The sequence below is a fragment of the Moorena sp. SIO4A1 genome (assembly GCF_010672065.1).
Taxonomy (GTDB): domain Bacteria; phylum Cyanobacteriota; class Cyanobacteriia; order Cyanobacteriales; family Coleofasciculaceae; genus Moorena.
In genome coordinates this window covers 115,343-216,764 of sequence record NZ_JAAHHX010000011.1, presented here as the reverse complement: position 1 = coordinate 216,764, position 101,422 = coordinate 115,343, and the positions used below count along the sequence as shown (strand labels likewise).

At 45.4% G+C, this 101,422-nt stretch carries 93 protein-coding genes (1 of these 93 only partly in view); 43 read left to right on the top strand and 50 right to left on the bottom strand.

Going from position 1 to position 101,422, the window contains the following annotated elements; translation table 11 throughout:
• The first annotated feature begins 744 nt into the window (after positions 1-744).
• Genes ndhL through trpA form a run of 3 tightly spaced genes read left to right on the top strand, consistent with a single transcriptional unit; the run spans position 745 to position 2,219 of the window.
• Positions 745-1,011 carry an NAD(P)H-quinone oxidoreductase subunit L gene (gene ndhL, locus F6K53_RS11860; RefSeq protein WP_267876526.1) on the top strand — a complete coding sequence of 89 codons (267 nt, stop codon included), beginning with the start codon at positions 745-747 and terminating at the stop codon, positions 1,009-1,011.
• 30 nt (positions 1,012-1,041) lie between these two features.
• Positions 1,042-1,407, top strand: coding sequence for a DUF3007 family protein (locus tag F6K53_RS11855; RefSeq protein WP_293036103.1), 366 nt, complete (start codon positions 1,042-1,044; stop codon positions 1,405-1,407).
• Between the two features lie 14 nt (positions 1,408-1,421).
• Positions 1,422-2,219, top strand: coding sequence for a tryptophan synthase subunit alpha (gene trpA / locus F6K53_RS11850; protein WP_293036107.1), 798 nt, complete (start codon positions 1,422-1,424; stop codon positions 2,217-2,219).
• Between the two features lie 191 nt (positions 2,220-2,410).
• On the opposite strand, the gene F6K53_RS11845 is transcribed toward trpA, so the two are convergent.
• The 3 genes from F6K53_RS11845 to F6K53_RS11835 form a co-directional block, all read right to left on the bottom strand.
• Positions 2,411-3,409: a haloacid dehalogenase-like hydrolase gene (locus tag F6K53_RS11845; protein WP_293036111.1), complete on the bottom strand. Its 999-nt coding sequence runs from the start codon at positions 3,407-3,409 to the stop codon at positions 2,411-2,413.
• A gap of 406 nt (positions 3,410-3,815) precedes the next feature.
• On the bottom strand, positions 3,816-4,439 hold the full coding sequence (locus tag F6K53_RS11840) for an SUMF1/EgtB/PvdO family nonheme iron enzyme (protein ID WP_293017498.1): 624 nt from the start codon (positions 4,437-4,439) through the stop codon (positions 3,816-3,818).
• 32 nt (positions 4,440-4,471) lie between these two features.
• On the bottom strand, positions 4,472-4,672 hold the full coding sequence (locus tag F6K53_RS11835; protein WP_269086982.1) for an SUMF1/EgtB/PvdO family nonheme iron enzyme: 201 nt from the start codon (positions 4,670-4,672) through the stop codon (positions 4,472-4,474).
• Between the two features lies 1 nt (position 4,673).
• Between F6K53_RS11835 and F6K53_RS11830 the strand changes: the two genes are divergently transcribed.
• Positions 4,674-4,925 (top strand): hypothetical protein, encoded by a 252-nt coding sequence (locus F6K53_RS11830; RefSeq protein ID WP_293036117.1) that lies wholly within the window; start codon positions 4,674-4,676, stop codon positions 4,923-4,925.
• Between the two features lie 29 nt (positions 4,926-4,954).
• Here F6K53_RS11830 and F6K53_RS11825 read toward each other — a convergent pair whose 3' ends face one another.
• From F6K53_RS11825 to F6K53_RS11810, 5 genes are all read right to left on the bottom strand, one after another.
• Entirely contained in the window at positions 4,955-5,296 is a 342-nt protein-coding gene (locus F6K53_RS11825) for a XisI protein (protein ID WP_293036120.1), read from the bottom strand.
• A complete protein-coding gene (locus tag F6K53_RS45830; protein WP_366511346.1) occupies positions 5,284-5,442 on the bottom strand; it encodes an element excision factor XisH family protein in 159 nt (52 codons plus the stop codon). The genes F6K53_RS11825 and F6K53_RS45830 overlap by 13 nt, the downstream gene beginning before the upstream one ends.
• Positions 5,426-5,725, bottom strand: a complete 300-nt coding sequence (locus F6K53_RS45825; protein WP_364302047.1) for an element excision factor XisH family protein — start codon at positions 5,723-5,725, stop codon at positions 5,426-5,428. Before F6K53_RS45825 ends, F6K53_RS45830 begins: the two co-directional genes overlap by 17 nt.
• A 237-nt stretch (positions 5,726-5,962) precedes the next feature.
• Positions 5,963-8,095, bottom strand: coding sequence for a bifunctional metallophosphatase/5'-nucleotidase (locus F6K53_RS11815; RefSeq protein ID WP_293066817.1), 2,133 nt, complete (start codon positions 8,093-8,095; stop codon positions 5,963-5,965).
• A gap of 118 nt (positions 8,096-8,213) precedes the next feature.
• Complete coding sequence (locus tag F6K53_RS11810) at positions 8,214-8,501, bottom strand: hypothetical protein (RefSeq protein ID WP_293066820.1); 288 nt, start codon at positions 8,499-8,501, stop codon at positions 8,214-8,216.
• A gap of 353 nt (positions 8,502-8,854) precedes the next feature.
• Between F6K53_RS11810 and F6K53_RS11805 the strand changes: the two genes are divergently transcribed.
• From F6K53_RS11805 to F6K53_RS11790, 4 genes are all read left to right on the top strand, one after another.
• Positions 8,855-8,983 (top strand): hypothetical protein, encoded by a 129-nt coding sequence (locus F6K53_RS11805; protein WP_293017504.1) that lies wholly within the window; start codon positions 8,855-8,857, stop codon positions 8,981-8,983.
• Positions 8,984-9,085: 102 nt separating this feature from the next.
• Positions 9,086-10,099, top strand: a complete 1,014-nt coding sequence (locus tag F6K53_RS11800; protein ID WP_293066823.1) for a hypothetical protein — start codon at positions 9,086-9,088, stop codon at positions 10,097-10,099.
• 35 nt (positions 10,100-10,134) lie between these two features.
• Positions 10,135-10,284, top strand: coding sequence for a hypothetical protein (locus tag F6K53_RS11795; RefSeq protein WP_293017506.1), 150 nt, complete (start codon positions 10,135-10,137; stop codon positions 10,282-10,284).
• 244 nt (positions 10,285-10,528) lie between these two features.
• On the top strand, positions 10,529-10,984 hold the full coding sequence (locus F6K53_RS11790) for a DUF3531 family protein (RefSeq protein ID WP_293017508.1): 456 nt from the start codon (positions 10,529-10,531) through the stop codon (positions 10,982-10,984).
• Positions 10,985-11,197: 213 nt separating this feature from the next.
• On the opposite strand, the gene F6K53_RS11785 is transcribed toward F6K53_RS11790, so the two are convergent.
• From F6K53_RS11785 to F6K53_RS11760, 5 genes are all read right to left on the bottom strand, one after another.
• Entirely contained in the window at positions 11,198-11,536 is a 339-nt protein-coding gene (locus tag F6K53_RS11785; RefSeq protein WP_293035887.1) for a P-II family nitrogen regulator, read from the bottom strand.
• Positions 11,537-11,895: 359 nt separating this feature from the next.
• Complete coding sequence (feoB, locus tag F6K53_RS11780; RefSeq protein ID WP_293035889.1) at positions 11,896-13,737, bottom strand: ferrous iron transport protein B; 1,842 nt, start codon at positions 13,735-13,737, stop codon at positions 11,896-11,898.
• A gap of 201 nt (positions 13,738-13,938) precedes the next feature.
• The gene (locus F6K53_RS45820) at positions 13,939-14,466 is read right to left on the bottom strand and encodes an AAA-like domain-containing protein (RefSeq protein ID WP_364305445.1); all 528 of its coding nucleotides are present in this window, start codon (positions 14,464-14,466) and stop codon (positions 13,939-13,941) included.
• A gap of 87 nt (positions 14,467-14,553) precedes the next feature.
• Positions 14,554-14,799: a sigma factor-like helix-turn-helix DNA-binding protein gene (locus F6K53_RS11765; RefSeq protein WP_293035891.1), complete on the bottom strand. Its 246-nt coding sequence runs from the start codon at positions 14,797-14,799 to the stop codon at positions 14,554-14,556.
• Positions 14,800-16,250: 1,451 nt separating this feature from the next.
• Entirely contained in the window at positions 16,251-18,326 is a 2,076-nt protein-coding gene (locus tag F6K53_RS11760) for an elongation factor G (RefSeq protein ID WP_293072667.1), read from the bottom strand.
• Between the two features lie 295 nt (positions 18,327-18,621).
• On the opposite strand from F6K53_RS11760, the gene F6K53_RS11755 reads away from it, so the two are divergent.
• The 3 genes from F6K53_RS11755 (at position 18,622) to F6K53_RS11745 (ending at position 20,915) form a co-directional block, all read left to right on the top strand.
• Positions 18,622-19,029 (top strand): AAA family ATPase, encoded by a 408-nt coding sequence (locus F6K53_RS11755; RefSeq protein WP_293071413.1) that lies wholly within the window; start codon positions 18,622-18,624, stop codon positions 19,027-19,029.
• A 386-nt stretch (positions 19,030-19,415) separates the two neighbouring features.
• On the top strand, positions 19,416-19,919 hold the full coding sequence (locus tag F6K53_RS11750) for a DUF6174 domain-containing protein (RefSeq protein ID WP_293071412.1): 504 nt from the start codon (positions 19,416-19,418) through the stop codon (positions 19,917-19,919).
• Positions 19,920-20,207: 288 nt separating this feature from the next.
• Positions 20,208-20,915 carry a hypothetical protein gene (locus F6K53_RS11745; RefSeq protein WP_293045325.1) on the top strand — a complete coding sequence of 236 codons (708 nt, stop codon included), beginning with the start codon at positions 20,208-20,210 and terminating at the stop codon, positions 20,913-20,915.
• Positions 20,916-21,848: 933 nt separating this feature from the next.
• Here the strand turns inward: F6K53_RS11745 and F6K53_RS11740 are convergent.
• From F6K53_RS11740 to F6K53_RS11715, 6 genes are all read right to left on the bottom strand, one after another.
• Entirely contained in the window at positions 21,849-22,049 is a 201-nt protein-coding gene (locus F6K53_RS11740) for a BsuBI/PstI family type II restriction endonuclease (RefSeq protein ID WP_293071411.1), read from the bottom strand.
• Complete coding sequence (locus tag F6K53_RS11735) at positions 22,037-23,065, bottom strand: DNA cytosine methyltransferase (protein ID WP_293071410.1); 1,029 nt, start codon at positions 23,063-23,065, stop codon at positions 22,037-22,039. Before F6K53_RS11735 ends, F6K53_RS11740 begins: the two co-directional genes overlap by 13 nt.
• Positions 23,066-23,337: 272 nt before the next feature.
• Positions 23,338-27,186 (bottom strand): HEAT repeat domain-containing protein, encoded by a 3,849-nt coding sequence (locus F6K53_RS11730; RefSeq protein ID WP_293071409.1) that lies wholly within the window; start codon positions 27,184-27,186, stop codon positions 23,338-23,340.
• Positions 27,187-27,276: 90 nt separating this feature from the next.
• Positions 27,277-28,335, bottom strand: coding sequence for a tetratricopeptide repeat protein (locus F6K53_RS11725; protein WP_293071408.1), 1,059 nt, complete (start codon positions 28,333-28,335; stop codon positions 27,277-27,279).
• Positions 28,332-29,681: an ATP-binding protein gene (locus tag F6K53_RS11720; RefSeq protein WP_293071407.1), complete on the bottom strand. Its 1,350-nt coding sequence runs from the start codon at positions 29,679-29,681 to the stop codon at positions 28,332-28,334. Before F6K53_RS11720 ends, F6K53_RS11725 begins: the two co-directional genes overlap by 4 nt.
• Positions 29,682-29,719: 38 nt before the next feature.
• Positions 29,720-29,911, bottom strand: a complete 192-nt coding sequence (locus F6K53_RS11715; protein WP_293071406.1) for a hypothetical protein — start codon at positions 29,909-29,911, stop codon at positions 29,720-29,722.
• 892 nt (positions 29,912-30,803) lie between these two features.
• On the opposite strand from F6K53_RS11715, the gene F6K53_RS11710 reads away from it, so the two are divergent.
• Positions 30,804-31,061 carry a hypothetical protein gene (locus F6K53_RS11710; protein WP_293071405.1) on the top strand — a complete coding sequence of 86 codons (258 nt, stop codon included), beginning with the start codon at positions 30,804-30,806 and terminating at the stop codon, positions 31,059-31,061.
• A 130-nt stretch (positions 31,062-31,191) separates the two neighbouring features.
• On the opposite strand, the gene F6K53_RS11705 is transcribed toward F6K53_RS11710, so the two are convergent.
• Positions 31,192-31,551, bottom strand: coding sequence for a hypothetical protein (locus tag F6K53_RS11705; RefSeq protein WP_293080796.1), 360 nt, complete (start codon positions 31,549-31,551; stop codon positions 31,192-31,194).
• A 141-nt stretch (positions 31,552-31,692) separates the two neighbouring features.
• Between F6K53_RS11705 and F6K53_RS11700 the strand changes: the two genes are divergently transcribed.
• Both F6K53_RS11700 and F6K53_RS11695 read left to right on the top strand, forming a co-directional pair.
• On the top strand, positions 31,693-32,109 hold the full coding sequence (locus F6K53_RS11700; RefSeq protein ID WP_070394850.1) for a helix-turn-helix domain-containing protein: 417 nt from the start codon (positions 31,693-31,695) through the stop codon (positions 32,107-32,109).
• Positions 32,110-32,121: 12 nt separating this feature from the next.
• Positions 32,122-32,319 carry a hypothetical protein gene (locus tag F6K53_RS11695; protein WP_293044803.1) on the top strand — a complete coding sequence of 66 codons (198 nt, stop codon included), beginning with the start codon at positions 32,122-32,124 and terminating at the stop codon, positions 32,317-32,319.
• Here F6K53_RS11695 and F6K53_RS11690 read toward each other — a convergent pair.
• The 4 genes from F6K53_RS11690 to cobM form a co-directional block, all read right to left on the bottom strand.
• Positions 32,316-32,669, bottom strand: a complete 354-nt coding sequence (locus F6K53_RS11690; RefSeq protein WP_293071403.1) for a phenylpyruvate tautomerase MIF-related protein — start codon at positions 32,667-32,669, stop codon at positions 32,316-32,318. The genes F6K53_RS11695 and F6K53_RS11690 overlap by 4 nt on opposite strands.
• A gap of 126 nt (positions 32,670-32,795) precedes the next feature.
• Positions 32,796-33,281, bottom strand: coding sequence for a flavin reductase family protein (locus tag F6K53_RS11685; protein WP_293071402.1), 486 nt, complete (start codon positions 33,279-33,281; stop codon positions 32,796-32,798).
• A 105-nt stretch (positions 33,282-33,386) separates the two neighbouring features.
• A complete protein-coding gene (locus F6K53_RS11680) occupies positions 33,387-33,803 on the bottom strand; it encodes a zf-TFIIB domain-containing protein (protein WP_293071401.1) in 417 nt (138 codons plus the stop codon).
• Between the two features lie 35 nt (positions 33,804-33,838).
• The gene (gene cobM, locus F6K53_RS11675; RefSeq protein ID WP_293071414.1) at positions 33,839-34,636 is read right to left on the bottom strand and encodes a precorrin-4 C(11)-methyltransferase; all 798 of its coding nucleotides are present in this window, start codon (positions 34,634-34,636) and stop codon (positions 33,839-33,841) included.
• A gap of 127 nt (positions 34,637-34,763) precedes the next feature.
• Here cobM and F6K53_RS11670 point away from each other — a divergent pair, with 127 nt between their 5' ends.
• On the top strand, positions 34,764-34,970 hold the full coding sequence (locus F6K53_RS11670) for a hypothetical protein (protein ID WP_293071400.1): 207 nt from the start codon (positions 34,764-34,766) through the stop codon (positions 34,968-34,970).
• Positions 34,971-35,145: 175 nt separating this feature from the next.
• Here the strand turns inward: F6K53_RS11670 and F6K53_RS11665 are convergent, their stop codons facing one another.
• Both F6K53_RS11665 and ychF read right to left on the bottom strand, forming a co-directional pair.
• Positions 35,146-35,502: a phage holin family protein gene (locus F6K53_RS11665; protein WP_293071399.1), complete on the bottom strand. Its 357-nt coding sequence runs from the start codon at positions 35,500-35,502 to the stop codon at positions 35,146-35,148.
• Positions 35,503-35,529: 27 nt separating this feature from the next.
• A complete protein-coding gene (gene ychF / locus F6K53_RS11660) occupies positions 35,530-36,621 on the bottom strand; it encodes a redox-regulated ATPase YchF (protein ID WP_293071398.1) in 1,092 nt (363 codons plus the stop codon).
• 764 nt (positions 36,622-37,385) lie between these two features.
• Between ychF and F6K53_RS11655 the strand changes: the two genes are divergently transcribed.
• Together F6K53_RS11655 and F6K53_RS11650 are read left to right on the top strand one after the other, a co-directional pair.
• Complete coding sequence (locus F6K53_RS11655; RefSeq protein WP_293071397.1) at positions 37,386-37,898, top strand: Ycf51 family protein; 513 nt, start codon at positions 37,386-37,388, stop codon at positions 37,896-37,898.
• A 5-nt stretch (positions 37,899-37,903) separates the two neighbouring features.
• On the top strand, positions 37,904-38,026 hold the full coding sequence (locus tag F6K53_RS11650) for a hypothetical protein (protein ID WP_293071396.1): 123 nt from the start codon (positions 37,904-37,906) through the stop codon (positions 38,024-38,026).
• Here F6K53_RS11650 and fetB read toward each other — a convergent pair.
• Complete coding sequence (fetB, locus tag F6K53_RS11645) at positions 37,998-38,777, bottom strand: iron export ABC transporter permease subunit FetB (RefSeq protein WP_293080792.1); 780 nt, start codon at positions 38,775-38,777, stop codon at positions 37,998-38,000. The two genes, F6K53_RS11650 and fetB, sit on opposite strands and share 29 nt — an antisense overlap.
• Positions 38,778-38,855: 78 nt before the next feature.
• On the opposite strand from fetB, the gene F6K53_RS11640 reads away from it, so the two are divergent.
• The 3 genes from F6K53_RS11640 (at position 38,856) to F6K53_RS11630 (ending at position 40,703) form a co-directional block, all read left to right on the top strand.
• Positions 38,856-39,152, top strand: coding sequence for a hypothetical protein (locus tag F6K53_RS11640; RefSeq protein WP_293080789.1), 297 nt, complete (start codon positions 38,856-38,858; stop codon positions 39,150-39,152).
• 75 nt (positions 39,153-39,227) lie between these two features.
• Positions 39,228-40,355 carry a DegT/DnrJ/EryC1/StrS family aminotransferase gene (locus F6K53_RS11635; protein ID WP_293066302.1) on the top strand — a complete coding sequence of 376 codons (1,128 nt, stop codon included), beginning with the start codon at positions 39,228-39,230 and terminating at the stop codon, positions 40,353-40,355.
• Positions 40,356-40,358: 3 nt separating this feature from the next.
• The gene (locus F6K53_RS11630) at positions 40,359-40,703 is read left to right on the top strand and encodes a hypothetical protein (RefSeq protein WP_293080787.1); all 345 of its coding nucleotides are present in this window, start codon (positions 40,359-40,361) and stop codon (positions 40,701-40,703) included.
• On the opposite strand, the gene F6K53_RS11625 is transcribed toward F6K53_RS11630, so the two are convergent.
• On the bottom strand, positions 40,618-41,427 hold the full coding sequence (locus F6K53_RS11625) for a DUF561 domain-containing protein (protein WP_293017415.1): 810 nt from the start codon (positions 41,425-41,427) through the stop codon (positions 40,618-40,620). The genes F6K53_RS11630 and F6K53_RS11625 overlap by 86 nt on opposite strands.
• 159 nt (positions 41,428-41,586) lie before the next feature.
• Here F6K53_RS11625 and F6K53_RS11620 point away from each other — a divergent pair, with 159 nt between their 5' ends.
• Positions 41,587-42,684 (top strand): serine/threonine-protein kinase, encoded by a 1,098-nt coding sequence (locus F6K53_RS11620; RefSeq protein WP_293017414.1) that lies wholly within the window; start codon positions 41,587-41,589, stop codon positions 42,682-42,684.
• A gap of 115 nt (positions 42,685-42,799) precedes the next feature.
• On the opposite strand, the gene F6K53_RS11615 is transcribed toward F6K53_RS11620, so the two are convergent.
• Positions 42,800-45,979 carry a phosphoenolpyruvate carboxylase gene (locus F6K53_RS11615; protein ID WP_293017413.1) on the bottom strand — a complete coding sequence of 1,060 codons (3,180 nt, stop codon included), beginning with the start codon at positions 45,977-45,979 and terminating at the stop codon, positions 42,800-42,802.
• 245 nt (positions 45,980-46,224) lie between these two features.
• On the opposite strand from F6K53_RS11615, the gene F6K53_RS11610 reads away from it, so the two are divergent.
• From F6K53_RS11610 to F6K53_RS11600, 3 genes are all read left to right on the top strand, one after another.
• Entirely contained in the window at positions 46,225-47,010 is a 786-nt protein-coding gene (locus F6K53_RS11610) for a 4'-phosphopantetheinyl transferase superfamily protein (protein ID WP_293042345.1), read from the top strand.
• Positions 47,011-47,163: 153 nt separating this feature from the next.
• Complete coding sequence (locus F6K53_RS11605; RefSeq protein ID WP_293017411.1) at positions 47,164-47,328, top strand: hypothetical protein; 165 nt, start codon at positions 47,164-47,166, stop codon at positions 47,326-47,328.
• A gap of 183 nt (positions 47,329-47,511) precedes the next feature.
• Positions 47,512-48,063 carry a response regulator gene (locus F6K53_RS11600; protein WP_293017410.1) on the top strand — a complete coding sequence of 184 codons (552 nt, stop codon included), beginning with the start codon at positions 47,512-47,514 and terminating at the stop codon, positions 48,061-48,063.
• An 80-nt stretch (positions 48,064-48,143) separates the two neighbouring features.
• On the opposite strand, the gene recR is transcribed toward F6K53_RS11600, so the two are convergent.
• A complete protein-coding gene (recR, locus tag F6K53_RS11595; RefSeq protein ID WP_293017409.1) occupies positions 48,144-48,740 on the bottom strand; it encodes a recombination mediator RecR in 597 nt (198 codons plus the stop codon).
• Positions 48,706-48,864: a hypothetical protein gene (locus tag F6K53_RS11590; RefSeq protein ID WP_293066295.1), complete on the bottom strand. Its 159-nt coding sequence runs from the start codon at positions 48,862-48,864 to the stop codon at positions 48,706-48,708. The genes recR and F6K53_RS11590 overlap by 35 nt, the downstream gene beginning before the upstream one ends.
• 119 nt (positions 48,865-48,983) lie before the next feature.
• Here F6K53_RS11590 and F6K53_RS11585 point away from each other — a divergent pair, with 119 nt between their 5' ends.
• Both F6K53_RS11585 and F6K53_RS11580 read left to right on the top strand, forming a co-directional pair.
• Positions 48,984-51,923 carry a UvrD-helicase domain-containing protein gene (locus F6K53_RS11585; protein WP_293080784.1) on the top strand — a complete coding sequence of 980 codons (2,940 nt, stop codon included), beginning with the start codon at positions 48,984-48,986 and terminating at the stop codon, positions 51,921-51,923.
• A 569-nt stretch (positions 51,924-52,492) separates the two neighbouring features.
• Positions 52,493-52,819 (top strand): hypothetical protein, encoded by a 327-nt coding sequence (locus F6K53_RS11580; protein WP_293066292.1) that lies wholly within the window; start codon positions 52,493-52,495, stop codon positions 52,817-52,819.
• A gap of 183 nt (positions 52,820-53,002) precedes the next feature.
• Here F6K53_RS11580 and F6K53_RS11575 read toward each other — a convergent pair whose 3' ends face one another.
• From F6K53_RS11575 to F6K53_RS11560, 4 genes are all read right to left on the bottom strand, one after another.
• A complete protein-coding gene (locus F6K53_RS11575) occupies positions 53,003-54,286 on the bottom strand; it encodes an NAD(P)/FAD-dependent oxidoreductase (protein ID WP_293066290.1) in 1,284 nt (427 codons plus the stop codon).
• Between the two features lie 405 nt (positions 54,287-54,691).
• On the bottom strand, positions 54,692-55,093 hold the full coding sequence (locus F6K53_RS11570; RefSeq protein WP_293072309.1) for a DCC1-like thiol-disulfide oxidoreductase family protein: 402 nt from the start codon (positions 55,091-55,093) through the stop codon (positions 54,692-54,694).
• 872 nt (positions 55,094-55,965) lie between these two features.
• Positions 55,966-56,922, bottom strand: coding sequence for a hypothetical protein (locus F6K53_RS11565; RefSeq protein WP_293072308.1), 957 nt, complete (start codon positions 56,920-56,922; stop codon positions 55,966-55,968).
• A gap of 15 nt (positions 56,923-56,937) precedes the next feature.
• On the bottom strand, positions 56,938-57,576 hold the full coding sequence (locus F6K53_RS11560; protein ID WP_293072307.1) for a hypothetical protein: 639 nt from the start codon (positions 57,574-57,576) through the stop codon (positions 56,938-56,940).
• A 550-nt stretch (positions 57,577-58,126) separates the two neighbouring features.
• On the opposite strand from F6K53_RS11560, the gene F6K53_RS11555 reads away from it, so the two are divergent.
• Positions 58,127-58,927, top strand: coding sequence for a hypothetical protein (locus F6K53_RS11555; protein ID WP_293072306.1), 801 nt, complete (start codon positions 58,127-58,129; stop codon positions 58,925-58,927).
• A 241-nt stretch (positions 58,928-59,168) separates the two neighbouring features.
• On the opposite strand, the gene F6K53_RS11550 is transcribed toward F6K53_RS11555, so the two are convergent.
• Complete coding sequence (locus tag F6K53_RS11550) at positions 59,169-59,591, bottom strand: hypothetical protein (protein ID WP_293072305.1); 423 nt, start codon at positions 59,589-59,591, stop codon at positions 59,169-59,171.
• A 257-nt stretch (positions 59,592-59,848) separates the two neighbouring features.
• On the bottom strand, positions 59,849-60,343 hold the full coding sequence (gene apcD, locus F6K53_RS11545) for an allophycocyanin subunit alpha-B (protein WP_293045677.1): 495 nt from the start codon (positions 60,341-60,343) through the stop codon (positions 59,849-59,851).
• A gap of 24 nt (positions 60,344-60,367) precedes the next feature.
• Between apcD and F6K53_RS11540 the strand changes: the two genes are divergently transcribed.
• The 5 genes from F6K53_RS11540 (at position 60,368) to F6K53_RS11520 (ending at position 63,205) form a co-directional block, all read left to right on the top strand.
• Complete coding sequence (locus tag F6K53_RS11540) at positions 60,368-60,490, top strand: hypothetical protein (RefSeq protein ID WP_269087059.1); 123 nt, start codon at positions 60,368-60,370, stop codon at positions 60,488-60,490.
• 23 nt (positions 60,491-60,513) lie between these two features.
• The gene (locus tag F6K53_RS11535; RefSeq protein WP_293017404.1) at positions 60,514-60,666 is read left to right on the top strand and encodes a hypothetical protein; all 153 of its coding nucleotides are present in this window, start codon (positions 60,514-60,516) and stop codon (positions 60,664-60,666) included.
• A 115-nt stretch (positions 60,667-60,781) separates the two neighbouring features.
• Positions 60,782-62,167, top strand: coding sequence for a 23S rRNA (uracil(1939)-C(5))-methyltransferase RlmD (gene rlmD / locus F6K53_RS11530; protein WP_293080782.1), 1,386 nt, complete (start codon positions 60,782-60,784; stop codon positions 62,165-62,167).
• Between the two features lie 16 nt (positions 62,168-62,183).
• Complete coding sequence (locus F6K53_RS11525) at positions 62,184-62,309, top strand: hypothetical protein (RefSeq protein ID WP_293017402.1); 126 nt, start codon at positions 62,184-62,186, stop codon at positions 62,307-62,309.
• A gap of 449 nt (positions 62,310-62,758) precedes the next feature.
• On the top strand, positions 62,759-63,205 hold the full coding sequence (locus tag F6K53_RS11520) for an anti-sigma regulatory factor (RefSeq protein WP_293017401.1): 447 nt from the start codon (positions 62,759-62,761) through the stop codon (positions 63,203-63,205).
• Between the two features lie 12 nt (positions 63,206-63,217).
• On the opposite strand, the gene F6K53_RS11515 is transcribed toward F6K53_RS11520, so the two are convergent.
• Complete coding sequence (locus F6K53_RS11515; RefSeq protein WP_293017400.1) at positions 63,218-63,502, bottom strand: DUF6439 family protein; 285 nt, start codon at positions 63,500-63,502, stop codon at positions 63,218-63,220.
• Positions 63,503-63,583: 81 nt separating this feature from the next.
• Here F6K53_RS11515 and F6K53_RS11510 point away from each other — a divergent pair, with 81 nt between their 5' ends.
• A complete protein-coding gene (locus F6K53_RS11510; protein WP_293070700.1) occupies positions 63,584-64,027 on the top strand; it encodes a DUF2203 domain-containing protein in 444 nt (147 codons plus the stop codon).
• A 34-nt stretch (positions 64,028-64,061) separates the two neighbouring features.
• Here the strand turns inward: F6K53_RS11510 and F6K53_RS11505 are convergent, their stop codons facing one another.
• On the bottom strand, positions 64,062-65,396 hold the full coding sequence (locus tag F6K53_RS11505; protein ID WP_293070699.1) for a heterodisulfide reductase-related iron-sulfur binding cluster: 1,335 nt from the start codon (positions 65,394-65,396) through the stop codon (positions 64,062-64,064).
• 171 nt (positions 65,397-65,567) lie between these two features.
• On the opposite strand from F6K53_RS11505, the gene F6K53_RS11500 reads away from it, so the two are divergent.
• Positions 65,568-65,732, top strand: coding sequence for a hypothetical protein (locus F6K53_RS11500; RefSeq protein ID WP_293070698.1), 165 nt, complete (start codon positions 65,568-65,570; stop codon positions 65,730-65,732).
• On the opposite strand, the gene F6K53_RS11495 is transcribed toward F6K53_RS11500, so the two are convergent.
• Positions 65,700-67,007 carry an FAD-binding oxidoreductase gene (locus F6K53_RS11495; protein WP_293070697.1) on the bottom strand — a complete coding sequence of 436 codons (1,308 nt, stop codon included), beginning with the start codon at positions 67,005-67,007 and terminating at the stop codon, positions 65,700-65,702. The genes F6K53_RS11500 and F6K53_RS11495 overlap by 33 nt on opposite strands.
• A 161-nt stretch (positions 67,008-67,168) precedes the next feature.
• Here F6K53_RS11495 and F6K53_RS11490 point away from each other — a divergent pair, with 161 nt between their 5' ends.
• Positions 67,169-68,773, top strand: coding sequence for an FkbM family methyltransferase (locus tag F6K53_RS11490; RefSeq protein WP_293070696.1), 1,605 nt, complete (start codon positions 67,169-67,171; stop codon positions 68,771-68,773).
• A 303-nt stretch (positions 68,774-69,076) separates the two neighbouring features.
• Here F6K53_RS11490 and F6K53_RS11485 read toward each other — a convergent pair whose 3' ends face one another.
• The 7 genes from F6K53_RS11485 to F6K53_RS11455 form a co-directional block, all read right to left on the bottom strand.
• On the bottom strand, positions 69,077-69,847 hold the full coding sequence (locus F6K53_RS11485; RefSeq protein ID WP_293017394.1) for an aspartyl/asparaginyl beta-hydroxylase domain-containing protein: 771 nt from the start codon (positions 69,845-69,847) through the stop codon (positions 69,077-69,079).
• Positions 69,848-69,993: 146 nt separating this feature from the next.
• Positions 69,994-70,731, bottom strand: coding sequence for an SDR family oxidoreductase (locus F6K53_RS11480; RefSeq protein ID WP_293017393.1), 738 nt, complete (start codon positions 70,729-70,731; stop codon positions 69,994-69,996).
• Between the two features lie 144 nt (positions 70,732-70,875).
• Positions 70,876-72,123 (bottom strand): beta-ketoacyl-[acyl-carrier-protein] synthase family protein, encoded by a 1,248-nt coding sequence (locus tag F6K53_RS11475; RefSeq protein ID WP_293017392.1) that lies wholly within the window; start codon positions 72,121-72,123, stop codon positions 70,876-70,878.
• A 14-nt stretch (positions 72,124-72,137) separates the two neighbouring features.
• A complete protein-coding gene (locus F6K53_RS11470) occupies positions 72,138-73,367 on the bottom strand; it encodes a beta-ketoacyl-[acyl-carrier-protein] synthase family protein (RefSeq protein WP_293017391.1) in 1,230 nt (409 codons plus the stop codon).
• Positions 73,367-73,630 carry an acyl carrier protein gene (locus tag F6K53_RS11465; RefSeq protein WP_293017390.1) on the bottom strand — a complete coding sequence of 88 codons (264 nt, stop codon included), beginning with the start codon at positions 73,628-73,630 and terminating at the stop codon, positions 73,367-73,369. The genes F6K53_RS11470 and F6K53_RS11465 overlap by 1 nt, the downstream gene beginning before the upstream one ends.
• 48 nt (positions 73,631-73,678) lie before the next feature.
• A complete protein-coding gene (locus tag F6K53_RS11460; RefSeq protein ID WP_293017389.1) occupies positions 73,679-75,040 on the bottom strand; it encodes a hypothetical protein in 1,362 nt (453 codons plus the stop codon).
• A gap of 74 nt (positions 75,041-75,114) precedes the next feature.
• A complete protein-coding gene (locus F6K53_RS11455) occupies positions 75,115-78,879 on the bottom strand; it encodes a hypothetical protein (RefSeq protein ID WP_293070695.1) in 3,765 nt (1,254 codons plus the stop codon).
• A gap of 863 nt (positions 78,880-79,742) precedes the next feature.
• Between F6K53_RS11455 and F6K53_RS11450 the strand changes: the two genes are divergently transcribed.
• The 8 genes from F6K53_RS11450 to F6K53_RS11415 all read left to right on the top strand — a co-directional run bounded on the left by F6K53_RS11450 (position 79,743) and on the right by F6K53_RS11415 (position 97,552).
• Positions 79,743-80,381, top strand: a complete 639-nt coding sequence (locus F6K53_RS11450) for a hypothetical protein (protein WP_293017387.1) — start codon at positions 79,743-79,745, stop codon at positions 80,379-80,381.
• Positions 80,382-80,401: 20 nt separating this feature from the next.
• A complete protein-coding gene (locus F6K53_RS11445; protein ID WP_293017386.1) occupies positions 80,402-81,067 on the top strand; it encodes a hypothetical protein in 666 nt (221 codons plus the stop codon).
• A 309-nt stretch (positions 81,068-81,376) separates the two neighbouring features.
• Positions 81,377-82,111, top strand: a complete 735-nt coding sequence (locus tag F6K53_RS11440; protein WP_293017385.1) for a hypothetical protein — start codon at positions 81,377-81,379, stop codon at positions 82,109-82,111.
• A gap of 11 nt (positions 82,112-82,122) precedes the next feature.
• Positions 82,123-83,961 (top strand): hypothetical protein, encoded by a 1,839-nt coding sequence (locus tag F6K53_RS11435; RefSeq protein ID WP_293017384.1) that lies wholly within the window; start codon positions 82,123-82,125, stop codon positions 83,959-83,961.
• A 4-nt stretch (positions 83,962-83,965) separates the two neighbouring features.
• Complete coding sequence (locus tag F6K53_RS11430) at positions 83,966-84,904, top strand: hypothetical protein (protein ID WP_293017383.1); 939 nt, start codon at positions 83,966-83,968, stop codon at positions 84,902-84,904.
• A 183-nt stretch (positions 84,905-85,087) separates the two neighbouring features.
• Entirely contained in the window at positions 85,088-94,693 is a 9,606-nt protein-coding gene (locus F6K53_RS11425) for a DUF6603 domain-containing protein (RefSeq protein ID WP_293017382.1), read from the top strand.
• A 74-nt stretch (positions 94,694-94,767) separates the two neighbouring features.
• On the top strand, positions 94,768-96,357 hold the full coding sequence (locus F6K53_RS11420) for a hypothetical protein (protein ID WP_293017381.1): 1,590 nt from the start codon (positions 94,768-94,770) through the stop codon (positions 96,355-96,357).
• A 97-nt stretch (positions 96,358-96,454) separates the two neighbouring features.
• The gene (locus F6K53_RS11415) at positions 96,455-97,552 is read left to right on the top strand and encodes a hypothetical protein (RefSeq protein ID WP_293017380.1); all 1,098 of its coding nucleotides are present in this window, start codon (positions 96,455-96,457) and stop codon (positions 97,550-97,552) included.
• A gap of 75 nt (positions 97,553-97,627) precedes the next feature.
• Here F6K53_RS11415 and F6K53_RS11410 read toward each other — a convergent pair whose 3' ends face one another.
• The 3 genes from F6K53_RS11410 to zwf form a co-directional block, all read right to left on the bottom strand.
• The gene (locus tag F6K53_RS11410) at positions 97,628-99,139 is read right to left on the bottom strand and encodes a cobyrinate a,c-diamide synthase (RefSeq protein ID WP_293017379.1); all 1,512 of its coding nucleotides are present in this window, start codon (positions 99,137-99,139) and stop codon (positions 97,628-97,630) included.
• A gap of 93 nt (positions 99,140-99,232) precedes the next feature.
• Positions 99,233-100,588 carry a glucose-6-phosphate dehydrogenase assembly protein OpcA gene (opcA, locus tag F6K53_RS11405; RefSeq protein WP_293068933.1) on the bottom strand — a complete coding sequence of 452 codons (1,356 nt, stop codon included), beginning with the start codon at positions 100,586-100,588 and terminating at the stop codon, positions 99,233-99,235.
• Between the two features lie 67 nt (positions 100,589-100,655).
• Positions 100,656-101,422, bottom strand: partial view of a glucose-6-phosphate dehydrogenase gene (gene zwf / locus F6K53_RS11400; protein ID WP_293017377.1) — the 3' portion only. 763 nt of this gene lie beyond the right edge of the window; only the last 767 of its 1,530 coding nucleotides appear in the window; the start codon falls outside the window, past its right edge — the gene reads right to left on this strand; it ends in the stop codon at positions 100,656-100,658.

The window sequence follows — 101,422 nt, the reverse complement described above, 5'->3', positions numbered from 1 at the left end:
CGAGACCAATTGATTTGACTATGAATGTGGGCAAAGCACAGGGCAATGAAGGGCTCAAAGTACCATTCCAGGGTGTCTTTCCAGGGGGAATCATAGTCCGCTGCTGGGTTAATCATTAATTTCCTCTTGTTCGGCTGATTAATCTAATTAATCACCAAACCCTGTTTCCCTGCTCTGAAAATATCTCTGTCGTACGTAAATATGGGGGCGGTGGGACTTGAACCCACACGACCGTTTAAGGTCAACGGATTTTCATTCTCCCGTAGCTTTCGCTACTGCCATAGCTGGCTCTTGAGAATTGGACTCTCTCTTTACCCTCGGCTTTACGTTAGGGTAGCTCCCGTCGAGTCTCTGCACCTTCCGAGAGGTTTTCCCGGCTTGGCTCAGGATTGCCTTATCTTTGACCAGACTTAGGTTTCCCTGAGTTTGAGAGCATTCACATGACAGATTTCTCCATCAGTGCTCAATTTCCTTAAGTCCGTAGCGTCTACCATTCCGCCACGCCCCCTGGTTGATATCACATAGCGGTGGGTTTGCGTTTACCCATCAACCACTGTGATTTCACTGTTTTCTATTTAACCATGAACTGGGGCTACTATGCAAGTATAGTATTGAAATTTTTGAAATTTTTAGGATGGGGCAAAGTCTGCCTCTGGGGGAACACAGGGCAGCATGTTCGACCTAAGGTAGTATAGTAGGGTTGAGCGATTGACCTTGGCCTTTGGGCCACGCTAAGCGAAGCAAATGGTCACGCTACGCGAACGCATTTTTGTCTTCTGTGTCCTAAACCAAAATTCTATGATTACTGCGATACTATACCTGTCTCTGGCAGGAGCCTACTTATTGGTATTCCCTCTCGCCATCTATCTCTACCTACAGAAACGGTGGTACGTTGCTAGCTCCTTTGAGCGAGGCTTCATGTACTTCATGGTCTTCTTATTCTTTCCAGGTTTATTACTCTTCAGTCCAATCTTAAACCTCCGCCCCAAGCGGCGTCAGCCACAAGGGTAAGTCAGTCACTTAAGCGATCATTAGTAATTCATGCGACGAATTGACGCGATTGGAATTGCCCTTGGTATCTTTGCTACTGGCGGCATAGCCTACTTGATCTTTCAGCTTGCTGGGTACGATCACATCCAAGCCGGGATTTGGAGTCAAGTCCTCTTGGTTGGGGGGTTAGTTGGGTGGGTGCTAACCTACCTGTTTCGAGCCCTGACCCAAACCATGACCTATAACCAGCAGGTGAAAGACTATAAAGATGCTGTCCTGCAAAAGCGACTCGAAGAAATGACACCAGAAGAACTTGCCCAACTCCAAGCAGAGGTGGAACAGGAAAAGCGTTTGACCAAGGCACAGGACGATTCCTCCATATCCCCCCTTAAGCAGGAGGGGCAGGGGCAAAACTAGATGACGAATGACCAATGACAAACATTTCCGATTGCTTCGGATCCCTGAGATCTAACTCCCAGTGTGCTCTGATTCCTTTTATTACCGCTGGGGATCCCGATTTAGAAACCACAGCCAAAGCCTTGCGGGTACTCGACCAATCCGGTGCTGACATCATTGAATTGGGAGTACCCTATTCCGACCCCTTGGCCGATGGTCCAACTATCCATGCTGCTGCGACTAGAGCATTACAAAAAGGTGTGCAGTTGGATGATGTTCTGGCAATGGTAAAGGAAGTTAGCCCAGAGTTACAAGCGCCAATTGTCCTATTTACCTACTACAATCCCATTCTCAACCGAGGGATTAATTCCTTTTTAGAGCAGATTGCTGAAGTGGGGGCGAAAGGCTTAGTGGTGCCTGACTTACCCCTGGAAGAAGCTCAAATATTGCTCAAACCTGCAGCAGAGCTTGGGATTGAAGTGATATTGTTAGTGGCACCAACTTCACCAACAGAACGGATTGAAGCGATCGCTAAACAGTCTCAGGGCTTTATTTACCTAGTCAGTGTTACCGGTGTCACCGGGATGAGAACTCAGCTGCAATCACGGGTACAAGACTTACTCAATCAGATGCGTGGTCTAACCGATAAGCCAATCGGGGTTGGCTTTGGTATCTCCCAGCCAGAACAAGCTAAGCAGGTCAAAGATTGGGGTGCAGATGCAGTGATTGTGGGTAGTGCTATAGTAAAACGTTTGGCAGATGGGACGCCATCAGAAGGCTTGTCAGCCATTGGGGACTTTTGCCAAAGCCTGAAATTAGCAATTACGGAGTGAAGCCATGGATCCTAGGGCTTGGCATTTACTGTCACGGTCTAGGATACGGATCAGAAACTACTGAGCAGATTAATCGTTCGTATTTAGCTTCTGTTTCATATCCAGATAGGTTCTCGGATTGAAATTCTTTCTGGGATTTATAGCAATCCGTGTAGGAATTGAGAGAATTTTGATGCCATATTCCCTACTCCCTACTTCCTACTCCCTGTTCCCTGTTCCCTGTTCCCTGTTCCCTTTGCTATATCAATTTCGTTTCCAAACACTGTTACGAAATCCTCTTTCATACTGATAACTGTCCAACCACGAGCGTCGGCCTCCCGAAGAGCATTCTCCGCACCTGTATCGTAGACATATTCCCGGGGATCATCGTGGTGAACCAGCATCATCAAAGCTGGACCGTCTTGCTCGTCAGTGTACTGAAGCATTTCTAAATCACCATCGGAATTACCAACTGTGATAATTGGTTTTTTACCAATGTAGCGCTCAATCCCCACTACTTTACCTCCTTTAGTATTAATGGGTTGCACCAGTTCTGGCTTCCGAACCAAGACATGGGATCCATCGTCTTTGGTGATAAACTCGGTTTGGATGCTACTACCAATGATGTTTTCAGGGGGAATACCGTAGGCATCTTCGGCATAGGAGCGAATGAAATCAATCCCCCCCCCAGAGCAAATATAGACCTTGAAATCATTACTCCTGAGATAGTTGACCAGTTCAACCATGGGCTGGTAAGTCACCTTTATGTATGGAACTCCAAAGTCTGGATGCTTTGAGTTATCCAAAAATTCCCTAGCCTTCTGTTGATAGTCTTCTGTTGTCATTCCCTGGAGTTGAAGATCGTCTAGGATTACATCCTTTTGACTTAAAGAAGCAAGTTCTTTGAAATCTGGCAATGGATTACCTAGCTGTTCTAGGATAAATAACCGCTGAATAGTTGTGGGTTTTTCAGTCCACAGGGTTCCATCATTATCAAACGTGGCGATGCGATCGCTAGGACGAACGTAGTTATCACTGTTGGGATTGGTAACCTCTTGTACAAAGTTAACAATCGTTTGCTTAGCCGCACCCTGATTCCAAGACAGTAAGGGGTCATAGTCCGCAGCAGCAGGGGCACATCGGACAAAGCCTCCTAGGTAAAACACTGATAAGAGAATCGACAGGAAAACTAAAAACGTTCTTTTTTTCATGACCTAAGATTTATCGGGTGTAATTGCTGATCCGCTTCAAGGCAAACAAGGCTATTTTTACCGACTAAACCAATCTTGTCAATATAATCTTTTCCCATTAGTTAACCCTGTTCCAAGACACAAAAATGTTTCCTAGAACAGGGTTATAGCAGTCGAATTATAGATTAGGAGGTTAGCGGAACAGCCATGTCTACTCCCTCTCGTAAATCTTCAATCGTACCACGTGACTTTCTCCGTTGGTTTTTAATCGGAAACCAATAATGTTCTATCTCATTTCAATCAGGAGAGTAACCAAGCAAATAATCAATTCTATAGCAATTGTCTTTCCCATGAGGTACAAAGGGATACCCCTAAATCCCCCTTAAAAAGGGGGACTTTGAATAAATGCTATATAATTTTTTCAGATTTAGGAAAAATTATCAGGCTTAACTAACCTAAATCCAATGTGAGTCGTTCCTGTATCCGGTGATTGAGACTCCCGAGCAGCAGGACGATAGCGACTACAATAATTAGGAGCACACAGGTAAGACCCGCCTTTAATTACATGTTTAGCAACACCCGGTTCTCTCGGGTCGAAGCTTTCTTTTTGATTAGGTCCTGTAGGATTAAGGCTGTGGGCTTTGCCATTGTGACCGATGCTATACCAATCTGAAGTCCACTCCCAGACATTACCAGTTATGTCATACAAACCATAACCATTTGGTTCAAAAGAACCTACAGGTGCAGTGCCGGTGTGACCATCAGCTTTGGTGTTGAAAAAGGGGAAGAATCCTTGCCAGGTATTCGCCTTCTGGGCCGAGTATTGCTCACCCCAGCTGTAGGTGGCATCATCCATTCCACCGTGAGCAGCATATTCCCATTGGGCTTCTGTGGGTACTGACTTCCCTGCCCACTTAGCATAGGCTTGAACGTCTTCATAGGCAACATGGACGACGGGATAGTTCTTTTTACCCTTAATGTCGCTCTTTGGACCAAAGGGATGTCGCCAGTCAGCCCCAGGAGTCCACTTCCACCAGCTCAGGTAACCCACTGGTCTAACCCCATTGTCCGGCATCTGAAAGACTAGGAAGGTGCCCGTTGCTCCTCTGTTAAGTCCGGAAACTGTTCGGAGGAGAGGGGACGCTCTGCTACTGTAATATAACCAGTTTCCTTGACAAATTTGGCAAATTCGGCATTAGTGACTTCGTATTTATCGATGCAGAAGCTCTCAACGGTAACATCTTCGGCAGAGCGCTCGGAAGGATAGTAAACGTCGGAACCCATCTTGAAAGTACCGCCAGGGATTAAGGTCATACCTTCAGGGCAGCTATTTACCGTGGGAGATGCCTTGACTTGTGTGGCAGTGCCAAGGACTAGGCATACTGTCAGGAAACTGAGGAAAAGTTTGAATAGAAGTGATTTTAACCAAGGAGTGTTCATTGTTGAGTCAGAAAAGCTATTAGTACGTAGGCATTTAGCGGTCAGCGATCCGTTCAGCTATCAGGCGTTGCCCAAAGACCAATGGCACCTCAAGTAGCGTGCCCATAGCCCATAAGCTGAATATCACTAAGCCACTCCATAGCCTGTGTAAGGACGTTTATAACTGGGATGTAAACCGAGAATAATATCGTCTTTTGGTATACCCATTTCCACCAAATCTTGTGCCAAATCAGCTTCTGTCATATTTCGCTGAATCCAAATTCTACCATCTTTGATATCTAAATGGATGAAACAGTTATAAACTCGTTTGAGTCCATCCCAGCCGATATCTAGAAGTTGATAATGGTCATGTTCTGTGTCAAAAATAAGTTGACCTTCAATCTCTGAATCTGAATTAGTCGCTTCTAACCTGGCATGATTAGTTAATAATTGGCGAATTATTAATCGGTACTTTTCTAATTTTTCCATTGAATTATTACCTCCTCAACAGGATTGTATATGAGTAATTTTACTTGATCAACCTTAACGGCTTCTTGGGGCAATTTTTCTTGGAATAATGATTCAAATGTATCAACAGGAACTCCCAGATAAAGTATTCTATCTGATTCGCTCATTTGTAATGCTAGGCGATAGTTTAAAAATTGAAAAGCGTGCAGCATGAAAATCGGTAATTGCCGAAGTATTGAGGAAACTTTTTATTTCAACTGCTATTTTTCGTTCTGCTTTTTGAGCTGCTATAACTTTATCTGCTGCTAAATCTATTTCAAGCTTAACTCCCTCAATCTTAATTTTTAGGGGATCTGCTGTGATAATCCAATCGTCTTTTTGGAGTGCTTCTTTTACAGCATCATGGAATAGGTCTTTGGCAGCCATTACTTTTTCTACAACTTCTAGCACTATTATCCTTCAATAGTGAGCGGGATGCTTACCGCAACAAAGGGGAACCATTATAATGAGTAGTGGACTAACACAGCTAAAGTAGTAGAATATATTTTTGGTAAAAACCTTAATTGACAAGGGATTTAGGGATTTTACTAAAGCACCATTTTAGCTGTGTCAGTCCAGTGGGTTTCATTTTCGGGCGGGCAGGATGCCCACCCCAATCATTTCATCCCTTGATTTAGCAATGCTTGGTTATTCGGGAATTACTGTATCTTCCCGGAAAGCCAGATTTTGAATTCGCTCGTCCAATGCCGGGTCAGTATCAGGCTGATTAAAGGCATTAGCTGCGGTGGGGAAGAATTCATGGAGGTATTCGGCTAGGGCATCCTGCTCGGAACCAAAGGAGGCAAAATTGGCAAAACCCTGGAAAGGTTCAGGGATCGCACCATCTCGGATGCCGTTTTTGTTGAGGTCTTCGTCAGGATCTAAAACCCCATCGCCATTGCTATCCGGCTCACCCCAGAAATCGACCCGATTGAACAAAGCTGGATTGGCACTCAAGAAGGTGGATAAGGGAGCGCCATCAGCCACGTAGCTAATGGTAACACCACGAAACGTGCGGCTGGGATCCCCCACTAATTCACCATTCTGAGCCACTACATCGATAACTTGGTCTTGATCGTCCAGGACAACCAAAGACAGAACCCGATCATTGGCAGGACGAGTGCTATCAAAGCTAAATTTAAGCCGACCGACTTGGGGAAACTGGCCGGGAGTCACACCTGGAGCTGTTGCTGCTACCGCATCCTCGATGGTTTGCAACAATTGATCTGCCGTGACGGTAAACAGGGTAAGTCCATTGTTAAAACGGAGGGAGTTTGTAATGTCGAGTTGGGAAACTTCCCCTTCTTCCTTGCCCACCGCAGGATTGGCTGCTGGGGGCAACAGTTCAAAGTCATTGGGGTCGATGCCACCGTTAGCAGCGCTAATTACCCCGATGTTGGAACGGATGCCACCTCCATTTTTGAAGGAAAACACGGTTGTATCATCGACAGTCTTGGCATAGGTCAGGTTAGCATCAGCGGTTAGGTTACCCAGGTTGGTTTCTTCGGTACGGACAAAAGCGCGATCGCCCCGCAGGAAAACTTTGGTATTGCCAAAAATATTGCTATCCTGAGTACTGATCACTTCATCCAGGGTATTGGTAATTTCTACAACCTCTGGATCTGGGGTCCCTCCTACCGCTGCAACTCCTTGATCATCTGTGGCGTAGGCTCCACTAATGTTGGGGTCAATACTGCTGGCAATCAGGATACCGTTTGCATCAAAGTCCACCACCAGACGACCCACATACTTATAGGTGGCATCTGTGTTCACAACAGCGATCGCGTTTCCATCTCCATTGGTTTTGATAATAGGATAGGAACCGCCACTGGTATCTCCGAGCCGAAGATGATCGGTGGCATCAGACAGCAAGGTGTGAGACCCTCCCGCCACAATTATATCTACATCCCGCAAACGAGGGGCTAACTCATCCCGCTCAATGGTCAACTGTTGCATGTGAGCCAGGAGAATAATCTTGTTGATGCCTGTAGCGGTCAGTTCATCCACCGCAGTTTGGATTTTAGCAGCCAGGGCGTCATAGTCTGTGGGATTTTCCGGGAACACCGTCACTCCATCAGAGGAAGAGATGGTAGGCAGAAGGGGTGTGCTTGCTCCGACAATACCAATTGGCTCACCATTGACGGTAATCACTGCAGTCCCCGCAACCTGTCCTGCCGGAATGGTGCTGACTTCTTGACCGTTTGCACTGATCAGGCTTGATAGGTTAGGGTCTGTGCTGAAATCCAGGTTGGAACTGAGATAGGGAAACAGCGCCCCACGGTAATCTCCATCTGGTTGAATGATATCCCGCACTTCCTTGCTGCCGAGATCGAAATCATGATTCCCAAAGGTGGAAGCTTGGATACCGAGTTGATTGTGGATTTCGATATTGGCGTGACCAATACTAGCCTCTCCCACAGGGGTCTCGTTCAACCTAGGATCGCTGCCCGCAAACAGGAACGGACTGGGAATGTAGTTATCTCCAGAAGAGAGGACAAGGGTATTGGGGTAGTCGTCCTTCAGGGCATTCAGGACGGCGGAAAACCGAGGAGCATCTTCCAATGCGGCCAGTCCAGCCTCAAAATCTGAAGCATGGAGCAGTTGTAGAGTAAAAGGCTCTGTATCTGAGTCAACAACCTCTGGCTCCGGGTTACTGGTGCCTGTAGAGCCTATATCGGGGATGGGTCGATTCTGTTGTGCTATCACCAGGTAGGCAACGATGGCCAAAACTAGGGCGATCGCAACTGCTACCCCTATTTTCCAAATACGGTTCCAATTCATTAAATATACCTGATCTGTGCCTTGTTTACCATATCAAGTTATTACCCTTTTTTGTACGATAGGATGCCGAAGTAATAGCAAACTTCGACATCCTATCTCTAATGGCTAGCTGTTTAATTCAACTGGCGGCCCAAACCAACGAAAAAGTTAAATATCCCTGCTGTTTCGGACCTATTGCTTGAACCGATTGATTGGCGCTAATACGTGTGAAATACAAATCACCAATCTGGGTAGCCAAAAACTCACTCTGGAACGAACCACAAGAAAGCTGCATTATTTCCATTTGGCTATAAGTCAAAAACTCAGTCACCTGTTCCACATCCGTAAAACGACAGGAAATAATCTTGGAACGTCCTGCGGTAGATTCGTTCAAATCTTGACCAGAATTTGCTGCTTTAAAACTCATGAGTTGCTCAGATAAAATACATTATATTTCGTGGTAGTTGTCAGTAATGATGTAGTTCGCCCTTAGGATTTTAGGGAGTAGGGAGTAGGGAGTAGGGAGTAGGGAGTAATAAAATTAAATCTACCTCATAAGTATGATCAATTATATCAAGCTTTTGCTAATATATATAGCAATTCTCATAGTTATGAGGAAAAAATTTCTGGATTTTAGGGAACAGGGAACAGCTGATCTGGGAACAGGGAAGAGAGAATAGGGAATAGGGAATAGGGATGTCCTGCATCAACACAGGGAATCAACGTCAAAGAAGACTGTACCTCATAACTGCGAGAAACGCTATAATTTAAAATTATCTCATGAAAGCAAATGCTGATTTATCATACAGCCGTTTTCCTATTAATGAAGTACACACCGATTTTTTGTCTTTTCCCTGTTCCCTGTTCCCTATTCCCTATTCCCTATTCCCTATTCCCTATTCCCTTTGACCATTAATTATAGTTTCACCTCTCAACTAAAAATGCTATAGCTGACGGCTGACAGCTGACGGCTGAATGCTTACTAACACCCTACATTAAAATTCCTTAATTATGAAACCCCAAACTGAGCAAATTGTTACTACCCTTGAAGAACTAACCAAAGATGAATACTACAGCCTAGTTGGTGACGCTCCTTATATAATTATCCCTTGGGAAGTAGAAGATAAAGGTCCCTTTTCAGTGGAACGCTTTCTAGTGGATAACACCGGTCTTATGCCCTTTGCTCCTGAAGAGTTTCTCAGTCAGATTCGCGCAACCCAATCTCAAGCTGTGAGCGACCATTACCAAAATCTGATCGCACTGCTGCAAGCTAACTTGTCAGAGTTAACTATCTATGGCTATCGCCTTCCTACACTACCAGAAGAATTGGAAGAGGGATTTCCCCTTCAACAAAGTGTCTTTGGCTCCTTAGGAATTCCCATGCTAATTGGTTCATCAACAGCAGGAGAGTGGATTGGATTAGGTATCAAACAAAGTTGGCGGTGCAACTCATCACCACAATTTATGATTCCGGATCTAGAATCTCTCCAAGACAATACCGCTGCACTGGTTGAGCAAATCCAATCTATCACCAATCAAATTACTCATCAAGCCCAAGCAGAGGAAGAATTAACTTTGGGAGGTTTCGAGGTAGTGATCACCACTAGTCGCAACGAAGTCATGCAAAAATTATTGGATACTACGGGATTTTTAGAGATTAGCGAAATCAATGAATTTATTAGAGTTCGAGATGATTACGGCACGGAGATAGAAGAGTATCAGGAAACAATAGCACAGCTAGAACAAGAACTAGTAAAGTTAGAGGAAGAAGGAGACTTATCAACGGAACAATACCAAGAGGTTCAAGAAGAATTGTCAGAAGAAAGAGCAGGATTAGAGGAAATCCAAACAGAATGCAAGTTCGAGTTAGACTTGAGAAACTTGTTTGCCACTCAACTGCTTAATTCCAAAACTTACCATCTTAACTTCAATCTGTCTGGAGAATGGTGTACAGTTCACTATGCCTTAGGGGAAACTCACGATCACGATTGGGTAGTAGTAGCAACAATTAGTTATACTCTTTGAGGGAATCACAGGAGTGGGCGCGGGGAGATGGGGAGATGGGGAGATGGGGAGATGGGGAGATGGGGAGATGGGGAGATGGGGAGATGGGGAGATGGGGAGATGGGGAGTCAGATAAGCAACTGGAACTCCAAGAGCGCGCTCCATCGCTACTCCCTGCTCCCTGCTCCCTCTCTCACTATTGGTGATTTTTCATAACTATATTTTTCACAACTAGTTGAAAATTGTGATAAGATAGTTTTTGGATAAAATTCAGGATTAATCAAAAGTTTACTCTCGGATAGTAGGGATTTATGGTAATAACTAAAACTTAGTTATTGTTAAAATATTTGCTTTTAACCGATTCCCGATTCCCGATTCCCGATTCCCGATTCCCGATTCCCGATTCCCGATTCCCGATTCCCGATTCCCTATTCCCTATTCCCTAACGATATGCAAATTATATTTCGTGAGTTTAACCCATTTGATTTGTGGATTTGGATAGAATTTAGCACTGTTCCCTCCTATCGGGAAAAGGAATACGTGGAAGAACTGTTCAATTCCTGGTTTTTATTAGGTAAATTGGGAGGATTTGATGCAGAAAACCTGCCGGTGCAAGAAGTTGGCCTAGAAATCAGCTACATGGAATATGATGATAGAGTAGCGGAAAAGAGTTTAATGGCCTTGATGCATAATCAGGGCGAGTTTGAGTATGAAGGCACATGGGGGCGCTGCTGGTTTGATTTAGGAACTAGTGATGCGATCGCTCTTGATATTTTAATTAATTCTCTCCGGCAACTTGCCAAAGAATATGTGGAGATTGAAAAATTAATTATTGGTGGTGAAAACGACGATTGGCCAGTGTACGATCGGAGCAAATCAATGTTTTACGAATCTAATTCCAACTAATTCCTACTAATCACTTAGCAAATCGTCCCTGGATTTTTGGGTCAGGGTAATGGGTAATCGTCAAGTACCCATTACCCATTACCCATTACCCATTACCCATTAGCACTTAGACCAATTCAAGTAGGGTGGGCAAAGTAATCTAATCATTAATACTCATTTGAACCAAACTGTTTTTGCCCACCCTACAAGCTACAAGCTCAAGCAGATTAGAGATTAAACAGCCTCTAAATTCCTTTCTCCAGTCCTAATCCGGACAACTTGCTCAATGGGACTGATAAAAATTTTACCGTCGCCGATTTTACCGGTGTGAGCAGCAGTGAGAATTTTTTCTACTGCCATGTCAACTAAGCCATTTTCAACAACGACTTCTAGCTTTACCTTAGGAAGAAAGTCTACCCTGTACTTTGTACCGCGATACTGTTCAGTTTGACCTTTCTGTCGTCCAAATCCCCGAACTTCAGACACGGTCATGCCAACGATACCAGCATTGACTAAAGCGATTTTGACGTCTTCGAGCTTATAGGCTCGGATAATTGCCTCGATTTTTTGCATTTTCCCAGCCCCTTACTGGGGCTACCACTCCAATTGACTAAGACCAGCATGACACATATACCACTAAAAATAAATTTTTCTGTAAAAAATAATACTTTTGTCATAGGTCATTTGTTAACGCCCATGTTCGTGCCTGCCTTGCTCACGGAGGATAAGGGAGAATCCCCATTTTTTCGTTTCACTTTTCCCATTTAACTTTTCCCGTTTAATTTTTATATAAATTCCCATCACTAGTGAGGTACACAGGTTTTTTTACCACTCCCTACTCCATTCCCCCCTTATTAAGGGGGGTTAGGGGGGATCCCTACTCCCTAAAACCCATAAATTTGTACCTCACCCAATTGAGAAGTGCTATATCTTCAATGAAATCCGAGTGCTAAAGCTCCCTGGTAAAATATCAAGCTAGCTACCCAAGCCAAGCCTAAGGAAAACACTAAGGAAAACAGGGTAAATTTCCATGATTTTGCCTCATTAAATAGGGTAACAATAGTAGTTAAACAGGGAGTGTAGATTAAGCAAAAGATACAAAAACTATATCCTTGGATAAATGTTACTGTATCAGTTATCTGCTGACTAACAGCCAGGGAGTTAAGTCCATAAATTACGGCTAAAGAGCCAATCACAATTTCTTTAGCAATAAAACCAAAAATTAGGGCTAGGGTTAAATGGGGATTAATACCAATGGGATTCATGATCGGACTTAAAAATTGTCCAATTTGCCCGCCAATGGTATCCAATCCTGTCGCTCCTGGAGGTAAATTCGTGATGAACCAAACGGCAACACAGCCAAAGGTAATAAACCCAGATGCTCGTTGCAAAAATTCTTTGACTTCTCCCCACCCTCTCAGTAAGACTTGTTTGATAGTCGGAATTCGGTAAGGGGGTAATTCTATAATAAAGGGTTCCTCGTTTTTAAAGACTCCTTGGAAAAGAGCAGCAGTGACAATGGCGGCTACAAAACTAAGTAGGTACAGGGAAAATAATACTAAAGCCCCGTTGCCATGGGGAAAGACAGCGGCAATGATAAAGACAAATACCTGGAGTCTGGCAGCACACAAAGCAAAAGGAATGACTAGCATAGTTAGCAGTCGCAAGGCTTGCGATCGCATAACTCTAGTTCCCATTAATGCTGGAACATTACAGCCAAATCCCATCATTTGCATCACAAAACTGCGACCATCTAACCCCAACCGTTCCATAAAGATATCCATTAAATAGGCAGAACGGGATAGGTAGCCACTATCTTCTAGAATTGCCATTAAGATAAAGAACAGCACAATTAATGGTACAAAGGAAGCAACGGTAGCTAAACCGTTCCAAATCCCATTAATCAAAAAGTCTTGAACCACTGTGGGTAAGGGTTGGATGACAGGCTCAATCATCGCACCTTGAATCCAGCCAGTCATATCATCCATCAGGTCTTGAGAGGGGAGTCCCACAGTCCAAACTACCCAAAATACCAGGAACATTCCTAAGAAAAACAAAGGTAATCCCAATATCGGATGCAGGAGTAACTTATCAATCCTGGCGGTTAAATTGACTGCCATCTCAGAGGGCATTTCTACCGCACCATTGAGGACTGAATCTATCTCTTTAGTGGAGATAGAGCTATGCTCAGATAAACGAGTTTTTAGATTATCTATATTAATCGATTGTTCTTGTGCCTTTAAAGTTTTAGAAATTTCTAGGTATGCCCTCATATAGCCGTCTCCGTATTTGGCACTAATGAGTAACACGGGCATATCCAAATTATCGGATAATAGTTCTGTGTTTATTTTAACTCCATATTGCTTAGCTTCATCAGCCATATTCAGCATCAAAACTGCCGGTAAACCTAGGGATTTTACCTGCAATGCTAAGCGAATTTGACTATCAATTTGGGAAGCATTGAGAACAAGAATAAATAGATCAACAGCAAAATTTTCTAAAAAGGTTTTAACAATTTTCTCATCATCAGAAAATCCCTTGAGGTCATAAATTCCTGGTAAATCTACGAATTCCGTAGGTTCGCCATTGAGTTGGACATTAGCTTGTAGTAGATCTACAGTAATGCCGGGCCAATTGCCAACGTGAGCAGTGGTACCTGTGATACGGTTAAAGAAGGTTGATTTGCCCGTGTTGGGCATTCCTAGCAAGGCAACTCGCTTAACCCCTTTGGATTCTTCAATGACGGCGGTGCTGGTATTGTGGCAAGAGGTCATAATGTTACTGCCAGATATTTGTTTAAGTTCTGCAGGCTATCGGGGGGCCTTGAACAGTAACGATTATATAGCAATATTTCCGATTACTATAGCAATACGCGCTTGGGTATTTACAAATAATGGTGAGGGATAAATTGCTACAAGCTTTGTCAAACTTGGCTTTTCTATTGCTAGCATGCCTCTTGCTAGCATGCCTCTTGCCTATTCCCAGCCCGTAGCGCTATGGCTATGAAAGCGAACGCTAAAGTATCGCTGATACAAATTGCAGCTAACCATGACTTGATTGTCTGACCAATTCACCAGTCCCATACTGTAAAGCTTAAATGCCTGTACCTGTTCCAAGGCCACTGGAACTTTTGCCCTAACCACTGCTTCAAAGGCTACGGCTAAATCAGGCTGAAGGTTCAAACGCACAGTTTGGTAACCCTGAGTTTCTGCATGAGCCAGAATCCTCACCATCAGGGATGTTTTCCCCATCTGTCTGGGTGCTTTAATATGAATAAAGGCTCCTGGTTTAACAATCTCTTCGTAACACCTGAATTCATAGGGGACTCGCTCGACATAAAATCGGGAAGCTAAAGGAACTCTTCCCTCTGGTAACTCCAACTGCTGCGATTGAGGATTGAGGATTTGGGATTGGGGATGGTTCGGAAAAGAAACATTTGATATCTGTTCAGTAGCTGTAGATTCCACCTTCCCTTTTTCGTAAGGCTCTAGTCCCTGTTTCAATACCCCAAGCAGCTCCTGAGTATGACTCGATTCTTGATTGACCTGTCGTCTTTCGAGTACACTACGAAAGTTGGTTTTACTAACTTTTTACCCTAGTGCCTCTGAGAACAGTTTCCATAATTTAGGGGCAACGGTCTGCTTGATATAACTTGCTGAATAGCCTAACTCTTGAGCGATATGGTCATAGGTTTTGCGTTGCCCTTGCCAGGATTTTTGCAAAACTGCTCTTTGGATATCACTGAGAGATTGCCCTGTGTTGGAAAACACTAATTGTTCCGCAAATCCTAATCCTTCCTGAATATCGATCAGGTATTGTAAGTTAAGCACTGCCATTTACTTTGCACCCTACATGATTCTTGGCGGCTAACCTGAGTGTGATATAACCATAGAAAACTGCTAGACTACCGGGTCAGTAATCAAAATTATGGGTAGACGCAAACCAAAAGATGATAGCCCTTTTGCTGAAATCCTAATTGCTTCGTTCTTTGGCTTCGCCTACTTCGTTATTCAAAATGATTAATGTCTCGATGGGGTAGGAGCTAGTCAAGAGTTCGGTGTGTTATATCAAATTCCGTTAGCCTACATCTTTAGTAAGGCTGACGAAAGTTTGCGATCGCGTAGCGTGGCCTACGGCCAATCGCGTTAGCTAAACGTATGATTTATGTGTAGGTTATGTATAATATTTCTTGAAGCCAAGCTAAACTCAATGGCACGCTCCAATTGCCCTGAGATTAAGCATGATAGCATGATCGCTTTAATACCAAAATCAAGCGAACGCGCCCCGCGTGGCCTACGGCCAATCGCTCTACTCCGACTCCACAAGGGATTGGCTTCATCGTTGCCAGGCTTTGCTGCTGTAGCACCATGAGATGGGACCTAGGAGCCGCTACTTGAGGTGCATCTTGAGGTGAATCAAACCAACCCCAAGGTGGGAAAATTTAGATAAGTATCCGAAAATCCCATTCTCAATCGTGTAGTCTCTAGGAGAATAATCTGGGATCACGTTCTGCTAATTGGCAGTGTTGGATGGTCAGCACCCCCCTGTTGCCTAGACGGGGCGACCTGACTCAACTGCTATGTTTTCCATAACCCTGATGCTAGGTTAGGTAATTATGGCGGAAAAAGTTGAGGTTAGTGGACAGTAGGCAAAAGTATCACAAAGCTTGGCCATTGCCTCAAGTAATTTGCTATACTTTAACTATGATATTAGTGCCACGACCTTGTCTCAATTAAATAAATTTCCCGAAAACCAAGGGTTTTGTAGTGACATTGGATCTGGTCTACGCACTTTTATGATGGCGCACAGTGAGGCGAGCAATCCCTCGCCTCACTGTGCTTTGGGAGATACCCCCTGGCTGAGGAATCAGCTTGCATTGGCGGGCTAAAGTTGATATTGGTAGACTTTGGTAGCTAAAAAGTATCGGTAATAATTATGCTTATACCCTTATCGATGACTTTGATGATCGCCTCAGTAGCCATTTACCTTTGCGTTAAGACTACTGAAGAAATCGTCAAAGTGGCTGCAGCTATAACAGCCTTAATCTGTCTGTTTGTCAGCCTATTTTTTGTTCCTTGGCCAATCAAACTACTAATTTTGATCCTTCCCTTTTTTATTGAAAAACTCCAGCGGGTAGCCTCTCGCTAGGGATTAGCCATGATCGGTTTAGGCTTTAAGTACTAGAAATTAACCATTAACCATTAACCATTAACCCAATACCTAAAACCGTAAGCATATGCGCGTAGCGCATATGCTTACCTAAAACCTAACCCCTAAAACCATTCACCTAGCTGCGACCATTACCATTACCATTACCATTGCCAGCGGTGGCCAGCACCCGATCAGCTAGCTTACCTGGCACTTCCTGGAGATGGTCATAGGTCCAATTAAAGAAACCGATCCCTAAAGTAAGCGATCGCAATTCCATGATCAAGTTTTGCATTTCTGCCTGGGGGATATAGCCAGAAACACAATCCCATCCTGTCCAATCAGAACAGGTCTGATAGCCCAGGATTTGACCCCGATGACCGGTGATCAATTGCAGCACCTTAGAGGTGAATTCCTGAGGTGCATAGACCCCAACAGACATAATTGGCTCAAGTAACATTGGCTCACAATCGGGCATACCACCGGTCATAGCTAGCCGTGCTGCTTGTTTAAATGCCTGTTCCGAACTATCTACGGAGTGGTAAGACCCATTGGTTAGAGTCACAGCCACATCTACCACTGGGAAGCCTAAGGGTCCGTGGGACAAGTACTCCTTTACTCCGATCTCCACACCAGGGATATATTGCTTTGGCACCACCCCACCGACAATGGTTTCCGAGAAATTAAACCCTTCACCCCGAGACAAGGGTTGGATATCAAGGTAGACATCACCATATTGCCCATGACCACCACTTTGATGCTTGTAGCGCCCGTGAGAGGTAGTGGATTTGCGGATACTTTCTTTGTAAGGCACTCGGGGTAAGTGAGTGGTCATCGGTAAGTTGTATTTGCGGCTCATCCGGTCTAGAGCAACCTGAAGATGAATATCTCCCTGTCCCCATAGGATGATTTCGTGAGTGTCTCCATGTTGTTCCCACACCAGAGATGGGTCTTCTTCCAGCAGCTTGGTTAAGGCACCACTGAGCTTAACCTCATCTTTGCGCTTCTGAGGAGTAATGGCTAACGCATAGACTGGTTTGGTTGCCTCAGCTATTGGTAATTTCATCTCTGGATTACCCGTATCAGTGGTCAGGGTGTCACCAGTTTTAATACCCTCTAAGCGTCCCAGGGCAACGATGTCACCAGCAGATACTTGGGAAACTGACTGAGTGTGGTGACCAAACATACGGTATAAGCCTCCGGCACGGACACCATTAAAGACTATGCCATCTGTTAGTTTACCTTGCCACACTCGTACTAGGGAGAGTTTTCCACCTTGGGGAGTGTAATAGGTTTTGAGTACCTGTGCCACCGTGCTTGATTCATCACCAGCAATGTCCCGACGCTCGGCAGTGGTTTCTGGGCTTGGTGATTCTCGCAGTAGGGCATCGATCAAGGGGCGAACCCCGTAATCTTGCTGAGCAACACCCATAAATACCGGTACAATCAAGTCGGCCCCCAATTCCATCTTCAGGTCTTGGACAATTTCTTCTTGGGGTGGCTCAATTTCTTCTAGTAGTTCTTCGAGGAGGTGGTCGTCAAAATCTGCTAAGGTTTCTAGTAATTCTGTGCGTGCTTGCTGTTCTGCCTCTTTCAATGACTCTGGCAGTGGGATCGGATCAGCTGGGGCATCAGGATGGTAAAGATAGGCTTGCTCGGTGACTAAATCAATAAACCCGGTGAGGTGTTCTCCCTTACCAATGGGGTATTGGTGCAGTACTAAGGGGCGAGTGGAAACTGAATTGAGGGCATCAAAGACGGACCGTAAGGAGTTACCATTAGCATCATCGGTCAACTCAAACCGATCCATTTTGTTAATAAAGACTAAGTGGGGGATTTCCCAGTCGTCGAGAAATTTGAATAAGGGTGCTAAGGTGAGGACGCGATCGCTTACTGGTTCACAAACCACGACAGCCGCATCCACACCAACTAAGGCGTTGTAGGTTTCTTGAGCAAATTCAATGGAACCGGGACAGTCTATAAAATTGAAGCAGATATCTTGATACTCGGTGCTGGCGGCAGTTACCTCCACACTCATTTGGCGTTGCCTGGCCTCGGTGGCATTATCACCGACGGTGTTGCCTTCCTTTACTGTGCCTTTGCGAGAAATCCTACCAGTAACGGACAACAAACTTTCGAGTAGAGTGGTTTTCCCACTGAGATACGGACCAACAATTGCCACATTACGGGTGGCTTTACACGCTTTGCCGTTCATAATTTACCCCCAAATTATTTCAATTGGACTTATGCATTGAAGCGGAGCGGTAGAATGTTGGGAACATTGTCAATACGTAGGTCTTGTTGCAAATTTAGAGACCTACTTTTTTTTACCACAAAATGCTACTAGCTTTACATAGCAAGCATTTCAGCCTGTTTCGTCACCCCGTCAGTTAGGAAAGATATTTATCTGGTTTAGCTCTAAGTTGAATTTAATCCCATCAAGGTTTCAAGACTATTATAAATTTACTGCTTTAAAATTTGATAGATATACTAATTATAGTGAAAATTTTTTGAAATTAATCAAGGGAAATGATTTCGGGATATCAAATGGTACCCAACGATTATTTGAAATTGGACCATATTGGATAAATGCTTTGGATAATGGAGAAATTTTAATTATTGATAAACTAGACCGCAGCTTACATTCAGAAATATCCACCTATTTAATCAAGGAGTTTAATAACCAATCAGCTAATCAAAATAATGCTCAATTGATCGTTAACACCCATGATACAACTTTCCTAGAGCGAGAGATATTTAATCAAGACCAGGTATGGTTGATGGAGAAAGATAGTAACAATAGCACTAAGCTCTATTCGTTACTAGATTTTAAAATTCGTGATGATGAATCCCTACAGAAAGGCTACCTAAAAGGTCGATATGGAGCGGTTCCCTTTGTTAGTGGGCTGGATAGTTAGATACCTACAAGACCAGTAAAAATTGGGCGTTGCTGAATTAAGGAATGAATGCGCGATTATCTGGTGTTATTAAAGCCCCCTAAATCCCCCAACTTTGGGGGACTTTAAGAGTTTTGTTCCCCCCAGAATTGGGGGGCTAGGGGGGCGAAACCATACCCATAATCAGCAACGCCAAAAATTGATCTGACTACAGCATCAAGGAGTGCATTTCCTAAAAGCTGTTTGACCCGGTGGTGCGTTACGGGACGGGCTGTCCCAACCGGGCGCGAACAGGTGAAAAATGAGGGCTCGCCCGTCCCTAACGCACCCTACACAACTACTGCCCCCCCCGTACCAACAATGGCAACAAAATCACTAGCAGATTCGTCAACGATCCTGAATTATCATTGGTCACTCTACTTGGTGACTGGAACAGTATGAGGTTACACTCCAGACTCTATCGCTATTGTTGGTTAGGATTACTGGTGATGATTCTGCCACTTTCCGCTTGTTCTAGTGATCCTTCTCCTGAACAGCAATTGGAACAAAACCAGGAACGTTGGGAAACTCAAAAGCTAGATAACTACCGGTATAGATTACAAGTAGCTTGCTATTGTATTGGTGACGTCACTAAGCCAGTTGTTGTAGAAATCCGTAATGGTGAAACGACTTCTATTGTTGCTGCTGATAGCGGCAAACCAGTTAATCGGAAATTTTTTGACAACTATGATTCCGTCTCGAAGCTATTCGATGTTGTCCAAAAGGCTATTGACCAGGATTATTATAAGCTTGATGTTACCTACGACCCTACCTTAGGTTATCCAACTAAAATCGATATGGACTACAGAGCAGAGATAGCGGATGATGAAAGAACTTTGACTATTGATAATTTGGAAGTATCAAAAAATTAGAAATAGTATAGCAAAGGGAGCAGGGAGCAGGGAGCAGGGAGCAGGGAGCAGGGAACAGTAGTCAATTCAAGATATCATAATATTTTTTGGTGTTATGATAAATGGTAATTAAAGTAAGGTATAAAAAGTAATATTATTTATAATAATCCCAATAATTAAACTGTTTTGGCCCACCATAAAAAATCAAAAAATCCTAATCCCTACTCCCTAATCCCTACTCCCTAATCCCTACTCCCTACTCCCTAAAACCCAAAACAAAAATACCTGATCCAATTCAAAAGTGCTATAATGAAAATTACACCATTACTGACACCTGTTGTGGTATGTTGTATTGTGACAGCTGCTCCGGTAGCGTTGGCGGATAGCCCCTTAACTAGTACTCCTTTTGCTAAGGCATATAAAGATGTTGATCTGATTACATATGCCTCGGTTTATGGACTTGATGATAAGGTTTTCCGAAACCTAAGCAATCCTGATATTACCCATGATGTGCGAGCAGCGATTATCAACCAACTTGGGTTTTCTGTTGAGCCAAGCCAGAGGGCTAATCAGTATCTTGAGTATATTGCTCGCAGCCGTAGTCAGCAGCCATCAGCCATTACCCTTGAGATGTTAACAGCAGCCGAAGCACTAGCGCTAGGGTATTTACTAGCGATGGATGACCCTACTTTGGGCGATACTGTTGCAGCAGCCAATCGCTCTAGATGGGGCAGGAGTCTGGGGCAGGTTCAGCAGGCTAATGCTCTATTATTATTAGATGCAGCAGTTGTGAAAGATCCTGAGGATTTCTCTATTGCTTTCATCCGTAGCCTGGTTCGGGCACAAAAGTCATTACGGGCAGGGATTGGGAATTGGTGTGCGGTTTACCAAAATGTTTTTTCGGTATTAAAGGACTTTCCCCGTCAACGCAACATGCGCCCTGAAGCGATTGATGTGGTTAACGATTATATTAGAGGCTACCGGAACTATTGTAATACTCGCTCTATTTCTAGATGAGTAAGCATTCAGCCGTCAGCTATCAGCTATCAGCTATTAGCTAATGCGCTACGCCAGGCTACTTGAGGTGCTAACAGGCGCTTTAACTGCACGGGGTCGGTACAGTAAAACGAACAGGGATTTTCAACCAGCCGTACCAGAACCCGCCAGCTGGTTTACTACCGACCGTTGATTAGCTGACGGCTGATGGCTGATAGCTGAATGCTTACCTAGATGAGATGGCATAAAGTCCGCCTTGTTAAGGGGGATTTAGGGGGATCCAAACCCTTGGAATGCGATCGCAAAACCCAATCCTGTGTCTAGTCTACTAGGTCAGTGCTGAGTTCCAAAGTGCTGAGTGCAAGGTCAATCAATTCCAGAGTATGGACCTAAGAATTTATCACCATCAAAATGAAGTGAAGTACCCCAACCTGCTTGACCTTTGGTCACGCTACGCGATCGCTGAGGTTGCGAGCAATCCCTCGCAACCTCAGGTCAATTCAGGGACGGTCTTATTCGTCTTTCGGGTTTCCCGCTTCATCCGCCGATGCCTCAACCAGAGGCGCGACCCCAGGCCGGGTTCCCCGGCCTAGGAGGCCCGCGCCTGCTAGAATTGGTCTTACTCAGCGTCCACAGGCAGACATCCGCCTCCCGCAGATGTATAGCTTGGCGACAGACTTACCTTGGAATTACGGCATCTATGGCCAACCAGCCGGGGCAAGTCTCTTCCCGGAGACGAAACCTTAGTAGAGTGGAGCCTTTATGGTTGGTCGGCTATGCATAAAAGGGTTAAAACTGTTTGATTAAGGCTCCACTCTACTTACGGTAACTTCAAACCCTGAGCTCTGCTAGTACTTTGTATACCTATTTCTTCTCTTAGGTAGCCTTTTAGACAGTCAGGCGGGTTATCAACCAACTTTATTATAACATGAATCGTCGTAAGTTTTCGTCTCGCTATCCATCCCCACCCGTCCCAGGGATGGGGAATTCCGCGAGTTTCGTTAAATGATCAGGTGCATCAGCAATCCAGACTTCTGTTTCCCAAGCAATGTCTGGAGCAAACTGGCGGAAGGTATTACGGTCAAGAAAAGCAGTGACAAAAATACTATCTACTGTACAGTGCTCTGTTAGCTTTTTTAGCTCTAAGAGACGCACAGGGGAAATGGTAAGGATAGCTGGATGGGAATATTGTGCTGTGCTATTTCATCAGAGGATAATCGTTGATTTGAGAGTAAATAATTACGAACCATGCCAGCAATATGGAAGGCGAATAAAGGGGAAACGGCATTACCAACTTGATTAAAGCAACTAGTTTCTGTACCAACAAATTCAAACCAATCAGGAAAACTTTGCAGACGCGCTGCTTCTCTTAACAGTAAGCGCCTCCGCCTACCATCAGGTAGTTTAATCCGGTGCATATCACCCGTTGCACCTGCCAAGTTTCTACAGGTTAACGTTCGTGCTGGTTTATCTAGATGTAGGTCACGGGGACGTTTACAAGATGATGCTTTTTCATATTTGGCCACATACTTATCCATACTAGGTGTGAGAAACTTAGACTCAGGAGGAGCTTGAAATGCCATTTCTCCTAAAGCTTCTCCCGCACTTATTTTTCTGTCTAGCAACTGCGGAAACTCAAATTTTCCTTGATGACCAATTACAATCAGACGCTCACGGTTTTGAGGAACACCAAAGTTAACGGCATTTAATAACTTAACTTCAATCACATAACCTAAGGACTGAAGTGCTTGAAGAATTTCATCTAAATACCACTTGTTTCGATAAAGAAGACCACGGACATTTTCAAATAGCCAAATATCAGGACGAAGCCTCTTGACAGCACTGATAAACGTAGGAAAACCGTCTCGTGAGTCTTTTAAACCTTTTTGTTTTCCTCCTACACTAAACGGTTGACAGGGTGGCCCACCAATCAACACAGGTGCAGCAGGTAATTCGGTTTCTGGAGTTAGGACAACTTTACTACATTTACCTCTTAAGTTTTTTTGATAAGTTGCACAGCAATTAGTGTCCATTTCCAAACCGTGAGTCTCGAAACCCTGTGCCTCGAAACCAAGGGATAAACCACCACATCCAGCAAATAGATCGACTACTAAAGGACTGCCAGATGTAGCCGGTTTGAGTATATGGTTGATTTTTTCGACGTAGCTCATGGACGGCTGATTTACAACTAGTTTCCTCAGTCTACAGTAACAAAATACCTTGAGGATGGAGTTGGTCTTGATGAACTCTTGATGGCATGCGATCGCGTAGCGTAGCCCTTCGGGCTAATCGCCTTTGGCGCGGCTTCGCCGATCGCAAAACCCAATCCTGTGTCTAGTCTACAATCGAAGCGATCGCAAAAACCAATCGAGCTTCTAGTCTACCATTGAAGCGATCGCAAAACCCTCTCTTTACCTGCTCCCTGGTCCCTGCTCCCTGCTCCCTATTCCCTTCCTACAACCAAATCCCACAGCACATCAATACCTCTGCCCACATAGTCGGAATCCTGGTGTTGTTCAATCCATTTAATCACAGTGGGGATAACATGATTGGATGTTTTGCCCAATTTACCCAAGGCATTGGCTGCTCTCATAGGCACATTAAAGTCATTATCCTCAAGCCGTGCTAGTAGAAAGTTGACTACGGTTTCTGAGCTGTTGCCCAATTTCCCCAAGGCATAGGCTGCACTACTACGCACATCAGAGTCATTATCCTTTAGTAGTTCTAGTAGAGCCTTGACTACCGTATCTGAGCTGTTGCCCAATTTCCCCAAGGCATAGGCTGCACTACTACGCACATCAGAGTCATTATCCTTTAGTAGTTCTAGTAGAGCCTTGACTACCGTATCTGAGCTGTTGCCCAATTCACCCAAGGCATAAGCTGCAATACTAGGCACAAAAGAAAAAGAGTCATTATCCTTTAGTAGTTCTAGTAGAGCCTTGACTAGGGTGTCTGAGCTGTTGCCCAATTTAACCAAGGTATTGGCTGCCGTTCTACGCACATCAGAGTGATTATCCTCAAGCCTTGCTAGTAGGGCCTTGACTACAGTGTCTGAGCTGTTGCCCAATTCACCCAAGACTTCGGCTGCCGTTCTACGCACACCAGAGTGATTATCCTCAAGCATTGCTAACAGGGCGTTGACTAAAGTGTCTGAGCTGTTGCCCAATTCAACCAAGGCATAGGCTACACTACTACGCACATCAGAGCGATTATCCTCAAGCCTTGCTAGTAGGGCCTTGACTACAGTGTCTGAGCTGTTGCCCAATTCACCCAAGGCTTCGGCTGCCCTACTACGCACACCAGAGTGATTATCCTCAAGCATTGCTAACAGGGCGTTGACTAAAGTGTCTGAGCTGTTGCCCAATTTAACCAAGACATAGACTGCGCTCCAACGCACAACAGAGTGATTATCCTCAAGCCGTGCTAGTAGAGCCTTGACTACGGTTTCTGAGCTGTTAGACATCTCCAGAAACTCGGTTTTGACCCAGGGATTCCAAGGGTTTGAGATTAATTTTTGGAGATGTCTGTTGCCCAATAGAACCAAGGTATTAACTACCATCCAACACACATGAGAGTCATTATCCTTTAGTAGTTCTAGTAGGGCGTTGACTGGGATGTCTGAGCTGTTGCCCAATTGAAGCAAGACACAGGCTGCGATTATACGCACATTAGAGTCATTATCCTTTAGTAGTTCTAGTAGGGCGTTGACTGGGGTGTCTGAGCTGTTGCCAAATTTAAGCAAGGTACAGGCTGCGGTCATACGCACATGAGAGTCATTATCCTTTAGTAGTTCTAGTAGGGCGTTGACTGGGGTGTCTGAGCTGTTGCCCAATTGAAGCAAGGCATAGGCTGCCGTTCTACGCACAACAGAGTGATTATCCTCAAGCAGTGCTAGTAGGCCGTTGACTAACGTGTCTGAGCTGTTGCCCAATTCACCCAAGGCATAGGCTGCCGTTGTACGCACATCAGAGTTATGATGCTCAAGCAGTGCTAGTAGGGCGTTGACTAACGTGTCTGAGCCCTTGCCCAATTTCCCCAAGGCTCTAGCTGCATTACTACGCACATCAGAGTCATTATCCTTTAGTCGTTCTATCCATATGTCAATTACCTGATCTTTTTCCTCTAACTCAGCTCGATACTCCAGCAATCGTTTCTCATCAATTAAATCAGATCGCTCTTTCAACAATTCCAATACCGGTGCTTGAAAATCCGTTTCAGACAAACTGCAAATTATCTGAAAAACCTGCTTGCGAACCCTCTGGCAAACCCGTTCGTCACCACTCACCTCCAACTCAACTAACCGCTCTAAAATTTCTTGCACTAACTCACGATCAGCAACCCGCAAATTCTTTGGATTTTCCGCCAAACAATTACCAGCAAACAATAAATCCCGATGTAACCACTGCTCATACTCACTATTTTTATTCAAAACAGCCTTAATCGCCCTCGCCGCCTTCTTCGGTCTTTGTTGTGCTATCAGCAATAGTAACACTTCGCGCCAGTGGGAGTCATGCAAATGCTCCCGAATCGGATCCAAAACAATATCGAAATCCCCCTCATTATCCGCCTGATAGTCAATATCTTCCGCACACAAATATTCCTGAAAAGTCTTATGGACAAAAGCATAACAATCTTGCCCTTGCTCATTCAATAAACCAGTGCGATCGCGAATCAATTCCACAAATCGCTTCGCCTCTTGCTCCGCCTCATGAAGTTTCACCTCCTTCATGGTTTTAATCTGCTGCTTCAACTGATCAATCAAATCATCCCGGTCTATCAACGTGCCACTGTCGTTATCTTCAATATTTCCCTGGGTATGAATCCAATAAGCCAGCAATTCCATCAACCGGCGTAAATCATCCAAACCCAAATAGGTCAACCACTTATCACTACTTAACTCTTTATTAGCATCCCAAGAGGTTAACAAGGTCTCCACTGCCTTGTCATAAAGCTTATGGCGCTCCTTGGGCAATACGGCTTGATACCGATGAATCAAGGCAATAATTGTCAACAATAACGGATTTCGTGACAATAGCTTAATCCGGTCATTATCATCTAGAGCCTTTCGTAACGTCTGCTTTCGCCTTTCCGCTTCTGCTTGGTCTTGAAACCGACTGTTATACCAGTTATCAATAAAGGTCGAAATTTTCTGGTCATCAAAGGGTTCAATTTGATAGTGGGGAAAGTCCTCAGTACGGAAAAAGTCCCGTCGATAACCAGCCGGTCTAGATGTAATAATAGCGCGATTTCTGTCAAACTGTCCTAAAAAATTATTGATGCGCCTGACCACATCATACCGTTTAGCGTCTTCTGCTACTTCATCCAAACCATCCAGCAATATTAAGGCTCTACCATCAGACAACCAATGGTCAAAAAATCCCTCTGGTAATGTGTTGACGGCCATGGTTTTTTCAGCAAACATCTGGCCATAGTCGATCAGGCTTTTATCTGGATGTCTGGCCAAGTCTCGTATCCTAATTAAAATCGGTAGCCAGTCGGTATCATCATCTAATCCCAAAACCTCAGCCTTGCTCTGAGCCAACATTACCGCAAAATAACTCATCAAGGTTGTTTTACCGGAGCCTGGCGCACCCAATATCACTACTCGTCTTGACTGATTTTGACTTAACAACTGATCAGCCAAAAATTTCCTAGGAGTTGTCTTTTCCAACAGCGCCCTGTCTCGTTTTTCACCACTTGCCTCTGCTAACCGCTCCAATTCCAAATCCCTAGCAGTTGCCACCTCTTCCACAACATCGGGCATTACAAAAATCTGGGCTAACTTCTCCGATTTTTCTACTTCTTGCCCAGGCACAGCAATGCCAGCAAATTTTACATCATCAAACCATTTGGCTAACTGTTGACAATAATCCTGTTTGGCTACCTGAAACTTGAGATAAGTAGCAGTATGCTGAAAATAAGCATTAACAAAGGTCTCGATCCAATACTGTAAACTTCCTTCTGGATTTAGCTTAATGTTGTTGGCTTCAGCTTGCTGTTGAAATAGCCTGACTAAAAAATTACAGTCTGGCTTCCCTTGATTAAATAAGGGTTTCTGTAATTCCGTCAAAACCGCTGGATTAGTAAAATATTTGCGCAAAAAATTATTAACTCCATTCCAGCCATCCGGGGAAGCGTGAAAAAATAAGCGCTGTTGACTATCGAGTTGTTCGTCCCATTGATCAACCGCTTCTACTCCAGCTTTGATAGCTTTTTCGACATCAGTTTTAGTCAGGGATTGAGCTATATGCTTACCCACTGCTGCCCCAGCACTACCTAACAAAGGTGACACTATTTTGGGTATTTCAAAACCAGCCAAAAGTGATAAGGGATCCATAATTAAGATGTGCTCAGGTTTAATGAGTTTAATTGTAATAGCAATTCATAGTCCCAACTGATTTAGAGCATCGCCGCACTGAACTAAAGCTTGAGCTGAGTTTGGTTCAATTTCAATGGCTTGCTCGTAACTCTTGATTGATGCCTCTAACCGCCCTATGCTCTTTAAAGCATTACCTCGATTAATCAGCATCTGACTCAATAAAGCAGCTTTATCAAGTTCCAATTCTTGGGAAATTTTGATTGCTTTATCATAAGAAGCTATGGAGCGCTCATACTGCTTGAGGCAATATAAGGCTCCACCCAAACTACTTAAAGAAGCTAATTCTCCGTAGCGGTCACCAATTTCATGTTGAATTTGTAAACCCTGTCGAAGATAGTCAATCGCTTCTCGATATTGGCCTAAGGATCGATAAGCATTACCCAAGCTACTTAAAGAATCTGCCTCACCCTTGCGATCGCCGATTTCTCGTTGCCTTTGTAAAGCCTGTTTAAAATAGTCAATCCCTCTCTCAGCAGTTCTACCACTACCAACCTTAATTTTGTCTTGCCCTGGTTGGATTACATTTTCAGAGAAACCGTTAGCTCCTATATCAACAGAAAACTTAAAAACACCTGCGCTCCAATCAAAGAAATCAGGAGCACGGCGAATAAAGTATTTAATAGCAAACGCTGGCAACACAAAAACGAAGCAAAGAGTTTTGAAATGATCTCTAAATAGCTCTCGCCGTTGGTTTAAGTGGCTCAAGATGCTAGGGACAGTATCAAGATTGTAGTAATCCCCGTCTCCGCCATATCCTGGCTTGATATAAGCTTCTAAAGATTTTTCGAGACCTTGAATGAAAAGAATACTCAATTGATCGCGGTCTAGAATCTTTTCAACACGATCATAAAGATTATCAATGGGCTCGGTTAATGTTAAGGTTGATATTTGCTTCTGGGGTAAATCCTGATGCACTCGCCCAATGATCCCCTTAGCCTCTGCTGGAGGACATTGCATGAACACAATCCCAAATCCCCTCCGTCGCCTCAGCGATCGCAAAAAGGCTTGGTAAATCTCTTCCCGAGAGGGAGGAGTATCGTTAGATGACTTAGCAAGACTCATAAAGCTCTTACCTTAGCAAGTTCATTTTGAAATCTTGGAATCCCTGCGATTAGTGGATGAACGTTACGCCAAATATGTAGGTTCTTGTTTTGATCATGATAGTGGTATTCCAAGAGACAGCGCTTAAACAACAAATCTAAGTGAGCATCATCATTATATGCCTGCTTGAGATGACATGCTCGCGCTAAAGTTTCCCATTCACTCTCCTGTACAGTCTTCTGATAGGTCTCTCGTGTTTCTTCAATCGCTCGCTTTGCTGCTTTTCCAGTAATCGGTAGTTCATCTGTCCAGTCAATCGCTTTCTGGATTAATTGCATCAAGTTTCGGACATGTCCACCACTCATTAGACAAAGATTCTTCAAAGTCTGACCGTTATCAAATACCGGCGGAAAATCTAGCCCGTCTACTTTCCCCTCTAGGGTTTGAAGCAAGTTGGGTTCGATCAGGGCAATTCGACGACAGATCAATTCTCTCATTTTGTCTAGCCCTAGTTTATTTTCTGTTCCGTCTGGATTGCGGATCATGATCATGGGCAATACATCAGGTTTATCGTAATTATTTTCGAGCTGAGTTGCCCGTCCTGAGTACACCATCTTTATTGGCACAGTATAAATTACATGACAAGCCAAATTTCCTAACATTTCACTGTGATTCAGATAAATTTCATCATAGTTACTTGGTTTCCCTATTTCTTGGGTTTCTCCCATGCGATCAAGGTTGTCAACAATCAGGACAATTCCTTGACTGTCAGCAGACAAGGAGTTTTGAGCTTCCTTGATAAAGTCGTTGAGAGCTTTTACTAGAGACGGAGTATTGGCGTTGACTTTTTGGCGGAGTTCACGCCGTTTATCTGGTGTGGCCCTAAGGTTAGTAGTAATCTTGGCAAACTGTGAGATTTGTCCTTCTAAACTTAACCCATCAAACGCCACCTCGGTCAGGGCAATATCCTGTAAGGATGCCCAACGATCTTTCATCCAATTTAGTAATGGATTATGCTCTTTCACCTTAATTTCTTCTACCAAGTGGCGAGTGCAAGCCAAGAGAATATCTGCATAATCAGCATCTTGGGGTTCAATATCTTCGTCATCTGCGGCAAAGTAAACCACAAAATACTTCTGTTCTTCTAAATAGTCTTTTAGCCGTAAAAGTTCAGTAGATTTACCGACTCCTCGGTGCCCAGTGTAGAGCTGGCATGTTGGCTGCTTAGAGCGCCTAATTTTAAGTCCTAACTCTCGAATAACTTCCCAATCACCACGAACGTCTTGACAGTCAACATAAACCTCTTTAAGGGCAGGCCGAAAAGGTTCAAAGGAACTATAGATTTCGCTCAGTAAGTCCAACGCCACGACTACCTCACACAATGGTTGAGTTTAGATACTATTTATTATAGTATAGCATGTTTAAATTGGGTAAGTAATTTTATTATTGGGAGTAGGGAGTAGGGAGTAGGGAGCAGGGAGCAAGCAATAGGTAAAAAACTGTGTATTTTTTTACCATTATCAACGCTACACTTAACTAATTTATCATCACGAAAAAAAAACGCGATGCTCTTCGCCGCTACGCGATTGACCTGCATGTCACGCTAGGCGATCGCACTCCCCAACTCTAATACCTAACCCCTAATTCATCAATCTAACCCTTAACCCCTAGGTTTCGATCCCCCTAAATCCCCCTTAACAAGGGGGACTTTCCGGAATTAAACTTTTGATAAACAGGACTTGACTGACTCCCCCCAATGTACACGGGGGGCTGGGGGGGATCGAGCTACAAAATGCTATATAAAGTCATGATAATTTTAATAAAAAATGCGATTTACCTACATGTCACGCTACACGATGCTCTGAAAGAGCCGCTACGCGATCGCATTCTTAAAAAGGGGGACTTTCCGGAATTAAACTTTTGATAAACAGGACTTGACTGACTCCCCCCAATGTACACGGGGGGCTGGGGGGGATCGAGCTATAAAATGCTATATAAAGCCATGGAACTATTTATAAACTATAGGATCGCACTCCCCAACTCTAATACCTAACCCCTAATTCATCAATCTAACCCTTAACTCCTGGGTTTCGATCCCCCTAAATCCCCCTTAACAAGGGGGACTTTCCGGAATTAAACTTTTGATAAACAGGACTTGACTGACTCCCCCCAATGTACACGGGGGGCTGGGGGGGATCGAGCTATAAAATGCTATAGAAAGCCATTAAATCTAGGATAAAATATGATATGCTCAGCAAAGAGCCGCTACGCGATCGCTTTCAAATATACCCTCCCAAAACCCTCTCAAAAAAAAACGCGATCGCTACTACTAACTTCAACTAAAAAAGCAATAAAAATAATCTAATAATTTTTATTAATACCCCCCCACAGCAAAAAAATATTCAAAAAAAAATCTGAAAAATACTTGACAAAATGAATATTTTTTTATTAACATAAAAATGTTGCCAAAACAAACAACAAAAAACATTATGGACATCGAAAACTTTCTTCCAAACTTTGAGTATAATCCCAACAATCCTAATTTCCCTGAATTATCTGGCCAAGCCCAGCCAGGACGGGAGCAAATCAAACATATATTGATCGGTTCTCCCAAAACCGTCCGGGTCACAATCTATAATCTTTATAGCCGTGGCTACGCCCAAGTTCATGAGTGGAGCACTCCTCAACCTACTGGAAATTCTGGAGAGGTTATCAGTATATTGAGTCGATATCTGTTGGTAGATTAAGATAGGAACTTGCCAGGGATTCCAATCCCTGGCGACAGGTCAAAACTCAGCAGAAAGTACGAAGTCTAAAGTATCAAACCTAAGTTGGTATGTTGTTGATTTGGTGAACACATAGTCAAGAACCCTAGGGCTATTGACTATTACAAGAAATGATTCGGTCAAGCATTGGAATTAACCAGGACTTGACCGAATTTTTTTTATTGAGGGAACAGGGAACAGGGAATAGGGAATAGGGAGTAGGGAATCGGGAATCGGGAATCGGGAATCGGGGGGGGAGATATTGCGTAGGGTGTGTTAGGGGCGGGCTTGGTTTGATGTTCAACTTCTTCGCCCCTGAAGCCGCCCCGTAACGCACCACCCAAAAACTTGTGATCCTTGCGTAGGGTGTGTTAGGAGCGGGCTTGGTTTGATGTTGAACTTCTTCGCCCCTGAAGCCGCCCCGTAACGCACCACCCAAGGACTTGTGATAATGCAATAGTTTTTCTAACACCTATATAACCCAAATCACACCTAGCGTTAATGCAATAGTTTTTCTAACTCCCCACGTTAACCACTCATACCACCTACTACTTGCATCTTTTAAAAAATCGTGTTACGATAACAATATCGTAAACACAACGGTTTTACCGCCATGATGATTTCTACCGCACAAGCCGCTGAATTACTAGGTATCTCTGCCACTCGCGTCCGTTTCCTGTTGAGCAAGGGCAGAGTCAAAGGAGCTTATAAGGTCGGTAGAACTTGGGTGATTCCCTTATTTGATGGCATGCCAGTGGTTACCCCTGGCACTCGCGGACCGAAGCGGAATTGGTCAAAGCGTACAAATTACACTAAAGCTGTGATCCACGTTAACCAGAAAGTGATTCGCCAAAATCACAACACCGGCGAACGCAATCCGGTGATTACTGTCAAACGAGGCTCTAAAAACACTTACGGTCATACCGTCGAAGTCAATGGCCCTTGTCGGGTCATGTATCGCCCGGATAATCCCCTACACTGTGGAGCACGGGTATGGATTGAGACTATTTCTGACTTTAAAGTGAGCTGAGCGGCCAAGAGTGTGGAGAGAGGCGAAAGGGATAAAATAGTTGGCGAAAATCTTGGTATCTTTGAGAACTATTGTATTGTCTTGATGCAATCGCTCATGGTGGAAACCACACCACTTGTTCCCTGTTCCCTGTTCCCTGTTCCCTGTTCCCTGTTCCCTACTCCCTACTCCCTACTCCCTACTCCCTACTCCCTACTCCCTAACCTCTAACCAAACGTTGACCCATTCCACCCCCACATATGTCTCTGGGCATCAGCAAATTCAATATAAATTCGGTTGAGTGCTACACCCAAGGTCTCATTAATCGTCTTGCAAAAATCCTGACTCATCGCCTTAGTTTGAGTGGGCTTCATGGTGCCAATATTTTTAATTTCCACATAGCAAACTGGGTCAAAGCTACCAGCAAAAGTCATGGCCACACCAGGCTCAAACGCTGTCATCACATAAGCTTCTGGTTTACCCACATGCTCGGCTAGTTTTCCTGACAGGTTTTTCAGCAACCCATCAACCGCTGCTGATTCAGGAGCATCAATGGAAGTTTGAACTTTAATTAGAGGCATAGTTTTGATATCACACTCTAGTTGAGGTTTTGAAGATAAATTTTAAGCTGTCAGCCGTCAGCTATCAGCCGTCAGCCGTCAGTCGTCAGCCGAAAGCTGATTGCTGATTGCTGATTGCTGATTGCTCTAACCGCCATACTGCCAACCAGTGCTTTCTAGTAACAACTGATCTCCTTCCCGATGAATGCCAGCACCAACGACTTCAGCAACAAAGACCGTGTGATCGCCTTCTTCCACACTCCCTCTGACCTGGCATTCTACATAACCGAGGGAGTCAGAAATAATCGGACAACCAGTTACTTCTCCAAAGTAAAATTCTACATCAGCAAACTTATTACCAACGCGACTTTGGGGTTTAAAAAATTTGGCTGCCATATCTTTTTGCCCACTATCGAGGAAGCTTAGGGCAAATACCTCTGTTTTCTTAATGATGCCGTGGGAGCCAGTATCTTGTTTAACACAGTTAACTATTAGTGGCGGTTTGAAGGAAGACTGCATCACCCAGCTGACCGTGAAACCATTGATTGTTTCTTCACCATCTCTGACACCACAGATATATAGACCATGGGGAATTTTGCGCAGCATCGTCTTTTTCGCTTGTTCGTCTAGCACGAGTGTTTCTCCCTAAGTTCTTAGCGTTGGCGTAGCGTGACTTTTCGGGCAAAGCCCGACGCTGCGCGAACGGTCAATGGCAATTAGTTTACAAAATTTTGGCGTTTAAAAGACAGGATTTGGGATGTCCTTTTGGGGTCTAAACATGCGCTTAACTCGATGTAGAACACCTCTGGGCTGAAAATTATGCTTATACTGCCTGAATTCTCCAGCATCTAGCCAAACCCCGTGGCATTCGAAACATTTTTCGTACCAGATGCTGTACTCATCAATATCAAGCATGCGGACCATTTTAGCTCCGCAGCGGGGACAGTAAATATCATCATTGATCTTATTCAGCTCAGAGCCAATTTCCGGGTCTCCAATATCTAGACTCTCAGAACCTTTAATCTTTTTGAGTATTTCGGCCTCCAGGGAATCAAACCAAATGCCTTTGCAGTTGACACAGCGGTCTACTTCAATGTCATGGCAGGTAACTGGCTCTAATGTTCCTGTACACTTTGGGCAATTAAGTTGCTTCACACTTCCATACAAAAATTAATGTTATATTATATATTTTATACAATAGAGGGGTGAGGACGAAAGAGGTGAGAGTGTTCAGGATGATAGAGACGGGAACGGGTTTTAAGGCCATCACGGTTTAAAGCCGTCTTTAGTGCCGGACTGATTAAGTAAAGGGTTGTCCGAATTAAATTGTGCTCATGAGTAGTTGCTGCCATTTTGTCAAGGTCAACTAGCCAGATTTTTTCATCTGGCCAGCCAATGCGGAAGCAAACCGCTACTGGTGTATCGGCGGAATAGTGTTTTAGGAGTTTGGCTTGAGCCGCTTCTACGTGACGAGCACTGAGATAGAGACACAGACTAGCTTGATGGGCAGCTAGGGATGCTAATTCTTCTGATTCCGGCACAGCAGAAGCACGACCACTGATCCGAGTAAGGATAATCGTTTGTACTAATCCTGGTATAGTTAGCTCAACACCAAGTTGTGCCGCTGCTGCTTGAAAGGCGCTGATGCCTGGGATAACTTCAAAGGGAATAGATGCTTCCTTTAGAGCTTGCATTTGCTCGTGGATAGCACTATACAGAGTCAAATCTCCTGAGTGTAGCCTGACCACAGATTTATGCGATCGCACCCGTTCAATCATCAGTGGCACAATCTCTTCTAGGGTTTTGTTGCCAGAGCGAATAATTTCGGCATCAGCACGAACACTCTCTAACATCTGTTTGGGCACTAGAGAATCTGCCACTATAATAACATCTGCCTTTTGGAGGATTTTCAAGGCTTTGACAGTTAATAAGTCTGGAGCGCCTGGTCCAGCACCGATGATGTAGACTGCTGGTGCGATTGAATTCATATAGTAGTTCTCAATTGGGTAAGGTATAAAGTGGTAGGGAGTAGGGAGTAGGGAGTAGGGAGTAGGGAGTGCAGGGCTCGGGCGTGGATATTTCAAGACAAACGAAAACTACACGGATTTAACCTAGATGCACAGATCAGATGGTCATTTGTTATCGGTGTATCTTCGGTGTTTGTATATCCGTGTAGTGCCGACAAGCCAAGGAGCTAGAGTTTGTTCTCCTTTGCCCCTGTTGTGTTTAGCTGTTGTGTTTACCTGTCTGTTTAAGCATTCAGCTATCAGCTATCAGCTATCAGCTACCGGAGGCGATCGCTGCACGGGGTGGGATGAGTAAAACGAGCAGGGATTTCCAAGCAGTTGTACCAGTAACCCACATGCTTGTTTACTATCTCCCGTTGATTAGCTGACGGCTGATAGCTGACGGCTGACGGCTGACGGCACCTCAAGTAGCGTGCGCGTAGCGCATAAGCTGTCTGTCTACCTGTCTTTTAGCTGTTAGGTACCAACAATCAAGTCAAGGTTCCGAGCACCTTATAGATCAAGGAATTAACGAAACCAAGGGCAATTGCGCCGATCAAAGCGCTCCAAAATCCCCAGCGCAGTCGGAATCCCGTTACCAAAGCAGCGGCTAAGCCAAAAATAATGGCGTTGACCACAACTGCAAAAACCCCAAGAGTCAAGATAGTAAGAGGAAGAGCTAAAACATCCAGGATTGGTTTCAATAGGGCATTGAGAATGCCGAACACCACTGCTGAAACCAATGCTTTCTCAAAACTATCAATCTCGACACCAGTTGGCAGTTTGGAAATGATCAACAAACTGATTGCAGTAACCAAACATGCAATTAAAAGACTAACAATATCCATGGGTATAACCCCTTAGAGCACCACTACTTAAACATTAAAGCGGAAAAGCATCACATCTCCCTCTTGCACAACATAATCTTTACCTTCTGAGCGAACTAACCCTTTTTCCTTAGCAGCCGTCATCGCCCCAGAAGCTACCAAATCCCCATAAGCAACGGTTTCTGCTCGAATAAAGCCTCGCTCAAAATCCGTGTGAATTACCCCAGCCGCTTGGGGCGCTTTCATACCAGCAGTAATAGTCCAGGCTCGGGTTTCCTGGGGACCAGTGGTGAGAAAAGTACGTAAGCCCAACAATTCATAGGTAGCGCCAATCAAAGATTTTAATCCCCCTTCTTCCACACCAAGGGACTGAAGAAAATCCTCTCGCTCTTCCTCAGGTAACTCAATTAGTTCTGACTCTACTTGAGCAGAAACCACTACCACTTGAGCATCTTCGGTAGCAGCAATTTGCCGCACTTGCTCGACCCAGTCATTACCAGTGGCTAAGTCATCTTCAGACACATTAGCCGCATAGATGACTGGCTTACTAGTCAGTAACCCCAATTGCTTGACTGATTCAGCTTCTTCTTCTGTTAAACTAATCTGGCGCACTAATTTGCCTTCATTCAACCCAGCGCTCAAGGTTTCCAAGACATCAAGTTCCATCTTGGCATCTTTGTTACTACGAGCTTGCTTCCGGGTACGCTCAATCCGGCGTTCAACTTGCCCTAAATCCGCTAAGGCTAATTCTAGATTAATTACTTCAATATCCCGCCCTGGGTCAACGGAGCCGGAAACATGGATGATGTCATCATCATCAAAGCAGCGCACCACATGGACAATAGCATCGACTTCTCGGATATTGGCTAAAAACTGGTTACCCAAGCCTTCCCCTTTACTGGCTCCCTTGACTAAACCAGCAATATCCACAAACTCAATCCGAGTTGGCACGATTTTCTGAGATTCAGAAATCTTTGCCAGAACCTGCAACCGCTGATCTGGCACAGCAACTACACCCACATTCGGCTCAATGGTACAAAAGGGGAAATTAGCAGCATCTGCCTTGGCATTGGCAACTAGGGCATTAAATAAGGTTGATTTGCCTACATTGGGCAGTCCAACAATTCCGGCTCTTAGCATAGTAGTCTAATATAGTGCTTTAAAATGGACAATGGACAATAGAAAATTGAACTGATCGGCCAGTTGTTCTACTGTTGTAACAATTATCCCTTATCTCCTTGGTTTTTACTTTATAATTTTACTTTATAAATGGTCTATATTGGTCTATAATGGTCTCAAATCAACCGGTTACAAATACACTACTGAGGGCTATTACTAAACCATATCAATTTACGTATTTTGAAGAGGAACGTGATAGTCGTAAGCAACATATAGTAGCAGCTTGTAGAGTCTTTTATCAGTTATAATTTGCCTTTGGTGTGGCAGGTTATAATAGTGTTCGTGACCCGGAACATTTAGACTGTTTCTGGATTACTGCTATTGGGAAACACTTTATTAAGCTTGTAGCATCGGCAAAAACTTTTTGGTTATGGGTGAGTATTCTAGATAATATTACTTTGCCTACACTCATTGAATTGGTTGGTATTTTTTGACTAGAGATTCAAAAGCTTATTGAAAGTGTTATGTGCAAAAATAGGATGCTCCCGAATCTAGAGGCTAATCTAGTTGGAACAGCTTGTATGGTGGGCAAAAACAGTTTGGTTATGGGTGAGTATTCTAGATAATATTACTTTGCCCACCCTACTTTAAGATGCAGGGCGGCCAAAAATCCTGAAATCCTTATATAGTTGATTAACTCTTGCCTATTGCCTCTTGCCTATTGCCTCTTGCCTTTCCTTAAGGGAGTATGTTCACAAGTCAAATTACCAACTCTATAAACTACTATGCCAACAACAGCTGATTTTCTGATCTACACTCAATGGGCAGGTATTCTGACTTTAGCCTGTGGCTTGATTGCTATACTCGGTTTTATCTTCAAATGGGGACTCCGGTTTCGTCTGGTAGGAGTCACTGGGTTTATGCTAGTGCTAACAGCTAGCTTTTTCTCGTTATCCTTAGTACCGTTTACCCGTACTACCATTCCAGGGGCAATCCGATATACTGTAGTCTACGATAATGGTGGCAACCAAACCGTGATTGCTTTGGCCCCTACTGCTACAGAGTCGGAAGTAGAAGCGACACTGCGCCAAGCTGCTAGTAATTTTTATTCCTATGGACGCCTCGGTGGCGCAAATAACCAGTTAACGATTCGAGCCCGGACGATAATCCATCCGGAAACTGGTGTATCCAAGCCGGTATTGTTGGGTCAGGTTATGCGATCGCTTGCTGAGCGTGATGATCCAGATATGGTGATTGAAGTCTATTCCCAAGAATTTGCTCAATTGCCTCAAGAGTGATCGGTATGAGGTACACTCAATTCTCTTGCCCCTACTCCCTACTCCCTACTCCCTACTCCCTAAAACATGGGACTGTGTACCTCACCCAATGGATAACTGCTATATGGTTAACTGCTCAGACTGATTAAAAAATTGCCGTGTCAACCCATAGGTTATCAATAAGGTTGCGATCAAGTTAGTAAATGCGAGCATAAACATAATTAATATCTGATAGGAAGCAGCATTCAAGGGATCAATACCACTTAACAATTGACCTGTGATGATTCCAGGTAAAGTCACCAGTCCCACTACCATCATGGAGTTAAGAGTAGGAATCAACCCAGCCCGAATCGCATCCTTACGGTAACCGGCTACGGCTTGTTGTCCCGTTGCACCTAAACTTAAATGGGTTTCGATTTCCAGAGTGCTGTTGCTAATGGTGCTAACTAGGCGTTCCCCTGCGATCGCAGCCCCATTCATGGCATTGCCCAGCACAATACCTCCTAAGGGAATCAGGTACTGGGGTGCATACCAAGGTTCTGGTTGAATCATCAATAGATTTGTATAGATTAAGGTCAATGCTGTACTGAAGAACAGGGAACTGAAAACTATTGGTAAAAGTCTCGGTATCTTGTGGTTACTAATCCGATTGCGGGCAGTAATGGTACCAATAGTCAGCATTACCATTAAGATACCTAAAACAGGAATCGGGTGATCTAAGGCAAAAATTACAGCCAGCACATATCCCACAACAATGAGTTGTACGATAGTTCGGCCAGTTGCGATCGCTAGTTGAACTTCCAAACCCAGCCTTTGCCAGCTCGATAAACCAATTGCGATCGCCATCATGCCCAATCCCCACGCTAAATCGCTAATATCGAGTTCAATCAAAGAATCCACCAGCCACCACAGCTAACTTGTTTTAATCTATTGTGTCAGATCCTCTGTTAATTGTGATGGCAGTTGGAGGTTAACCGGTTGAAGGTTAACCGGTTGAATGTTAACAGGTTGAAGGTTAACCGGTTGAAGGTTAATAGGTTGAAGGTTAACAGGTTGAATGTTAACCGGTTGAATGTTAACCGGTTGAAGACTAGTTTTGAACCATCAACCATCCCAGCATCCCAGCTTCAAACCATTCAACCATTCAACCATTCAACCATTCAACCATTCAACCCTTCAACCCTTCAACCCTTCAACCTTCAACCCTTCAACCTTCAACCTTGGCCAAAGGCCACGCTACGCGAACAAACCTTCAAGGCCAGGAGTGAAAAGTAAGCTGCAGGTAAAATTTGAACCCTTTTTGCAAAAAATTCTGTTTTAATTGAAAACAACTTAAGGTGTGAGGAACAAGTGAATACTATACCCCCTCTTGACTTAAAACGGCAGTACCAAGTTATTGGAGAACAAGTCAGTGCTGCTGTCGGTGACGTTCTTTCCTCTGGACGTTATATTGGTGGTCCAGTTGTAGAACACTTTGAGCAACAGTTTGCGGCTTACACCGGTACCCTGGAATGCATTGCATGTAACTCTGGTACAGACGCTCTCTATCTCGCCCTGCGAGCTTTAGATATCGGACCAGGTGATGAGGTAATTACCACACCCTTCACCTTCATCGCTACTGCTGAAGTAATTGCTGAAGTTGGTGCTACCCCAGTCTTTGTAGATATCAATCCCGAAACCTTTAATATCGATCTCAATCAAATTGAGAAAGCAATTACCCATAATACTAGAGCAATTATACCAGTTCACCTGTTCGGGCAGCCAGTAGATATGACTGCTGTGATGGATATCGCCAAGACTCATTGTCTTGCAGTCATTGAAGACTGTGCCCAAGGGACTGGTGCTGAATGGGTAGGAAAAAAGGTTGGCAGTATTGGACATATTGGTTGTTTTAGCTTCTATCCCACCAAGAATCTGGGAACCTGTGGCGATGGTGGTGCGGTAACTACTAATGACAAAACTGTTGCGGCCTCAATACGGATGCTAAGAGACCACGGCAGATGCTCGGGCTATTACCATCAAGTCAATGGTATCAACAGTCGTTTAGATGCCCTACAAGCCGCTATTCTTAACGTAAAGCTACCCTATCTCGATGGCTGGAACAATGCCCGTCGTCAGGTAGCAACCCGGTATCACCAGTTATTGGAGCCATTACCTGAGATCATCCGGCCTCGGGAAACCCCTGGGGGACATTCCGTCTGGAACCAGTACACCATTCGCCTCACTCAAGATAGCAGCAATAGCAACTATCGGGACGAGGTACGCCAAAAATTAAAGCAGGCAGGTATTAGTTCTATGGTCTATTACCCCCTGCCGTTACACTTGCAGCCAGTCTACAAAGACTTAGGCTATCAAATCGGTCAGTTTCCAGTTGCTGAGCAAGTCTGCCATCAAGTATTGTCCCTGCCAATGTTCCCAGAACTTACCGTTGAGGAACAGCAACAGGTAGTTTATGGATTGAAGGACTGTTTAGTTTGAAGGTTGAAGGTTAACAGGTTGAAGGTTAACAGGTTGAAGGTTAATAGGTTGAAGGTTAACAGGTTGAAGGTTAACAGGTTGGAGGTTAACAGGTTTAAAGTTAACAGGTTTAAGGTTAACAGGTTTAAAGTTAACAGGTTTAAGGTTAGAAGACTAGTTTTCAAGCATGCAACCTTGGCCAAAAGGCCACCCGTGCGCGTTCAACCTTCAACCTTCAACCCTTCAAACCTTGGCCAAAAGGCCACGCTACGCGAACAACCGTTCAACCTTCAACCTTCAACCCTTCAAACCTTGGCCAAAAGGCCACGCTACGCGAACAACCTTCAACCTTCAACCCTTCACCCTTGACACCTTCGAGGGATTCTACCAAGCTGCGAACCGCTGCTACCATTGCGACTTCGCTATCTAACTGATTGATAGCGGAACCAACGCCAACACCAGCAGCACCAGCGGCAATGGCCATGGGAACGGTCACACTGGATAACCCGGAAGCACACAACACTGGTACTGACACAGCACGAGAAATTTCATAGGCAGCTGCCAAGGTTGGTGCCGCTTTTTCAATTAAACCCAAGGTGCCAGCGGAGCGAGGTTTACTGCTGGTACCCCCTTCAGTTTGAATAATATCGGCACCCGCTTTGACTAATTCTGCCGCTAGTTCTACTTGCTGATCTAACTTTAGAATGTGGGGGACAGTTACTGATAGGGTTATATTGGGTAGTAATTTACGGGTTTCAATGGTCAGTGCCAATACGTCGGAAGCATCAAACCACTGTCCCTGAGCATAAAAGCTATCAAAGTTACCAATTTCAATCAGATCAGCACCAGCTTGGATAGCAATAACAAACTGCTTTGGTTCTACAGCAGAAACACAAATTGGTAAATCCGTTAACCCTCGTGCCAACCTGACTAGATCGGGCGAGGCGGCAATATCGACAAAAGTCGCTCCACCCCGTGAAGCTGCTTTGACTACAGCAGCAACTTTCTCGGGATCAAAAGTATTTAAGCCACTAATTACTTTCAGGCAACGACCTTGGTCCAAGGCTTCGTTTAGTTTGTGATGCATAGTCATATTTTCGGTTTACCCCTGTATTATCAACCAACTTTACCTAATTTTTAATTAACTGTAGGAAATTTTTTTTCTCTCTGAATAATTCTGCCAAACCCGTATATTTACGCCTAAACTAAAAGCATATCGGTGCTGATGGCTACTCCTTCTATATAAAAATAAATGAATTTCCCGCAAGTCAAGCTATCTTCTTTTCACAGTGATGTCTTAAAGAATACCGAGTTAGGTCAACTTTGTGGCAAAAAGCAGCTATTTCGCGCACGCTATGAAGTGTTACGGATGATTGGTCGAGGTGGTTTCGGTGTAACCTTTCTAGCCAAAGATACATCCTTACCGGGTCAGCCGTTTTGTGTCATCAAGCAACTTCGCCCCAAATTCAGTGAGCCAAAAGCATTACATAATGCTCGTCAGCGGTTTGAAAGAGAGGCAAAAATTTTGAACAAACTGGGGACTCACCCCCAGATCCCCATGCTGCTCGATTATTTCGTAGACGATGGAGAATTCTACTTGGTTCAAGAGTACATTCGAGGCATTACCCTAGCTCGGTTGGTGAGGCGTTCTGGTTGCTTATCCCCAGGAGCCGTTAAAGATTTTCTGCGAGACATACTACCGTTATTGCAGTACATCCATGACCATGGGGTAATACATCGTGATATCAAACCTCAGAATATTATTCTTTCTCATGATGGTCAGTTGGTACTAATTGATTTTGGGGCAGTTAAGGAGTTAATTGCCCAAGTATCAGATAGCAGTGTCAGAAACCCAACTACCCATTTCATCGGTACTGTAGGATTTGCACCACCGGAACAGTTTAGCCTACGACCCGTGTATAGCAGTGATATTTATTCCCTAGGGGTTACCTGTATTTACCTACTTACTGGAAAAGCCCCCCTACCATTTCAGAGCGAGCGCCAAACTGGTGAACTGAAGTGGGGCAAAGCATTGGAATTGAGTGATTCCTTTGCTAATATTCTCAACAGAATGCTGGCTATTTCCCTCAAAGAGCGTTATTCAAACGCAAGAGCGATCCTAAGGGCCTTGGATCATAAATTACTTCAAGAGAATCTTGCCGAGTTTCTAGTTATTCAACCTCAAGCTAATCAAAACCAACGACAGGCAAAGCAAAACACCGGGAAAAGTCAGAAGTATACACCTCCTACAGAAAAAACTGCGATCGCGATTCGAGAATGGAAACAAAGGATGCAAGCCAGACACCGCCATAAGGATATACAAAGAGTTGAACACCTATTTAATCATTAGGCTAAATTTGCAATTACAAGGATTCCGGACAAAAAAAGACTAACAGTGAATAACTTCGCCATTGGTTCGTTTTTCATCCTTCATCCTTCATCCTTCACTTTCCATTCTTTACAGGTCAGCCAGTATTACGCATGCCAGCAGCAATACCGTTGATCGTCAATAAGGCTCCTCGTAGTAACTCTCCCTTACTATACCGGGATTGAACCACACCCAATGTTACCTGGTTGCTATGTTGACGTAGGCGTTTGAGCAAAGATACCTGTAAAAATCCTAAGGGAACGATGGTACCATTACGCAACTGTACAGACCGTTGTAAATTTGGGTCGCCATCTAGCAGTGTTTGGTGTCCTGTAATCGTCAGGACTAAATTGCAGGTAAGGTTAAATTCCTTAGCAATTTGCTCAAACAAATGCTCGAAGCGTTCCAGGTCTTCAGGGTTTGAAAGTTCCTTGAGATAGTGGTGAGCAATTTGTAAATCCACCTTCGCTAAGGTCATCTCTACTTTGGAAATAACCATTTTGAAGAAAGGCCATTTTGAATAGAAACAGCGCAATAGGTTGATATTTTCCTCTGGCTGCTGATCGACAAAGCTTTGTAGGGCAGTGCCAACACCGTACCAGCTCGGTAGCAGGAAGCGGCTTTGAGTCCAGCTAAAGACCCAAGGAATTGCCCGCAGACTGCTTAAATCCTTCTTCCCTGATTTACGCCGTGCAGGGCGAGAACTAATTTGCAACTGGCTAATTTCTTGAATCGGTGTGACTTGATGGAAGAAATCTACCAGATCCGGTTGGTCGTGAATCAGGGCTCGGTAATGGGTACGGGAGGTCTGAGCTAACTCCTCCATAATTTCATTCCAGGGCTGGATATCATCAAAGCCATTATTGAGTAAGCTAGCTTGCATCACTGCTGTGGCTATTGTTTCGAGATGATAGAGCGCTAGTCCTGGCAGAGAGTACCTAGAAGCCAGGACTTCCCCCTGTTCGGTAATTTTGATTCGGCCATTGATACTACGACCTGGTTGCGCCAGGATAGCTTCATAAGATGGACCGCCACCACGACCCACTGAACCACCACGACCATGGAAGATCCGTAAAACAATACCATACTCTTGGGCCACGTGCTCTAAGGCTTTCTGAGCTTTGTGGATTTCCCAGTTGCTACTGAGGAAGCCAGAATCTTTGTTACTGTCGGAGTAGCCGAGCATTACCTCTTGTAAGTTAGGAGAGGTTAACGCTTGTTCCCGTAGCGTGGCCTTTTGGCCAGGGTTATTTGGTTGTTCGCCTTTAGCGTTCGAGTAGGGTAGGTTTAATGGGCTAACCTGCAACTGTTGATATCCACCAGCCAAACTAGCACGATACAAGGGTAGCTCAAACAGGGATTTCATCACTGCTGGAGCACGCTTAAGGTCTTCCACTGTTTCAAACAGTGGCACCACGCGAATGGTTCCCTGACCAGTGGCCGGGTCATACAAACCAGCTTCCTTCGCCAACAAGAGGACTTCTAACAAATCGCTGGCCGTATGACTCATGCTGATGATGTAGGTTTGGCAGATTTGGGGACCAAACTCTTGTTGCAGTTGCCGCACCATCCGGAAGGTTTCGATAGTCTCGCAGGTTTTTTCCGAAAATGGCAGTTCTGTTGGGATTAATGGACGTCGGGTTCGCAACTCAGCGGTTAACCACAAGCATGCTTCGGATTCCGATAGCAAGTTGTAGGGCTTAGGCAAAACTTGCAGGTACTCAGCAATTTCACTCAGGGCTTCTGAGTGGCGAGAACTTTCCTGGCGAATATCTAGGTGAGCCAGGTAAAAGCCATAAATTTCCACCTGACCGATTAAATTGTCTAACTCACGACAGTTCAACCCGGTTTCCACCAGATTACTCTCAATCAGCTTTAGTTCTGCCAAGAATTCTTCTCCAGAGCGGTAAAAACTCCAGCTTTTACCATTAGCCATCTCATCTGGTACAGGCATACCATTGGCAAGCTGTTGGTTTCGCTCACGGGTGTTTTCGAGTTTTTGCTTAATGTAGGTCAGTTTGAGTCGATAGGGTTCTTGCCGATAGCGAATGGCGAGCTGTTCGTAAACCTCTGGCAATTGAGAACGGTCTTGTTCTAGAGAGTCCAACAGTTCCGGTAGCACATCACACCAGTGCAACGACAGGCTCAATAATTCGGTCAGATTCTTAACCTCACCTATATATTTACCCAGCACCAAATCTCGTTGATAGCAGGCAGTTTGCCAGGTAATTTGGGGAGTGACAAAAGGATTACCATCCCGGTCTGACCCTACCCAAGAGCCAAAATGACAGAAGTTCTTAGCGGGTGGGTTCAGCCAGGGGAATGAACCCTTCAACGCTTGCTTGAAACGACTATACAATTGGGGTATTGTATCAAACAGTACTTCGTGGAAGTAGTGAAGAGTGTAATCTACCTCATCAAGTACTCCCGGCTTAAACTGATGTAGCTCATCGGTGCGCCACCAGAGGCGAATTTCTTCCATGAGCTTTTGGCTACATTCAGTCACCTCCCAGGACGAAGTGATTCCTAAGGTACCATAGGTTTGCTCCGCTTGGTCTAATTGTTCGAGAATCTTAGCCATCCGTCGCTGTTTACCCCGAATGGTACGACGAACGATTTCTGTGGGGTGAGCTGTGAAAACCAAGCGAATATCAAGATTGTCAATCAGCCGCTGAATTTGACCTGGTGGCACATTCTGCTTGTGTAAGTGGGGAAATAACCAATCCAGTAGCCCTAATTTTCTTTCGGATCCTTGGTTTTCCTGGTGGCTCTTTTCGATAACATTGGTAACGGCACCCCCTGGTTGAGTAACCTCATTGCCTATTTCCACCTCTTTGTCAACGGTTACAACAGTTGACAAAGACGAATTACCATTTTTTGTTAAAATACCTTGGCCGAAGGGGGTTAACTCAGGTTCAGTGCTTCTTCGGTAAGAGCGGCGTCTTGAGAGTTGTTGATTTCGTTGTTCATAATGTTGTTCGACAATATTGATCAGCTGAAAGTATAGAGCAAAGGCTCGTGATGCCCGGATAGCCTCATTAAGGTCAAGCTGTTGGATTAAATCAGCTACTGAAGATTTAGGATCTTCAGTGGCTTGTCCTTCTGGAGAACACAATTCCCGCAGTTGCTTGAGTAAATCAACAAGTTCCTGACCACATTCAGATAGGAGAACAGATTCCCACAAATCCTCTACAATTTTAAGTCGATGGCGCAGAAACAGGTCAGAAGTAGCTGGGAAGGTTGATTCTTGATTAGATGGAGATGGGATAAAACTCATAGGCTCTATCTATTCCCTATACAAAGCTGATCTATTTTACGGGTTTGAGGTTCTTTGGAGTAACTAAGGAACAAGAATTTAAATTTCTTTGGAAAGCTCATGGCAGCTTAACATCACATTAACTTTAATAGTAAGGCAAGTTATTGGGTATCTGTAAAAATCATTAAATTTATGAAATCTGACTATTGGTCTGACTATTGGGTGTAACTGTGAAACTACTAATGTTTATAAGTTTTTATTGAACCATGACCCCAGTGTGGCTAATTCCCCCAACAGATTTACAACTATTGAACCATGATGTCCATCTCTGGCGTGCGCAGTTGGAGCTGAGTGGAGTATTGATTGAGAAATTGGCAACCACTCTTTCTGAGGACGAGCACCAAAGAGCTGAGCGATTTTACTTTGAGCGGGATAGAAAGCATTTTATAGCAGGTCGGGGTCTTTTGCGCCAAATCTTGGGTCGCTATTTGGGCATGAACCCACGCCAAGTGGAGTTTTGTTATGGAAAGCGGGGCAAGCCAGCACTCAAGGAAACTTGTGGGGGCAGAAGACTCCGTTTTAATGTTTCTCACTCTCATGGACTAATTCTGTATGCTATTACCTGGGATCAGCGCATTGGCGTTGACCTAGAATACCTGCGACCAATGCCAGATGCTGAGCAACTCGCTCAACGTTTCTTTTCCCCCCAAGAGTATGCCGTGATTTGTTCTGTGTCTGAGGAGCAAAAGCACAAGGCATTTTTCCAGGGATGGACCAGTAAGGAAGCCTATCTCAAAGCGATTGGTGAAGGACTAGCTGGCTTGGAACAGGTCGAAGTTTCTGTAAATCCAGCTGAACCGACTGCCTTGCTGAGCATCAACAAAGACCCTCAGGCAGTTTACCGTTGGTCTATCGCTGGTCTAACCCCTGTGCCTGGTTACTTTGCCTCGTTGGTTGTGGAAAGAAAAGATTGGCAGTTAAGTTGTTTTGATTACACCGAGAAATCAGTGTCTGGTTGGGGTGTGGGCGGATCAGGTGTAGGGGGAAATTAGGCCGTAATAGGAACTGGTTAATCGTAACTGAACCAGACCAAGTACTTTGCATCGGAATGCGATTGGCTCTAGGTCACGCGGGGCGCGATCGCATTCCGACGGGCGAGCCTCAACACAGGTTCACCCTGAACGGGTGTGGGGTCTTACCCTAGAATGGCACTAACTATAGCAATCCTAAATCAATTGAGAGAATGTTTGTTCCCTACTCCCTACTCCCTACTCCCTACTCCCTGTTCCCTGTTCCCTGTTCCCTGTTCCCTTTGCTATAGGGATAGATTGTCACATCTCCCACACCTTTTTATAGGGGTATGGCTATAGATTGATAGGGCTGAGTTATCTTAGTTGGGTAGGTCGTGACTTGTCGATCATCGCTAGGCAAACTGGCACTCCCCTGATCCTAAGTTAGGGTGTCCACATTAGCCTCTGGAGTCGGCGACAGTCGCTTCATTCAACATTTGTTTTTTTAAAATTACCTCAAACTACCTTGGAAAGGAGTCAGTCGTGGCAAGTCATAAAATCCTGGTAATCGATGATAGTACGGTAATCCGCAAGCATGTCAAAGAGATGTTACCTAAGGGGTTTGAAGTCATCGAAGCTAAAGATGGGGTGGAGGGAATTAATTTAATTCGCCAGGCAAAACCTAACTTTATCATGTTAGATTTTATCCTGCCCAAAATGAGTGGATTTGATATTTTTAATGAACTTAAAAGTGATCCTAAATTACAAACAATACCTCTGGTATTAATGTCAGGCCGAAAGGAAGAAGTAACTGCTAAAATTAAAGAACCTTTTAAGTATTTTGCCTTTATTGAAAAGCCTTTTAATAAAAAGCAGCTGACGGACGCTATCAAAGAATCCATGCAAAAGGCTAAGAAGCGACCAGCAACTCCTGCACCAGCACCAGTTAGTGCAGCTACCGCTGAGTCATCGCTCGAATCAGCTCAGGAAATTGCGCAGTTGAAGGCAAAGGTTGCCAAAATGCAACAGGAAATAGATGCCTTGAAGAAACAGTTAGGTCAGCTGGTGACGTTTATTAAGCAAAAGTTGAAGTAGTTTATGGAAGGATGGAGGATGAAGTATCTTCTCACTTGATAATTCATCCTTCACGAATGCTTAATCCAACTCACGAATGCTTAATCCAACTCACGGCGTCCTTCTAAGGCTCTAGCTAGGGTGACTTCATCTGCATATTCTAGGTCTCCTCCCATAGGTAAACCAAAGGCAATTCGGGTCACTTTGGTAAACGGCCTGATCAGTTGACCTATATATAGTGTGGTTGTCTCCCCTTCTACACTGGGATTGATGGCTAAAATGACTTCTTGAATCGTTTTCTGGCTGACTCGTTGTACAAGTTGCTGGATATGGAGTTGTTCTGGACCAATGCCATCCATAGGGGAGATCACTCCTCCCAGAACGTGGTATTGGCCTCGGTACTCGCGGGTTTTTTCGATGGCAATCACATCCCTTGAGTCGGCAACTACACAGATAGTCTTCTGGTCCCGGTTGGAATTGCGGCAAATTTGGCAGACCGGTTCAGCAGACAAGTGAAAGCATACTCTACAAAAACCAACTTGTTGTTTGGCTTCCACCAACGCTTGCGCTAGGGCTTTGACTTCCGGTGTTGGACGCTTGAGGATATGAAGGGCTAGTCGTTGGGCAGTCTTTGGACCAACTCCAGGCAGGCGTTGTAGCTCTTCAATTAAGCGAGCGAGGGGGCGTGTGTAAACCATCAGTCAAGAATCGGGAATCGGGAGTAGGGAGTAGGGAGTAGGGAGTAGGGAGTAGGGAGTAGGGAGTAGGGAGTAGGGAGTAGGGAGTAGGGAGTAGGGAGTAGGGAAAGTGTTTATGGACCATTGAGCGCTGCTAGATCATCGGATATTTAGAATCACACTGGAAAAACTAAACATTAGAATAGCCTCAGCTATAAGATAAATAGATCTAGCTAGATCTGCGATCGCATTTTATCCGCCCCTATGAGTACAACCCCTGATTTCCTGAGCCACCTTAACCCTTCCCAACTTCAAGCCGTTGAACATTTCTGTGGTCCCTTGTTAGTTGTTGCTGGTGCCGGGTCTGGCAAAACCCGAGCCTTGACCTATCGTATTGCTAATCTGATTCTCAAACACAAGGTCTCACCAGAAAATATCTTAGCGGTGACGTTCACTAACAAAGCCGCACGGGAAATGAAAGGGCGGATTGAGCAAATATTTGCTCAGCAGCTGGCGGAACAGAAGTATGGTCAAAGGTTGGAGCTTCTGCCAGAAGACCAACAAACTCAGTTGCGATCGCGTGTTTACAGAACAATCACCAAACCGTTGTGGATTGGCACCTTCCACAGTCTGTTTGCTCGGATTCTCCGCTTCGATATCAATAAATATCAAGATGATCAGGGACGGAAGTGGAATCGGAACTTTTCCATCTTTGACGAATCCGATGCCCAGACCCTGGTTAAAAGCATTGTCACTCAAACCTTAAATCTTGATGACCACAAATTTAACCCCCGTTCTGTGCGCTATGGTATCAGCAATGCCAAAAATCGCGGTTTATCTCCCCAGGAATTTGAGCGAGAACAGTCCAATTTCCGGGGACGAGTGATTGCTGATGTCTATAGTCACTACCAAGAGCAATTAGCTGCTAACAATGCTTTGGACTTTGATGACCTCATCTTAGTGCCCATGAGGCTATTTCAACAGAATGAGTCGGTCTTAAGCTACTGGCATCAGCAATTTTATCACATTTTAGTGGATGAGTATCAAGATACCAATCGGATTCAGTATGAACTGATTCGCTTGTTGACTACCAAGGGAGAAACTCAAAAGAGTCAGTGGGATTGGCAGAATCGCTCAGTTTTTGTAGTAGGGGATGCAGACCAGTGTCAGCCACCAGGTACTCAGGTACTCACGACTGAGGGATATGTCCCAATCGAAGCACTAGACCCAAATCAACATCGGTTAGTCAGCTATAACCCTCATTCTTCCGCAGTAGTTGGCAGAGTGAATGGTTATCGTTTCAACAAAGCCAGTCGTCCTTTTAGTGGCAATCTGATTGAGGTAACGGTTGATAGCCAAACTACTCGCTCCACACCAAACCATCGATGGCCAATCCGGTGGAATCAGCAAGCTAAGGAAAAGACTCATGTTGTCTACCTAATCCGCCGAGGTCAGTGGTACCGAGTCGGATGGTGCAAGCTATTTAAAAGCGATGGTGGATTTCAGTTAGGCTATCGAGCCAGGGTTGAGAAAGCAGATGCCGCTTGGATTCTGGTGGCAACCGACAATCGGACAGAAGCTTCCTTCAAAGTGTCTTATATTGCCGCACGCTATGGTATTCCCACTGCCCCGTTTGAACCAATTAATGGTGCCACTGAGTACACTCGTCAGATGCTGGAGCAGTTATTTAATGTACTGGGTGATGTGTTACCAGAACGGGGGATTTCCTGTCTTCAAGACTTTGGACTCGACCCAAACTACCCCATTTACAGCCCTGACATTGCCTATCAAGGCGGAAGGGGTAAAAGTACTATCGAGCTAGCAGCGATTAATTTATTACCAGAACTGATGGATATAGCTGTCTATCAGGGTGGCAAAACAGTGGCTTGGAAACCGATTAGGATTCAGCGTCAGGAATACAGTGGCTTGGTGTATAGCCTAGAGGTAGAGAAGCACCATGTCTACTTTAGCGATGGATTGCTTACTCATAACTCTATCTACAGTTTCCGAATGGCAGACTTCACCATCCTTCTGGGTTTTCAGCAAGACTTTGGTGATGGTTTACCAGACCAAGATACTCGCACTATGGTCAAGCTAGAAGAAAACTATCGCTCTAGGGAAAATATTCTTCAAGCTGCTAACCACCTGATCGAAAATAATACCCAGCGGATTGATAAAGTTCTGCGAGCAACACGGGGTATCGGGGAAAAAATCTATTGTTTTGCCGCTGATGACGAATTGGAAGAAGCTCAGTTTGTAGTCAGTCAAATTATCCAACTAAAACGACAAAATCCAGAACTGGATGGCGGCAGTTTTGCTATTCTTTATCGTACTAATGCTCAATCCCGTGCCTTTGAAGACGTTTTGATCAGAGCGGATATTCTCTATACTGTAGTTGGTGGGTTAAAGTTCTATGACCGTAAAGAAATTAAAGATGCTCTGGCTTACCTCAGAGCGATCGCAAACCCATCCGACACTGTTAGTCTATTGCGCATTATCAATACTCCTCGACGAGGTATTGGACAAACTACCATTAACAATCTGGTCACAGCTGCCCAAGAATTAGGAGTTCCATTGTGGGAAATTCTCAGTGATGAAACCTCAGTTCATACATTTGCGGGAAGGTCAGCTAAAGCGGTCAATAAATTTTCTCAGCTTATGTCTCAATGGCAGGAGCAAATGGAAAACCGAACAGCATTAGAGATTCTCAAAGGGATTATGGAAGAGTCTGGTTATATTGGCGATTTAAGAAACAAAGGAACTGAAGAAGCTGAGAATCGATTGGAAAATATTGTAGAATTGTTTAATGCAGTCCAGCAATTTCAAGAAGAAAACGAAGAAACGAGCTTAGAAGGGTTTCTTGCTAATGCAACTCTTGCCTCTGACATGGATAACCTCGAAGAGGGGAAAAAAGCAGTTTCTTTAATGACCCTTCACTCTGCTAAAGGGCTAGAATTTCCGATTGTCTTTCTAGTCGGCCTAGAGCAAGGACTGTTTCCTCACAGTCGTAGTCTTAGGGATCCTGTAGCGTTGGAGGAAGAAAGGCGTTTGTGTTATGTAGGGATTACTCGCGCTCAGGAACAACTGTTTTTGTCCCATGCTCATGAGCGCCGCTTTTATGGGAATCGGGAACCAGCTAACCCTTCTCAGTTTCTCAAGGAGTTACCCTCAGACTTAATTGACAGTAAAGTTGGAATGTTTTGATAGTCTCCTCGGTCTGGGGGGGTGACATGCAAGCTGAAATCATTACTGGGTAATAATTTCAGCCCATAAGTTACTTAGCGATGCAGCGCGGTCTTGGGGAGGCAGCGCGGTCTTGGGGGTTCCCCCCATGAGCGACTGCCGTGGTTTCCCCCACTCGCGCTTTGCATCAAGACAATGAATAGAGGGTTAATTTGGGACTTTATCTTCCATGAGCTTATTCGCATCAAAGCCTTATATACTAAGCTTTTTAGGGCTCATGTCACCCCCTCAGGTCCCTTTGTCAAGGAGTTCATTTGTTCTTATCATTTATTGTTATTCCCTATAATCCTGATTCAGTCTAGCTTATAGCTTCTTTAATACACCATAAAGTTAAGAAATTTTACAAAAAAATAGATCTATCTTGACCGCAGAAAAAAAAGACTGTATGCTAACCATGGTAGCTAAAAAATTAGTCTAGATTCGTCAAAATACTAGGATATTTTTTGGCCAACCATGGTACAGGAATCCTAGAGCGTTTATGATAACTTTCTGGGAATAATAGCAATTTCTCTCTAAAGGAGACAGTAACAATGAATAACGAATTTTTTGGTGGTCTAAAGCGCATCTTTTCTGACATTATAATTTTTGGAATGGTCTTCTTAATGGTAGGCTTCTTTGCGCTCACTCCAGCTGCTTTTGCAAACTGGAATGAGGAGTGCAACAATGAAGGATGTAGTAATGGTGAATTACAAGACCTCTACGAAAGCTATGCTTCAGAGTGTTTAACAGAAGGCTGTTCTAACGAAGAAATGTATGAGACCGCAGGTGGTTCTGGTTCAGTATGTCCAATGTTTTCTGACTTTAAGGACAAAGGCTTTTTCGTAAGTCCAGACTCCTTGGCACAGTTCCGTTGCTAAGCATCCCTTAGGGGAGGCCCTTAAAATCAAAAACAACTAAACAGAACTGTTAGGTATTTTATTAGATCCTAGCAACCAACAAGTTTTTTGATTTGTCTTGTCTTGATGCATGCTTTGTATCAAGACAAGGCAGGGTTTATTCATAACTATGCCTGGTTAACCAAAAAGATGCCTTTACCCTGGTTACCGTATGTCGGAAAAAGTGAGTTTGGTAGCGGTAGACACAGAGAAAATTTGGCGTACGTTGCGTTCTCCTGTGAGATAATCTCTAATCCAACTACCCAAAACAGTTAAACGATTTGATAAACCGGGAAGATAATATAAATGGATACCTAACCATAACAGCCAAGCTAACCAGCCTTTTAAGGAAATTCTGCCAAACAGATAAGCAACTCCTGCATTGCGAGCAATAATTGCTGCTGTTCCCTTGTTGAAATAATTAAAAGGTTTGAGAGATAATCCTCCAAACTGTCGTTTGAGATTACTAGCGACTGCCGTTCCTTGCTGTAAAGCTTCAGGTGCAATCCCTAAAAGTGGTTTGTCGTCTTGCTTAACATAGGCAACATCTCCCACAGCATAGACTTCTGGATGTTCTAATAATTGCAAAGTTGAGCGCACACAAACTTGATCTTTCCTAGCTGTAGCTAACTTGTCAGACTCTACAGGAAGATTAGCTTTTACTCCTACAGCCCAAATAATAGTTCCTGTTTCAATTATCGAACCCTCTTCTAATTCAATGGCTCCAGGCATGACCGAACTAACACGAGTGTTAAAATGAATTTGAACTCCCCGACGGCATAGCGCTTGCTCAGTGTAGTCTCCTAAATGATCGGGAAAATCAGCCAGCAATCTATTTCCTGAATGAATTAAGATTACTTTTACTTCTTTTAAATCAAGTTCCCGATAGTCTTTAGCTAAGGTATCTGTAATTAACTCAATTAAAGCTCCTGCCAACTCTACCCCTGTCGCACCGCCACCGACAATTGTAAACGTAAGTAGTTGTTTTCGTCTTTCCTCGTCAGTAGAACTAATAGCTTGTTCACAATTACTCAAAATGCGATCTCGTAGGGCTACTGCATCATCGAGAGTTTGCAAGGGATAGGTGTATTTAGGTGCGCCATCTACACCGAGAAACTTAGTTTGACTCCCCGTAGCTATGATCAAATAGTCATAATTAATATTTTTTTGATCAGTTTTTACAAGTTTAGCGTTAAAGTCTATTTCTAAAACTTCTGCTTGAAAAAAACTGGTATTAGGAGCGTATCGCAAGAATTTTCGCAATGGATAGGCTACCGCTTCTGGGGGAATAAAACCAGTAGCTACTTGATACAGTAAAGGCACAAAGGTATGATAGTTGTTGCGATCTATCAATAAAACTTCTGCATTGACTCTGGCCAAATTTTTGACTGCTCTCAATCCGGCAAAACCAGCCCCGATGATTACTATTTTAGGTTTTTGATATGACATGGTTGTTACTAAAGGTTTTGTTTGAGGAAGTTATATAGCGGTTATTGCATTTATGAGGTACACTTCTAAACCTCAAAGTCCCCCTTTTTAAGGGGGATTTAGGGGGATCCCTTTGTACCTCATGGGAAATAGAATTGCTATAGCATCCCTAAATAGGTTTTAAACAGTTGATTTAGCTATGACTACCTATGATATTATCAGTATTTTACCCCTATCTGTATTCACAGATCATTTAGGATTGCTATATTTAATTTATAGTACCCCTAACTTTTATAATCTTTCTTGCTCCTCCAGGTAAAATTATCCTAGGGTAAGGTTAAGTATGGAGATGAAAAGCTTTGAAAGTAAATGGGGGTAGGAGTTTAGAAGCCAGCAACAACGTAAGGTACTAACTAGAATACTGACTCATAGTAACAGAAACCTTTGGCGCTCTTGAGGGGTCAATAACCGACAACTACTTTGGCCTAGCTGTATCTGTTTACGTACTGAAGAAATCAAATTGTACACACCATCTCGAATAAATGGCGGAATAGCCAAAAATATCCCTAGATTCCTAACCGGTCCTTCCGCTAAGGTAATTGCCATCAGAACCGCTGAACTCTTTTGATAAAGACGGCCATTATGAAAGAGGTATGCAGTGGTTAGATCAGGGGGCTGATACCCATGCTCAGCGAAGAAATTCTCAGCATATTTGGATTGGAGAGGACAAAACAGTAATGATGTCAGCTTTGTTCTTTCTAGAAGAAACAGAACAGTGGCATTACAAAAACCGCAGTCTCCATCATATAAAAATATTGCTGCTTCCATGGTTTTACTGTTCCTGATACCGAATTGAATTGGATGGAAAAATTTTGTTTATCTAGGACATAATAGCAGGGTCAATGCATCTTATTTTGGAATGCCTAGTGGATATGAGATTCATGAGATAAGTACTTTTACTTATGAATTTTGGAATCTTTTCTGACCAAGGCTTCTAGAATGTAGATGCTTTTGTCCTGGGCATAATAGGGCTTTATTGGTGATTTTATGATCAGCCATCAGCTTTCTGATTTTCCAAGGGAATCTACCCAAGGGGCACTAGCGTAAGGCACAACTCATACCTATCTCCTAAAGCTATAACTTTATTAAGCACCTACACAGAAATAATTACCTACTCGCTATCTCTGTAACCCTTACATTGTAAGGCTTTGAGTTTTATTAAATGTGGAATTGATTTTGTCCACCTGCTTAATTATACAGGGTATAGTTATCTTGTCAACAAACGTGAGATATTTCTCATAAACCAGGCGTGATTGTGATTGTTGACAATGTATTATAATGTATTATGTATATATAGTGTCTATTGAATTTAATAAAGACTAGATATACAATATACGGATCATAATATTAGATGGGTTTACCGTTCTCCTCTGGCCTGGTTCCCACACTTTCCGGCTTTTTTGCAAATAATATGAGATCTACCCCTTACAGGTTTCAATTATCACCAGGTATGGGAAGTGAAAGTTTCTTCCCATACACAGAGGATGGCTTTAACCCTGTCAACACTATCAAAATTAGTATTTTTTAATAGTGTAAAAAAGTCAGTACCTAAGCTATAGATATATGTCGGTGGGTATTATAATCCTGTCTTAAATCTTTCAAGAGTAACCCGATCATACCAAAGGTTAATACCGACAGTATCAACTAAGGAAACCAAGTGAATTTTCAACAATGTCTCTCCAGGGAAATAGGTAGATTTGGAGTAGAACAAATGCCAGTACATAGTACAAGCGGATGTTTTTAAAGGTGGGCTCTGCTTGTGAAATGCCCATAATAATCAGCGTCCAGCCAAAACCCATAACAGGTGCGATCGCATAGGTTGTGACTATAAACGTTAACAGAAATAGATCACGTATCTTGGACAGCCACTGACCTTTGGTAAACAGAAAAGCGATCGCCACGAGAGCTTCGATCGCCCCACCCCAATAGGTGAACAATTTAGCCAATATCCCAACAGTTTGAGAGTCTTGCAATACAACTGACTGGAGATTGCTCATAGGAGCAACTAGACTACTAAGGGTTGACCGATTTTCAGCAAGGAGATCCTTGGGCAACCCTCCAAGCAGATCCACAACATTGGCAAAGCGCACATCGGTCAAAAGAATATGGTGAAACGCTATGCTATTGAGAAAATCAGGAGAGATAATTTTCCAGATTGTTGCGAAAAGAAAACACAGGCCAATCAGTAGTCTCGCATTTACTGCAAGTGTTTCTTTAACATTGCTACTTCGGGCAGAGAAGCACATCGCCAAGCACCAGTAGGCCAAAAGGTACTTATGGTTGTCTATGGTGAACCAGTTGTAGAGGTCACCTGCCAAAACGATGCTAGTAATCAAGAGCCAAAATCTGTAATTCCGCTGCCAAGCTGGATAGACAAGTCCTAAAATGCAAAGAATTCGGACTGGCACCACCACGTACCAAAAATCGGTAGGATAAGTCAACAGCAGTAGCAGAGTCATGATTGCCGACAAATCAAATATATCTGCTTCCCTGATATAGCGTATAAAAGCTCCCAAACTTAGGTTTATCTCATCTGTATTTATCTCCGTTGCTGGCTGTTTCTGCATCTCCACCTGGCTACTTTTTGAGATACTCATACTCTTCAAATCTCTTTAGGACAATCTTTTGACGACAGATGATGAAAGTTTGTGTGCCTTGACCTGGCTTGATTCAGGATCAAACATATATTGCCATACTTCAACTTGCACCTCTTTAACAGCGATAAATTCAGCCTTACTAGGTAGTGATTTACCTTTTTTTAGAACTTCCGGAGGCAATAATTGGGTTAATCGTTGTATTTGAAGTTGAACTTCGCTTTGGCGATCTATAAGATCGGGAGCCTCCGAATCCAAGTTGGAGAGGTAGTCGCTTGAGGTGTCTCCCTCCGTAGCATTGACAGTAGCTTCATTGAGAGTAGGTGGCTCGGAGCTAGGCGAAGCGTAACTTATCCATTGGCTTTGAGCCAGCTCACGAGTCAGACGTAATAGACGGTTTTTTGTGGGGATCGTGCGTACCTCCGTTGCGAGCTTACCCAACCATTTAGGTAACTTGACCTGAGTCTTCCCTTCGTCAGTCACAATATAGATTCGAAGGAAGCGGGCGGCTGGTGAATCAAGGGTAGAAAACATGCCAAACCCTCCGCCTTTCCAAGGGGTAAGAGACAATTGATGGGAAGCATACTGCTGTACAAGAGCAACAGTAGCTAAAAGGCCTGGAACTCCATATTTAAAGAGAAGGTCACGACGTTGCATGAATTTGGATGATTTCAAAAAGGACAGATATTTGTATACATGATTAATAATATATAGCAGTTTAGGTATAAGTAAAGTCTATAGAAAGTACAGCGTTTTTCATAACTATACTATGTTTTTCATAACTATGAGGTACACAGGATTTGTCACCTCTTACCCTGGCTGACTGACACAAGTAGCTGAAAGCATTGCCAAGAGGGGGTTGCCAAGAAGAAGAAAGTCTGAGTAGATGGAGAAGGAAGAACGAGCCCCCGAAGGATAATGAAAACTCCTGGGGGGGTGACATGCAAGCTGAAATCATTACTGGGTAATAATTTCAGCCCATAAGTTACTTAGCGATGCAGTGCCGCCAAAGGGGGTTCCCCCCATGAGCAACTGCCGTGGTTTCCCCCATGAGCGACTGCATCAAGACAATGAATCGAGGGTTAATTTGGGACTGTATCTTCCATGAGCTTATTCGCATCAAAGCCTTATATAATAAGCTTTTTAGTGCTCATGTCACCCCCTCAGCTCCTAGGTACTTAATACTTCATCTTATCTTCGACAACAGATGCCTTGGCAATTTCCTCAAAGACTAACCCAATCCCTAGGAGCAATCATAATTCTCCTAGGTTGTATATTAGTAGTTGGAAAGCTACAGCAACCCCAACTCAATGCCCTCAAACAAAGCTCCAAAAACACCTCACCCGCAGACCTCCAGCGAGACGTAGAAGCAACACAAGTGTATCTCAATCTGCTTCAGAGACTACCTACATTTGGCTTCGATAATGTATTAGCTGACTGGGTATTTCTGAATTTCCTTCAGTACTTTGGTGATCAAGACGCTCGCCGAATTACTAGCTATCAGCTTAGCCCAGAGTACTTTGACGTTATTATAAACCGAGACCCCAAATTTTTAACAGCGTATTTTTTTATATCTAGCAGTAGCTCCTTATATGCAGGAATGCCAGAAAAATCTGTCGCCTTAATGGAAAAAGGACTCCAGTCACTATCCCCTAAAGTTCCCGCTCAGTCTTATTATGTGTGGCGTTACAAAGGAATTGATGAATTATTATTTTTGGGTGACGCTAAAGCCGCCCAACAATCCTTTGAAAAATCAGCCGATTGGGCAAGTCAATCCCCTGATGAACAAAGTCAAAACATTGCTGAAATTTCCCGCAACACTGCTGAATTTATAAGGCGCAATCCTACTAGTAAGATAGCTCAAGTAAGTGCTTGGTCAATGGTGTTAAATAACTCCCCTGACCCTCGCACTAGCAAAATCGCCATTAGTAGAATTGAAGCCCTAGGTGGTAAAGTGATCATCACACCAGAAGGAGCAGTTCAAATTAAACTGCCCCAGACAGATTAATAGTGTTTATTGTTTAAGGTTAGAAGGTTTAAGGTTAGAAGGTTAGAAGGTTAGAAGGTTTAAGGTTAGAAGGTTGAAGGTTGAAGGTTAGAAGGTTGAAGGTTAGAAGGTTAGAAGGTTAGAAGGTTTAAGGTTAGAAGGTTTAAGGTTAGAAGGTTTAAGGTTGACGACTCGGATATCGCCATTACCCATTACCCATTACCCATTACCAAAAAAACGACACTCATTTCTATCAACATGGCTATATAATTGCTATTAGTAACTGATTTAGTAATAACCCTACACTAAAACCTGTTAGAGAAACCCCACAGATAATCCAGAAAGCCTGCCATTCACCGTATCCTTCTGTTTGAAGATCTAATCTGGTTAAGGCAGCAGCAGCAATCAGCACCAGGATACGGCTAGAATAATGAATCCAGCGCAGGATGATAACGCCTAGGAAAGAGCTGAAAATTACGGAAACAAAAGCTTTGGTATCAGATTTCATCCAAGTCCCGTACAATTTTCTAATCTGATACACTGGAGCAGTTATAGCCAAAGCCATCAACAAGATATAAACGGCTCCGATCAGCCAGAGCCATACCGATACGTTAAATAAGGAATGATGTGATCCTGATGTAGTCTGTTCTACCGTAATCAATTCCTGATAGTCAACAGATATCATCCAGCCAAAAATACTATGGCTTAACAGAAGAATTGATAATGAAAGCCAGGGTAGTTTTTTGATTAACCACATGTAATTTAAAGAATCCCACGACTACAATGCGTGGGATTTGAGGTCATTAATCATTAGTCTTTTGTTAATTGCTAATTGCTAATTGTTAATGGTTAATTGTTAATTTACCATTGACAATTAACCATTGGCTATTTTTAGATGACCAATGACTAATGACTAATCACCAATGACTTAGGACTAATGACTTAGGACTTAGGAGACATTGCTTGAATAATGTAATCGAAGAAAGGAGCTGTCAGCTCAGCCTCCTCGTCGGTTAGGATTCCCAAAGATGCCTCTTTTAAGCAATTTATCGCTTCTGACATCCCTGCCATTGGCACACCTAGGGCATTATACATTTCTCTTGCCCCGATGATACCAATGTCTTCAATAGGTTTCTGATCACCAGCAAGTACACCATAGGTGACCAACCGCAAGTACCAACCATAGTCCCGTAAACACTGATTCCGTTCACGCTGACCATAGGCATTGCCTCCTGGTGCTATGAAGTCAGGGCGTTTCTGCCACAGCTGACTGCTGGCTTTTTGTACAATCTTTTTTTCATTCTCCGACAGGGTGGCAGCAATGCGCAATCGCTGCTCACCACTTTGCAAAAAATCATTGATACTTCTGAGTTCACCAGAGCTGAGGTATCTCAGCTCGTCGTCGGCTTTGAGAATGACTTGACTAACTACACTCATGTTATTAGTTTATGGAGTTTTTTATTGAGTTACTCAGGCGATTCATCCCAAGCTAAATTACAGATTTTAGCTCGGGACTTCTTGCCAGAACTTTTAATTAGTAGTTTACCGACTTTGGGTGACACAACGGAAGGGCATTGGGCATAAGATCAACAAATAGAGCAAAACCCATGCATGCTTGCATCGATAGTCTCTTTCCCCTCTTACCCCATCCTTTACATTCCCTTGAACTATCCGTTGCCCCCTCTTGCCATCTCAAGCTGGCATTACAACAAAACTATCAGGATTTACGCAAAAACGCTATAACTACTAGGATACCTTAATAATACACCCTACAGGTAGCGAAGGGTGCGCCGACCTGAGGGGGTTTCCACCATGAGCGACTGAATCCGATCTCACTACTCCCTACTCCCTACTCCCTGTTCCCTTTGCTATATAATGCCAATGATGATAACTAATCAGCCCAGCCCTGAGTGTTGGCAACAAGGTCAACTGATTGAGGTAATGATTACAGACCTCAGTGATAGTGGTGATGGCGTTGGACGCCTAGGAAATCGGGTCGTTTTTGTTCCGGATACTGTCACAGGGGATAGAGCTTTGGTGCGCCTGATGCGGGTCAAACCTAACTATGCCACTGGTAAGTTACACCAACTGTTAGTGGAATCCCCTAATCGTGTTCGTCCCAGATGTATCGTCGCGGATAAGTGTGGTGGTTGTCAATGGCAGCATGTTAGCTGGGATTATCAGCAGTTGGCTAAGCAAAATCAGGTGATTCAAGCCCTCAAACGCATTGGTGGATTTAGCGAACCCGCCGTAGCACCAATCTTAACCACAGATTCTCCCTTGGGCTATCGAAACAAAGCTACCTATCCCCTCAAACGCTCAGCAACCGGTTCAGTTCAAGCGGGTTACTACCAAAAAGGTAGCCACCAGCTGATTAATCTTAATCAATGCCCCGTGCAAGACCAGCGATTGAATCCTCTGCTAGGGGAAATTAAGCAGGATATTCAGCAGTTGGGATGGTCGATATACAACGAAAGCCGCCACCAAGGACGATTGCGTCACCTTTCGTTACAGATTGGACAACGGACTGGCGAGATGTTGCTGACCTTGGTCACAACGGATCTGAATTTAAAAGACTTGGATGTCCAAGGGCAAACTTGGCTAAATCGTTATCCCCAACTGGTTGGTGTTTGTGTGAATCATAACCCCCACCGCAGTAATGTCATTTTTGGTTCCCAAACCTATTGTGTTGCCGGTCAGCCATACTTGAGGGAGAACTTTGCTGGTCTTGAGTTGCGGCTGCGACCAGATACGTTTTTCCAAGTTAATACTGAAGCGGCTGAGGTTTTGTTAAACCTAATCATTAAACAGCTAGCCCTGAAAGGCGATGAATGTGTAGTTGATGCTTACTGTGGCATTGGGACGTTTACTCTACCCCTTGCTCAACAGGTAAGCCAAGCTATCGGTATTGAAGTGCAAGCCGCATCAGTAGAGCAAGCTGAGCAAAATGCCTTGAACAATGGGATCACTAATGTGAAATTTCAGGCGGGATCAGTTGACCAGTTACTCCCCCATTTGACTATAGCGCCAGATATTGTCTTACTTGACCCACCCCGTAAGGGATGTTCTCCGGCAGTGATTGACATCCTCAGGCAAGTGGCACCAAAACGGATCGTTTATATCAGCTGTAAGCCAGCTACCCTAGCACGAGACCTCAAACTCCTTTGCCTCAACGGTTACTACCAGTTAACCCACATCCAACCTGCTGACTTCTTTCCTCAAACCTCCCATGTAGAATGTGCTGCTTTTCTCGAGCACTGATATTGGCGTTGCCCAATTGTGGAACACCCAAGCATCATCCCTGATTGGTGATGGGGAATTATTGGTGATGGGGAATTGGCAGCTTACCCAACGGTTGCACGGCCATATAAATAGTTTCTTTATGTATAGTCTTTATGTATAGTCTCAATTATCTACATCAATTATTTACCTATTTGACAGGTATTTCATGAGGAAATTACCCAGAAGGGTCTGGTCTGGGCGAAAATTTTCTGATACTATAGACGTAGGGAATCAGAAATAAACAAGGTTACAGAATATGAGTAACGCTAAATGGCTATTATAGCGCTGTTTAGGCATTTTTGCCATTGAGCTGATAGGTAAAGCAGCGACATTAGTGAAAAACCTATTGAACTAATTAACAGAATAATTAACCATATAGAGGTTGTAGTTTAGCTATGCTAGCAGGAATCTTCATGTTTGAATATAGAAGCCAACCTCAAGAAATCGAGAGTTCCTAGTCCAGTTATCCCTGAGCACGATTCAGCCGTGCTTAGGGGGAACCCGATCAAAATCAGGTATCTAGCCTCCTATTATATCAAGTCCACCAAAAAAAAGCTAGGGGTTTCTTGAGTGATTGCCACATCTTTGAGTCCGGCTGAGTGCGGTTGGGAAACGGTTAGCTTTGCTTCTACCCTTTACCTTTGCCCGATCCTCGATTTGCTTCTTGAACAAATTCCCAATAAATGGCAACCGGAACTCCGGCTGGGATTACAAGAAGCATTAGTGAATGCAGCAAAGCACGGTAATAATTTAGACCCAAGTAAGACCGTAGAGGTTCAATTTTCAGTAGTCAATGGTGAATATTGGTGGGTAATTTCAGATGAAGGGTCTGGTTTTACCCATGGTGACGACCAAGAGACTACCGACGTTAGCCTACCCTGCGATGAATCAGAAAGCGGTAGGGGCATGAGCCTCCTTCACCAAATCTTCGATCAAGTCCTCTGGAATAACCAGGGAACGGAAATTAGGCTTTGTAAACAAGTGAAGCATCCCTCTAAGCGCCCTCTATTTTCCTAATCCCCTATTTCCCTAAGGGTGGCGTTTCCCATGAGTTGGACACGGGGGAGCTGAAATAGAGCGGTCTAGCCATCCAGATGCTTGGCGCAATCGTTCAAGGGCTTCTTCTGGATGTTCATTGAGCAGAAATACCAAAGCAGCAGCAGCCTGCTCACTGGCTCGGGCGGAGCGATTAGACTTGAGGCGATGCCAATCATTGGGTCTGATCGCCAAACGCTCTGCTAAGGCTTGAGCCAATTCCAGAGTGCTAGGTTCGATCTTAGCATCAGTTTTGGGGAATTGGATGGATTCAGGCATTGTTTTTTGAGTGCTGAGTGGGGGAGTGTGTCAGTGCTGACTAACTCCCAACTATTTTAACCTAGGATTTAAGATTGCTATATGCCTCCAGAATCGTTTGATTCATCTTACCGTAATTCAGCAAAAAATAGACAGGATCAACAAGATGTTGCTGAGTTTGAAGAGGAATTGGGTCAGATAGAGCGATCGCTTAATACTCTCAAGAAACGTTATACTCAGGTGCAGCGGGATCAGCGACAGCAAGCTCAACTCCAGGAGCGTCGAGAGCAAGTTAGGAAAGACTTGCGCAAGACTAAAAGTAATCAGACTAATAGTAATAAGACTAAAACTACTAATACTAAAACTAATCGACAAGCCCTAAAGGCTGAGTTAAGGCAAATCCAGGAACAACTGGAAGTCCTGGAGCTGAATTTAGAGAGTCAGTTGTTTTCTTGGCATAGTCTACGGGAACCGTTTTGGCATGGGGTGCGCTTTGGGGGATTGGGTTTGGTGATTGGTTGGATACTTAGGTCTTGTGTGAGTTAGTTACTTGTTGACAGTTGTTCTTGTGTGCCTAAAGCTAAATTCCTAATCCTCGTATCGAATAATCCAGTAACTCCATCGGATGCATTAAGGTAATGTCTTTTCGTTGCAGCTTCAAATGCTTCTTGATCTGCAATGAACAGCCTGGATTCGGGGAAGCAATCAACTCTGCCCCAGTATTCAATAAATTATTCACCTTCTGCTGTCCCAGCTCATCCGCTACTTCCGGTTGCAGCATGTTGTAAACTCCAGCACTACCGCAACACAAGGCGGCATCCATCGGTTCCCGTAAAGTCACTCCTGGAATTTGTCGCAATAACTGTCTCGGTTGTACACTAATCTTCTGTCCATGTAATAGGTGACAAGCATCCTGATAGACAATAGTTAATGGCTCATCCCTAAGCGGTGAAAGGGTTGCAGTTAGTCCCACACTAGCTAGAAATTCCTGGGCATCCTTCACCTTAGCTGCAAATTCCTGAGCTTTTTGGGCATACTCGGGGTCATCTTCGAGGATGTGACCATACTCCTTCAAGGTATGACCGCAGCCAGCAGCATTAATAATGATGGCATCAACTTCTGTGCCCTCAAAGCTATCTATCATTTGTCGTGCCAAGGCTTGAGCTTGGTCAGTTTGTCCTTGGTGTTCTGGCAAAGCGGCACAACAGCCCTGAGTTTTGGGAATCACCACTTCACAGCCATTGGCGGTCAACACCCTGACTGTTGCTTCATTCACTGGGGAGAAAAACAACCGTTGCACACAGCCAAGTATTACCCCTACCCGGTAACGCTTCTTACCCACAGCGGGAATAACATCGGGCAAATTATCCCGAAACGACTCTAGAGTAACCTTTGGCAGCATTGACTCCATGGCTGCTAACCGAGGAGATAGCAGTTTGAGCCAATTCGTAGAGCGCACTAATTTCTGCACGCCCAAGGTCTGGTAGAGATATAAAGGAAACAATAATGAACGCAATCGCCCCGGATAGGGAAACAAGCTAAAAATTAGCTGTCTAAACAGGGAATCTGGAAAACTACGAGGCTGATTTCGCTGAACTTGATGACGAGTGGCGGAGATTAGCTTATCGTACTCAACCCCAGACGGACAAGTTGTCACACAAGCCAAACATCCCAAACAAGAATCAAAATGTTGTGTGCTCCCCTCGGCCAGGGGAGCTTCCCCTTGACTAATTGCATTCATTAAATAGATCCGACCCCGAGGGGAATCCATCTCTTTGCCAAGCACCCGGTAACTTGGACAGGTGGAAAGACAAAAGCCACAATGAACGCAGGAATCAATCAATTCCTGCTTGGGCGGTTTTTCAGCATCAAAACCATTTTGCTTATTCGTGGTTAGTTGTTGGATATTGGTCATTTTTAAAGGTTTAAGGTTGTAATGTTGAAGGTTTAAGGTTTAAGGTTGTAATGTTGAAGGTTTAAGGTTGGAAGGTTTAAGGTTGTAATGTTGAAGGTTGAAGGTTTAAGGTTTAAGGTTTACTGGTGAATGGTGATTGGTAATTTATCATTTATGATTGATATAGCGTTTATGATAGTTATAAGATACTTTCAAGTTTTTTACCCCGACTCCCGACTCCCGACTCCTGACTCCCGACTCCCGACTCCCGTTCCCCTCCTGGGAGGGGTTAGGGGTGGGTTCCGACTCCCTAAAACCCATAAATCAAATTCCTCCAATAAATCGACCAGGACTTAAAACATTTTCTGGGTCAAACTTTTGTTTAATTCCACGCATTACCTCTAATCCATTACCTTGATATCCCCAAACATCTAACTCCTGCTTCAAGGTTATGGGAGCTTCTAATACTGTCATAAATCCTTGTTCAGATTCACAATAACTGCGCATAGTTTTAATCACGTCTAAACTAACTGTTTTGGATTCAAACCACACTTTCCCTAAGCCACTTCTAACATGAATCAATCCCAATCCTCCTAAGCTTTCCAAGGTGTTCAATGTCTTAGCCGCAGCAGTTGGTAATACTCCTATTTTGCAGACAATTGTTGAGGATTGTCCCAATTTCCCAATTGAGTTTGCCAATGATTCCCATAGACTGGTGTCATCCCCGTTACTATAAAAACTATTCCGTAACCCTAACTGTTCTGCAACTGACTGTATTCGAGCACATTGCTCCTTGACACTGTCTGCTACACTTTGGAACCTTACCATCAATCCCATCTCCTGACCAATCCCTAATTCTGTGACTAACTTAGGGGATAATAAGTCTAGTGCTGTGGGAGTCAAGGCTGAGGCTAATACTGTTTTTACAGCTGAGGCAATTCCATCCATTTCACCTGTCAACACAATAGTTTCTGCTGCTTGTGGTATTGGATATAGCCGAAAGGTTGCCTGAGTGATAATTCCGAGGGTGCCATAGGAGCCAGTAAACAGCTTCATCAAATCATATCCAGCGACATTCTTTACCACTCGACCCCCGGCTTTAGCGATTTGTCCATCACTGCGGACAAAGGAAATGCCGAGCAACATATCCCGAACCCCTCCATAGCGTTGACTTAGGGAGCCACTGTCTGCGGTAGCAATAATACCTCCAATGGTTGCTTCTTGGGGATTAGCTGGATCTAATGCTAGAAATTGACCGGTTTTTGATAAAATTGCTTGTAAGTCAGCTAATTTCACTCCGGCTTCTACGGTAACTGTCAAGTCTCCTACGGCGTGGTCAATGATTTGGTTTAGGTGCTTGGTACTAACTACCACATCAATGTCTTTACCGATACCTCCCCAGCCTAATTTACTGCCGTTACCACAGGGGAGGAGATGATAATGTTGGGAATGAGCTAGACCTATGACTTGGGCTAGTTGCTCGGGTGTGCTAGGGTAAATGATACTCTTGGGAAGGGTGTCGGGAGCAATGGCTGGTTTGATTCGCTCTTGCCAGCTTGGGTCTAGGTTTTCCCAGGTGTAGATATTGGAATTTTCGACAATTGGTTCGAGGGTTGAAGCGATCGCATTCATAGAAGTTGAGGGGGTTTGTTGATCAGATTGTGGGATAATCCATATAGTAATCGTAAGGGATTGGTGAACAAAAACAGATCCTGATCGTCTTTCCTATCAGCTTATAACTGTGTGTTAGAGCTACAAACAGTACAGCGAACCTTTATTGAGAGAAAGCGGAAATGTCTGTCAATTATGCTGATTCCTATTGGCAATATCTCGAAAGTGCTGGTCTGAATCTGGATTCAGAGGCTTTATCTACTGTAGAGACCAGTATTGAAAGTACGTCTTGGGATAATCCGACTTCTGCTATAGAATTGAACAACTGTGCTGTAGTAGCATTAATTGAAGCTGAGCAATGTGAAAACTCATCCCTACGTGCCATGTATCTGGAGATGGCTTTTGAGGCTTTGAATCAGGGAATTGAGTTGTCTGGTCATCCCCTGTGTGCTGCTCATTTAGCTTTAGTTTTCGCCATGACTGGAGAAATGGAGCAGGGGATACAAACAGCATTTCCAACGTTAATTAATACCCTACATCCTGCTGATATTAATGAGCAATCCATTCCTCTAGGACTAGTTTATCTACCTCCTGGAAATGACTTTACAGATAATCGGTATGAGCAATTGGCTCACATTATAGACGCTGAGGATGGCTACGCTCAATCAATTTTTTTGTTAAGTGAGGTTTTATGTCGCTCACAATTGGTATTTTATAATGCTACGGGATTAAGATTTCTCCATCTTGCTGTTCAACTATTCTCCGATTCCCCCTCTATTCATTTAAAGTTGGGAATTGCTAGCCTGATCAATAGTCAATGGGAAGGATTATTTAATTTACACCAGGCTAAAAATTTGGCTCCATATTCTGCTAGGATTATACAATCCCTATACCTCGCTTATCGAGATTTAGGACAGATAGACTTAGCTAAGTATTGGCGAAATATGGGGCTAGCTAGGGCTGGCGATATTAAGGACGAAAATTCGGATTTAATCGGGTTTGAATGGACTGAATTGGAGGTTGAAAGTCCATTTACTTATGTGACCTTTGAAGAACAGTTACTATTAGCGGTTGAGCCAAGTCTCCGGAGTTTGGTGACAAGTGTGTTAATTGCTCAAGGAGACTGGTTTGAAAAAGAAATGGAGTTTTGGCGCAACTGGCTCCAACCTGGAATGACTGTTATTGATGTTGGTGCTAATGTGGGAGTCTACACTTTTAGTGCTGCTTTACGAGTAGGACCAGAAGGGTGTGTGCTAGCGGTTGAACCGTTTTCTGGTTGTGTTCGTTGTTTAGAAGAAACCTGTACTATTAATCAGTTAGACTGGGTGAAAGTGTGTGCAGGAGCAGCTAGCGATCGCAATGGTACAGCTCAACTGGCTCTTCATGGTGCGAGCGAACTTAATGAAATTGTTTCTAGTGATGAACAAGCAACTGTAAAATCTGGTAATTTTGAGGAAGTTTCCTGCTTTACTCTGGATAGTTTGATGGAGCAAGAAGCTATTAGCAAGGTTGATTTGTTGAAAATTGATGCAGAAGGTCACGAACTGCAAGTTTTAGCAGGGAGCAACAGGATTTTGACGGAATTTACCCCAACGATACTGTACGAAAATATTGCAGGGAGTCGGGGGAGTAACCTAGCTGTTGCTGATTTTCTCATATCCAAGAACTATCAACTATATCAATATCAGCCTTACCTAGGGCAGCTAATTCCGATAAATTCTAGGGAAGATTTACAAGGAAGACTGAATATTATTGCGTTGCCTGAAAATATAGCAAGGGAAGAATAGTTGAAGATATAGTATTTTGGTTTCAAGGGAACAGGGAACGGGGAACAGGGAACAGTGCTAATATTTGATTGTTTCGGTACTTCAATTCATTGTTATCACTTCCGTTATTAATTTTTTGGTACTGGTGGAATATGTTAAAAAAAAGTAGTTAAATCAAGCAACAGTCAACAGGCAACATACAAAGGTTTATAAGATCCGTTTACCCTGCCTGCATAGCCGGGGGTTTACAGCGATTAATTCCAAGAACAAGGTTAATGAGCAGCAGTTGAGCTTCATCACTACTTTCAGATCACCACCCAGTCATCAAGGAGCTGCTGCACTCTCGCCAACAGATTCAGTCCAAAAAAATCTTCTTATTCGGCGATGAGTTTCCAACGCATAGATCCAGCGAGCAAGAAACATAATGAACTTACCGAGAACATGAACTGGCAAGGCCATAGGTCGGAGAACATCAACAATGAGAACTGCACGCAATTCATCAGCATTATTGATAATTTCGTGTTCCCAACTATCATCAAATAAAACACCCTCACCTTCTTTCCAAGAATATTCACAGTCCTTGATTTTGAGAATGGGAGGATTGTGCTTGGGTACTTTCAAACCTAAGTGATAGCGTAGATAATAGCGGGATGGACTAGTATGTAGGGGAATAGATTTACCTGGATCGAGTATCGAAAAAAAGCCTTGACAAAGATTAGGAATACTATCCAACAACGCACAAGTTTCCGGACAAAGCTCTCGATTAAACTGAGGTTTTTCGCCATAGCAAAACAGCATATATATATTCCAACGTTTGTCACGATTGTACCGTCCAGACGCATAGAGCAAATCGTCATCAATTTCGTGATAGCGAGGCATTCGATCTTGATGGACAAGGACTGCTTCTAATTCAGCCTTAATGACTGCATAATGTTGCTCAAATATTTTTAAAGTTGGGTAATCTTCTTCAATATTAAAAAACACTGGTCGATGATTGCCACCGATAAATATATTAAAAATCGGATTGAAAATAGCAACAATTTTATAAGTCACCAGACGATTTTTAATAATGCAGTACAAGCGTTTTAGATTCATGGTCTGTATCCTTTAATCTACAACTACTACTTGAGTGTCACATGGACTCCCTAAACTTATGAAAATTTTTCAGCGAACTTTGAGGAACTGAAGGAAAACGCCTAAAAGACAGTTAGGTTACTGAGCTTATGCTAGTAGTTTTCTGTTTAACAGGTAAAGCCACCATCGACAACTATGTTCTGGCCAGTAATAAACCGGGCTTCCTCAGAGAGAAGGAATCTGATTAAACCAACAACGTCATCGACATTGCCGAGGCGACCCATAGGGGTGTGTTGGATAATACGTTGTTTTTCTTCTTCAGGTGTGTTGTCAGCCATGCTAGTGGTAAGCAATCCAGGAGCTACAGCATTAACACGTACTTGGCGACTTCCAACCTCACGGGCTAGACAACGACTAAAACCTTCAAGGGCACTTTTAGTGGCACCGTATACAGAGAGACCAGCAGCACCCCGGTGGCCAGAGATTGAACTGAGATTAACAATGGAGCCGCTGCTGTTGCGGAGCATGTAAGGTAAGACTAGACGGGTAACACGGATAACTGCTTCAAGATTAATGGCAAGCAGTTGTTGTACAAGCTGGTCGCGGGTGAGTGATAAAAATTGGCCTTGGCTTTGGCCAGCATTGTTCACCAGACCAGTGATATTTTTATAACGTCTTGCTACCGTTTTGATGAAGGTGGTGGTTTGTTCGGGATCGGTGAGATCAAGTTGTTGCCAGTAAAATTGTTCTTCCTGGGGATCAGAGTTGCGCATATCATAAATAAATTTAGATTCAACCCGGCTACAAGTAGCGACAAATTGTCCACGCTTGAGGGCATCCCGCACGATTGCTTCACCTAGGCCACGGCTACCACCTGTTACAATTAATACGCCCTCTGAAGTCATAATTTCTGTCTCTTCAAGTATTGCTATTGTTCCACCAGTAATTGTGATTTATCGACGCTAGGGACTAAATTCTCTATGGTTGTAGAGTTTCCTTTAGACTAAGGGAAGTAAAGTGTCAAGTAATCCTGTCCAATAGTATCTCTGTCACTCCTGAAATCGTTGTAGGGCCAAGACTCCATTTAAGCCACCAAAAGCAAAAGAATGGCTAAGGGCATAGTCGCCATCTAGGGGAGTGGCAGCACCAGTAATCAGGTTCAGCTTGCAGTCAGGGTCGGGGACATGGGTGATAGTATTGGGGGGTGCAGTGCGGTGTTGAAGCGCGAGAACTGTAGCAATACATTCCAGCGCACCAGCAGCACCAAGGGTATGACCATGATGAGCTTTGCTGGAGGAGACTTTGACGGTGCTAGCATGGCTACCAAAAACTTGATGAATGGCAGCAGTTTCGGCGATATCATTTAGTTTAGTACCAGTGCCATGAGCATTAATATAAATTACTTCTTCCTGCTTCCACTTGGCTGCTTGAATTGCAGTGCGGATGCAGTGAGCCATTGTGTCGGCGTCAGGTTGGATCCAGTCTTTAGCTGAAGCATTGTGAGCAAAACCAACGATTTCCCCATGAATAGTAGCATTGCGGGCGCGGGCAGAGGCTAGAGATTCCAGCACTAGCACACCTGCACCTTCGCCAAGAATGATACCGTTGCGGCTGGCACAAAACGGCCGACAACCGTCTGGGCTAAGTACCCCCATCTGCTGCCAACTTCGGTACAGGCTGTAGGATGGCAGTTGTTCGCTGCCACCGGCTAGAATCAATTCTGCACAGCCGTTACGAATTGATTGGTAGGCTTGGCCAATGGCGTGGGTACCAGAGGCACAAGCACTGGACACAGCATAGTGAATACCTTGCAAGCCATAGGCTAGGGAAACAGCACTCACAGCACCGTTAGCCATGGCGCGGATGATAGTTTGTGGTGAAGGTGGGCGTTGTTTGATATAGGCTCGATAGGTAGCTTCGTTGCGGGATTCATCACCGCCAACAGCAGTGCCAAGAATTACTCCCACTTGTTGACGACGCTCAAGAATAACATCCTTACCAGCCTGTTGCAATGCCTGCTCTGCAGCGAGTACGGCATAACGGGCAAAATCATCCAGTAAGTGTGGGGAAATCTTGCCAGGTAAGTCATCTGGCAAGTTTGATGATACAGCCGCCGCCAACCATGACTGATGGCTTGGCCATTGTTTGCTGTTTCGCACTTGTATTTGGATGCTGCTCTCTCCAGCACATAGGCGTTGCCAGTAGCTGTCCAGGGTATTGCCAAGAGGAGAAACAAGACCCATACCAGTAATCACAACTCGGCGGCTGCTATTATTGCTTCTGAACGGAGCAGACATCGATCACCTCGCTTTTATCTTACCGATGTAACAGCTAATACTGCGTTGAGACCACCCAGAGCAAAGGAGTTGGACAGAGCCACTGATATACGCTGTTCGCGGCTATGATTGGGTATATAATCCAAGTCACACTTTGGGTCAGGTGTGGTGAAATTTGCAGTGGGTGGCAGCAGCCCTTCCTGTAGGCTCAAAACAGTAGCAATCAATTCAAAACCTCCAGAGGCACCGAGAGCATGTCCATGACTCGCTTTGGTGGATGATACCGCTAAGTGGGTTGCATGGGCATCAAACAGTTGTTTGATTGCTTCATTCTCTACTTGATCGTTGGACTGGGTACCAGTACCGTGAGCATTGATGTAATCGACCTGTTTCGGTTTTAAACCAGCACGATCCAAGGCTAGTTGCATGGCTTTTATCGGCCCATGAACCACTGGATTGACTGGGTCACTAGCGTCAGCACTCATACCAATACCTGCTAGTTCTGCATAGATTGGGGCATGGCGCTCCCTGGCTGCTGCTAAAGTTTCCAGAGTGATTACTCCTGCTCCTTCTCCCAAAGCCATACCAGTCCGACCAGAGGAAAAAGGGCGGCAGGTGTCAGTCGCTAACACTCCCATGGCTTGAAAGGCTACCAGGGTGGAGAACATTACACAAGCTTCTGCACCACCAGTGACAGCATAACGGGCTTGACCATGGCGTAACATTAAGTAGGCTTGAGCAATAGCATGGGTACCCGATGCACAGCCAGTATGAACGACAAAAGCAGGACCGGTAAAACCAAAATGCATGGAAATCCCGCACACCACTGCCTGATGGTTAGTACGAGTCACCAAAGCTGGATTACAACGTTTCTTTCCCTGATAAAAAAAACGGACTGCTTCGTTTTCTCGACTGGCCTCGCCACCACTGGTAGAACCAAGAATTACTGCGACTTCACTCCTAGGTAGTTGAGTTAGATCCCATGCAGCATCGTTGATAGCTTCATGAGCAGCTACCAGGGCATATTGGCTGAAGGGATCAAGCAAGGGCTGTTGGGGTGTTTTGATATGGTGTTGTAATTGAAATTCAGTCACTGGTGCTGCTGGGACAGTTATGCTGTGGCCAGCTTGGGCACGAGTTGTAGGCGCAATTGCGCTGTGACCTTCTACGACCTGGTTCCAAAAGGGGCGCACACCGACACCATGAGCAGAGACACAACCTAAACCAGTAATAACGACCCGTTCGTCATCGCTGAGGATGCTCATTAGGTAGCTACTCCCTGAAGGTTCTTCTTGGCAAGCAGTTTCGCTATAAATTCACAGGCTGCACCGATCGTATCAAAGTCAATTAGAGTGTGGGCCTCAATTTCAATATCATAATGATCCTCGATTTCAAAGACAATCATCGCCATTTCCATAGAAGTGATACGGTAGTCGTCAAATCGAGTGGCGAGGCTTAATTCAGTCTCCAACAGGGAAGGCTTGACCTTACGGATGGCAGCATAAACTACTTCTTCAATAGTTGACACGGCTTTTCTCCTGAATCATGGGCAATCTTATTACTTACATGGGCAATCTTAGCTCACCGTAACTTGCAACTGGCTCGTAATAATATTGTCATTGGCATCAGTGGCTTTGAGAGTGTAGAGAGTACTTTGAGTGGGTGTAACGTTTAACTTGCCTCGGGCGATTTGATCGTGGCTAATGGGGGTGGAGCAGCCATCATCCGACTCTAGGGAGAGAGAGGTGGCTAGTACTGTTTGCCATTGTAGCTCGACCTCTGTACCAGGGCTTACATTATTACTGCTGCTTAGAAATACTTGGATCTGTAAGGCTTCGTAATCCCCCAGATATTGAACGAGTGGACCACGAGGACCTGTGGCAGTCAGTTTAAAGTAGCTGCCCCCTTCAACATAGTGTTGTTCAACATTTGTAAAGCCATTGGTGACTTGGACTTGAAAAGTGTTGGTTGTCTCGAAGTTTGGGTAGCGAAAATAGTCGATCGTCACTGGATTAAAGGGAATTTCCACCGAGGCAAATACTGGTTGATCAGCACCTGTAGCACGCCAAGTATAGGTAACTGATTCAGCATTACCCACTAACATTTGCTGGGGTTTTACCTCCAGAGAACCGCTGGTGGGTTGTGGGACTACCCCCTGAGGTAAAGTCAGTTGTACAGTTTCGGCGTATTCTACATTCCACTCCAACTTAACTTCTGCATCAAGGTCGATCGGAGGTTGATTTTGTGGTTCCACCTTCCTAAATACAGGTGGACTAATGGTGACTGTTACATTGTCGCGGGCAAATTTTTGATCTGGCGTCCAGGCCGTGAGGGAATACGTGACTTGGGGTGCTTCAGGAGTGACATCCTGGGATGGTGTAGTCGGATACTCACCACTGGTGTCAACCTGTTTATTGATCGGTTGAATGATCACATAAGCAGCCTTAGCTGCATTCCATTTCAAATCGGTGGTTTGGTTACGACCCACAGTAGAGGGGATTGCTTGAGCAACAATACTAAGCTGGGCTTCATTTTTTTGTATCGTAAACTCAGTTTGTCCTGGGGTCATCTGAACAAACTCTTCCAAAACCACTTTGGCGTTACCTTGAACTGGATTGATGATCACATTGTTCAGTTCGAAAACTAGCGAAGCATTGGCATTGATGGTGAAATTTTGGGTGGGTGAAATAATAAAGTTGTACTCTCCACCCTGATTAGTCGCGTTAAAGCGCCACTTATCCGGTGCTTGAGTGCTAATCTCATTCAAGTTAGGGGTCAGATCGCTAGCCTCATCTCCTACCGGCACCGCCAAATAAATTGCATTCCTAGTATTTAAGGAGAGAGGGGTAGAGCCATTTGTAGCCACTAGGGTAAAGCTCTTGCGGGTATTGGCTTGCACCGTGGTGGGATTAAAAGTATAGGTCAATACTGTGGACATGAGTTATGGCTCCCAAAAAATGATTGATTACGTTTATGGTAAACGTCGGGTTTACAACGCCGGGTTGATAAGATTTACGGTTTCTGCAATCCCAGGGCACCGCTTAGCTTTAGCCAACCCTCGTTCACATTAGGTCGTGTGGACGGTAGCTGGGCGCTAGAAGTAGAGCTAGTTAATGGATCTGACTCACGCCAGGTCGTGACCCCAGACCGTTCTACCCAAGTCCAGTCCCCTTTAATTGCGGCAGGCAGCGGTAACTGGATCTCGGTACTGTTGAGCAGAACAGGTCCAGCGCGGAAGGTAACAAACATATTATTAAGGGCCAGGGTAACCGGTCCTGGTGACAACGTTAGGTATTGTACGGGCAGGTATCCGCTGATGACTGGAATTGACCCGCGTGGATCGACCAGCAAGGTCAGGTCATGTGTGGTGGTGCCATCTGGTGGCAAATGGAGTTGGGGATTACTGACAATGTAAGGGTCACTGGCAGCTTCAGCATTATCATTATTGCTATCCAGTTGCTGGGCGATCTGGGCTAGCATTTGGGACTCTGGTAATCGTCGATCGGCCAGCGTGCGGCGAGGAACAGCCAACTTAGGCGTATACCCATGATAAGGATAAAACTGGCTGTAGTCGTTGTCCAGAAAATATCCCATGACTCCATTACCACTCAGACCTATGTCACCGATCCGGAGTGGCAGACTAACCTCAGTAAAACCATCCGTAATCTGCTTGCTGGTATTTTCCCAAGCCTGATTAGTAGCAGGCGTACCATCCACCTCCAGCGTAATCCGAGCACGCACCACCGCCAGAGGACGACCCAGCAGAATCGCTAGATTTCCTTGCATGGGCTGTCCAAGTGGATCGACTTTCCAGAGACTGGCATCGATTACATCCAATAGACAGCTCAAAGCATCACTACCCTGGGCACCGCGTAGCAATAAGCCATTAACAAAGCTATTAAGATGTTGCAATTGACTACCAAAGTTGGGAGCTGCTCCAAGGGGGGTATTGCTACCAGGCACTGCATCCCAACGCAGGCCGGTTTCCTGGTCCCTGTCGCTGTTGCCAGCATCGATCGTGATGACTTCGCCAAGGTTGTTGCCCCAGGGATCGAATACGGTCAAGCTATGGTTAATATGGTTGGGGATGACCCAGCCGCTGATGGGACTGGTGAGATCGCTCGAGTTAGTGGGGATCGTATCATCATCAAATTGGACTAACCGAAAATCGAAGCGCAAGTCTTGAGTAACACGAGGAGTGAGCTGGATGTAGCGAGTATTGGTTTCACCTGGTGTAATGAAGCTCTTGCTCCGAATAGGTTGTAAATTATTGGACAATTGTGAACCACGCAGGATTTGCCCAAAAGCATCGACAACCTCAATACGAGTAACCCGCAAGTGTCCGGCGTGGAGGGGAAAGAACAAACTGCTACCTGCCGCTGGTAGGAAGTTTTCAGCATCTGCGAGTAGCTGCGCCATATTGCCCAAGTCATCCGGGCTGAGCTTGTTCATCTGTTGCAGACGCATGATCAGTTCTTCAATCAGACCAGACATAGCCTGTGTAACCACATCAAACTGACCCAGAGTCTCCGCCATTTCTCGTAACTTCTCTTGCACCGAAATTGGCAAGTCTGATAAATTTGGATTCGAATCCAAAAAGTCATAGAGTTTTTCCTGGAGGCCCAGTGCTATCTGGCCGTTGAGTATGGCTCGCCCAGAGTAGGTTTCATCCTTGGCAGTAACTTGGGTGCCGTTCCACTCAAAATCTACTTCTCCTAGGCTCCATTGGTTGAGCATGTCCTGGGGTGTAGTAGCACTGGGATGCCACTCGATTTCCCAGTCCATGTATATAGGTGCCCAGGGTGGTGTCCAAGCTGCAACGGCAGCATTAAAGGGCGGTACACCTTTAAAACCAGCGGTTTCAGAAATTGTACGCACATCCACTAACCTAGTCGCATCCTGGTTCCAAAGTAGGGTTTGTTGGCGTTGGATTTGAGCTGTTAGGTCGTTAAGCTGGGTTGGGGTCGGTGTCACACCAGCTTTTTGAAAATTGCGCTGAGCTAGCAAAAGAGCACTGTTGGTGTCAAGTAAAAAAGTCTCAAACCAGAAGTCGTGGATCTCCTTGGGAATCTGTACCCCAGTGGGCCAAGTGATATCGGTGAAGTCATCCGCACTAAGAGTCTCGTTTACCGTTATGCCGTCACCACTGTAGTTGATGGTTAGAGCACTTAAAGTTTGACCTGTGAAACGAGTAAACAAGGTGTCTTCATCATCGTATACGCCAGGGGGAGCAAACTTAGTATCTTGATTGGTTCCTGCCAGCAATATGACTGGATCTTGCCGTTGCTCAAAGCGTGGCTGGTTTTGAGTATTGAGTTTCAGCTTCAGAGGAGCCAACAATTCCCTCAAGGCCTGGGCCTGCTGGTCCACTTGTTGAGATCCCTGGGTCACCTTGGAGTTGTAGCTATTTACTAAGGGAGTAAGGCGATTGATTTCCTTTTGAATCAGGGGTAATAAAATCGGCCCTTGCGGGAGAGGGTAATTGGCTAGCTTCCAGTAGGCAGCATACAGGGACCATTTCAGAGAGGCGAGCATCTCTCGGTCTTGATTGAGGGTTGCTTGGGTGGTGTTGAGTCGTGTCAGAGCGTCAGTTGTCGTTTGGTCTAGGGGAACACTTGTTGCGCCCGACGGAATCTCGCCATTGCTAGGCTCAGTGGTTTGCTCCTGATAAACCACCCAGCGATCGCCCGCACTCGTCGAACCAAAACGAGCGGCATGGGACTTAGTCTCAAACGTCCTCTGATTGCTGGCATAGTCAAACACCATATCCTCTTGGAAGGCCAACAACAGATCCTCAGCATCCGGAGCATCAATCGCATCTGCTAGCCAAGCCGCCATTGCCTCAGGACCATTGGCTCCGATCGCAACAGCTGGGGGATGCTCACCCTGCAAAATGGCATTAATCGGATAAAACTGGTTAAATCCCTGCCAATCTAGCTTGTAGATAAACCCGTGACAGAGACTTTGAGCGGGCAAATTCTTTTGTGCATCAGTCAGGGGCGGGCCCCCAGTAATCGGATGCTGCTGCAACCAAGCTTGCCAATCCTGCTCCGCAGCATTTTGGTCAGCCTCACTCCCCACCGTCCATTGCAGGTGAGTCATAATCTCTTGCCACTCTTGCTCCGTTGTAAAGCCATCAGGAGACGATTCAGTTTTACCGAACAACTGATCGTCCGCTGGTGTGCTGTACCAACCGCAGACACTGTAGCTGTACCAACCGACAGAAGCATTCTGCATATCGTCATGAAAGGCCAGCACATTGGTCATATTGTCGTAAATGGCAACATAGGTAGCGTCGCCTGGCCCCATGGCACGTAAAAACGGTTCGCCAGAGTAGGTCGTCGTTGTGCCGTTCCAGCTAGCCAAGTCAAAACGACGACCAATATAGTAAGTCTGACTGCCGCCTGTCGGATCTGGGTAGACATGGGTTCCATTGGGGGTGGAACCAAGATAGTCACTTTCCAAAACCCAAACTGTGAGGGAAGGTACAGCACCCGGCTCAGCAATAAAGGTACGGGTCACTAACCATCGATTGGGAAGCAAGGGGAAATCAACAGCGCCATTCGCTTGAGTTTGACCATGACGCAAAGCACTGGGCACAGTCCAAAGTAAGTGAATACCTAGCTTAGGCGGATTGCTCGATGACCGATAGGAAAAGGGTGGCGGTTGGGGTTGTCCTAAGGGCAACCCGAGTTGATTAAACTGCACACCCACAACAGCCCAGTTGCCGACTTGATTGTTTTGACCCACCATTAGGGCTTCTAAATAAATCGGCACGAAGAGTCGCGGGCCCGCCCAAAGTGGGTTATTGATTGGTGTGGTATTACTCATAGCTTAGGGTAGGGATACGAGTGTAGGCAGTACAGCTTGATACTTTAGGATAAACCTATCAAAAAGGCTCAGTAATATTTAAGATTTAAGATAGAGTGAAGCCTTTGCTCAAAAGCAATTTTCGGATTGTATCATTCAACGATAAACTTCTTGTGGTTTAATAATATTTGGCATAATCACACACATAACTACCTGGTAACATAAATTAATAGTTATCCAAAATGCTCTGGGGGGCGACAACCCAGATTAAATCCTTGCTGGGTAATAATTTCAGCCGGTAAGTTACTTAATCGGTGCTCTTTCCGTTGGCGAATTAAATTCGCCACGGCTCGCACCTAAAAGATACATGCTGTTTTGGGCGTGACCTTGGACGTAGTTATAATGGTTTGAGCTTCCATAAAATCATTCGTAGGGTCAATTCGGGACTGTATCAAGCCTAATATCGTTGTTGGCATCAAACAACATTATATAGTATAAATAAGTGCTTATGATGTCAAACCTTCAGACAAAATGTCAAACAAAATGATCATTCTGGTGCATTGTTCAAAATTTTGATGTAAGATTACTTTATCGTCATCATCCTTGTGTTGTGATTTTGGTATTGCTTCCTGTCTTCATCGCTTGTAGTGCGATGAAGACAGGAAGCAATACAGACAAGAGGCAGCACCTGATATCCAGTTGGGTCTTAGTGTCCCTAGTTAGGGTTGTGGTTACCCATCTTCAAAAAATCTGAAATGATTTGCTGTTAATTGATCAAGTTCGACAGCAGATCAACAATAAACACCTAAAACTATGTATGGAGAGTCTCAATGGCTAAGAAATACCAAGACTTATCTGACGCACAGCGAGCAAAGTTTCATGCCAAGCTGGAAGCTTTAGGGATTGACCCTAACACTGTTCCAGCCACAGTTACGACGGAAAGTGGTGGTTTGCGGTGTGGACACCCTGCCGCAAGCGCCGACTTCCCACCCGCTCAAGTCCACGAGATTGGTAGTGTTGCAGATCTGTGTGCGATGGGCGGATGTCCTGACGAGGATTACCAAGCAAAAAGGGCCAGTGATGCTTTTGTCGATTACCCCCCCCCAGCGCCCAGTCTTGGAATGCCGTCCTTGGCCTCTTGTGGTGGCGACGTGTGTCAGCTCAAGGACCGCATGACGGTGCAACACCATGAAGCAGTTGGAAAAGCGCTACATGCTGCAGTGATGGGGGATTCGAGCAAAGTTCGCGATTACGAAGAGCACATCAATGCCATTCACTTTCCCATGGAAATAGCAACCCATGCTGCACAGGATTTGGTGATCACTAAGGACAACCCACTGATTATTGATAATCCAAACGGTCAGCCCACAAACCTCGTTGCTGCCACGATTACGATCGAAGAGGGTGGGTACATTGAGATGAGAACCCCACTTAACATCGAATGCCAGCAATTTACTGTTAATAGTTAGTAAGCCAGAAACAAATAATTATGAGCAATTCCCCCTTTCAAGTTATAGGTGCCGATGGTGCCAATGGCACCAATGCCACCAAAGGTACTGATGGTGGCGACGGCAGAAACGCAGTGCAGGGGACATCAAGTGGCGGCAAGAATCCCACCTGTCAAAACCCCCAAGATCCCACACCAGGTAGCCCTGGAAATCGAGCTGGTCAGGCGTCGGCGGGAAGTGATGGGAATATCACGGGTAGTGGCATTTTCCACTTGGGTGATGTCGATGGTAAGGTTATGATCACTTACTCCGGCGGTGCTGGTGGTAACGGTGGTAACGGTGCTAACGGTGGCAAGGGTGGCGATGGTGGTAATGGTGCTGCTGCCAGCGGTCCTTGTAAGCAGATCAACGGCGCCAATGGTGGCAAAGGTGGCGATGCTACTGATGGTAAACCTGGGGGTAACGGTGCCAATGGACCCAATGTAGTAATATACTATACCTCTAAAACTCCCTCGACTACTTTTTCCATTGATACCAGTAGATTGAAAGGTGGTACTGGCGGTACTGGTGGCAGTGGTGGTGCTGGTGGCAAGGGTGGTAGTTTTGGTGGAAGCAATGGCCAAAACGGTTCTACGGGCAATGCTGCTGCTCCGGGCAAAAGTGGCGCACCAGGAAGTATAGTAGTACGCCAAGAGCCACCAAGCTAGCAAAGTTATCAACTGCGGGAGCTCATGGTATTCCCAGCCACGATTAACATAAAGATTTGATGGCAGTCCTGATCCCTCTTGTCAAACCAGACTCTCTGTTGGTCTGACAAGGGCTTGAAGTCAGCAAATAGATTCTAGATTCGGATGAGTTCAACAGGGAAGCCATTGTCGGTCAATTCATTGACTTAAGGCTTGTAAGTAACTCTCATCTGACAAGTCTTCAGGGCTGTTAGTGCTCAATTTTGACTTAAGTTTCAGTGTGCCGCGATAGGCGACTTCACAATTTTTGTCCCAGTAAGGAGCAACGACATGGTTCAGATCAGTGATGGTGTAATTCGATCAATTGGAGTTAACGGTAGTTCCAAACCAACAGCAAATTCAGGTGATACTGGTAAAAGCGGCAGTAATGGCAAAAACGGCTGTGAAACCGGTGATTGTCCAAAGTGCGACTATTCAAGCAATGGTTCTATGGGTAATCCTGGCGGTAATGGTGCAAGTGGTCAAGGCGGAGGACCTGGTTTGCCTGCGCCATCTTTAGCCTTCCAGTCTGATCAAATAACAGGGTTGCTTGTGATTGTGTCTCAGGGTGGCAATGGCGGTAACGGTGGCAATGGCGGAACTGGAGGAGCTGGAGGAACGGGTGGCAATGCCGGACAGATGACGGGTAGTGCAGCAGAGTCCTGCCTGAAGGACAAAGAGGATAAATGGGCTGAGGGTGGAACCGGTGGAACCGGAGGTAATGGAGGCAATGGAGGTAATGGAGGCAATGGAGGCAATGGAGGCAATATTACCGTGGCCTACAAAACCCTAGCTCCCAATGCCGAAGTCCAACCCCATTCCTTGCCTGGTGCAGGTGGTAATGGTGGTGCAGGTGGTAATGGTGGTGCAGGTGGTGGTGGCGGTGCTAATGAAGTCTATCCACCTCCACCTAAAGGTCAGCCAACTTATGCAGACAATGGTCAGGCGGGTAATTCTGGCAAGCCGGGTGTGTTAGGTAGCGCTGGCGAAGCAGGTAAGGTAGCTATAATCCCCAACAATGGATAAGTGTGCGTCTGATGAGTAATTCTATTCTGAACCAGAACTATGACCCTGCCCTTGGGGCTGAGCTGGTGACCCTGGCGACCTTGGCCAATAAGTCCTTGAGTAGTTTGTTTGTACCTGGGTGGGACTTACTGTTCAAGTACACCAGCTCAAGCATGTACGGGAGTTGCCAGTACTATCTGGCAATGAAAACCTACGATAGTCAAGCAGTCTGTGCAGTGGTCACAGGAGCTTTGTGGCGTAGTTTTATCTCCTTCTATACGCCCCAAGACAATCATATCTTCACCTCGTTGGGTAGCAATATAGTTGGCAGCAAGGCTGTCAATGCTTTCACCCATCAACTGAGGTTGCAGCAAGTACAAGATGATCTCAAAGATATATCACAAACCTTGGCCAAGATCGATAATCCTGATGGGGGCGAGAAGTTGAACCAGGCAGCATTGGCACTGCAATCTCGTTGTGACCAACTGTCTCAATTAGCCCCTAACGATCCTCAATGGCAGTCTTTTCACCAAAGAACTGCAGGCTTAGTTAGCACCCTCCAAGATTTGGCAAAAAGTCCACAAGGCGGCGACATGGCTAAAATTGGTGATGCCATTCGTTGTCATCAAAGCGATTTAAGCCAATTGCGTCAAGGGATCAGGAGCACAAGTCAGGATGCGGAAATCGATACAGGTTTTTCGCTGATGTACCGTGCTATTCGCGGTAGTCTACTGGATGATTTGCAAAAGGTTAAGCAGCAGATTCCTGCCTTCCAAACCACCATGCCAGTGATCTGTGCTGGTCTCGGTCCTGGCGGCCCTATTGCCCAATTAGCTTCCCTAGACCTGCGACCCGGTAATGGCAACTCACCGGCAACTTCTATCCAGGCTTATGCCTATTCTTGTCCGGCCTACGGCAATGGGGATTATCAGAGTTTATACAACAGTGCAGTAACGGCCAGTTTTAGGGTGCAGGCCGAGGCAGATCTGTTCCCTAGTCTTCCAGATCAGACGACTGGTTACGTGCAGGTGGGAACTGAGGAATCACTGCCCTTAAATATTCCTACCTACGATTCACCTTGGGTTGAGCGGGATGGCCCCTATTACAACCAATTACTCACCCAGAGCAATCCTGGTAGTGGGGGACCAGGCACCGTTAGCAGTGTGACTGGTTTCAGTCAAGCGTTAGCTTTTGCCCTGGGTCAGCTTTGTGCTGTGGCTTATCAAATGTTCCAGCACCCTGGCAGTACACCGAGTTTCTCTTACACACCCTATGTCCTCAAGCAGAATCTAACCCTGAATGGTGCGGTGTGGGCGAGTGTGTTCGAAGGGCCAGATAATTTGGTGTTGGCCCTCCGAGGAACAGTCAGTTGGTTGGAATTGATGACAATTGTCAGCGATTCATTTCCTGGCTATCCCAGTTGGCTAACCACTAGCTTTGGCTCTTACGCCAAGTCTTTGGTCGATCTATATGCAAGTGGCCGCGATACTGTTCGTCAGGCTTTAAATGGTTTGGATAACAAACCTGTGCTAGTCACCGGGCATGGTAGCGGCGGTGCGCTGGCTAACTTGATTGCAGTAGATCTAGATCAAAACCCACTGACAGGTCAGCGCAGTTTGGCTGCTGTGTATACCTTTGGGGCAACACCAGCAGCAACGCCAATCTTCGCTACGCAATATGACACTATTTTAGCTGGCAGGAATTACCAAGTGGCTCGTCCCCAGGATATTATGCCTAATTTACCTTTACTCGGTTTCTTTGTGCCCCAAGGACAGCTTGTAACGCTCTCCGGTGGTAGTTTTAACCCATACAACGGAGCCACTTTTCATGGTTTATTAACCTACCTGGCGTTACTCAACACGGGGAACTAGCGATATGTCCAGCAGGGAGATAACTCAAACAACTCCTCACTCCTCCTATTTTCTAAACTTACTGTCTTACCATGGGGTTGAGCTGGCAGAGCTGGGCGATCGGGTGTTACAACCCCTTCCGGGTGAGTCGCAACTGGTGTTGGACTGGCAGAGTGAACGTTCTCAGGTGCAACCGCTGCGGGTTAAACGGAATCATATTGCTCTGTTCGCAGCCTCACGTCTGGTGTTGGGTGAAGGGCAACAGATGATCGTCAGGGGACCGATGGCAGAGCGAGTGGTCTTGATAGTCGATGAGATTTCTGTTGCTGATAGCACAAAACTGGTGTTCGAAGCACCCACTGAGGTAGTGGTTGAGCGCTTAGTGTCGGCTGGTTCTTCATCGAGTCAATTTGTCAGTCAAGGGATTGATGGCGCACCAGGTGTTGAGGGTGTAGCTGGTGCACCAGGAGCAACGGGTGCTGAACCGAATGGCCCTGGAGGTCATGGTGGCGCTGGTGGCTCAGGTACCAATGGACAGGACGGTCTTGATGCTCCCAATGTAACCTTTGCTGTAGCTGAGCTCAGTGGTTCCATTCAGTTCGCCGTATTGCCAGGTCGCGGCGGTGCTGGCGGCAATGGCGGGAAGGGAGGTCAAGGGGGGCGTGGGGGCTATGGTCCGGATAACAGCATGGGAATTGGAGGGACTGGCGGCAACGGCGGACCTGGGGGTGCAGGTGGTGCTGGGGGACGGGGCGGTACGATGCAGGTGTATTACCACAGTATAGCTTCGAATACCCAATTAACCACCGAGACACCAATCGGTCAAGGAGGTGTCGGAGGAGAAGGGGGACGCCCTGGCATTCCTGGCCTTGGACATCCGGACGGGTCTTTGGGTTACCCCGGCAGTAATGGTAGTGTTGGCCCCCAGGGAAGCGCTGGTTCAGTGATTATCACAAAGGTTTAAAGGCATATTAATACCGTTTTGGCTTGAAGTTGAATTTTGCCCCTTACCCGGTGTACACGGGGCATACCTCAAAAAATTTAACTTCAAGCAATTTTCAAGCAATTGGGTATCAGCTATTTTCCCAGAGCAATGCTCGCATTGCGCTTATAACTCCTATTAACAATTTCAGAAAAGGTAACTCCTATGGTAGCGACAGCTCAGAAAATACGAACCTTGGAGGCTGATGTTGTCCCTCTCAGCACAAGTCTGGACAATATCCAAGCTCGTGAAGCAGCTGCAGAATTTGCCACCAATGCGCTGGCTGTGCTGCAAGACTCTGACAATGGGAGTGATGGTTTTGATAGCTCGAAAATTTCACCCGCTCTGATCAAACTGGGCGTCGCGATCGGTCTTCTTGAGGCCGTACCCAATGAGCAGGATAGTTATCAGCTGAACCAAACCTGGTTTGAGAACCCATTGGGGGTTACTGGCGAGAATCTCAAAACCAATGGTGCCACGATTGCGTCTTTGCTGGCTGAGTTGTTAGGAGAAGTTGCTGCCAATGAACTGGGAATTCCATCTCAGGATTTGGGGGCTCTTGGTGTCTGGAACCCCATTCCTAACCCTAAAACTGATCAGCCGACAGGTTTCTATTTGGTTAACTACCCCAAAGATCAAGACAATCCTGCTGAGGATCAGATATTTGGCATTGGTGTATTGCACAGTTGGGATTTTGGAACCAGTGCTTCTGGGCCGAGCAAGGGACCGAGTCAGATAGATGTGAGGGTTTGGGGACTGTTACCCCTCCTGGAAATTGGTGATAACGGTCTGGACTTGGTTTTAGGACAGCAGGGTTATCCCCTTAACATGGGTGCGTTTGTGGGTGGTGCTGATAACCAGCCAATCCTTGATGAACAGGGACTGTCTTTTAACGGCGTTAAATTTTCGGCATTGCTTGATGTGCTGGGTGATCCTGTCATCCAATTATCGGTGGTGTTAGAGCAGTTGCAACTACCTACTGAGACGGCTCCAGCCGATCGTAACCTGAGTGAAATTGCCCAAATTACCCCTCCAGAGTTACTGGCAACGATTTCTACCCTGTTTGTTGCTGCTCTGGAGCGTTTTTTAGGCCAAGACAGCAAGGCTGCCTACTTGTTGCCGATTTTCGGGCTGTCACCCATGGTGCCCAACAGCGAGGTGCGTTTGCCTCTATTGCGCTGGGATTTGCTCTTATCCCAAGCTCAATCGGGTGGCTCTCTGGGTACTCCCTTTATCAATTGGTTCAACGACCTACTGAATACTGAGTCTGCCTTTGCCACCTGGATGAATGCGATCTCCAGTTTGCTAGGCAACCAGTCACCTGAAGTTCAAGGGAGTGGCACTCAAGCCGATCCCTACAGCGTAGTGTTGCTCAGTGATGATGCAATTGGAACCCTGTCATTGACCGCAGTCAGCAATGTAGACACTGTGGGGACACGCTATCTATTACCTGGGTTTCACTTTGCTGGCAAGGGGAAGCAATTGGGATCTACTCCCGTTCAGATCGTGGTTCAGGGACAGGTAGACTTGGCTCAGTTTTCTCTCTCCACCAGTGGTCAGTTTGGTGTCAGCACCCAGTTTTTGCAGTTGGCAATGGGGTTTGCCCTAACCAATACGACGAGTGGGGATCCCCTGTTTGAGGGTACGATTGATCAGGATAGTTACCGCTTTGGCAGCTTGAGTGGCGGAGTCTCTGTATTACACAGTAGTAGCGGGGGGTTGCGAGTCGTTCCGGCCTTCCAACTGGTAGATGTTGCTACTCCCACTGGAGAGTATGACAGGATTGATCTGACCCAGCCTGGTCAATTGGTGGAGCAGGCGATTAATGAACTCTACCAACTGATTGACAATGCCCTGCAGGAGCTTTTTGGCCTGACGGATCAATCTAGTTATGGTCATCAGGCCGCTATCCTATTGGGGGTTCTTCCACCAGATCTTCCGGCAGGGGTGACCTGGCCCAGTAATTTGACACCACCTTTCAACGCTAGTCAGTTAATCGATTCTTTCCAAGACCCAGTGGCGGCTCTGGCTAGTTACTATAGGCACTTGGTGTCTGGCAGTGATGTTGGGGGGAAAGTGCCTTTTTATTACTTATTAGAGGCGCTAGGTAACCTTCTGAACACCGCGAACAGACCCGCCATTAGTATTGGTGGACAGGGAAGCCTCAGTGATCCCTGGTTAATTCAACTGACGGATGAGAGCTTGCCTGCTTCCTTGGCGGTTAGTATCGATCGTAGCAACCCGGATATACCCCGCCTGACGCTGGGTTTACAGCTTGCTCCCCAAATTAACTTTGGTAGTAGTATTGAACTTGACTTAGCCATCACTGTTCAAGCTCTAGCCCTCGATTTGCCCACAACAAACTCAGCCTTAGTCGCGCAAATCTTTCCTGGTCTTGGTGCACAATTAAGCTTGCCTCAAACCTTCACCACTCCCACTGTCGCTGGTGCTGCAGTTAGTATTTCTGAGTTAGCTTTCTATGGGTTCTGGTCGCCTTATGGAGCCTGGGAATGGAACCTGAAAGCGGGTCAGCCAGCAGTCATTGTTGATGGCAACAATTTGCCAGTGGGCCAGCCCATGGAGTTAAGCGATAGTGATTCCCTTGCTGAACTCGTCACAAAGCAAGCAGCTACCTTTGCTCCCATTGTTGTAGCACTGATGGGTATAGCGGTATACCGTACGGGTAGCCGCCCTGGTCTGGCTTTGAACGCTATCTTCGGGTTGTTGCCCAACTTAACCCCCTTTGTGCCTAGCGGTCTGCAGTGGCCTCAAGATATGCCAGTGATGACCCCAAACAGTTTTTCTGATCCAATTGGGGATATTAAAAAACAACTGAATGCACTGCTAGCCAATACACAGCGAACTGAAGCCGTTATGGCTCTACTAGGCTGGTCAGTTGACAGTGCTGCCCAGGTACCGACAGTGATTGGCAGTGGTAGCTACACTCAACCCTTCGCTGTGCCAGTACAATTACCGGGGGATCTGGATCTGGCGATTTGGACCTTCAATGCTGGTCAGACATTAGGTCTTGGTCTACAACGGCGGGTACAAGCTACGCTCGGTGATGTTGCCACCGATACCCAACTCTTATTGCGGATAGTGGAAGTTGGCCTAACGGGTTCTGTGCCGACACAGGATTTTCTACCCAGCTTTCGCTTACAAAGCCAGCTCACTCCCTCGTCGCCACTGCCGATCAATGATGGTAGTGATAATGATAGCCAGCTGATTTCAGTCGTTTTTGGTTTGGAAGTAGCTCTCGATTCAGGTAACCTGGCATTACAGCCGCAAGTGGTCGTCAATATTCGTGATCAAAATGGCGATCGCACCATTGACTTGCAGCAGTTGCAAGGAAGCAGTAGCCAATTCCAGGTCTCTTTCTATGCCGTCGTCAACCTGGCAATGGCTCAATTGCTGACTCCAATGTTGAGCCACACCACCGTCAAACTGACTTATGACTTGTTGAGCTTGATCAACCTCACTCTACCCCTCAATGATCAACAGACTCAATGTGCTATTGACACCGCTGGCTGGACTGCGATGCTGGCCGATCCGCTGGGCTTCTTCCGACAACGAGGAACAGCTTTGTTCATGGTTCCTGAGACCCGTGCCCAAGCCATTAGCTGGCTAGAAGCTGTTATTGGCATTACGCTACCCACTATTCCTGAACCCCTGTTGCAAGTTTTAGCAGCACTAGAATTAGTAGAACCATCAGCCCAAGCCTATGCACCTCGGCTCTACGATTGGGTAGCTATTATTGCCAATCCATCGCAACAACTACAGAATCGCTTTACGGCTCTCATTCAGGATCAAGCAAAATCTTCAGCGCTGATGGGTGCCTTAGCGACCCAGACAGATCCAATTACTGTCGGTCCCGTGCAACTAACCGTATCAGAAGGGGCCGTCATTGAGCTTTCTATCCTCAAGGATCAACTACCAACTCTAGGTGACATCCTTACAGTTAACGGCAATCTCAAATTCGATTTGCGCACCCACCAGCTCACTGCCACCCTCGGCCTATACAGCCCACCAGTCAAACTAGCAGTAATGTCAGCCCTTAGCATAACAGTTGCTGACCAGATCGAAGCTGAGCTAAACATCAACCTAGCCTGGGGTGACGGTAGCCAGCCAATGCCAGAGACCCTGACTCTCTACCCCTTCAGCAGTAACCAGTTCATCGATCAGGTTACGGTATTGGCACCCACCTTTGCCCTATCCACTTTCTTTACCCAAGTAGTGGATGCCCGTTTGTTAACCAATTATCCGCTGGCACGAACTGTCCTTTCCGCTTTTGGCCTCGTGTTTGAAGATACCAATGGCCATTGGTACACCAAATCACCCTTAGGATTATTTAAGGATCCCCTTGGCTGGTTGCTGGGAGATGCAGTATTGGGTCAAGATGGCCACCTCAACATTGCCACGCTCAGTCGCATCTTGGCAACAGTCAGTGAAACCCAAGCCAGCAATGGTATTGGTATTAAACCCATTGCTAACGGTGCCCGCATTTTCGGTTTACCCTATGGCCAGCAGATCGATTTAGTAGCTGACACTCAAGCAGAATTATTTACCATTACTCCTGGTCTCTCAGACAACACTCCTTTGTCCCTGGTCAACAATGTTTCCCTACAAGCACTTTCTTTCTCCTTATCCCTCGGAGCCAACTTTCAGCCTGGATTTGCTGGCAACATTGCGGTAAGTGGTAAGGTGACCAATAGTACGACGCTGTTGGTTCAAGGCGGTTATGACAAAGGCTTTTTGCTCTCTGCGGGTCAAATGGAAGGAGAAACCAAAAAGCTATTTCAAATTTTGCCCTTCCCGGGTTGGCAGACATTAGTAGTACAGGCAGCTCAGCAAGTCGCTCAGGCTCTGTTGCGGGAACTCACCGACAAACTTCTTGATCAATTATCAAGACTTGGTTCCGATACAGCATCATTTATTACCAACCTACGAAATGCGGGTACTGCCTTGGATGTCGCTGGACTTGTTAATACTCTGATTAGCAACAGTGACAAGGGAGCTGATGTGATTGCTACAGATGCTCTTCGCTGGCTTAGCGCTCGCTTGTCTAGTGACAATGCCTCAGCCACGGTGGAAGCAGTGGCTGGACTTATCAGCCCTTATTTTGATGGTGTCAGCACTGATGCAGGTCTGATCAAGTATCGGCCATCTGACAAAGTACCGATCACCTTAGTTACAGGTGTTCAATCTTTAGATAACACGCGGCAGGTTGGTTTGTGGTTAGAACTCAATCTACCTGCTAGCAGTAAGTTGCTGATTAACTTTGAACCTACTGGAGTGGGTATTCCAGTTCAGGACGATGGTACTTTAGTGACAAACTTTGAACCTCAGCTCAATTTCCAATTGTCGGTTCTAGTAGCTTTGGAAGGTGATACAGGTCCGAAGTTAGGTCTGCGATTCAATACTGAAACGAAGACGCTTGTTCTAGGCATTGATCCTGCTGGTCAGACAGATAAAAATAGCCGTTATTATCGTGAGCTATTGCCAACCTTTTTTAGTGAAAGCGATCCCTCGCAATATGGTAGTGCAGTCATCAGTTGGCTGGAATCTATCCTGATTAATATTGTGCCTCGCTATCTGTCGATCATAGTGCTCAATCAAACTAGAGTCAGTCAGTGGTTAGATCAACCCCTATTTCCTGGAGGTAAAGGTCCGAAAGCGGGCAATGTCCTCATCGCCTCCCAGTTGTTGACGCAGGAAGGTCCCAATAACCTCTACATGCTCAACAGTCTCAGTAATCTGGAGGCTCTCACCCTACCCAAATTTCTGGCAGGCTTCCTGCGTGCACTTTTGGCTGAGTCCTTCCAACTGATCGAGATCGGTAGCAAAGGTGGCATCTGGCTTGGTCCTCGGCAAGGTATGGACAACTACTTTGGTGTGCGGGTCATGGTTCCTGACTTAACGCTGAAAGCTGTCCCCTATATCACCTTCCAGCTTGGAGACGAGGACACAGAGTGGATCCAAAATGCCGGTGGTGATGCCAATCTAGAAGGGGGCGTTGCCCTGTATCTTCCCATCAGCACTGAAGGACCAGATTTCGGCAATCTCTTGTTAGAACTAGTCAATATTGGTCTAGATTTTCACGGTAAGCAGAACCAAAACCTAGTTCAACTCAGCCGATTTAGCTTACGGGCTATACAGCCTCGGGGCCTGATCACCTTCGACTTCAGCAAACCTGACCCTGTCCAATCTTATGGGGGTGGAGTTACCCTCACTCAGATCGGTATTTCCCTAGCGCCTAACATTGCATCTGGAAAATCAGCCAACCCTGTTGCCCAAAATCTTTTGGGTTCTGGTACTCCTCAATCAACTCCACAAGGCTCCTCAGATAAGCAGAATCCTGCTACCAATCCCTCGTTTTCTGTACGCACGTCCTATGTCAAGCATCTCTATGTAGAATTGTTCAATGATGAAGGTGATAGCACTACTGAGCTCTGGTTTCCTGTACAGCGCAGCTTCGGCCCCTTACATGCCAATAAGATCGGGGTGGGCTGGGAGCAGAGCGATAAGCTGCTCGACATGTTATTTGATGGCAGCGTATCCCTGGCAGGGCTGTATGTTGGCTTAGAGGGGCTTAAAGTCGGAGTGCCTGTTACCACCCCGCTAGATTTTGACAGTTACAGTTTGGCTTTAGCTGGCTTGGAAGTCTCCTTTGAAAGTGGCTCTGTGGCTCTTTCTGGTGGCTTTCTGAAAAACGACAATCCCCTACGTTATGATGGATCAGTCATGGTTAAGGCAGCCAGCTTCTCGCTAATGGCCTTAGGTTCCTACGCACTGGTGCCAGTGGATCAAGATAAACCTGATGGTGAGAAGGCTCCTTCCCTCTTTATCTTCGTTAACCTCAATATTCCCCTTGGGCCTGATCCAGCCTTTTTCATCACGGGCATTGCTGCTGGCTTTGCCTATAACCGCAACCTGCAGTTACCAGAACCAGGAGCTATCAATACTTATCCTCTGGTACAGGGAGCGGTGAGTAGCTCAGTATTTGGCGGTGATAGTGCTACCCCAGAATCAGCTCTGACACAACTATCAGAGGTGGTATATCCAGAAATTGGCCAATACTGGGTTGCTGCTGGTCTGCAATTTACCACCTATGAACTACTCAGCACCTTTGCCATGTTAGTGGTGCGTTTTGGCAAAGAGTTTGCTCTTGATCTCATTGGTGTCAGCTCCGCATCATTTCCTCCAGCAGTATCGCCATCAGCTGCTTTGGCCTATGTGGAACTGGGTCTGTTGGTATCTTTTCACCCAGATGACGGTGTCCTCTCAGCGCGGGCCCAGCTAACCCCCAATTCCTTTTTGCTTGCTCCAGACTGTCGTCTCACAGGTGGCTTTGCCGCTTTCTTGTGGTTCAGCGGTGAGTATGCTGGAGATTTCGTCATCACCTTAGGGGGCTATAACCCAGCATTCAAGGTTCCAGAGCAGTATCCCTTAGTGCCCCGACTGGGCTTTAACTGGCCCCAAAACCTGGGTGTTGGTTCCCTAATCATTGATGGTGGTGCCTACTTTGCTCTGACTCCTTCAGCGATCATGGCCGGTGGTTACTTACGGGCTCTGTTCCAGCTCGGCCCGTTACGCGCTTGGTTTGACGCTGGCGTGAATTTTCTGATTCAGTGGCAGCCCTTCTACTTTGATCTAGAAGGTCATGTATCAATAGGAGCCTCCATAAGTGTCACAATTGCTGGAGTTAGGGTTACCCTCAGTGCTCAAATTGGTGCCAAGCTCCACATGTGGGGGCCTCCTATTGCAGGTGAAGTAGGCGTGGACTGGTATGTTATTTCCTTTACTATTCCCTTTGGGGACACCAATCAATCTCTACCCAGTTCCCAGCCTTTAGGTTGGGACAGCTTCCAGGAAAACTTTTTGCCGCCTCTGCAGACCGATCAAGGGCAAAGTACACAGGGCCTTGTCGAGCGTGCCCCCCATCCACAATTGTTGCAGCTACAAGCGAATACCACGCCCCTGACTCAGGCTTACACAGTACTTAAGCTTCAGGTTAAACAGGGATTGGTGGACGATTATCCGAATCTGGGTTGGTTCATCCAATCACCGTTTGTCCTGCAAGCTACTACTGTCATACCTGCCACTATTGTGAGCTTTGGCGGCAGTACGACCACGTTTAGTGGCCCAGGTGTGGGTATTCAACCCATGGCTCAGCCCTCCATCACTAGTCCGCTCCAAATCACTTTACAAGGATTGAACAGCAGCACCCAAACTTGGGAAACGGTGAATCTGGATGCACGAGGTATCCAGCTAGCCACACAACGGAATGGTGCCCCAGGAGCCCTCTGGTCAAAGACAGCTTTCGATCCGAATGGTGTGCCTGAGGCGAAAACTATTCCTAATAGTATTATGGGCATCACCCTTACAGGTTCCCAGGTATTAACTTATGTTCCTGTTGGTCCTATAGCACTCTCTACCCTGGCATATGTGGATCTCGGTCCGTTACCCTTGCCTTTTACCTGGACCCCCCAATACATAGCCAAGACGTTACCCAGCCAGAATATGCGCGCTCAAGTAATTTCTGACACTATTATGGATCTAGTGCATGTTATTCCTCTACGCAATGGGATGCTGGCTGCTCTACGTGCCGTGGGCCAACCTGCTCTGAATAATCCTAGTCTGGTGGTTTTGCAGGCTAATGTGGCTAATGTATATCAGTCTCCACCGAGTCTCGCACCCCTTGGAGTAGACCTTGCTGAGGTACCAACAGAGGCTACTCTAGTTAGTCTACGGCCGACACCACAGGTTCGTAGTTTAGCTACGGTTGGAGAGAGTAATGGAAATCCTAAGAGCAAAGTGATTGGTACTGTTCGTCGTTATCGGGTTGGTACAAGGTGTTGTTGTTTGGGTAAAGGGACACGACGATTAAATAATGTTACCCGTCCCGTAGCTCGCGCCAAGTGGCAGTCAGGTGAACCTGTTGGGACTACTCATAGCGAAGAAGGTCTTAAGGTAGCAATAACAACAGGTGCCACTGCTCTGCTTAAGTTGAATACAAATGCTGCCAAGGAGGTCACATTCACTGGTCAGTTACCGCTACGCTTATTAAGTTTTAACGAGAGTCAGGAACTGATCCAGCATGTCGTCGTTGATCCGTGTCAGGCTAACTCCCACGTTTTACCAGAGATCGCCGAAGAACTGGTTGCAACTGGCACTGTTAGTAGTGCTGATACTGTCAGTGGTTGGCATATCGATAGTGAGTGGACTCGCCTTAACCAGTATTACTTTATGGGTGATTGCTGCGTGATACGCACCCAGGCACCACCGCGACCTCATAAGCGACAGCGTCGTGGTCAGGTGTTAGCGAACACAGTGCTCAAGGCTAACCAGGTACAGGGGGGTGCTGGGCAATTGTTACCGGGTTGGGTTGAAACACTGTTCCATAACAGTCCTGTTAGTATTGCTATAATCGTGCGGGGCAGTACTATGCCTCGGATTCAGTTATTGTGGACTGAGGAACTGGCTAATCCGGTCTATGCAGAGGAGGCTGTCGTATCTGTTCCTTCTATAGAAATAGGCGATTTAAGAGTTTACTTGTATGATGTACCCCCTCGACCTCAGACTGTCTCTGCCCAGTTGGCAGTCCTAATTCGTCCATCAGCGAGTGCGAGTACTGAAGATATTCAAGGGGTTTTGGGTTTTGCTCAAACTGCTGAAGCGTTGCAACAGTCTGGGTTAGCTGGGGAGCTGGTTGGTGATACCTATACCCTGAGCCACATCCCCCCAGAGACCTGTCAACTGTCGATCACCTAGCTAACCAACCTACCAACGATGCTTTTCGTTATAACCTTAGCTACGACTAATAGCGCCCATAAGTAATAATCTCTATGACTAATATCGCCCTCGCCACCGCCAACGAAGACCTCAAGCCAGGTCAAGTGCGCTTTTATGCTGCTGCTGAACCACCCTTGCAAGCTGGTGGTTATCAGTTTTTGGCTCAGCAGACTATAGAAAATCTAAAATCCCAGCCTGATAATAACCTTTTCGGTACCCAGTCCCCCTTTGTTGTGACTGGGCCACGTTTTCGCCTGCCACCCCAGGATTTGCAATCTGTCTATCCACCTGCAAATGAGGTGGGTAATTATGAGGAATCTCTCTGTCATGTAGTGCTGCGTACCCGTACCTTACCGTGGGTGCGTACGATTGATGGCAGCACTAATAGTCGTGGTGATGCTGATGGTACAGTACCTCCTTGGTTGGCACTTCTGACCGTTTACCCTGAAGAAATCAACGGTACTCAGCCTATCACTATTACAGTAAACGATTTGATCGATCCTGGTGATGGTAGCATTTTACCCCCCACTTTAATTGATGCGGCTGATTTAACTGAGGAGGAAAGGAACAGCCAGTTGTTGGCAGTGGATTTGGATCTGGGGGTTTTCCAAGCAATTTCACCATCCTTAGTGGAGTTGCCTTTTCTAGCTCATGTGCGTGAGGTCAACACGGATCAAAAAGAAGTGTTGAACATGTTAGAGGATGGTTGGTTTTCTGTCGTAGTGGGCAATCGCCTGCCCAAAACTAACGCTGAAAATATTTGTTTTTTGGTATCTCTTGAAGGACACCAGGATCATCTCCATGGAAACTCAGGTATTCCTAGCAACTTCACCAAGATCCGCTTAGTGGTTTTAGCGCGATGGGCTTTTACTGCTGCAGCATCGCGAGGTAGTTTTCTGTACTATATGCAAAACCTCTGTGAGCGTGGTGGTATTGATTTGCTGCAGCCTACCCACACAGCTTTTCCATCTCCTGAGGGTGATTCGGTAACGCAACAGGCACAAACTGCTGTTCAGGAAGCCTTGGAAATTGGTTATATTCCCTTGCAAAACACCACCCGAACTGGAGAGGTAACGACTTCTTGGTATCGTGGTCCGTTGACACCAGTCCCCACTAAGCCTGATACGCTAGGACCGTATTTCTTTAGCGATCGAGCAATTCGCTACGACCCAGAAACTGGTCTGTTCAATATGGCATTTGCTAGTGCTTGGCAAATTGGCCAGCTCTTGGCTCTTTCGGATGCAGCTTTTGCCCGTGCTTTGTTTGAGTGGCGGCTTAATTACTACCAGCAACAACATGGTGCGGTAGCAGAAGAACACCTTCAGCAATTAACAATCCAGCCAACCTTACAAATGGGGCAAATTCCCAAAACTGAGGTTACTCCCATACTGCTCTCGGCCATGAATCTGCTTAGCCAAATGGTTACTGTTCCTACACAGCCCAGAGCCAGCATCCAAGCTCAGACCTCGACACCTGCTAAACGCATCAATCTAGTTCAACCTCATCATTGTCGTGACCAAGCTACTGGTCAGCTGCCTGGTGTGATTGACTCTAACCTATGGCAGAGTCAACTTACTGCTGGCAACGATGCTCTGCATCTATTGTTTCAACACCTGCAGCATCCTCTGACTGAAGATACCTAGGGCTCTGTCAACAGGTGGGATTGGCGCAACACCATCCCACCCACAAACACAAGCCTGTCAGGCTAGTAGTGAGTGGTATGTAGAAAAAAGTAAGGATTTGAGTTTGTGGGGTCTAGACCTACACTCCCCTAAGTCCTTACTTCTGGAAGACCAAATCCAAGATGCTTTAAGAGAAGAATCTGTGAACAACTCAACCCAAGGACACCAACAATTACTCAAAGTGTACCGAAAAGCGGTAGGTGTATCTACTGCTGCGGTCAAGCTAGCTACACAGGCTACTGAAACTGATACTCCTCTGCCTACTGCTGCGGTCAAGCTGTCTACACAGGCTACTGAAGCTGATACTCCTCCGCCAATTACCATTCCCGATAACATTGTTCAGTGGCTAGCACGTTTGATCCTCCTCTATGGTGTGCCCTTTGAGTACCTAGTACCTGATGCAGCTATGCTGCCTATTGAGTCAATTCGCTTTTTTTATATTGACCAAAACTGGACCAATCGCCTGATTGACGGTGCCGTTAACATTGCTCTTGGTTCCACTCAGGATTATGTACAGGTGCTTACCACTTTTGAAGAAACTGTACAAGCTGCTGCTTTGGCACAGCATAATGTGCGTGCTAAGCTGCGGGCTAAGCCTACAGTTGATAAGGCGGCAGTGGGAGGTACCCTTACTGGAGTGTTATTGCGCTCTGCTGTGGTCAGTGGCTGGCCAGGGTTAGAAGTTACTGCCTACAGCGATGAGGAAGGTACCAACGTCTTACCGCTCCTGCGTATGGATCGTGTCTCCAATAATGTACTGATCTGTCTGTTCAATGGTGTACCCCAGAGGATCGATTTTACTGAACCACCGGAGGGGCTAAATTTTGGGGTGATTAATGCGCCCGACTATGAAGTCGCCCTACGTGGCTTGGGAATCGGTGGCCATACAGCTGGGGAGCAGATTCTTGAGAATGGTGGTAATGCTGTTACTTCACCTATTACTTTTCGATGTGACACCCTCAGTTCTGGTGTACTAGATATTAATCAAATTAAGAATGACCTGATCGAGAATCTACAGGCTCAAGGTGCTTTAGACAAACCTCCTGTGTTTACGGCATCCCAGTTTGCTGTTCAGTTAGTCAAGGGTGCTGGTCGCCAGCAGTTTAAGACAGTCGAGAAAAGCTGTAAAGGTAATAACATCCTGGATAATGCATAAACTCCAGGTGGAATCAACAACCTGACACAGATAGGTGATTGAAGCAGTGAACTTCAAAGATGGGATTCGTGTTGATCAACGACCGGATTCAGCACTCAGCCAGGACGTTGCTTGATTCTTTTTCTTACACCACATTTGACAGCATTGCAAAAATCGAACCGGAACTTCTAGACAACTACCCCAATGGAGATGAACATAGGAAGCATGGAGCTGATAGACTTGCCAACCTTCAACTCCAACCTTTCTCTGGTTATATCCCCGTAACTCAAACAAGGGATTGGAGGGCATGACTGTCAAGTGGGAGCGATGAAATTCATGTCCCCAAACCGTTGCTCCGACAGGTAACAAGGGTCCATCGACCAAAGCAGTTGCCTGTCGATATCCTAAAGTAAGGGATTTTCCCATCACCGTAACCGTGGGTAATACCCCTACCATTGACCAAGATTTCCCGTCAAAATCTGTAATCTGCTCCCCCAAATACATCAATCCGCCACACTCAGCATAAGTGGGCATCCCTGACTCTATAGCTGTTCGCACTGACTCTCGCGCACTAGTATTTTCGGCGAGTTGCTCAGCAAAAACTTCTGGAAAACCACCACCAAAGTACATCCCTTGTATATCAGGAGGTAAAGTGGTATCGGTGAGGGGACTCCAATACACTAACTCTGCTCCTAGCTGTTCCAAACTATCGAGATTGTCTTGGTAATAGAAACTAAAAGCGCGATCGCATGCTACAGCAATTCGGATTAGAGCAGGTGGTCGGTTATTAGAGGTTACAAGTTGAAGGTTGGTAGGTTGCAGGTTGTCTAGAGAACTTTCAACCTGTAACCTCTTAACCTTCAACTCCGAAGAACCTTCAACCTGTAACCTCTTAACCTTCAACTCCGAAGAACCTTCAACCTGTAACCTCTTAACCTTCAACTCTAAGTGAAGATGCTCCCAATTAAAGCAATTCTGTCCTAGATCAGCAAGTCGGTTAATCAAAGCATCCAGTTGAGTAATTTCAGCAGTAGGTATCAAGCCCAAGTGCCGATCGGGAATAGTTATATTATCCTGACGCTGTAGCTCTCCTAATACAGGAATGTGTAACGGTTCGAGAGCATCCTTGAGCAATTCCAAATGGCGTGAGCTTCCGACTCGATTCAAAACTACCCCAGCTATGGTAATCCTGGGATCGAAGGATTGATAGCCATATGCGATCGCAGCCACGGAACGAGATAACCGAGAGCAATCCAACACTAATAACACTGGTATGTCTAACAGCCGCGCTACATGAGCTGTGCTGGCAAAATCATCCTTTCCTGATGCTCCATCAAATAACCCCATCACCCCTTCAATCAGGGCAGAATCTACTCCCTGGCAATGGCGATAAAAGCAATCTTTAACATAATCTTCAGAGGTTAATACTGGGTCTAAATTCCGACAAGGACGTCCCGTAACCCGCTGATGAAACATCGGGTCAATGTAATCCGGACCGACTTTAAAGGATTGAATTTTATAGTTACACTTGGATAAATACGACAATAGGGCGAGCGTAACTGTTGTTTTGCCCACCCCACTACGTTCACCAGCGATGATTAAAGCCATTGAAGAGTTGAAGGTTTAAGGTTTTAAGGTTAAAGTTTATGATCTCAACATTGAACGTGCAACTTGTTAACCTTCAACGCTTCTGTCAAACCTTCAACTTGTTACCGTCAACTTCAAAATTTCCTTGGTTACTGCCATACTTTCTTCGTATAGCATCTCCCGACCCCAGCGTTGTAATTGCTGAGAGAGCAAAAACTCTGTCTTCTGGTCAAATAAAGGCGATACCTGCTGAATGCGGCAAGACTGAGCACCACCACCAGCTTCCATCCGCATACAACCAGTGGTTTGTGAACACAATACAGTGCAGCAATCAGCTTGCAGGTTGGTCGAACCCAAGCGCAGGCTAATCAAATCACCTGCCACATCTCCGACATCAGCTACGGGGATAGCTGCCAATTCTGCTTCTACAGGTTGCTGGTTGGGTCTGATAAATTTAACACGCCGCAGGTCGTAATCCCCACCTTCTTTGAGATCAGACGTGGGAAGCCATTCTAAGCGAGATGCTAACCAACTCAGAAACATCAGTGCTTGAGCCTCATTCCCTTTTTCGTAATCAATGGTAACTTGATCAACTTCGTAGATTGCCCCACGACGTTCTGGTGGATCAAATGCTTCTGCGGTTAACTCTTGCCATGCTGCCAACCGTGCCCAATTCAGGTCAGCCACTGGTGTGCCCTGATTGATCAGCTCACACATTTGTGATAACTGTTCCTCTGGATTGTTAAAGCTACTTGAGTCAACAATGACGGTATTACTTAGCCCTGCTAAGCGTTGGAACAACCCATAATTAGGATCGGGAGTTCCCTTCCACCATAGGAATTTCGGCAGTTCTGGTAACATCAATTCCGAAATGACACCGCTAATCCGTTCCAACGCAGCAGCCGTGCCAGTTAGGGTGATGTATTCACAACATATTAATGTACTCTGGCTTTGCTTTTGAATGGGGCAAGAGGCAGATACCTGAGCCTTAACCCCTTCATCTTCTCCGGCAATAGGACAAAGGGCAATAATGCGACAGGGGTTAGAGGCTGCGATCGCATCGGCAATGCCAAATCCTTCTAAATCACCGGAATACTCTAACTTCTTCTGAGTCTGTCCCTTCTGGACAGATTCATTGTATTCCTCCCGTAGTTTTGCCTTAGTCGCCTCATCTGCTTTACCCGTTCTTTCCAATCCGTAGGCTTTCTGTGCTGCCTTGAGAGCAGCCACCATGCGCGGGCCTAGGATACCATCAATTGGACCGGAATAATATCCCAGTGCTGCTAAGAGCTGCTGGGTTTCTTCGGGTTCATAAACCACTAAACTAAATGTGGTTGCCCTGATCGCACTGGGCGAATCACCGTTTTCACCATAGCTTTGCCAAATTTGACGCAGTTCCGCTTCAATTTCACCCAAAGAAACATCTTTGGGTGGTTGTATCGAAAGCAACGGAGGAGATTGTGTAGCCATAGCAATTCACTTGTTTTTTGTCAATGGTCAATGGTCAGTAGTCAGTAGTCAGTAGTCACTAACTAACTTAAAGTCTGCGCCAACGACGCCCATCTCGATTAATGAGGTTTTCAGCTTCCTTCGGTTCCCAAGTTCCTGCTTCATACTGAGGTATCGATGCTGGGTCAGCCGGACCATCCCAAGCTGCTAAGGCTGGTGTCACTACCCGCCAGGCTTCTTCCACTTCATCAGCACGGGTAAACAAGGTTTGATCCCCTAACATACAGTCAAGTAACAGTCGATTATACGCATCAGCGGTTGCCACACCAAAGGAAGAACCGTAGCTAAAGTCCATATCTACGGTGCGGGTGCGCAAATCTGGTCCTGGCCGTTTCGCCTCAAAACGCAGAGAAATTCCCTCATTGGGCTGCAAGCGCAGAGTTAAGACATTGGGGCTAGTCTGCTGAGCCGCAGATTTAAAAATCATTAGGGGAACTTTACGAAACTGAATGGAGATCTCACTGACCTTCTTCGGCAGTCGTTTACCCGTGCGCAGGTAAAAGGGAACTCCTTGCCAGCGCCAGTTATCAATCAGTAGCTTTAGGGCGACATAGGTGGGGGTAGTGGAATTGGGGTCAACCCCTTTCTCTTCCCGATACCCAGGCACTTGTTTGCCTTTCATCCAACCTGCTGCATACTGACCCCGCACTGCTGAATTTTCTAGATTATGAATATCTGCCAGGTGAGTAGCTTGAATCACCTTGACCTTTTCAGTACGGATACTGTCAGCGTCCAGAGCATTGGGAGCTTCCATGGCCGTTAGGCAAAATAGCTGCATCAAATGGTTCTGCACCA

Excerpts from the sequence above, each read along its gene's own strand:
- apcD (WP_293045677.1), bottom strand. The coding sequence starts at position 60,343 with ATGAGTGTAGTTAGTCAAGTCATTCTCAAAGCCGACGACGAGCTGAGA.
- F6K53_RS11460 (WP_293017389.1), bottom strand. The coding sequence starts at position 75,040 with ATGTCCACAGTATTGACCTATACTTTTAATCCCACCACGGTGCAAGCC.
- F6K53_RS11550 (WP_293072305.1), bottom strand. The coding sequence starts at position 59,591 with ATGATATCTGTTGACTATCAGGAATTGATTACGGTAGAACAGACTACA.
- ychF (WP_293071398.1), bottom strand. The coding sequence starts at position 36,621 with ATGCTAAGAGCCGGAATTGTTGGACTGCCCAATGTAGGCAAATCAACC.
- F6K53_RS11410 (WP_293017379.1), bottom strand. The coding sequence starts at position 99,139 with ATGGCTTTAATCATCGCTGGTGAACGTAGTGGGGTGGGCAAAACAACA.
- F6K53_RS11655 (WP_293071397.1), top strand. The coding sequence starts at position 37,386 with ATGCCAACAACAGCTGATTTTCTGATCTACACTCAATGGGCAGGTATT.
- F6K53_RS11565 (WP_293072308.1), bottom strand. The coding sequence starts at position 56,922 with ATGAGTATCTCAAAAAGTAGCCAGGTGGAGATGCAGAAACAGCCAGCA.
- F6K53_RS11470 (WP_293017391.1), bottom strand. The coding sequence starts at position 73,367 with ATGAGCATCCTCAGCGATGACGAACGGGTCGTTATTACTGGTTTAGGT.
- F6K53_RS11615 (WP_293017413.1), bottom strand. The coding sequence starts at position 45,979 with ATGAGTTTTATCCCATCTCCATCTAATCAAGAATCAACCTTCCCAGCT.
- F6K53_RS11590 (WP_293066295.1), bottom strand. The coding sequence starts at position 48,864 with ATGGTCCATAAACACTTTCCCTACTCCCTACTCCCTACTCCCTACTCC.
- F6K53_RS11760 (WP_293072667.1), bottom strand. The coding sequence starts at position 18,326 with ATGAACGGCAAAGCGTGTAAAGCCACCCGTAATGTGGCAATTGTTGGT.
- F6K53_RS11745 (WP_293045325.1), top strand. The coding sequence starts at position 20,208 with ATGAAAATTACACCATTACTGACACCTGTTGTGGTATGTTGTATTGTG.
- F6K53_RS11510 (WP_293070700.1), top strand. The coding sequence starts at position 63,584 with ATGCCTCCAGAATCGTTTGATTCATCTTACCGTAATTCAGCAAAAAAT.
- F6K53_RS11795 (WP_293017506.1), top strand. The coding sequence starts at position 10,135 with ATGGGGAGATGGGGAGATGGGGAGATGGGGAGATGGGGAGATGGGGAG.
- F6K53_RS11815 (WP_293066817.1), bottom strand. The coding sequence starts at position 8,095 with ATGAATTGGAACCGTATTTGGAAAATAGGGGTAGCAGTTGCGATCGCC.
- F6K53_RS11490 (WP_293070696.1), top strand. The coding sequence starts at position 67,169 with ATGTCTGTCAATTATGCTGATTCCTATTGGCAATATCTCGAAAGTGCT.
- F6K53_RS11665 (WP_293071399.1), bottom strand. The coding sequence starts at position 35,502 with ATGGATATTGTTAGTCTTTTAATTGCATGTTTGGTTACTGCAATCAGT.
- F6K53_RS11555 (WP_293072306.1), top strand. The coding sequence starts at position 58,127 with ATGCCTTGGCAATTTCCTCAAAGACTAACCCAATCCCTAGGAGCAATC.
- F6K53_RS11560 (WP_293072307.1), bottom strand. The coding sequence starts at position 57,576 with ATGCAACGTCGTGACCTTCTCTTTAAATATGGAGTTCCAGGCCTTTTA.
- F6K53_RS11450 (WP_293017387.1), top strand. The coding sequence starts at position 79,743 with ATGGCTAAGAAATACCAAGACTTATCTGACGCACAGCGAGCAAAGTTT.
- F6K53_RS11570 (WP_293072309.1), bottom strand. The coding sequence starts at position 55,093 with ATGGAAGCAGCAATATTTTTATATGATGGAGACTGCGGTTTTTGTAAT.
- F6K53_RS11715 (WP_293071406.1), bottom strand. The coding sequence starts at position 29,911 with ATGCAGGTCAATCGCGTAGCGGCGAAGAGCATCGCGTTTTTTTTTCGT.
- F6K53_RS11420 (WP_293017381.1), top strand. The coding sequence starts at position 94,768 with ATGACTAATATCGCCCTCGCCACCGCCAACGAAGACCTCAAGCCAGGT.
- F6K53_RS11585 (WP_293080784.1), top strand. The coding sequence starts at position 48,984 with ATGAGTACAACCCCTGATTTCCTGAGCCACCTTAACCCTTCCCAACTT.
- feoB (WP_293035889.1), bottom strand. The coding sequence starts at position 13,737 with ATGACCTCTTGCCACAATACCAGCACCGCCGTCATTGAAGAATCCAAA.
- cobM (WP_293071414.1), bottom strand. The coding sequence starts at position 34,636 with ATGAATTCAATCGCACCAGCAGTCTACATCATCGGTGCTGGACCAGGC.
- F6K53_RS11610 (WP_293042345.1), top strand. The coding sequence starts at position 46,225 with ATGACCCCAGTGTGGCTAATTCCCCCAACAGATTTACAACTATTGAAC.
- F6K53_RS11430 (WP_293017383.1), top strand. The coding sequence starts at position 83,966 with ATGTCCAGCAGGGAGATAACTCAAACAACTCCTCACTCCTCCTATTTT.
- F6K53_RS11485 (WP_293017394.1), bottom strand. The coding sequence starts at position 69,847 with ATGAATCTAAAACGCTTGTACTGCATTATTAAAAATCGTCTGGTGACT.
- F6K53_RS11825 (WP_293036120.1), bottom strand. The coding sequence starts at position 5,296 with ATGGAAAAATTAGAAAAGTACCGATTAATAATTCGCCAATTATTAACT.
- F6K53_RS11835 (WP_269086982.1), bottom strand. The coding sequence starts at position 4,672 with ATGGGTTCCGACGTTTACTATCCTTCCGAGCGCTCTGCCGAAGATGTT.
- F6K53_RS11475 (WP_293017392.1), bottom strand. The coding sequence starts at position 72,123 with ATGTCTGCTCCGTTCAGAAGCAATAATAGCAGCCGCCGAGTTGTGATT.
- ndhL (WP_267876526.1), top strand. The coding sequence starts at position 745 with ATGGTCACGCTACGCGAACGCATTTTTGTCTTCTGTGTCCTAAACCAA.
- F6K53_RS45830 (WP_366511346.1), bottom strand. The coding sequence starts at position 5,442 with ATGAGCGAATCAGATAGAATACTTTATCTGGGAGTTCCTGTTGATACA.
- rlmD (WP_293080782.1), top strand. The coding sequence starts at position 60,782 with ATGCCAATGATGATAACTAATCAGCCCAGCCCTGAGTGTTGGCAACAA.
- F6K53_RS11535 (WP_293017404.1), top strand. The coding sequence starts at position 60,514 with ATGCATGCTTGCATCGATAGTCTCTTTCCCCTCTTACCCCATCCTTTA.
- F6K53_RS11765 (WP_293035891.1), bottom strand. The coding sequence starts at position 14,799 with ATGGCAGTGCTTAACTTACAATACCTGATCGATATTCAGGAAGGATTA.
- F6K53_RS11480 (WP_293017393.1), bottom strand. The coding sequence starts at position 70,731 with ATGACTTCAGAGGGCGTATTAATTGTAACAGGTGGTAGCCGTGGCCTA.
- F6K53_RS11710 (WP_293071405.1), top strand. The coding sequence starts at position 30,804 with ATGGACATCGAAAACTTTCTTCCAAACTTTGAGTATAATCCCAACAAT.
- F6K53_RS11735 (WP_293071410.1), bottom strand. The coding sequence starts at position 23,065 with ATGAGCTACGTCGAAAAAATCAACCATATACTCAAACCGGCTACATCT.
- F6K53_RS11650 (WP_293071396.1), top strand. The coding sequence starts at position 37,904 with ATGAGGTACACTCAATTCTCTTGCCCCTACTCCCTACTCCCTACTCCC.
- F6K53_RS11790 (WP_293017508.1), top strand. The coding sequence starts at position 10,529 with ATGCAAATTATATTTCGTGAGTTTAACCCATTTGATTTGTGGATTTGG.
- F6K53_RS11505 (WP_293070699.1), bottom strand. The coding sequence starts at position 65,396 with ATGACCAATATCCAACAACTAACCACGAATAAGCAAAATGGTTTTGAT.
- F6K53_RS11785 (WP_293035887.1), bottom strand. The coding sequence starts at position 11,536 with ATGCAAAAAATCGAGGCAATTATCCGAGCCTATAAGCTCGAAGACGTC.
- F6K53_RS11605 (WP_293017411.1), top strand. The coding sequence starts at position 47,164 with ATGGCACTAACTATAGCAATCCTAAATCAATTGAGAGAATGTTTGTTC.
- F6K53_RS11700 (WP_070394850.1), top strand. The coding sequence starts at position 31,693 with ATGATGATTTCTACCGCACAAGCCGCTGAATTACTAGGTATCTCTGCC.
- F6K53_RS11515 (WP_293017400.1), bottom strand. The coding sequence starts at position 63,502 with ATGCCTGAATCCATCCAATTCCCCAAAACTGATGCTAAGATCGAACCT.
- F6K53_RS11690 (WP_293071403.1), bottom strand. The coding sequence starts at position 32,669 with ATGCCTCTAATTAAAGTTCAAACTTCCATTGATGCTCCTGAATCAGCA.
- F6K53_RS11495 (WP_293070697.1), bottom strand. The coding sequence starts at position 67,007 with ATGAATGCGATCGCTTCAACCCTCGAACCAATTGTCGAAAATTCCAAT.
- F6K53_RS11435 (WP_293017384.1), top strand. The coding sequence starts at position 82,123 with ATGAGTAATTCTATTCTGAACCAGAACTATGACCCTGCCCTTGGGGCT.
- F6K53_RS11845 (WP_293036111.1), bottom strand. The coding sequence starts at position 3,409 with ATGAAAAAAAGAACGTTTTTAGTTTTCCTGTCGATTCTCTTATCAGTG.
- F6K53_RS11800 (WP_293066823.1), top strand. The coding sequence starts at position 9,086 with ATGAAACCCCAAACTGAGCAAATTGTTACTACCCTTGAAGAACTAACC.
- F6K53_RS11620 (WP_293017414.1), top strand. The coding sequence starts at position 41,587 with ATGAATTTCCCGCAAGTCAAGCTATCTTCTTTTCACAGTGATGTCTTA.
- F6K53_RS11425 (WP_293017382.1), top strand. The coding sequence starts at position 85,088 with ATGGTAGCGACAGCTCAGAAAATACGAACCTTGGAGGCTGATGTTGTC.
- F6K53_RS11580 (WP_293066292.1), top strand. The coding sequence starts at position 52,493 with ATGAATAACGAATTTTTTGGTGGTCTAAAGCGCATCTTTTCTGACATT.
- F6K53_RS11440 (WP_293017385.1), top strand. The coding sequence starts at position 81,377 with ATGGTTCAGATCAGTGATGGTGTAATTCGATCAATTGGAGTTAACGGT.
- F6K53_RS11810 (WP_293066820.1), bottom strand. The coding sequence starts at position 8,501 with ATGAGTTTTAAAGCAGCAAATTCTGGTCAAGATTTGAACGAATCTACC.
- F6K53_RS11670 (WP_293071400.1), top strand. The coding sequence starts at position 34,764 with ATGCACAGATCAGATGGTCATTTGTTATCGGTGTATCTTCGGTGTTTG.
- F6K53_RS11805 (WP_293017504.1), top strand. The coding sequence starts at position 8,855 with ATGAAAGCAAATGCTGATTTATCATACAGCCGTTTTCCTATTAATGAA.
- F6K53_RS11445 (WP_293017386.1), top strand. The coding sequence starts at position 80,402 with ATGAGCAATTCCCCCTTTCAAGTTATAGGTGCCGATGGTGCCAATGGC.
- F6K53_RS11725 (WP_293071408.1), bottom strand. The coding sequence starts at position 28,335 with ATGAGTCTTGCTAAGTCATCTAACGATACTCCTCCCTCTCGGGAAGAG.
- F6K53_RS11625 (WP_293017415.1), bottom strand. The coding sequence starts at position 41,427 with ATGACTATGCATCACAAACTAAACGAAGCCTTGGACCAAGGTCGTTGC.
- F6K53_RS11855 (WP_293036103.1), top strand. The coding sequence starts at position 1,042 with ATGCGACGAATTGACGCGATTGGAATTGCCCTTGGTATCTTTGCTACT.
- trpA (WP_293036107.1), top strand. The coding sequence starts at position 1,422 with ATGACAAACATTTCCGATTGCTTCGGATCCCTGAGATCTAACTCCCAG.
- recR (WP_293017409.1), bottom strand. The coding sequence starts at position 48,740 with ATGGTTTACACACGCCCCCTCGCTCGCTTAATTGAAGAGCTACAACGC.
- F6K53_RS11575 (WP_293066290.1), bottom strand. The coding sequence starts at position 54,286 with ATGTCATATCAAAAACCTAAAATAGTAATCATCGGGGCTGGTTTTGCC.
- opcA (WP_293068933.1), bottom strand. The coding sequence starts at position 100,588 with ATGGCTACACAATCTCCTCCGTTGCTTTCGATACAACCACCCAAAGAT.
- F6K53_RS11500 (WP_293070698.1), top strand. The coding sequence starts at position 65,568 with ATGATAGTTATAAGATACTTTCAAGTTTTTTACCCCGACTCCCGACTC.